This is a genomic window from Mycobacterium sp. RTGN5 (assembly GCF_033804465.1).
Taxonomy (GTDB): Bacteria; Actinomycetota; Actinomycetes; order Mycobacteriales; family Mycobacteriaceae; genus Mycobacterium.
Genome location: NZ_JAPZLA010000009.1, coordinates 1 through 97978, shown reverse-complemented (window position 1 = coordinate 97978; position 97978 = coordinate 1). Strand labels below are relative to the sequence as shown.

Annotated in this window: 45 protein-coding genes and 1 pseudogene; 23 read left to right on the top strand and 23 right to left on the bottom strand. The window is 65.9% G+C overall.

The features are described from left to right. The 5 genes from SLQ31_RS28440 to SLQ31_RS28420 form a co-directional block, all read left to right on the top strand. Positions 1–2778, top strand: a 2778-nt coding sequence (locus SLQ31_RS28440) for an SDR family NAD(P)-dependent oxidoreductase (RefSeq protein WP_319437535.1), incomplete at its 5' end; no start/stop codon positions are given. Then, positions 2775–9248, top strand: coding sequence for a beta-ketoacyl synthase N-terminal-like domain-containing protein (locus tag SLQ31_RS28435; protein WP_319437534.1), 6474 nt, complete (start codon positions 2775–2777; stop codon positions 9246–9248). The genes SLQ31_RS28440 and SLQ31_RS28435, both read left to right, overlap by 4 nt. Further along, a complete protein-coding gene (gene rfbA, locus SLQ31_RS28430) occupies positions 9245–10114 on the top strand; it encodes a glucose-1-phosphate thymidylyltransferase RfbA (protein WP_319437533.1) in 870 nt (289 codons plus the stop codon). Before SLQ31_RS28435 ends, rfbA begins: the two co-directional genes overlap by 4 nt. Beyond that, positions 10114–11112, top strand: a complete 999-nt coding sequence (gene rfbB, locus SLQ31_RS28425; RefSeq protein ID WP_319437532.1) for a dTDP-glucose 4,6-dehydratase — start codon at positions 10114–10116, stop codon at positions 11110–11112. The genes rfbA and rfbB overlap by 1 nt, the downstream gene beginning before the upstream one ends. 16 nt (positions 11113–11128) lie before the next feature. Continuing rightward, positions 11129–12565 (top strand): bifunctional dTDP-4-dehydrorhamnose 3,5-epimerase family protein/NAD(P)-dependent oxidoreductase, encoded by a 1437-nt coding sequence (locus SLQ31_RS28420; protein ID WP_319437531.1) that lies wholly within the window; start codon positions 11129–11131, stop codon positions 12563–12565. A 10-nt stretch (positions 12566–12575) separates the two neighbouring features. Here SLQ31_RS28420 and SLQ31_RS28415 read toward each other — a convergent pair whose 3' ends face one another. From SLQ31_RS28415 to SLQ31_RS28400, 4 genes are all read right to left on the bottom strand, one after another. Beyond that, positions 12576–15524: an RND family transporter gene (locus tag SLQ31_RS28415; protein ID WP_319437530.1), complete on the bottom strand. Its 2949-nt coding sequence runs from the start codon at positions 15522–15524 to the stop codon at positions 12576–12578. Next, positions 15525–18407: an RND family transporter gene (locus SLQ31_RS28410; protein WP_319437528.1), complete on the bottom strand. Its 2883-nt coding sequence runs from the start codon at positions 18405–18407 to the stop codon at positions 15525–15527. Continuing rightward, positions 18404–18865, bottom strand: a complete 462-nt coding sequence (locus SLQ31_RS28405) for an MmpS family transport accessory protein (RefSeq protein WP_319437541.1) — start codon at positions 18863–18865, stop codon at positions 18404–18406. The genes SLQ31_RS28410 and SLQ31_RS28405 overlap by 4 nt, the downstream gene beginning before the upstream one ends. A 504-nt stretch (positions 18866–19369) precedes the next feature. Further along, on the bottom strand, positions 19370–20761 hold the full coding sequence (locus SLQ31_RS28400) for a hypothetical protein (RefSeq protein WP_319437527.1): 1392 nt from the start codon (positions 20759–20761) through the stop codon (positions 19370–19372). Positions 20762–20937: 176 nt separating this feature from the next. Here SLQ31_RS28400 and SLQ31_RS28395 point away from each other — a divergent pair, with 176 nt between their 5' ends. Genes SLQ31_RS28395 through SLQ31_RS28380 form a run of 4 tightly spaced genes read left to right on the top strand, consistent with a single transcriptional unit; the run spans position 20938 to position 25069 of the window. Further along, the gene (locus SLQ31_RS28395; RefSeq protein WP_319437540.1) at positions 20938–21885 is read left to right on the top strand and encodes a sulfotransferase family protein; all 948 of its coding nucleotides are present in this window, start codon (positions 20938–20940) and stop codon (positions 21883–21885) included. Between the two features lie 23 nt (positions 21886–21908). Further along, positions 21909–23213 (top strand): glycosyltransferase, encoded by a 1305-nt coding sequence (locus SLQ31_RS28390; RefSeq protein WP_319437526.1) that lies wholly within the window; start codon positions 21909–21911, stop codon positions 23211–23213. A 38-nt stretch (positions 23214–23251) separates the two neighbouring features. Continuing rightward, entirely contained in the window at positions 23252–24082 is an 831-nt protein-coding gene (locus SLQ31_RS28385; protein WP_413643225.1) for a TylF/MycF/NovP-related O-methyltransferase, read from the top strand. A 3-nt stretch (positions 24083–24085) separates the two neighbouring features. Next, a complete protein-coding gene (locus tag SLQ31_RS28380) occupies positions 24086–25069 on the top strand; it encodes a Gfo/Idh/MocA family oxidoreductase (RefSeq protein WP_319437525.1) in 984 nt (327 codons plus the stop codon). On the opposite strand, the gene SLQ31_RS28375 is transcribed toward SLQ31_RS28380, so the two are convergent. From SLQ31_RS28375 to SLQ31_RS28365, 3 genes are read right to left on the bottom strand one after another with little or no spacing between them, the layout of a single operon-like run. Beyond that, positions 25017–25832 carry an alpha/beta hydrolase gene (locus SLQ31_RS28375; protein ID WP_319437524.1) on the bottom strand — a complete coding sequence of 272 codons (816 nt, stop codon included), beginning with the start codon at positions 25830–25832 and terminating at the stop codon, positions 25017–25019. The two genes, SLQ31_RS28380 and SLQ31_RS28375, sit on opposite strands and share 53 nt — an antisense overlap. Positions 25833–25846: 14 nt before the next feature. After that, entirely contained in the window at positions 25847–27496 is a 1650-nt protein-coding gene (locus SLQ31_RS28370; RefSeq protein ID WP_319437523.1) for a GMC family oxidoreductase, read from the bottom strand. A 60-nt stretch (positions 27497–27556) separates the two neighbouring features. Continuing rightward, positions 27557–28777, bottom strand: a complete 1221-nt coding sequence (locus tag SLQ31_RS28365; RefSeq protein WP_319437522.1) for a glycosyltransferase family 4 protein — start codon at positions 28775–28777, stop codon at positions 27557–27559. Between the two features lie 123 nt (positions 28778–28900). Between SLQ31_RS28365 and SLQ31_RS28360 the strand changes: the two genes are divergently transcribed. The 4 genes from SLQ31_RS28360 (at position 28901) to SLQ31_RS28345 (ending at position 33581) form a co-directional block, all read left to right on the top strand. Then, positions 28901–29899, top strand: a complete 999-nt coding sequence (locus tag SLQ31_RS28360) for a Gfo/Idh/MocA family oxidoreductase (protein WP_319437521.1) — start codon at positions 28901–28903, stop codon at positions 29897–29899. 92 nt (positions 29900–29991) lie between these two features. Next, positions 29992–30990: a Gfo/Idh/MocA family oxidoreductase gene (locus SLQ31_RS28355; protein WP_319437520.1), complete on the top strand. Its 999-nt coding sequence runs from the start codon at positions 29992–29994 to the stop codon at positions 30988–30990. Positions 30991–31124: 134 nt separating this feature from the next. Continuing rightward, complete coding sequence (locus tag SLQ31_RS28350) at positions 31125–32399, top strand: glycosyltransferase (RefSeq protein WP_319437519.1); 1275 nt, start codon at positions 31125–31127, stop codon at positions 32397–32399. Between the two features lie 126 nt (positions 32400–32525). Continuing rightward, positions 32526–33581 (top strand): acyltransferase family protein, encoded by a 1056-nt coding sequence (locus SLQ31_RS28345; RefSeq protein WP_413643232.1) that lies wholly within the window; start codon positions 32526–32528, stop codon positions 33579–33581. Here the strand turns inward: SLQ31_RS28345 and SLQ31_RS28340 are convergent. Beyond that, positions 33572–35773: an SGNH hydrolase domain-containing protein gene (locus SLQ31_RS28340; protein WP_413643221.1), complete on the bottom strand. Its 2202-nt coding sequence runs from the start codon at positions 35771–35773 to the stop codon at positions 33572–33574. The two genes, SLQ31_RS28345 and SLQ31_RS28340, sit on opposite strands and share 10 nt — an antisense overlap. Positions 35774–35858: 85 nt before the next feature. Then, a complete protein-coding gene (locus SLQ31_RS28335; protein WP_319437516.1) occupies positions 35859–37475 on the bottom strand; it encodes a GMC family oxidoreductase in 1617 nt (538 codons plus the stop codon). Between the two features lie 190 nt (positions 37476–37665). Here SLQ31_RS28335 and SLQ31_RS28330 point away from each other — a divergent pair, with 190 nt between their 5' ends. The 4 genes from SLQ31_RS28330 (at position 37666) to SLQ31_RS28315 (ending at position 42784) form a co-directional block, all read left to right on the top strand. Continuing rightward, positions 37666–38934: a glycosyltransferase gene (locus SLQ31_RS28330; protein WP_319437515.1), complete on the top strand. Its 1269-nt coding sequence runs from the start codon at positions 37666–37668 to the stop codon at positions 38932–38934. Between the two features lie 129 nt (positions 38935–39063). Beyond that, positions 39064–40446 (top strand): nucleotide sugar dehydrogenase, encoded by a 1383-nt coding sequence (locus SLQ31_RS28325; RefSeq protein WP_319437514.1) that lies wholly within the window; start codon positions 39064–39066, stop codon positions 40444–40446. Between the two features lie 47 nt (positions 40447–40493). Next, positions 40494–41498: an NAD-dependent epimerase/dehydratase family protein gene (locus tag SLQ31_RS28320; protein ID WP_319437513.1), complete on the top strand. Its 1005-nt coding sequence runs from the start codon at positions 40494–40496 to the stop codon at positions 41496–41498. Positions 41499–41506: 8 nt separating this feature from the next. Then, positions 41507–42784, top strand: a complete 1278-nt coding sequence (locus SLQ31_RS28315) for a glycosyltransferase (RefSeq protein ID WP_319437512.1) — start codon at positions 41507–41509, stop codon at positions 42782–42784. Positions 42785–42786: 2 nt separating this feature from the next. Here SLQ31_RS28315 and SLQ31_RS28310 read toward each other — a convergent pair whose 3' ends face one another. The 9 genes from SLQ31_RS28310 to SLQ31_RS28270 form a co-directional block, all read right to left on the bottom strand. Then, a complete protein-coding gene (locus tag SLQ31_RS28310) occupies positions 42787–43587 on the bottom strand; it encodes an ABC transporter permease (protein WP_319437511.1) in 801 nt (266 codons plus the stop codon). Beyond that, the gene (locus SLQ31_RS28305; protein ID WP_319437510.1) at positions 43584–44339 is read right to left on the bottom strand and encodes an ABC transporter permease; all 756 of its coding nucleotides are present in this window, start codon (positions 44337–44339) and stop codon (positions 43584–43586) included. Before SLQ31_RS28305 ends, SLQ31_RS28310 begins: the two co-directional genes overlap by 4 nt. Continuing rightward, the gene (locus SLQ31_RS28300; RefSeq protein WP_319437509.1) at positions 44336–45265 is read right to left on the bottom strand and encodes an ATP-binding cassette domain-containing protein; all 930 of its coding nucleotides are present in this window, start codon (positions 45263–45265) and stop codon (positions 44336–44338) included. Before SLQ31_RS28300 ends, SLQ31_RS28305 begins: the two co-directional genes overlap by 4 nt. Positions 45266–45391: 126 nt before the next feature. Continuing rightward, a complete protein-coding gene (locus SLQ31_RS28295; RefSeq protein WP_319437538.1) occupies positions 45392–46453 on the bottom strand; it encodes an NAD-dependent epimerase/dehydratase family protein in 1062 nt (353 codons plus the stop codon). A gap of 17 nt (positions 46454–46470) precedes the next feature. Further along, entirely contained in the window at positions 46471–48663 is a 2193-nt protein-coding gene (locus SLQ31_RS28290) for an acyltransferase family protein (protein WP_413643217.1), read from the bottom strand. Continuing rightward, a complete protein-coding gene (locus SLQ31_RS28285) occupies positions 48664–50874 on the bottom strand; it encodes an acyltransferase family protein (protein ID WP_413643230.1) in 2211 nt (736 codons plus the stop codon). It abuts the gene before it with no gap. A 112-nt stretch (positions 50875–50986) separates the two neighbouring features. Beyond that, positions 50987–53131: an acyltransferase family protein gene (locus tag SLQ31_RS28280; protein ID WP_319437507.1), complete on the bottom strand. Its 2145-nt coding sequence runs from the start codon at positions 53129–53131 to the stop codon at positions 50987–50989. A gap of 23 nt (positions 53132–53154) precedes the next feature. After that, complete coding sequence (locus tag SLQ31_RS28275; protein ID WP_413643215.1) at positions 53155–55356, bottom strand: acyltransferase family protein; 2202 nt, start codon at positions 55354–55356, stop codon at positions 53155–53157. 72 nt (positions 55357–55428) lie between these two features. Beyond that, positions 55429–55926, bottom strand: coding sequence for a DUF2505 domain-containing protein (locus tag SLQ31_RS28270; protein WP_319437505.1), 498 nt, complete (start codon positions 55924–55926; stop codon positions 55429–55431). Between the two features lie 78 nt (positions 55927–56004). Between SLQ31_RS28270 and SLQ31_RS28265 the strand changes: the two genes are divergently transcribed. The 5 genes from SLQ31_RS28265 (at position 56005) to SLQ31_RS28245 (ending at position 81906) form a co-directional block, all read left to right on the top strand. Then, positions 56005–56769 (top strand): class I SAM-dependent methyltransferase, encoded by a 765-nt coding sequence (locus SLQ31_RS28265; protein WP_319437504.1) that lies wholly within the window; start codon positions 56005–56007, stop codon positions 56767–56769. 30 nt (positions 56770–56799) lie between these two features. Continuing rightward, complete coding sequence (locus tag SLQ31_RS28260) at positions 56800–58068, top strand: glycosyltransferase (RefSeq protein WP_319437503.1); 1269 nt, start codon at positions 56800–56802, stop codon at positions 58066–58068. A 276-nt stretch (positions 58069–58344) separates the two neighbouring features. Further along, positions 58345–58572 carry an MbtH family protein gene (locus SLQ31_RS28255; protein WP_319437502.1) on the top strand — a complete coding sequence of 76 codons (228 nt, stop codon included), beginning with the start codon at positions 58345–58347 and terminating at the stop codon, positions 58570–58572. A 26-nt stretch (positions 58573–58598) separates the two neighbouring features. Then, the gene (locus tag SLQ31_RS28250) at positions 58599–63164 is read left to right on the top strand and encodes a non-ribosomal peptide synthetase (protein WP_319437501.1); all 4566 of its coding nucleotides are present in this window, start codon (positions 58599–58601) and stop codon (positions 63162–63164) included. Beyond that, a complete protein-coding gene (locus tag SLQ31_RS28245; protein WP_319437500.1) occupies positions 63151–81906 on the top strand; it encodes a non-ribosomal peptide synthase/polyketide synthase in 18756 nt (6251 codons plus the stop codon). The genes SLQ31_RS28250 and SLQ31_RS28245 overlap by 14 nt, the downstream gene beginning before the upstream one ends. Here the strand turns inward: SLQ31_RS28245 and SLQ31_RS28240 are convergent. Genes SLQ31_RS28240 through pks2 form a run of 3 tightly spaced genes read right to left on the bottom strand, consistent with a single transcriptional unit; the run spans position 81903 to position 89973 of the window. Beyond that, positions 81903–82853 carry a metal-dependent hydrolase gene (locus tag SLQ31_RS28240; RefSeq protein WP_319437499.1) on the bottom strand — a complete coding sequence of 317 codons (951 nt, stop codon included), beginning with the start codon at positions 82851–82853 and terminating at the stop codon, positions 81903–81905. The two genes, SLQ31_RS28245 and SLQ31_RS28240, sit on opposite strands and share 4 nt — an antisense overlap. 57 nt (positions 82854–82910) lie before the next feature. Next, on the bottom strand, positions 82911–83585 hold the full coding sequence (locus SLQ31_RS28235; RefSeq protein ID WP_319437498.1) for an isoprenylcysteine carboxylmethyltransferase family protein: 675 nt from the start codon (positions 83583–83585) through the stop codon (positions 82911–82913). Between the two features lie 37 nt (positions 83586–83622). Next, the gene (gene pks2, locus SLQ31_RS28230; RefSeq protein WP_413643211.1) at positions 83623–89973 is read right to left on the bottom strand and encodes a sulfolipid-1 biosynthesis phthioceranic/hydroxyphthioceranic acid synthase; all 6351 of its coding nucleotides are present in this window, start codon (positions 89971–89973) and stop codon (positions 83623–83625) included. A 278-nt stretch (positions 89974–90251) separates the two neighbouring features. Between pks2 and SLQ31_RS28225 the strand changes: the two genes are divergently transcribed. After that, the gene (locus SLQ31_RS28225) at positions 90252–92018 is read left to right on the top strand and encodes an AMP-binding protein (RefSeq protein ID WP_319437497.1); all 1767 of its coding nucleotides are present in this window, start codon (positions 90252–90254) and stop codon (positions 92016–92018) included. Between the two features lie 85 nt (positions 92019–92103). On the opposite strand, the pseudogene SLQ31_RS29535 reads toward SLQ31_RS28225, so the two are convergent. Together SLQ31_RS29535 and SLQ31_RS28215 are read right to left on the bottom strand one after the other, a co-directional pair. Beyond that, positions 92104–92859 (bottom strand): annotated as a pseudogene (locus SLQ31_RS29535) (PGRS repeat-containing protein); the annotation flags it as partial. 873 nt (positions 92860–93732) lie between these two features. Further along, the coding region (locus tag SLQ31_RS28215; RefSeq protein WP_319437495.1) for a hypothetical protein at positions 93733–97978 on the bottom strand (4246 nt) is incomplete at its 5' end.

The following is a 97978-nucleotide window of genomic DNA, read 5'->3' as shown; positions in this document are numbered from 1 at the left end:
GGTGATGTGGTGTTGTCGATTGTTTCGGAGAAGACGGGTTATCCGGTTGACATGCTCGGGTTGGGCATGGAGATGGAGGCCGAGCTGGGGATTGATTCGATCAAGCAGGTCGAGATTTTGGCGGCATTGCAGGCGAAGTTCCCTGGCGCTCCCGAGGTCCCGGCCTCTGAGCTGGCCAACCTGCGCACCCTGCAGGACGTTGTCGAGACTGTCTCCGGATTCGCCGCGCCCGCTGCTCCTGGTGCTGCGGCGGTAGTTGCGCCTGCGGTTCCCTCGGTGTCGGCCGGTGATGTGGTGTTGTCGATTGTTTCGGAGAAGACGGGTTATCCGGTTGACATGCTCGGGTTGGGCATGGAGATGGAGGCCGAGCTGGGGATTGATTCGATCAAGCAGGTCGAGATTTTGGCGGCATTGCAGGCGAAGTTCCCTGGCGCTCCCGAGATTCCGGCCTCTGAGCTGGCCAACCTGCGCACCCTGCAAGACGTCGTCGACACGGTCGCCGACTTCGCCGCAGGCGGTCGTACCGAGCAGGCTGCCGAAGCGCGGCACTCGGCTCCGGAATCCCCGGCGCTGGTCGGCTTGTCCTGCACCGAGGCCGAACTTCGGGCCGCACCGCCCAGCGGGCTGGCGATGGCAGGCCTGCGCGACGGCGTCGTCTTCATCACCCGCGAAGACCCTGCCTTCGCCGACGCCCTCGAGCGTGCGCTGACTGCCCGCGGGCTCCACGCCCAGACCGTCGATGAGGCGCCCGCCGAAGCGGGTGCCGTCATCAGCCTGGCCGCGCTGGCGCCGGCCCGCTCACCCGAAGACTGTGTTGCGGTGCACGTGCGGGCATTCCACGCCGCGCGCAGCGTCGCCAAGAGCAGCGCGCCAACACGGCTTTTCGTCACCGTGCAGTCCACGGGTGGGCGTTTCGTCGCCGCGGATATACCGCTCGGAGTAGCGAGCCTGGTGAAAACCGCCGGCTGGGAGTGGCCCAACGCCTCGGTACGGGCCGTCGACATGGAGACCCTCGACGCCGAGCGGCTGACGGCGGAGCTGCTGGAAGGTGGCAGCGGTATCGAGGTTGCGTTGCGCGCTGACGGCACCCGGCTGGTTGCCGTCGACGACATCGAATCCTCGGTGGGAGAGGGTGAAACGATCAGCGTCGCCCCGGGCGGCGTGGTCGTGGTCACCGGTGGCGCGCGCGGAGTGACCGCAGAGTCGGCGCTGGCGCTGGCCAAGCGCCACGGTCTGCGGCTCGCTCTTCTTGGCCGCACCCCCCTGCGTGAGGTCACTGCCGACGAGCCGTCGGGTACCACCTCCGCTGAGATCGCCACCGCACTGGCGGCATCGGCGCGGGCTCGTGGCGAGCAGTTGAGCCTGCCGCAGGCCCGAGCCCAGGCCGAAAGCCTGTTGGCCACGCGGGAAGTCCGCACCACGCTGGCAACCGCAGAGCGGCAAGGCACTCCGGCGCGATACTTCGCCGCGAGCATCACCGATGACGCCGCATTGCGCGGCGTGCTGGACGAGGTTCGGCAGAACTTCGGGCCGATCGTCGGTGTGGTCCACGGCGCCGGTGTGCTGGCCGACAAGCGTCTGGAAGACCTCGACGACGACGGATTCGTCAAGGTGTTCACCACGAAACTGATTGGCGCAGAGGCGCTCCTGGATGCGACGTCGACCGACGAACTGCGCTTTATCTCGCTGTTCTCCTCGATCGCTGCACGGGCCGGAAATCCCGGGCAGTCCGCCTACGCATCGGCCAACGCGGCCCTGGAATCCATCGCGGCTCGTGAGTCCGCGCGCCGCAACGGCGAATGCGTGGTCCGCGCCTTCGGCTGGGGTCCATGGGACGGCGGGATGGTCGACGCGACGTTGAAGAGCCGGTTCCTCGCCGGCGGTGTGGGTGTCATCCCGATCGCCGAGGGTGCACAGTTCTTCGCCGATCACGCGTTGTGCCGTTCATCGGCTACCGCGGTGGTCGTGGCTGCACCGGCTGAGCCGCGGCTTCGCACGGCGCGCGTGGAGTGGGATGTGTCGGCCGAGAACCTGCCGGTGCTGACCGATCACCAGGTCCGCGGAAAAGTGGTGGTGCCGGTGGTGATCGCGCTGGATGCGATCCTGCGGGCGGCACGTGGGCTGGTTGCCGACGCGTGCCCGGTGGTCCGTGACTTCCAGGTGCTGTCGGGAGTCACGTTCGCCGAGCACGAACGGCAATCGTTCACCATCGATTTCGAGCAGGCGGGCTCGTCGTACACGGTCTCGATCAGGGATCGCGAGGGCCGGGCGCGGTACCGCGCCACCGTGGACACCGCGCCGGTTGCGGCGCCGGAACTCTCGGTTCCGCAGGTAGCGGGGTCGGCGTGGCCGATCGGTGTCGAGGGGGCCTACGCCGGACCACTGTTCCACGGGCCGCGGTTTGCCGTCATCGAGCAACTCGACACCTTCGGAACTGCTGGTGGCACAGCGACTCTCAAGAGCCTGGACGACCTCGACTGGCCGCAGAACGGCTGGGCCATCGACGCCGCCAGCATCGATGGCGGGCTGCAGCTGGGCATCGTGTGGGCCAGCGCGCAGGGACGGCCCCTGGTGCTGCCGGTGCGGATCGGCCGTGTTGTGCTGCACCGCGCGTTCGGTGACGGCAGCATCGGGCGCTGCCGGCTGGCCGCGCATCCGGTCAACGACAAGCGGGTCGACTTCGATATCGCCTACGAGACCTCCGACGGTGCGCCTGTCGCCACGCTCGAGGGTGTGGAGTTCTACGCTGCGGGCGCCGCCGCGGACACGTCGGCGTGAGCGGGTTCGACCCCGTCGCGATCGTCGGACGCAGTTGTGTACTGCCAGGTGTCAGCACGCCCGAGGAACTGTTCGACGCCTCCCTGGGTGGACGCTGCCTGCTGACGCCCACCCCGCGCGAACGCTGGCGCGGGGTGGACCCCGCCAAGCTGTTGGCGAGCGACAAACCAGGGCTGCGGGTCTCGTCGGCGACCGGCGGTTATGTCGAGACCTCATTCGACCTGACCCAGTTCGCGTCGCGGATACCCGATTTTGACCAGCTCGATCCGATCGTTCCCTGGCTTGCCCAATGCGCGCAGCAGGCACTGGGCGGGCCGGTTGCGGCCCCGCGGACCGGTCTGATCGTCGGCAACCTGTCGTATCCGAGCACCATGGGCACCGCGTTTGTCGAGGCCGTCTGGACCGGCGAAGGAAACGACGATCCGCGCAACCGCTTTTCGTCGGGGCTGCCGGTGCACCTGGTTGCCGGCGCGATGGAGATGACCGGACCGGTCTATGCGCTCGACGCGGCCTGCGCGTCATCGCTGTACGCCATCAAACTGGCGTGCGACGCCCTGCACGACGGCGATGCCGACCTGATGCTCGCCGGCGGCGTTAACGGATCGGATGATCTGTTCCTGCATCTCGGCTTCACCTCGCTGCAGGCGCTGAGCCCGTCGGGCCGGTCTCGTCCGTTCCACGCGGAGGCCGACGGCCTCGTTCCCGCGCAAGGTGCTGCCCTGGTCGCATTGAAACGTCTCGACGACGCCGAGCGCGACGGTGACCACATCCTCGGCGTGATCATGGGGGTCGGGCTCTCGAACGACGGGCGCCAGAGCGGCTTCTTGGCACCCGCGGTGGGGGGCCAGACCCGCGCCATGATGTCGGCACTCGAGCAGGCGGGGCTGACGCCGGCCGATATCGACTATGTGGATTGCCACGCGACCGGCACGCCGCTGGGTGACGCCACCGAGCTGCAGAGCATCGCGGCCGCCTACGGCGACGTGCCGCTGAAGCTGGGTGCACTGAAAGGCAATCTGGGCCACACCATCACGGTGTCCGGCGCGGCAAGCCTGGTGAATGTGCTCTCCGCGATGGCGGCGTCGACCTTTCCGCCGACGTTGTGCGAGAAGCCGACCGGCAAACTGGGCGATACACCGTTCACCTTGGTCACCACGGCAACGCCGTGGGAGAGCCCGGTCAAACGTGCCGCGGTCAGCAACTTCGGTTTCGGCGGTAACAACGCCCACCTGATTGTCGAGAATTACCGGGGGCCAAGCGATTCGGTCACCCGGCCGCAGCCGCCCACCGACGAGATCGTCATCTGCGGAATCGGTGTGGTCACCGGCGACGCGCGCGACGCGGACGCGTTCCGTCGCCGAGTGCTGGGCCCCGAGGCGCCATCGACACCGCTCGATGTCGTTTCCCTTGATCTTGCCGGACTTGGCTTTCCGCCCAACGAGCTGGCGGGGAGCCTCAGTCAGCAGACCGTGATGCTGGCCGCCGCGGGACAGGCGCTGCGCGGCGTGACCACCGACCCGGACCGGACCGGCGTCTTCGTCGGCATGGGATGCGATGCCACCATCGCCCGGCAACGGTTGCGAGTGCTGAACACCGACAATGACCGATGGCTGGAAGCCAACAAAGAGGCCGCCCCGAAACTCACCGCCGACGGTGTGATCGGAACCATGCCGAACATTCCCGCCAACCGCATCCACGCGCAGCGCGACTTCCGCGGATTCGGCTTCACCGTCTCCACCGAGGAACTGTCGGCGATCACCGCGCTGCAGATCGGCATCCGGGCGCTGCGGCATCGGGAACTCGACACCGTCGTCGCCGGTGCGGTCGATATGTGTTGTGAGACAGCACATTCACGGGCGGCGGACGCACTCGATGCAGATACCAGCGTGGCGCACGGCGACGCGGCAGTGGCCTTCGTCCTCAAGCGCCGCGCCGACGCCGAAGCTGCGGGCGACGAGATCATCGCGGTCATCGATACCGACGTCGCACCGACCCTTGCGGATCCGAACTTCGCCGCTGGGCGGATCGGGCGCACCCACGCGGCCAGCGCTGCGGTGGAAGTCGCCGCGCGCGCGGAGGCAGTGCGGAGCCGCGTGCGGGTGGACCGGGCCGGTGCGCAGCCCGCACCGGGCGGCACGTCTGCTGCGGTGTGGGTTGAGGCGTTGGGCGGACGCGCCGGAGGTATTACCGTGTCCGCGGCCGGCGGCCCACCCAAGCCACTGGCGCTCGGTGTGGTTCCGGTGTCGGAGCGTTATGCCGGCGACAGCCCGGCCGACCTGCTGAGCCGGCTGCAACGCGGCGAACCGGGTGGCAGTGGGCCGGTGCGGTGTTCGTTGGTGGGGGACAGCCAATCCACGGTGGACACGCTTCGACAGCAGGCCGTCCAACGGCTGGAACGTGGCGAGACGCCGGTGATTCCCGGCATCGCCTTCGCCGAAGTGCCGATCGTCGGGGAGCTGGCCTTCACATTCACCGGTGCCGCCGCCGCGTACCCGGGGGCCGGGCGTGATCTGTTGTTCGCGTGGCCCGAGATCGGCGACGCGCTCACCCAACGCTTCTCCGGCGTTGGCGATTTGGCCCGCGCTCTGCACGGTGCTGGGATCACTACCCTGGACCCGCGCACCCAGCTGACCGGTTGTGCTGTGGTCTGTCAGTCGCAGGCCGAGTTCTCCCGAACCGTTCTTGGCCTCAAACCTGCTGCTGCTATTGGTCTTTCGTCAGGTGAAACGAACTCGCTGATGGCCTTTGGGGTCTGGAGCGACCTGGAACCGATGCTCGATGAGATCGAGGCGTCGGGCATGTACGGCGATGAGCTGACCGGCGAATGTCGGGTGGCGGCGGCCGACTGGGGGCTCGGTGACCAACCGGCCCCGTGGGAGTGCTGGCGTATCACCGCACCCCGGCCCCTGGTCGACGCGGCACTGGCCGTCGAGCCGCGTGCCTACATGACGATCGTTCAAGCACCGGACGATTGTGTGATCGGCGGGGATCCCGCGGCGTGCCGACGGGTGATCGACGCCGTTCCCGGCGCGACCGCGATTCCCCTGGGTCTGGATATGGTCATCCACTGCGAGGCGATGGCACCGTTCGCCGATACCTGGCGCAAGATCCACACCCGCGAGACGCACGAGGTACCGGACATCCGGTTCTACAGCAACGCGGTCAACCGTGCCTATGTGCCGACCCGTGAGGCGGCCGCCGAGGCGATCACCCGGCAAGCCCTCGAGCCGATCGATTTCCCGGCGACGGTGCTCCAGGCATGGGAGGACGGCGTTCGCGTCTTCGTCGAGCATGGGCCCCGTGCGATCCTGACCGCGGCGGTCTCGAAAATCCTTGGCGATCGCCCCCATCTGGCGGTCGCGCTGGATCCCCAGGAACGCCGCGGGCTGCGCGCCTTGGCCGAAACCGTCGGCAAGCTATGGGCGCACGGGCTTCCGGTCGACATCAGTGCATTCGACGCGCGCATTCAGCAGTTGCGTGAACAGGGTCAGGCAGTGTCGTCGGAGAACACCCGCAAGCTGACGCTGGCCGCCCATTGGCCCGATATCGTCTCGACGCCGGTGGCGTCCCCGAATGTACCGACGCCGGTGGCGTCCCCGAATGTACCGACGCCAGCGGCGTCCAAGAATGGAAGTGCTCCCATGCCCGAAGTGGACCACGGAAGTGTTCAGGTCATGCCGCCCGCGCCGGTTCATCCCGCGCCGTTGGTGGTCGCCCAGGAGGTCGTCATCCAGTCCGTGCCGGACACGAGGACTGCGATCGCCAGACCCGTCGCTCCTGCCGCGGTCAGCGATCAGACCACCGCTGCGCTGAATCTGGTTGCCTCGGTGAGTGATGCGCATACCGCATTCCTCGAACGGCAGGCAGAGGCCCACACGTCGTTCCTGAAGTCGCGCGGTGATCTTCTCGCGCTGGTGTCCGGACAACGGGGATCAGCACCGGCGGTCGCGGCCAGTGCGCCAGCGCTCTACGCACCGGCACCCGCACCCGTAGCGTCGGCACCGGTCGCACCTGCGCCGGCACCACCGAGTGCGCCGCCCCCACCCCCGGCACCTCCGGTGACGCCGGTGACGTTGGCACCGGCGCCGGCACCCACCACGCCGGCACCCGTGCCGAGCAAGCGACCCGCGACGGTCGCAGAACCGCTGTGGAACCGCGCACAGCTGGAAATCCTTGCCGGCGGCAAGGTCTCAGAGGTCATGGGTCCGAAGTTCGCCGAGTACGACCAGTACGAACGTCTGGTGCGGATGCCAGAGCCGCCGCTGCTTCTGGCCGATCGGGTGATGAGCATCGAGGGCGAACCCGGCACGATGGGTACCGGCCTCATCGTCACGGAGACCGATGTCGACCTGAACGCCTGGTACATCCACAACGGCCGGATGTCGCCCGGCGTGGTGATCGAGAGCGGACAAGCGGACCTGCTGCTGGCCTCGTGGCTGGGTGCGGATTTCACCAACCGCAGTGAGCGCGTCTACCGCCTGCTCGGTTGCGACCTGACGTTCATGGGCGAACTGCCCAAGGGCGGTGACACGTTGCACTACGAGATCCACATCGACGGTCACGCGAAAACCGGTGGCACACGGCTGTTCTTCTTCCACTACGACTGCTACATCGGCGACCGGTTGATGATCTCGGTCCGCAACGGACAGGCGGGGTTCTTCTCCGATGCGGAACTCGCCGAGTCGGACGGGGTGTTGTGGGACGCCGCCGACGACGCGCCGCGTGACGGCGCCGTTCGCGACGAGCCACCCGTCGTCACCCAGAAACGGTCGTTCAGCAAGGAGGACGTGGAGGCCTTCACCGACGGCCACGCGTTCCAGTGCTTTGGCAGCGGGTTCGAGCGGGCGGCGGCACACACCCGGACGCCGTCCCTGCCGACCGGGAAGCTGCGGCTGATCGACGAGATCGCCGAATTCGATCCGGTTGGCGGGCCCTGGGGGCGCGGTTATCTGCGCGCGACTGCCGCGGTGCCGAAGGACATGTGGTTCTACGACGGGCATTTCAAGAACGACCCCTGCATGCCCGGGACGCTGATGGCGGACGCGGCCACCCAGGCCCTGTCCTTCGCCATGGCCGCCTACGGGTTCACCATCGAGCGCGATGGTTGGCGCTTCGAGCCGGTGCCCGAGGATATGGCGCGCTTCGTCTGCCGCGGGCAGGTGACACCCGACGCCGATCACATGCTCGACTACGAGGTGTTCATCGAGGAGATCATCGACGGGCCGACACCGATGGTCTTCGCCGCATTGCTCTGCCGCAGTGACGGTTTCAAGGTCTTCCACGCCCGGCGCTTCGGTATGCGCCTGGTTCCGGACTGGCCGATGCCGCCGGGGGCGCCCGGCCCGGTGCAGATCCTGGCCGGCACCAACGACGTTCGCGGTGATCAGGGCGCGCTGCTGGCCTGCGGACGTGGCATGCCCTCGGATGCGTTCGGGGCCCTGTACGCGCCGTTCGACGGAGCCCGCCGAGCACCGCGCCTGCCCGACGAGCCCTACCACTTCATGTCGCGGGTGCTCAGCGTGTCCAGCCCACCGGGGGTGCCGACCAAGGGTGGCGTCGTCGTTGCGGAATACGACGTTCCGGCCGGCGAATGGTATTTCGAGGACGGCAAGACCGACGCGGTCCCGATGCCGGTGCTGATCGAGATCCTGCTGCAACCGTGCGGCTGGCTGTCCTCGTACAACGGATTCGCCGCCAATCGTCTCGATGACGTGGTGTTCCGAAATCTCGACGGTGGTGAAGTCGTACAACACACGCCGGCCCGAGTCGGGACGCTGCGGGTGACCTCGACTCTGGAGCGGTTCGCCGACGGGGCTGGCTCAACGATCGTGTTCTTCGAGGTCATCTGCACCCAAGGCGATGCCGTCGTCATGACGATGAAGACGGCGTTCGGGTTCTTCAGCCCCGAGGCGCTGAAGACCCAGGTCGGCCTGCGAATGAAACCCGGTGTGTTGGAGGCGCTTTCCGAGCCGGCGCCGGTTGCTCTGTCGTACAACTCCCCGGAACTAACCGGCGCTCCATGGCTGGACCAGGGCCGTCTTCAGGTTCTCGACCGGGTCAACTTCTGGCCAGGTGGGGGAGAAGCCGGCCTTGGGCGACTGGTTGCCGAGTACGACGTCACCCCCGAGGCATGGTTCTTCAAGGCCCACTTCTTCCAGGACCCGGTCCAGCCCGGATCGCTTGGCCTGGAGGCGATGCAGCAGGCGGCTCGCGCAGCGGTCAAGCTGTCGGGATTGGCCGACGGGGGAATCGCGTTCGAGCCCGTCGCGCTGGACCAGACGTTCAGCTGGAAGTTCCGTGGCCAAGTGACGCCGACGAACAAGTGCACTAAGTCTGAAATCGAGATCCTCTCCACGCAAAGCGATGACCGCGGCGTGCTGGTGGTGTTCGACGGCCGGTTCTGGTGCGACGACCTCTGCATCTACGAGACGCGCGGGATGGGCGTTCGAGTCGTCACCCAGGCGCCATGAAGGGCATCATCCTGGCGGGCGGCTCAGGTACCCGCCTTCACCCGATCACGCTTGGCGTCTCCAAGCAGCTGATCCCTGTCTACGACAAGCCGATGGCGTACTACCCGCTGTCCACACTGATGCTGGCGGGCATTCGGGACATCCTGGTGATCACCACGCCGCACGACGCGGAGAGCTTCGAACGGCTGTTGGGTGACGGATCGCGGTTCGGGGTGTCGATCACCTTCGCCCAGCAGCCCTCGCCGGACGGGCTGGCCCAGGCGTTCACGATCGGCTCCGATTTCATCGGAAACGACAAGGTCGCACTGATTCTCGGCGACAACCTGCTGTATGGACCGGGTCTCGGCACTCAGCTCAAGAGCTTCGCAGGAGTCGACGGCGGCGTGATCTTCGCCTACTGGGTGGCAGAGCCATCCGCCTACGGGGTTGTGGAATTCGACCCAGCCGGGGTGGTCGTGTCCCTCGAGGAGAAACCAAAACAGCCGAAGAGCAATTACGCGGTGCCGGGTCTGTACTTCTACGACAACGACGTCGTGCAAATCGCCCGAGATCTCTCCCCGAGCGATCGGGGTGAGTACGAGATCACCGACGTCAATCGCGCCTATCTCGAGCAGAGCCGCCTGCGGGTGCAGGTGCTGCCGCGAGGCACCGCCTGGCTCGACACTGGGACTTTCGACCAGATGACAGACGCGGCCGACTTCGTCCGCACGATGGAGCGCCGCACGGGGTTGAAGATCGGCGTCCCCGAGGAAATCGCCTGGCGGCAAGGCTTTCTCAGCGAGGACGAGCTGCGCGAGCGCGCCGAGAAACTGGTCAAGTCAGGTTACGGCTCCTACCTGCTGGGCCTGCTGGAGAGAGGTTTTTAGTGACGCAGCTTCTGGTCACCGGAGGTGCCGGGTTCATCGGGTCGAACTTCGTGCATTACGCGGTCGAGCACACCGACCATCACATCACCGTGCTGGACAAGCTGACCTATGCCGGCAACCGTGAGTCGCTGGCCGGCCTGCCCGAAGAGCGGGTGACATTCGTACACGGCGATATCGCCAACGCCGAGCTGGTCGATAAATTGGTGGCCTCCGCCGACGGCGTCGTGCACTATGCCGCGGAAACGCACAACGATAATTCGCTCGACGACCCGGAACCATTCCTGCATACCAACTTGATCGGCACGTTCACGCTGATCGAGGCGGTCCGCAAGTATGGCGTGCGTTACCACCACATCTCGACCGACGAGGTCTACGGTGACCTGGCGCTCGACGACCCGGCCCGGTTCACCGAAGCCAGTCCCTACAACCCGTCGTCACCGTATTCGTCGACCAAGGCGGGCAGCGACCTACTGGTGCGGGCGTGGGTGCGCTCCTACGGTTTGCAAGCGACAATCTCGAACTGCTCCAACAACTATGGCCCGTACCAGCATGTCGAGAAATTCATTCCGCGCCAGATCACGAATGTCCTTCGCGGCACCCGCCCCAAGCTGTACGGCGATGGTCTCAACGTCCGCGACTGGATCCACGCCGACGATCACTCGTCGGCGGTGTTGCAGATCCTGGAAAAAGGCCGGATCGGGGAGACGTACCTGATCGGCGCCGACGGCGAAAAGGACAACAAGACCGTCGTCGAATTGATCCTGACGATCATGGGTCATGACGCCGACGCGTACGAGAAAGTCCCGGACCGCACCGGTCACGACCTGCGGTACGCCATCGACGCCACCAAGCTGCGTGATGAGCTTGGCTGGCGGCCGCGATATCCTGACTTCGAGTACGGGCTGACGGCGACCATCGAGTGGTATCGCGATCACGAAAATTGGTGGGCGCCCGCCAAAGATGCCACTGAGGCGTTCTACGCCCGACTCGGGCAATGACAGGAGAGCACGGGTAATGACGGAGCTCGGCAAGGCACTGCGCGCAACGTCGACGGCTATTCCGGGGCTGACCATCTGGGACCTGGCCGTTCATGGCGACAACCGCGGGTGGTTCAAGGAGAACTGGCAGCGCGAGAAGATGGTGGCTGCCGGCATGCCCGACTTCGGGCCGGTCCAGAACAACGTCTCGTTCAACGAATCCGCGGGCACCACGCGCGGCATCCACGCCGAACCATGGGACAAGTACATCTCCGTCGCGAGTGGACGAATTTTTGGTGCGTGGGTCGATCTGCGGGACGGCCCGACGTTCGGGACGGTGGTGACCGCTGAACTTGATCCGTCGCGTGCCGTGTTCGTACCGCAAGGCGTCGGCAACGGATTTCAGACACTCGAGCCCAACACTGCCTACACCTACCTCGTCAACGATCACTACTCACCGGACGGCCTCTACACCTCGCTGAACCCGGCGGACGAGACCATCGCGATTGACTGGCCGATTCCGCTGGATCAGGCCGAATTGTCGGCCAAGGACCGGGCTCAGGGGCCGCTGTCGGAGGTTGTCCCCGTCCAGCCGCGCAAGACCTTGGTGATCGGCTCCGGCGGCCAACTGGGTCGCGCACTGCAAGCGGCGTTCGAAAGTGCTTCGCACGTCGAGTTTGTCGACCTTCCCGACTTCGATCTCACCTCCGGTGATCTCGGTTCGGCGCTGCCGTGGCGGGAATACGACACGATCATCAATGCCGCGGCGTACACCGCGGTGGACGCCGCCGAGACCGCGGAAGGGCGCGCTACGGCATGGGCCGCCAACGTCACCGGCATCGCGAATCTGGCGCGGGTCGCGTCGGCGCACCGACTGACCGTTGTCCACATCTCGAGTGACTACGTGTTCGACGGCACCGCGACGCGGCCCTACCGCGAGGACGATCCGATGGCCCCGCTCGGTGTCTACGGGCAGACGAAAGCGGCAGGCGATCAGATCATCTCCACGCTGGACCGGCACTACATCCTGCGCACCTCGTGGGTGATCGGCGAGGGCCGAAACTTCGTGCGCACCATGCTTTCTCTGGCCGACAAGGGCGTCGATCCGGCGGTGGTCGACGACCAGCTCGGCCGCTTGACGTTCACTTCGGAACTGGCGCGAGCGATCCGGCACGTGACCGAGAGCCGTGCGCCGTACGGAACGTACAACATGACGGGGTCCGGCCCGGTCACCTCGTGGGCCGACGTGGCGCGACGCACCTTCGAGTTGGCGGGCCACGATCCGGACCGGGTCAGCGGTGTTTCCACCGCGGAGTACTTCAGCAAGGCCACGAATCCTGTTTCGCCGCGGCCGGCGAGCGGTGTCCTCGACCTGTCGAAGATCGAGTCCACCGGATTCGCGCCTGCCGATGCCGGCGAGACGCTTGCGAGCTACGTTCGGCTGGAAACCCGGGCTACGTCCGGGGCCGGCTAACCCACCCGAATCAGACTGTTGTCCTTGGCAATTCAGCGGTGACCGCGTCGTCGTCGCGGTCCTCCCGGGGCAGCATGTAGGCCCGCACCGACGCGCGCGTTCCTGCAGACCGGAGCATGAAGCTGGCCGGGCGCGGACGAACTCGCTGTGGCCACCAGAACCAGCGTCCGAGCAACACGGCGATTGCCGGTGTCATGAACGACCGCACGACCAGGGTGTCGAACAGCAGGCCCAGTCCGACGGTGGTCCCGACCTGGCCGATGATCTGCAGATCGCTGGTGACCATCGCGGCCATAGTGAACGCGAACACCAGGCCGGCGTTGGTCACGACCTTGCCGGTGCCGCCCATGGCCCTGATGATGCCGGTGTTGATACCCGCGGACAGTTCTTCCTTTATTCGGGATACCAGGAGGAGGTTGTAGTCCGAGCCGACCGCCAAGAGCACGATCACCGACATCGGTAGCACCATCCAGTGCAGTTTGATGCCCAGGAAGTATTGCCAGAGTAATACCGAGAGCCCGAACGAAGCGCCCAGCGACAGCGCCACCGTGCCCACGATCACCAGGGCTGCGATCAGGCTGCGGGTGATGATCAGCATGATGATGAAGATCAGGCAGAGCGCGCCGACCGCCGCGATCCAGAGGTCGTATTTGGAGCCGTCGCTGAAGTCCTTGAACGTCGCTGCGGTGCCGGCGATCGAGATCTTGGCGCCCTGCAAAGGTGTGGTCTTGAGGGCTTCCTCGGCGGCCGTTCGAATCTGGGAGATGCTGGCGATGCCTGCCGGGGACGCGGGATCGTCCTTGTGGGAGATGATGAATCGCGCGGATTTGCCGTCGGGGGACAGGTAGGCGCTCATCGCCCGCTGGAAATCCGCATTCTGGAAAACCTCAGGCGGCAGAAAGAAGGAATCGTCGTCCTGCGCGGCGTCGAATGCCTGCCCCATGGCGCCGGTATTCGTGTTGGAGTCGTCCAACACGTCGAACGTTCCGGACATGGTGCTGTGCATTTTCAGCATCATGCCTTTCATGCCCTCCATGATCGTGATCATCTGGGGGATCTGTGCAAGCAGCTGTGGCATCAGCCGATCCAATGTCGCAAACTGCACAAGCATTTCTTTAATCTTGTCATTGAGTTGGCTGATGCCATCGATTGCGTCGAATATCGATCGAGTGGCAAAGCAGAGCGGAATGTTGAAGCAGTGCTGATCCCAATACATATAGGAACGGATTGGCCTGAAGAAGTCGTCGAAATCGGCTGCGCCACCCATGAGTAATTTGACTACTTGGGACATTTCTGTCGTCGTGACGAACGAGGCGTGCGTAATGTCGTTGAGCGCTTTTTGCAGCTCATACATGCGCTTCATCAACGCGATTTGCCTGTCGAGCATTTTGACCTGTCCGAGCAGGTCGGCCATGCGGGCCTTCAGGAAACCAATGCTGCTCTGCATACCCGCGTTCTGCATATCCATCAGGAAAGGCACCGAAGTGTGCTCGATCGGCGTTCCCTCGGGGCGGGTGATGCCCTGCACCCGGGATATGCCGGGTACCTTGAAAATGGCCTTGGCCAATTTATGCAGGATGAGAAAGTCTGCTGGATTCCGCATATCGTGATCGGATTCGATCATCAGAATCTCGGGCATCATCCGCGCCTGGGAGAAATGGCGATCAGCGGCGGCATTTCCCACGTTCGCCGGAAGATCCTGCGGAATGTAGAGCCGATCGTTGTAGCTGGTTTGATAGCCGGGCAGCGCGAGCAGGCCGACCAGAGCAATCGCAATTGTGGTGATCAGAATGGGCACCGGCCAGCGAACCACCGCCGTGCCGATCCGCCGCCACCTCGCAGTCTTGATCCGATGCTTGGGATCGAAGAGCTTGAGGCGGCCACCAGTGGCAAGAAGCGCCGGAACCAGCGTGACGGCGACCGCGACGGCGACGAACAGACCTACCGCGGACGGCACGCCCATGCTCTGGAAGATCGGTATCCGGGTGACGCTCAGGCACAGCATCGCGCCGGCAATGGTCAAACCGCTACCCAGGACGACGGGCGCGACGCTGCGGAAGGTGCTGTAGTACGCGGTTTCGACGTCCTCACCGGCCTGCCGCGCTTCTTGGTAGCGACCGAAGAAGAAGATTCCGTAGTCGGTTCCGGCCGCCATCGCGAGGCCGACGAGCAGGCTGGTGGCAAACGTGGATAGGCCAATGACGTTGTGATCGGCCAGAAACGCGACGACTCCGCGAGCGATCAGGACTTCGAGACCGACCGTGAGTAACAAGCCAAGGACCGTGACTATCGAACGGTAGACGAACAGCAAAACCAGCAAGATGATGACCGCGCCGACAGCGGTCATCTTGATCATGGAGTGGTCGCCCGCATGCTGCATATCGGACACCAGTGCTGCCGGACCGGTCACGTAGACCTTGATGCCGGGCGGCGCCGGAGTGTGTTCGGCGATGCTGCGGACCGCGGCAATTGACTGCTGGCCCAACGTCGTTCCGGTGTTGCCGGCCAGATTCAATTGGATATAGACAGCCTTGCCGTCTTTACTTTGCGCGCCGGACGCGGTGAGGCGATCACTCCAAAGATCCTGTACGTGCTGGACATGTTTCGTATCGCTCCTCAGGGCACGAATCAGTCCGTCGTAGTAGGTATGCGCATCGTCGCCGAGTTCCTGCTGCCCTTCCATCACCAGCATGGCGAAACTGTCGGAGTCAGACTCCTTGAAGTTGCTCCCCATCTGCTGCATCGCGATCACTGATGGCGCGTCCTGCGGTGCCATCGGTACGGAATGGTCGCGGCTGACGGTCTCCAGCCACGGTACGAAGAACGTCACCAGAACGGTGACCGCTAACCACGCCAGAATGATGACCGGTGAGAGTGCGCGGATTGTCCGCGCGATCGCCGGTCGACGGATCGGGGTGGTCGGTTCGGCTGGCTGGGCCGCGAGTTGGGTGTCCGTCACTTACCGCTCTTGGTTCTGCAACAACGCGCGCACCAGTGGACGCGGTCCGGTGGGTCGGAGCATCGTGCTGGCGGGGCGGGGCCGAACCCGTTGCGGCCACCAGAACCAGCGGCCCAGCAGGGCGGCGATGGATGGTGTCATGAACGCGCGCACGACCAAGGTGTCGAACAGCAGACCGACGGCGATCGTCGTACCCACCTGGCCGATGCTGATCACGTCGCTGACGATCATCGACGCCATGGTGAACGCGAACACGAGGCCCGCGGTGGTCACGACTTTGCCTGTGCCCGCCATCGCGCGAATGATGCCGGTATTGATGCCTGCGTGGAGTTCTTCCTTCATTCTGGCGACCAGCAGCAAATTGTAATCAGATCCGACGGCCAGAAGAATGATCACTGTCATCACAAAGACCGACCAGTGCAACTGTATACCGAGCAGATACTGCCAAATGAAAACCGCCAAGCCGAAGGAAGCGCCCAATGACAGCAATACCGTACCGACGATAACCATTGCGGCGATCAGGCTCCTCGTCACGATCAGCATGACGACGAAGATCAGACAGAGTGCTGAAACGATGGCGATGACCAGATCGAATTTTGTGCCATTGACCGTGTCTTTGACAAGCGCTGCTGTACCCGCGAGAGAGATTGGTGAGCCCTCCAGGGGGGTGCCTTTGAGCGCCTCCTCGGCCGCGCTCTTTATCGCATCAACTCTGCCGATACCGTCGGGCGAGGTGGGATCGCCCTTCTGGGAGATGAGCATGCGAACGGCCTTGCCGTCCGGCGAGATGAAGACTTTCATGACCCGTTTGAAATCTTCGTTCTTGAAGACCTCCGGCGGAACGTAGAAAGAATCGTCGTTCTGGGCGGCGTCGAACGCTTTACCCATGGCCGTGGAATTCTCGCTGTTGCCGTCCATTTGGCCGAAGACACCCGACATGGTGCTGTGCATGGTGAGCAGCATTCCCCGCATGCTCGTCATGATCGCGATCATCTCCGGGAACTGCGCGAGCAGCTGCGGCATGATCACGTCCATTTGATCGAGATTCGCCGTCAGCTGGGCTAGCTTCTCGGTCAGCCCGTCAACCCCGTCGAGGACGTCGAAAACACTTCTAATTGACCAGCAGAGCGGAATATCGAAGCAGTGCGGTTCCCAGTACAGGTAATTGCGGATGGGTCGGAAGAAATCTTCGAAGTCGGCAATATGATCACGCAATTGCATGGTGATGTCAGACATTTCATGCGTGCTCTTGACCATGCTGTGCATCGTGGCTGACAACTGCTTCATCAAGTCGTACATATTCGACATGATGGCGATGGTTTGCCCTAATTGGTCAGCCTGTGTGAGCAGGTCCGCCATGCGCTGCTTCTGGAAGAACATGAATTGCTGCTGGCCGGCCTGCTGCGCGCTCATCAAATAGGGAATCGTCGTGTGGGCGATCGGTGTCCCCTCGGGACGCGTGACCGCCTGAACCTTTTCAATACCCGGAACGGCAAGGACGGCCTTCGCCAGCTTGTTCAGTACGAGGAAGTCGGCGGAATTGCGCAGATCATGATCGGTCTCCACCATCAGGATCTCCGGGGCCATCATCGCCGACGGCGGAAAGTGCCGGGCCGCTGCGTTAATGCCCTGAGTGGCGGGAATGTTCTTGGGCAAGAAGTGCTGGTCGTTGAAGTCGGGCTTGAATCCGGGCAGCGTCAAGAGTCCGACCAGCGTGATGGCCAACGATGCGACGAGGATGGGTCCCGGCCACCGGACGATCGCCGTGCCGATTCGTCGCCATCCGCGAGTGCTGGCATTCCGCTTGGGCTCGAACAGGCCGAAACGGCTGCCGACGGCAATGACAGCCGGAACCAGGGTGAGGGCGACCGCGACCGCGGTCAGAATGCCCACGGCACAGGGCACGCCGAGTGCTTGGAAGGCGGGCAGGCGGGTGAAGCTGAGGCAGAACGTGGCTCCGGCGACGGTCAGGCCGGTGGCCAACACGACATGGGCGACACCGCGGTACGTCGTGAAGAACGCCGTCTCCCGGTCTTCGCCGGCCAGGCGCGCCTCGTGATAGCGCCCGATGAAAAATATCCCGTAGTCGGTTCCAGCCGCGATCACCAGGGCCACCAACAGGTTTACCGCGAGGCTGGTCAGCCCGATGATTTCGTGGTGTCCGAGTAATGCGACGATTCCGCGGGCCGCTTGCAACTGGACGAAGACCACCAGCAACAACGCGATCACGGTCAGGGGCGACCGGTAGACGATGAGCAGCGTCACCAAGATCACTGCGATGCTCACCAAGGTGATCGTGGTGACCGTGCTGTTGCCGCTGACGCTCATATCGGCGGCGAGGGCCGCGGGCCCGGTGACGTATGTCTTGATCCCTGGCGGCGCCGGCGTCTGCGCGACGATGTGCTGCACGGCCTGGACCGACTCGTTGGCCACGGCGTCGCCAGGTTTGCCGGTGACGATTATCTGAACGTAGGCGGCCTTGCCGTCATCGCTTTCTGCGGCCGCACTGGTGAGCGGATCACCCCAGAAGTTCTGAATGTGCTGAACGTGCTTGGTATCGCTTCGCAACTGGCGGATCAGCCGGTCGTAATACTCGTGCGCGTCGTCGCCGAGGGGCTGCTGACCTTCCAACACGATCATTGTTGCGGCGCCGCCGGAAGACGATTCCTCGAAAACCTCGGACATGCGCTGTGCCGCCATGAACGACGGCGCATCGGTGGGGTTTTGCGATACCGCGTGCTCTGCCTCGACCTGCTCCAAGGTGGGAACCCCGAGGGTCAAGCCGATGACGATCGCCAGCCAGCCCAATATGACGAGCGCCGGGAATCGGTGGATCTTGTCCGCAACGAATGAGCGGCCGCCCTGCGACTGATGGTTACTCATGCGGCCTTCAGCAGACAGGAGATAAAGGAACTCACTTCATGCGTCGTGGTCTTCTCGTCCTTGACCACGCCGTCCACGGAGATCCGGCAGCCGATGGTGTCGCTGTCGGCCTGTGCGGCGATGCTTCCGATACCCGCGGCAGCGGAGATCGGGAATTCCAGTGACCACGGCAGCGTCGCGTCGGTGTGCACCGGGTTGCCGTTTTCGTCGAAATAGCTGATCTGGGCGGACGTTCCTGGTGGTCCGAAGATTTCGTATTTCATCTTCTTGGGGTTGTAGGGCTTGCCCTTGTCGTTCTTGGTGTCGCCGTAGGAGAGCGACTTTTCGCTTCCGAAGAGGCCGTGCAGGCGGTACACGGTCAGGCCCCCGACGGCGAGCACGGCGACGACGACCAACGGAATCCACAACCGGCCCAACGACTTCAGCACAGATCCCTGATTTCGACGCTCCTTGCGGATGGGGCTCTTCGCCTGATGCGGGGGCGGCGATTGGTCGGCAGGTTGCTCAGCGGTGTCATCGCGCGGCCAGTCGGTGACATCGGGCTGAGTTTGCTCAACGTCGGGCAAACTTCCATCGATCACCGCACGACGACCTTTCCCATCTTCAAAGCACTTCCGTTCCTCGCACCAGCCATTAGATGGAAAATGCTTTACGCATCGTGGCGCGATGCCTCACGTTACAGCCCATGTGGCGGGCGTCACAGCTCGCTCGTGTGACGCTCGCATGACGGTTTCCGCAAACGAGCCACGCCACAGGGTCGCGACCGATCTCGACCGAGAGTCAACCATGGCGATGGCCTCCGTGGGGGGTCTTTTGTAATGCAACAGCGGGAGCATACGCGTACGGGCGTGCAAGAAACTGCGGTAATGGCTAACTGTCATGTCGCTGGCAGCCTGGCCGCATTGACGCGTCCGCAAGCGGTAGGACGTCGCGAGGCCAGCTCCCACTTAGCGGCGAATCGGCTAATCGATCTCACCCATCAGACCGAATTCCGCTACCGTGCGCTCGGCCAGCTCCCGCAACGCGGACCGCGTCGTCACCGACCCCGGTTGGTAGCCGCGCACGCACACGCCGACCTGGTTCATTTCGGTCGAGGTGCCGACAAAGACGTGCAACTGGCTGCCCGCTCGTTCAAGCCAGCCCCGGGTGACGTTCTGGCTTGCTCCCCGAGCGAACATCCCATCGGACAGCGTGCCGTCGGGGCGGCTCGCCGCCGGACCCGTATCGCCGAGGCTCGAGCACACCGCGGGTTGCTCCGGATCGCTGACCGCGTAGTCGATCAGATGCTTCCACGCCCGTTTGGGGGTGAAGGGAGTCAGGGCGACGAGCTCAGCTGATTCGTCGGGAGTGTCTTTTGCGTCCTTGAGGGCCTGTTTGATCGCGGCGCGGGCAGGAGTCAGATCGGCCGTCACGCCCTGCGGGTCTATGCCGACCCGGATGAACGAGACGGCGATCGCCCGCGCATCGTCCATGGTGCGGGTGTTGACGGTGAGCAGCATTCTGACATCGTCGGCATCCCCATGCGTGCGTCCCATGTGCCGGTCGAGTCGCGCGGTGAACGCCGCAGCCAGCGCGCTCACTGTTCCGCCCAACGCCTCTGCGCGCGCATTCCACTCGTCGAGCCGGATCCGGATCCAGATGTTGGGCACGATCACGAGGTCGCCGGCGCCGCTCGTCGACGGCCCCGGCAATGACGCCTGGGCCTGCGAGTGCACGACATCCTGCTGGCGGCGCCGGGCCTCTTTCACCGCCGCGAGAAATGCCCGCCCCGTATCCGGGGCGTCCCGCGCAGTTTCGCGGACGTCTTGAACCAGCGCCTGCAGCCGAGAGCGCGACCGAGGGGGCGGATAGCCGAGATCGACGGGCAGGCCGAGGAGCGCCTGCGTCACTGCGACGGCCGCACCGATGCCGTCGATGACGTAGTGGGACAGCACCAGGCTGATAGCGGTCGAGCCGTCGCCGAGACGGACCACGCTGATCCGCCAGCCGGGTCCAGATTCCGGGTCGATAGGCAATTGCGTGCGCTCGTCGAACCAGTCACCGAGCTCATCCCGAGGGCGAACGGCCTCAGCGATATCGAGGTCGGCCGGCTGCGGATCTGACACCCACCGCCAGCGGCCGAACGGCAGCGGCGACCGCTCGATGAGCCGACCCATCATGCCTTGACTGAGTTTGTCGCGAAAACGCTTCAATCCCTCGATGTCGACCGGGTGGTGATAGAGCCAGCCGACCTGCATCACTTCCCTCTGGCCGGCGGCGTGATGCCCGGCATAGAAGGCTTGATCCATCAGTACGAGCCGGTTGTCCAGCCGCGCATCAGTGGGTGCTTGCGCAGGACGGTCCTGGATTGACACGAGCGTCAGAGTAGCCGACCGGCTGTTTCGATTTAGCGAGGTTGCGCAGGCCACCGCAAAGGCTCAATACCTTGTCGAAGCGCTCGCGAAAACCCTATTCTGCCGCTGTGATCACAAGCCGGCCGAGTGCCGAGAATCCTCGACAGAAGCCGGCATCGGGCACTCGGACCCGCCCGGTGGCTCTCTTTGTCTTGGGCAATGGCCGGTCCGGGACCTCTGCGCTGGCGCGGGTTCTCTCCCTGTGTGGCGGTTCGCTTCCGCCGGGTTTGTTAGGCGCGACGTCGGAGAATCCGCGCGGGTTTTTCGAGGCACGCGCCGTCATTCATCTGAATCAGGCGATCCTGCACGACCACGGCAGCTCCGGGTACGACATGGCACTGGATGCCTACCAGGACGGGGCGTTCGATGCCGAAAACAACGGTGCCTGGGTGGCCAAGCTCAAGGACTATCTCACCGGCTTGCCGACCGCGCCGACCCTGGTCATCAAGGAACCGAAGACGACGGCGGTGTCCAGGATCTGGTTCGAGGCCGCGCGTCAGGCCGGCTTTGACGTCGCGGCGGTGGTCGCGGTGCGCCATCCGGACGAGATCATCGGATCTCTGGAGAAGCGGGCCAATCAGCAGAACTACGTTGACTCCTCACCGGAGCTGACGTGTGCCTGGTGGCTGAAATACAGTCTGCTGGCCGAACGGGACACCCGTGGCATACCGCGTGTGTTCGTTGAATACTCCAATCTCCTCGAGGACTGGCGCCGGGAACTGAAGCGAATCTCTACGACGCTGGCGATCGATCTGGACGCGAAGCATGAGGCAGAAGTCGACGAGTTCCTGACCCCGGATCTTCGGCACCATCAAACCCGCGGTCAGGCGACCGAGCCTTTCGGCACCCACTGGATCGGCACGGTCTACGAATCGCTTGCCGCGGCCGCGCGGGACGGGTCGTTCGATGAGGCCGAGCTGGATCGCGTCTTCGCGGCCTACGGGGCAAGCGAACGCGGGTTCCGGCAGGCGTTCAAGGACGTCGGTCGCTACCGCAATCTCGACCGGATGTTGCCGCCGTTTGTTGTGAAGCTTGGCCTCGAGACCCTGGCGCTGGTCCATCGGCGCAAGGGCACGTGGGCGTAGTGGGGTCGGGTCGGGAGCATCCGATGAAATTTGTGCTGGCTTTCTACGGAACTCGTGGGGATGTCGAACCGGGTATCGCCGCCGGCCGCGAGCTGATGCGCCGCGGTCACGACGTGCTCATGGCCATCCCGCCCGACTCGATCGGTTCGGCCGAATCCGTCGGCCTCGCGGCGGTCGCTTACGGGCCCGATACCCAGGCGTGGCTGGAGGACACCCGCGACTTCTGGGGCTTCTTGTTCCGCAATTTCTGGCGCGTGCGGGATGTGCAGAAGTATCTCCGCGAATCCCGCGAGCCCGGTGTTCGGGCTTGGGCCGAGATGAGCAGGACGCTCACATCGGTTGCGGGTGAAGCCGATGTGCTCGTGACTGGCGTCAGTTACGAGGAACTCGTGTTCGACGTCTCGGAATACTGCGGTGTCCCGCTGGCGACGGTGTTCTGGTTTCCGATGCGGGTCAACGGCAAGCTCTTGCCGAATCTGCCTGGGCCGGTGCTGCGCGCGGCGATGAAGGTCTACGAGTGGGTGGTCTGGCTGTCGGTGAAGAACGTCGTCGGTATAGCGCGGCGGGAACTAGGCCTCGCGCCGGCGTCGGGACCTGTGCCGGAGCGGATCGCTGAACTCGAATTGCTCGAGATCCAGGCCTATGACGACCTGCTGTTTCCGGGATTGGCAGATGAGTGGGCGCAGTGGGATGGTCAGCGGCCGTTCATCGGCACACTGACGCTGGAGTTGGCCACCGAAGCCGACGAGGACGTCATGTCCTGGATCGCTGCGGGGACGCCCCCGATCTGCTTCGGATTCGGCAGCATTCCGGTCGAGTCGCCCGCCGACATGATCCGCATGATTGCGGGGGCGTGCGCGCAGGTCGGCGAGCGGGCATTGCTGTGCGCCGGCTGGACCGATTTCAGTGATGTCCCGCAGTTCGACCACGTCAAGGTGGTGGGCGCGGTGAATTACGCGACGATATTTCCGTCGTGCCGGGCCGTCGTGCACCACGGCGGCGCGGGCACCACCGCGGCCGGCCTGCGCGCCGGCGTTCCGACACTCGTCCTCTGGATGGCCGATGTTCAGGTGATTTGGGGAGCCGCGGTCAAGGGGCTGAAGGTAGGCACCTCGCGACGGTTTGCCGCTGCCACTGAGAAGACGCTGGTCGCCGACCTGCGCACGATTCTGGCCCCGGACTACCTCACCCGCGCCCGCGAGCTGGCGGCCCGGATGAACACGCCGGCCGACAGCGTGACGAGGGCCGCCGATCTTCTCGAAGATTTCGCCCGTCGCAAGCAGGTTGGCCGACTTGACGATCCGATACTGGAAAACCCCGCAAACTAACGCCCCTGCAAGTTTAGACTCAGCGCCGAAATGCTGGCATGCGAGATAGGGCCATTTTGACCATCACCGATTACGACGTTCGTTCGCTGTACCTCGACCTGCTCCGGCGCAACCTGACCAGGTTCGGGATGCATGAGCGGATGCCCTCGGACTGGCCGTTGCGGCGACGTGTCCTGCTCAAGGTGGCCAATACCTTCGGTCCCAAACTTCGGGGCGCGGGCGTGCGTGATCAAAACCTGCGCGAAGCGGGCCTGGACTGGCCGGCCGAGGCCGAGACGATGATCGGCATGAAGCGGCTCACCAGTCTGCAGGAGTGCGTGGAGACGGTGCTGGCTGACGATGTCCCCGGCGACCTCGTCGAGACGGGCGTGTGGCGTGGCGGCGCGTGCATCTTGATGCGGGCGGTATTGGCGGCCTACGGCGACACCACGCGCAACGTGTGGCTGTGCGATTCCTTCCAGGGGGTCCCGCGCTCTGACACCGAGAACTACAAGGCAGACAAAGGGATTCACGCAGAAATAGTTTCGGGCATCCTGGGGGTGTCGGAGGCCGACGTCAAGAAGAATTTCGAACGTTACGGCCTGCTGGACGACCAAGTCCGTTTCCTGCCAGGTTGGTTCAAGGACACGCTGCACGATGCCCCGATCGATGCGATCTCGGTGTTGCGGCTCGATGGTGACCTCTACGAATCCACGATTCAGGCCCTGGACGCGCTGTACCCGCGACTGTCGCCCGGGGGCTTCTGCGTCGTCGACGACTATCTGGCCGTGAAGGCGTGCGAGAAGGCCGTCACCGATTACCGCGAAAAGCATGGGATCACCGCCGAAATCGTCGATATCGACGGCACGGGCGTGCTGTGGCGCAAGTAGCGCATGCCTGACGGTTTGGTACGGATCGGAGTTCTCGGGGCGGCCGGTGTCACGCCAACGGCGGTGATCAAGCCGGCAAAGGACAACGCTGAGGTCGAGGTTGCCGCGGTGGCCGCGCGCGATGTGGTGCGCGGTCGCGCCTACGCCGCCAAATACGGCATCCCCCGGGTGCACGACGGCTATGAAGCGCTGATCGCGGATACCGGCGTTGACGCGGTATACATCCCCTTGCCAAATGCCCTGCATGGCAAATGGATTCGAGCCGCGCTCGAAGCGGGCAAGCATGTGCTGGTGGAGAAGCCGCTCGCCGCCAATGCTGCCGAGGCCCGGGAGATCGCCGACCTCGCGGCTGGCTCGGGTCGCGTGGTGATGGAGGGTCTCCATCACCGCTATCACCCTGCGTCGGTGCGGATCGAACAGATCCTCGCCTCAGGAGAGCTGGGAACGATTCAGCGGGTCGAGGCGGTCAATTGCTATTGGCTGCGCGACTTCTCGGGTTCCCGCTACAGCTATCCGCTCGGCGGCGGGGCGACGATGGATCTCGGGTCCTACATCGTTGACACAGTTCGCACATATGGCGGTTCGACCCCGGAAGTTGTTTCCGCACAGGCAAAACTGCGCGGCCCGCAGATTGACCGGGTGATGACGGCCGAGTTGCGGTTCGCCGGCGGGCACACCGGCCGGCTGCACTGTTCGATGTGGTCCGCCGAGCCACCGCACTACAGCACCAAAGTGGTCGGTGACCGCGGCGAGCTGAGGCTGCATCCGCTGCAGCCGTTCCAGCGGTTCTCGGTTCGATCCGCCGACGGCAAACGCGACGAGAAGTTTCCGTTGCGGGCAACCTACGCGTATCAACTGGATGCGTTCGCCGCGGCGGTGCTGCGTGGCGAGCCGGTGAGGACGTCGGTGGCGGACGCGGTCGAGAACATGACCGTCATCGATGCGATCTATCGCGCCGCCGGCCTTCCCGTCCGCGAACCGGCCTAGCCACCAACTCGGCAGGCAGCGTGCTGCCAGACAGCCAGGCGTCGGCGGTGCGGGCGAAGAGGCCTGGATTGTGCATCGGCCAGTCATGACTCATGCCGACCGCGAGTCGGTCGACGCCATTGGGCATCGACTGTGAGAGCAGTGCCGCCCAATGGCGGATTGCTCGCAACTCGTTGGTACCGGTGACGAACAGTGTTGGTACGTCTGCTTTGTCGAGCGTCCGGGGAAGGCTGAAACCTGCCGAAGCCTCGGCGATGTGGGCGAATTGCGCTCCCGAATTCAGGCGCGCATCCTCGTCGTAATCCGCGTTCTGCACCGCGTGGCCGGCATCCCAGTAGCGGTTCATCAGTAGCCATCGGAATGCGGCGGTGCGGGCGAACACACCCGCCAGGCGGCGCGTGAGCTGGACCGCGGGCAGCGTGTTGATCAAGGTGCTGCTCAACACCGCGCGGTCGACGAGATACGGCTCAGAAGCCAGGAGTTCGACGCCGACCTGGGCCCCGAGTGAGTAGCCGACCAGGTGCGCCCGTCCGCCGTCGACTCGGGTGCGGATGAGGTCTGCGATCGCGCCGGCGGCCCGGCTCATCTCGAAGGGGCCCTGATCAAAGCTTCTGCCGTACTGGGGCAGATCCGGGACCAGGCAGCGGTAGTGCCGCATCCGTGCGACCACCGGCTCCCAGGTCCACCCGCTCATGATGCCGCCGTGCAGGAACACGATGGCGGGCGCGTCGACCGGCCCGGAGTCGCGCACGAACAGATCCACGTGGCGATGCTATGTCAGTTGGCGAAGTGCGCTTCGTTGATGTGTTCGGCGACCCGCAACGCATTGGCTGCGACGGTCAGGCTCGGGTTGATGCCGCTACTGGACGGGAAGAACGACGCGTCCACCACATACAGGTTGTCCACCTCGTGTGCGCGGTTCTGCGGGTCCAGCACGCTGGTCGCGGGATCGGTGCCGAAGCGGACCGTGCCGCAGACGTGGCCCAGGGTTCCGTTGTTCTCACCGGTGCGCAGAGTGAGGGTGCGGAACGGCTTCAACACCTCGTTGAGCGCGCTCAAGAACACCTCCCGCCGCTCGATCTCGTTGGGATGTAAGCGGTATTGAAGCCGCAGCCGCTGGCGTCCGTCGACACTGGGCCGATCGCTCGGCAGTACCCGGTTGTCCGAGTACGGCAGGTCTTCCATGATCGCGGCCAGGACGAGTCCGCCACTGATCACCCTGTCGTAGATCGGCCGCGCGATAGGGCTCGACCACCGCAACGCCTTTGAGACCAGACCCGGCTGGTTCATCATCATGTCGAGCGGTGCCAACGAGGCCATCGAGCTGGCCGACTGCACCGTGCCGTACTTCTGGCCATCGATGAAATAGAAGTCGTTGAGCCCGATTTCCTTGTTCTCGGCGGTGATCTTGCTGCCGCGTTGTGGCCAGATCTCGATCCAGTCCATGACGTGGCGCATGAGATTGCGGCCCACCATATCTGAGCCGTTGGCCAGTCCACGCGACCAATCCCCGGACCGGGAATTGAGCAACAGCACCGGGGTGGCCAGCGCTCCGGCGGCAAGCACCACCACTTTGCCTTTCAGCGTGAGCATGTCGTTGCGGCGCTGACAGATCACCTGTCGCACGCCGGTGCGGTCTGACTCGAGTCGTAAGACTCGGCATTCGGCGAGTAGCTCAGCGCCGTATTCGGTGACGGCGGGCAGCACACCGGCGCGGGCGCCGTCGTTCTTGCACCCCTTGGGGCAGAGGTACGCCTGGCAGGTCGCGCAGTCGTCGGTGTAATCACACGCCATCGGCAAGTGATAGGGATGCAGGCCGCGCCCCGCCAGATAGTTCACCAACGGCTGATTGTCGGCGGAAAACGGTGGTGCGGCTGGCAGCCCGACATCGGCCGACTCCGGCCGCAGAGGATCCGGCTGGCCGCGCACCCCGAGAAGCTTCTCGGCCTCCGCGTACCAGGGCGCCAGCTGTTCGTAGGAGATCGGCCACGACTCGGGGACGGTGGATTCGCCGGGATCGGTGAAGAATTGGCGAGGCGCGAAGTCGTCGACGAAGAACCGTTCGCAGACCATGCCGTAGAGCGCCGACGATCCGCCGGGACCGGCGCCGATGTACGGCACGAACTTTCTCGGGAATCGTCCACTGATATCGGTGATTTCGTCGTTGCTACGTCCTGCCCGGGCCAGGGTGTCGTAGTAGGTCTTCTTCGACCGGGACGCCTGTGGCTCGGCCATTTCGGGCATCGCCGCGCGAATCGTGCCCGGGGTGCCGGGCAGTGTGGAGCGGCCCTTTTCGACGAAGAGCACTCGGCGGCCCGCGCGTGCCAGCCGGTGGCCGAGCATGCCGCCGCCCATACCGGCGCCCACGACGATGACATCCCACTCGACACGTTCGGCCTCGCGCCCAGTCAATTCACCCTCAGGCACTATCTGGCTCCTCGGTGCTATGGCCCAATGCCGGCCCGTTCTGGGCGATTCGGGATGCTATCAACGCAGGCCGAGAAAGGTGGCGAGTTCGTCGTCGTGGCGGTCGCGTTGGAAACGCTGAGAAGACTTCTGTGCGCCATTGGCGAGGCGACGGCGCAGGCCTTCGTCCGCTTCGAGTGTCATCAGGTTGGTGGCGAGGGCTTTGGCGTCTCCGGTCGGGCTCAATAGTCCGGCGACCCCCGGTTCGATGATCTCCGGGGTGCCACCAGAATTGGTCCCGCAGACGGGGAGGCCAGCCCTCATGGCCTCGACGGTGACGCGGCCGAACGCTTCACATTGGCTGCACATCAGCCCGACGTGGGCGGCTGACCAGTAGCGCGGGACGTCGCGGGTCGGTCCGTGAATGGTCACCAGATCATCGACGCCCAATCGTTGGGCAAGGCGGCGAAGTGGCTGGTTGCTTCCGGCACCTACCAGTGTCAGTTCGACATCGATGCCCGCACTTCGGGCGATGGCGATGGCCTCGATCGCCAGACTCTGCCCCTTGGCCTCGGAGAAATAGCCGACCAGGACGGCCCGCAACTGCTCGCCCGGCTGCCGCTCCGGCGGCGTGCCCATTGCGCTGTCGACGACGGGGTAGATCACGTCCGCCGGCATCGTCGGGTCCAGATCGAGCATGGCTTGCTCGACTGCGTGCGAGTTGCAGATCACCGACTCCGACAGCCACCCGACCAGGCGCACGGTTCTGCGGTAGCCGAACAGGAACCAGAGTTGATGGTCGTCCCTCCCGAACTCGCGGATGATCCAGTGGTGCGGGATGCCGAGGATCTTGGCGGCGATGGCGTGCGACGGGATTGTCATCGTATTGGTCAAGACCATCGTCGGACGTTGTCGGGTGAAGTACACCAGTGCCTGCACGATGCCGGGCAGAAGTATCACGGTGTAGGGAAGCCAGCCGATCACCACGTGCGGATCGACGAATCGGAACCGCGACCATTTTCCGAAACCCCACCACGGCGTCCAGGCGATCTTCGTTTCAATACCGTCATCCGCGCACCGCTGCGATACATCTCCTTTTTGTGGGAGGACCGCGACGAGGTGAACGTCCGGTCGCTTTCGGCGGATTGCGGAGAGGATGTCGCGGAAATCGACTACGCCGCCGCCACCGAAACTGCTTACGTTGGAGACCACCACGATTCGCGTCGGGGGTTTCTCGTCGGGTGTGGTTCTGCTCGCGCGACGCCGGGCCGTTAGGCGGCGCAACGCTCCAGCGGGAAACACGGCCAGAGTGTAAGCGACAATGTGCTGGCCTCGATCCGTAATGGTCGCGACGAACTGTTGCGCTGGGGAGCGTGCAGACTCTTCGGCGTCCTGGGCTGCGGGCCGGGTGTTAGCATCGCGCGCATGACTGACGGCCGGGGGCCGGTACGGATCGGCGTCCTGGGGGCAGCCCAAATAGCGCCGGCGGCGCTGATCAATCCGGCGAAGGAGAACGCTGAGGTTGTGGTGGCCGCGGTGGCGGCGCGGGATGCGTCGCGCGCCCGGGCTTTCGCGGCCAAGCATGACATCGCACGGGTACACGACAGCTACGAGGCGCTGATAGCCGACCCGGATGTGGATGCGGTGTACAACCCGCTACCAAATGGCTTGCATGGCAAGTGGACTCGCGCTGCGATCGAGGCAGGCAAGCACGTGCTGTGCGAGAAGCCGTTCACCGCCAATGCCGCCGAGGCCCGTGAGATCGCCGAGCTGGCCGCCGCGTCAGACCGGGTGGTGATGGAGGCATTTCACTACCGCTACCACCCCTTTGCCTTACGGGCGGAGGAGATCATCGCCTCAGGAGAGCTGGGCACCCTGCAGCGGGTGGACGTCGCCTTCTGTTTCCCGTTGCCCAAGTTCTCCGACATCCGCTACAACTATTCCCTCGCCGGCGGAGCCACTATGGACGCCGGATGCTATGCGGTGCACATGCTGCGCACGTTCGGTGGCTCGACGCCGGAAGTTGTTTCTGCACAAGCGAAGTTGCGTGACAGCACGGTGGACCGGGCGATGACGGCCGAGCTGCGTTTTCCGGCCGGACACACCGGCCGGCTTCGTTGTTCGATGTGGTCGGCGGATCTGCTGAGGATAAGCCTGCGGGTGACCGGTGACCGCGGTGAGTTGTATGTGATCAATCCGTTGTTGCCGCACATTTTTCATCGGTTCTCCGTGCGATCCGGCGGCAAGAAGCGGGTCGAGCGCTTCCCGCGACGTGCCACCTATGCCTATCAGCTGGATGCGTTCGCCGCGGCGGTGCTGCGGGGCGAGCCGGTCAAGACGACACCCGAGGACGCGATCGAGACCATGACCGTCATCGACTCGGTCTACCGCGCCGCCGGCCTTCCCCTGCGGGAGCCGAGTTGAGTGAGCTTGCTGACGGTTATGTCAATTGTTGAAATTTTCAGTTGGCCGTCTTCTAGTATCGCCGCGGTGGTTTGACGGAGGAGAGAAGAGCAATGCCAGACAGCGCTGGGCGGGTACGTATCGGCATCTTGGGAGCTTCGAGCTTCGCGCCGACGACGATGATCAACCCGGCTAAGGACAACGACGATGTCGTGGTCGCGGCGGTGGCATCACGTGATCAGCCCAGTGCCGACGAATTCGCGGCCAAGTACGGCATACCCAAGGCTTACGGTACGTATGAGGCGCTGATCGACGATCCGGACCTCGATGCCATCTACGTCTTGGTGCCGACCAGCATGCACGGTAAATGGACAAAGTTGGCATTGGCGGCGGGCAAGCATGTGCTGGTCGAGAAGCCGTTCACAGCCAATGCCGCCGAGGCTCAGGAAATCGCCGACCTGGATGCCACGTCGGACCGTGTGGTGATGGAGGCGATTCAGTTCCGCCACCATCCGCTGACGCGGCGCGTCGAGCAGATCATCGCCTCCGGCGAGCTCGGCACCCTTCGGCGCGTGGACGTCACCCTGTGCGTATTGCTGCCGACCTTCAAGGCCAATTGCTACAACTACGCCATGGCCGGCGGGGCGATGATGGATGCGGGCAGCTACGTGACGAACATGGCCCGCACGTTCGGTGGCTCCACCCCGGAAGTTGTTTCGGCACAGGCGAAGCTGCAGAAGCCCCAAGTGGACCGGGCAATGACGGCCGAGTTGCAGTATGCCAATGGCCACACCGGCCGGCTGCGCTGCGCGCTGTGGTCGGGGAATCTGTTTCGGGCGAGCGCCAAAATCGTCGGTGATGACGGCGAGCTGCGGTGGCTCAGTCCTGCGGCACCCAACGTGTTCCCGGTGCTCTCGGTCCGGTCGGCCAACGGGAGAAGGACCGAGCGTTTCTCCCGTCGCACCACCTATTCCTTCCAGCTGGAAGCGTTCGCCGGTGCAGTGCTGCGCGGCGAGCCGGTGCGGACGTCGCCGCAGGACGCGGTCGAGAACATGAGCGTCATCGACGCGGTCTACCGGGCCGCCGGCCTTCCGATCCGGGAGCCGAGCTGACCGATCTGGTCGGCCACCAGCAAGGGAGCTACCAGTTAGCCAAACGCTTACCTGGCCGTCAAAAAACCAGCGATACTGGCCGGTGTTCGAAAGAACGTGCACACTCCGCACGCGGTTGAGAGGCTAGATCAGCGATGAAAGTGGTCCTGGCATGCCACGGCGTGCGTGGCGATGTTGAGCCCAGCGTTGTCATCGGCCGTGAATTGCTGCGCCGGGGCCACGACGTGCTCATCGTCGTCCCGCCAAATGTGGTCGGCTTTGCCGAGGCGGCGGGTCTTTCTGCGGTCGCCTGGGGGACGGACTCGCAGGTCATGATGGACGCTCAGCGCGACTACTGGACGTGCTTCTTTCAGATGCCCTGGAAATCGAAGGATCTGGCCAGGCTGGGAGAAGGCATCGGGGAGATCGTCACCCAGTGCTGGACCGAGGAAGCGTTCTCGACCCTGGTGTCGGTCGCTGAAGGCGCCGACGTCATCATCGCCGGCAACGGTTTCGAGCAGTTCGCGGCCAATGTCGCGGAGTATCACGGCATCCCGCTCGTCACTGTGGATTTCTTCCCGATGCGAGCCAACGGGAAGGTTCTGCCACTGCTGCCGGCACCGTTGGGCCGTGCAGTGATGACGGGCTACCAGCGGATGTCCTGGAGCGGTGTGGTGAAGGACGTTGAGGACACGCAGCGTCGTTTGCTTGGGCTGCCGCAGGCAACAACGCCCTGGCCAGGTCGCATCGCAGACCGTGGATCCTTGGAAATCCAGGCCTACGACGATGCGTTCATTCCCGGGCTGGCCGCCGAGTGGGCGAAATGGGGTCGCCAGCGCCCCTTCGTCGGCACCCTGACGCTGGAGTCGCCGACGGATTCCGACGACGAGGTCGCGTCGTGGATCGCCAAGGGGACGCCGCCGATCTTCTTCGGATTCGGCAGCGTGCCGGTCGGCTCACCGGCTGACACGATCGCCATGATCAGCGCCGTCTGTTCGCAGTTGGGCGAGCGGGCCGTGGTGGGCGCCGGCTCCTCTGATTTCAGCGCGATCGCCTACCCCGAACACGTCAAATTGGTCGGCCTTGTCAATTTCGCCGAGATCTTCCCGCTCTGTCGCGCAGTCGTGCACCACAGCGGGGCCGGCACGATCGCCGCGTGCTTGCGGTCGGGAGTTCCGCAGGTGGGTCTCTGGACGCTGCCTGACCAGTGGTTGCGGACCAGCCAGCTCAAGCGGTTGAAGGTGGGCACCGGGCGTCGCTTTGCCAAGACGACCGAGAAGTCACTGATCGCGGACCTGCGCAAGATTCTGGCCCCGCAATACCTCAGGCGGGCTGACGAGTTCGCGAACCATGTGACGACGCCTGCCGAAAGTGCTGCTGCGGCCACCGATCTCGTGGAAGACTTTGTCCGCGTCGGTCGTGTTTGCTGAACGATGAGCGCGCATCCGGAAGTCGTCGGCGATAGCGAAGACGAGAGCGTCAGTCGCCGGTGGAAACGCTCCCTCGGCGAGGTATTCGACCCGCAGAACAATGCGCTGAACGCATGGCGACTCGCGATGGCGACGGGCGTCATCTTGTGGCATTCCTGGCTGATCACCGGGCGCGCCATCTCTTTCGAGCCGGCCCACCAACTGCTTCGAGACGTCTGGGTGGACGGGTTCTTCGCGATTTCCGGATTCCTCATCACGTGGAGCTGGGTGCGACGACCGCGGCTGCGTGACTATTTCGTCGCTCGAGGGTTGCGCATCCTCCCGGCGTTCTGGGTCTGCCTGATCGTCATCGCGTTCGTTATCGCGCCCATCGGCGTGGCGATTGGCGGCGGCTCGCCCGGCAAGCTGCTGCTGTCGCCCGGCCCCATCCACTACGTCCTGAACAATTTCGCACTGATGATGAAGCAGAGCGATGTCTCCGGAACGCCGCTCGGGGTCCCGCTGCCGGGGGAGTGGGATGGTTCGCTCTGGACGCTGTATTGGGAAGTGCTGTGCTACATCGCTATTGCACTTCTTGGCATCACCGGACTACTTCGTCGTCGTTGGGTGATCCCGGGGTTGCTCGCCCTGGCGGTGCTCTGGTCAACCCAACTGCCGTCGATGAGTGCCGTCGTCGAAGCACCCCCCGCCAAGCGGCCACCGATGGACGCGGCGACCCAGCTGCTGATCGCTGAAGGAGCGGCCGCCCGTTTCGCGGTGATGTTCCTGGCCGGTGCGCTGTTGTTCCAGGTACGCAACGTCATTCCCGCTCGTTGGTCACTCGTGACGCTGAGCGTGGCGATCGTCCTGGCGGCCAGCCTGCTGCCCAACTACCGGTGGATCGCTGCCTTCCCGCTGGCGTATGCGCTCGTCGTTTCGGGTGCTCTCATCCGCCACCCGCGCTTGCGATTGCGGACTGACTTGTCATACGGCGTCTACATTTACGCGTTTCCGATTCAGCAGCTCCTGGTCATCGGCGGGCTGGCCTTCCTGGCTCCGCCGGTGTTCGCGGTCATCGCCGCCGTCATCACGCTGCCGTTGGCGGCACTGAGCTGGTACCTCGTCGAGAAGCCCGCGATGTCCCTCAAAGGGCGGCTCGCCCGACGCAGTCCCCCGGCCGCTTCGCCGCCCGCTCAGCTCTGAGCCAGCGCCCGATCGGCCAAGGCTCCAACGACCGGGCCCAGGGCTCGGGAGTATTCGAGCGTCAGATGGTTCCAGTCGAAGTACACCAGGGTGTTGTCGACGATGACAGGGCAGCGATCTGCTGTGCAGAACAAGTCGGTGAGGTCGGCATACTGCCCGCCGCCGGCCTTGACGGCGGCGGCCTCCGCGGCGATACCGGCTGGATTGACCGCGTTGGATCGCTTTGGCTCACAGGCCGTTGCGTTGTCCAAATGGGCCGAGAGGCACACCGGCACCACCGACTGGGGATCGGGGATCGGCCCTAGCACCAGGACCTGCGTACCGCTGGCGCGGAGCTGGTGCACCATGCGGGTCAGGCTGTCGAGCCACACCTGGTCGTACGATGTGAATCCCGATGGCCAGTCGGCCGAACCGTATCCCCGCCACATGCTGAGCACGACCAGTCGCGGGTGCTCGGAGCGCAACCGGTTGATGATCTCGGTACGCCATTGTTCGCACTCGGTGTACTCCCGGTGAAGCAGTGGACTGCTGATCGGCAGGTCCAGCAATGGGCAGCCAGTCTTCGCCAGCGTCTCGAGCCGCCAGTGACGCTCATCGGCGAGCTGCTGGAACGCCGGATTCCACATTGCTGCATGCGAATCACCGATCAAGGCAACCGTGGTGGCCGAGGCGGTATCTCCCGAAGCGCATTCCGGTTGTCCGGTTTCGAGAAAGTCGCGCATACAGCCACCGAGGTACACGTTCTTGTCTTCGCCCGCTGCATTCGCAAGCGGAGGAACAAGATTCGACGGGACCGCCTTGAGATCGGCAGAGGCCGCGAGGCCTGCCTGAACCTGGGCGACTGCCTGCCGGACCGCGGTGTCGTAGGCGTGGATGCCGGCACCCGCGGGGACCGGGGCTGCGATCAGGGTCAGGGGCGCCGCGGGTGCGCCGCGTCCGACGGTGGTTGGTACGACCTGCAGTAGCGCCAGGCCGGCACAGACCGCGATCGCGGTGGCCACCGCACCCAGACCGAGGCTGCGCCCCGCCGAGTCGCGGATCTTCGGCCGGAAGCGCAGCGGGTTTTCAACGAACTTCAATGTGAGCCATGCCAGCCCGGCGGACAACAGCGCAGCGGTCAGCCGGGCGACCAGCCCAAGCGACTGGCCCATCAGAAGCGGGGCCAGCACCAGTACCGGCCAGTGCCACAGATACCACGAGTAGGAGATGCGGCCGATGGCACGCACCGGCCGCAGGCCCAGCAGGCGTCCGCAACCCCGCGCGGGTATAGCGCAACCCGCGCCGATGACAAGCGCGGTACCGACGGTGGGCAGGATTGCGGCGGTGCCGGGGAAGGGGGTGGTCGGGCTGAACCAGGTGCAGGCCACCAGGATCATTGCCAGCCCAGTCCATCCTGCGATCCCGGCCGGTAATGCCGGCACGCGGCGCCACTGGCCGGCTGTGAGCGCAACCAAACCGCCAACGGCGAGTTGCCAGGCCCGGGTGGGCAACGAATAGAACGCCGCGGCGGGCATGACAGTGGTCAGGACGAACGACATTCCGAAGGACACGACGGCCACCACCGCGAGCGTCACCAAATACGGGCGTTGTGTCGGGGCGGCGGGGGATTGCCGACTCTTCCGCGCCCGGCGTACCAATCGGATCAGCCAGGCCACGCCGAGGATTAGGGGCGCCCACACCAGGTAGAACTGTTCTTCGACGCCCAGCGACCAGTAATGCAGAAACGGCGATGGCGTCAGGTAATTGGCGGCGCTGAAATAGTTGACGCCTTCGAGCATGAATCGGTAGTTGCTCACGTAGAGCGCGCTCAATATGCCGTCGTACAGAACGGTCGGCACTTGCAGGGGCGGTAAGAGGAACGTCGCGGCGATCATCGTGACGACACCGACCGCGGCGGAGGCGGGCAGCAGCCGGCGCGCCCGCGCACCGTAGAAGCTCCGCAGCTTGACGGTGCCGGTGCCGCTCACCTCGCGCCAGAGCAGCCCGGTGATCAAGAAGCCAGAGATGACGAAGAAGACGTCGACGCCGACGTAGCCGCCACCCAGGCCGGGCACCGCCGCATGGAACAGGACTACGGCGACTACGGCGACAGCGCGCAAACCCTCGATGTCCGGGCGGAATTTGTTCCGTTCCGGCCCTCGGTCCTGTCGCTCTTCGGGACGGCTAACGCTGTCGGCCTGGTGCACGATCACCTACCTGGTAGGGGGGCAGACCCATTGAGTCGAGGCACTTTTGCCCGCGCTGGGGAGCAGGGACACGTCTGGAGCGGTTCACGTCTCACAACGCTTGGTTTAGATGTTCGGCCACCCGCAACGCGTTGGCCGCAACCGTCAGACTCGGATTCAGGCCGGCGCTGGATGGGAAGAACGAGGTGTCCACGACGTAGAGGTTGTCCACTTCGTGCGCGCGGTTCTGAGCATCCAGCACACTGGTGGTGGGATCGGTCCCAAATCGGCAGGTACCACAGACGTGGCCCACGTTCGAGTTTTCCTTCCCGCTGCCAAGGCCGCGGGTGCGAAACGGCTTCAGCACATTTTTGAACAGCCGCAGGAACTCCGCGTGGCGTTCGAGTTCTCCTGTGTGCAAACGGTATTGAATCCGCATCCGCTGACGGCCGTCGGCGCCGGGATGGTCGGATAGCAGCACTCGGTTATCCGCGTAGGGGAGGTCTTCCATCATCGCGGCGAGGATCAGCCCGCCGGTGAAGAACTTCTCGTACACCCTTCGCACCGCGGGACTCATGGCACGTAGTGCTTTCGCTTGCGGGCCAGGGCGATTGGTCAGCCACTCCATCGGCGGTATCGAGCCGAACGACTGCACGGTGCCGTACTTCTGGCCTTCATGGAAGTAGAAATCGTTGAGCCCGATCTCCTTGTTGGCTCCGGTGATCTTGGAGCCCGGTTCCGGCCAGATCATGACGGGGTCGAGGAGATGGCGCATCAGGTTGCGGCCCACCATGTCCGAGCCGTTGGCCAGCCCGCGTGGCCAGTCGCCTGACCGGGAATTGAGCAGCAGCACGGGGGTGGCCAGGGCGCCTGCGGCCAGCACCACCACCTTCGCCTTCAAGGTCAGTTGTCCGGACGGGTGCTCGCAGATCACCTGTCGCACCCCGGTGCGGTCTGCTTCCAGGTGCACCACCCGAGCTTCGGTCAACAGCTGGGCGCCGTGGTCAGTGACGGCGGGCAGCACGCAGTTTCGCGAGGCGTCGTTCTTGCACGGCCGGGAGCAGAGGAAGGTCTGACACGTGGCGCAGTCGGCGGTGTAGTCACAGGCCATCGGCAGGTGATAGGGATGCAGCCCGCGTCCGGTCAGGTAGTCGACCAACGGTTGGTTGTCGGCCGAAAATGCTGGTGCAGCAGGCAGATTGACGGCGGCCGCCTCGGGCCGCAGCGGATCGGGCTGGCCGCGGACCCCCAGCAGCTTCTCGGCATCGGCGTACCACGGTCGCATCTCGTCGTAGGTGACCGGCCAGGCCTCCGGCACGGTCGAATCGCCCGGGTCGGCGAAATTCTGCCGGGGAGTGAAGTCCCGAGCGAAAAATCGCTCGCACACCATGCCGTAGAGCGCAGAGGATCCGCCGGTTCCGCTGCCGATGAATGGCACAAAGCGTTTGGCGCGGCGGCCGCTGATGTCTTCGACTTCGTCGGTCGAGCGTCCGCCACGGGCCAAGGCGTCGAAGTAGCTCGCCGCGGATCTGGCGGCGATCGGCTCGGCCAGTTCTGGCATCGCAGAACGAATCGTTCCCGGTGCGCCAGGCAGCGTCGAGCGTCCCTTTTCGACGAACAGGACTCGGCGCCCGGCGCAGGCCAAGGCGTAACCCAGCGTCCCGCCGCCCATACCGGTGCCCACCACGATCACGTCCCAGTCGATGCGTTCCGCGTCGCGCGCAGTCACTGCGCCGTCAGCCAAAATCGAGCTCCTCAGCGTGATGGCCCAAAAATGGCCTGGTCTGGGCGATTCGGGATCGTATCAACGATGAGCCGACGTCATGGCCGAACGCTGACTCGGTCGTCAAAAAAGCGGTAATAATGGCCGTTGCTCCTGACGTAGTGCACGCAGGACGACGGAAAGGCCAGAACCGGCAATGAAACTTGTGCTGTCCAGCTACGGCGGTCGCGGCGACATCGAGCCCGCCGTGGTTGTCGGCTGCGAGTTGCAGCGCAGAGGGCACGACGTGCGCATGGTTGTCCCACCCAATCTGGTGGGTTTCGCCGAGGCCGCCGGGCTCCCGGCGGTGGCCTATGGGCTGGATTCCAAGGACATCCTGGAGCTGCAGTGGCGGTATTTCACCGTGTACGGACGCACCCCCTGGAAGCTCAAAGAGCTCAACCGGATGGCCAGTGAAACCGCGCAATTCGCCGACGAGTGCTGGGCGGAGATGACCAGGACACTGGCCTCGGTGGCCCAAGGGGCCGACCTGCTGCTCACCGGGCTGATTTTTGAGCAGCCCGCGGCGAACGTCGCGGAGGCCTTCGACATTCCGTTGGTCACCCTGCATTACTTCCCCTACCGGGTGCACGGGCAGCTCCTGCCGTTGCTGCCGGCGCCGCTGAGCCGCCTGGCGATGGCGGTCAACGAATGGACTGCGTGGCGTGGGACTCGCGCGGGGGAGGACGCGCAGCGCCGCGAATTGGGACTGCCCAAGGCCACCAGCTCCGCGCCGCGTCGTATCGCGAGCCGGAATTCGCTGGAAATCCAGGCCTACGACGCGTTGGTCTTTCCGGGTTTGGCGGGTGACTGGGCGAGTTGGGAGCAGCAGCGGCCGTTCGTCGGGGCGTTGGCGATGGCGTCGCCGACGGATTCCGATGCCGAGGTGGCGGCGTGGATCGCCGACGGAACGCCGCCCATTTTCTTCGGGTTCGGCAGCGTCCCGATCGGATCGCCTGCCGACACGATCGGCATGATCGCCGCAGCGTGCGCACGGTTAGGGGAGCGCGCGATCGTGGGCGCCGGCGGTACCGATTACAGCGACGTGCCGCGGCACGACCATGTGAACGTGGTCGGCCAGGTGAACTACGCGACGATCTTCCCGTCGTGCCGGGCGGTCGTGCATCACGGCGGCTCGGGCACCGTGGCCGCGTGCCTGCGGGCGGGGGTCCCCCAGTTGGTGCTCTGGACACTGCCTGACCAGCCGTTCTTCGCCGCGCAACTGAAACGGCTCAAGGTTGGCGCCGGCCGGCGCTTCTCGACCACCACCGAGAAATCGCTGGTCAAGGATCTGCGCCGGATTCTGGCCCCGTCGTACGCGACGCGGGCTCGCGAGATTGCCCCGCGGGTGACGCAACGCGCCGACAGTGTCGTTGCTGCAGCTGACCGGGTGGAAGCATATGCACGGCTGACGAGCCGCGCCTGATCACTTCTGTGAGCCAGCCGAATTTCGGGTCGATGCCGTCAATATTCGATTAGGCTGCCGAGCGACCCGCTGGTCGTGAGGCCCGGTTGTAACTCCCGCACGGGGAAGTTGAAGGAGCTAGGAACGGCAATGGCTAGAGGCGCGTTCGGACAAAGCGATGCCGAGATCGATCTGCTGGTCCGTGGCATGCGGTCAGGGATCGCCGTTGTGGGCTTCGGCTATATCGGCACCGTGATCGGTGCGGTTCTGGCTGACCGGGGCTGGCCCGTGACGGGTATCGACGTGCGGCCGAACATCGTCGACGAGATCAATCAGGGCAGGACGAGCGTGCCCGAGCCAGGTCTCGGCGAGCTGGTCGCCAACAGCGTCCAGGTCGGCCGGCTCCGCGCTACGTCGGACTTCAGTGTCATCGCCGACAACGACTTCATCATCGTCACGGTCGGCACCCCGCTCGGTCCGGACTACGAGCCGATCGTCGACGACATCAAGGCAGCGGCGCAGGCCGTCGGGGAGTACCTGCGCCCCGGCCACCTCGTCATCTTGAAGAGCACCGTGCCGCCGGATACCACCGAAACTCTCGTTCGGCCGATCCTGGAAGAGGCGTCCGGCCTGAAGGCCGGGGTCGATTTCGGGTTGGCGTTCTGCCCCGAGCGTCTTGCCGAAGGGCAAGCGATCCGGGAGCTCACGTCCATTCCTGTCGTTGTCGGTGCGGTCGACGAGCGCAGCGCGCGCAGCTGCGCGACGCTGTGGCGCCACGGGCTCGGGCTGGAGTCCATCATCGTCGAGGACCCACGGACCGCCGAGATGGTCAAGCTCGCCGACAACCTCTGGATCGACCTCAATATCGCGATGGCCAACGAACTGGCCAAGGTGTGCGACCGGCTCGATATGGACGTGCTTCAGGTCATCGCCGCGGCGAACTCGATGCCGAAGGGCAGCCACAACGTGAATATCCTGTCGCCGAGCATGGGCGTCGGGGGCTACTGCCTGACGAAGGATCCGTGGTTCGTCAACCACCTTGGCGAGACGTTGGGGCTGGATCTGCACGTGCCGAAGACGTCGAGGACCGTCAACGACACGATGCCGAGTTATACCTACGGTTTGCTCACCCAGCTGCTGGCGGATCAGGGCAAGGCGATCGAGAACAGCAAGATCGCGGTGCTGGGGATCGCGTTCAAGAACAACACCGGTGACTGCCGGCTCACGCCCACCAAGTACGTCGTCGCTCTGCTGGAAGAGTCCGGTTGCCAGCTGTCCGTTCATGACCCGTGGGTGCCGGACGAGGAAGCCCACACGGTGACGAAGATCCCGCTGAGCCCGGATATCGAGTCCGCGGTGAAGGATGCCGATGCACTGGTCGTCCTTGCGGGGCACCGGGAATTCCATCAGATTCCCTTGGTCCGGCTTGCGGACCTGGCGGCCGATGGCTGCGTGTTTCTTGATGGGCGCAACAGCTTCGACCCGGCAGCCGCCCGCGCGGCCGGATTCATCTACAAGGGGATCGGTCGCTAGTCGGCTGCTAGTTTTTTGCAAACCGCACGCAGAACGAAAGAGCAACTATGTCCAATGTCGTCGTAACAGGCGGCTACGGCTTCATCGGATCGCACTTGGTGACGGCACTGCTGGAACGCGGCGACAGCGTCACCATTTTCGACTTCGCGAAGAACACCCGTGATAGCAGCATCGATTTCGACAGCCATCCCAACTTCCGGTTCGTCCAAGGCGATGTCACCGATTTGGCGGCACTCGAGCAAGCTTTGACGCCCGGTGTCGACACGGTGTTTCACCTGGCGGCGGTCGTGGGGGTCACGAACTACATGGACGACCCGCTGAGGGTTCTCGACGTCAATGTGATCGGGACCCGCAACGTTCTGGAACTGAGCCAGCGCAACGGAATACGCGTGGTGTTCGCCAGCACATCCGAGGTGTTCGGCAAGAACCCCAACCCGCCGTGGGCCGAGGACGACGATCGGGTGCTGGGTTCGACGACGACCGCGCGGTGGAGCTACAGCACCAGCAAGGGCATGGCCGAACATCTGGTCTTTGCGATGCATGCCGCCCACGGACTGCCGGTGACGGTGGTCCGGTACTTCAATGTGTATGGCCCGCGCCAGAATCCGATCTTTGTGGTGTCGCAGACTGTTCACCGGATCCTCAACGGCCACCAGCCGCTGCTCTATGACTCCGGTGACCAGACCCGCTGCTTCACCTACGTCGACGACGCGGTCGCCGGCACGTTGCTCGCCGCCGATAGTGATGCGGCGATCGGTGAGGCCTTCAACGTCGGGAGCATGGTCGAGACGAGCATGCGTGACGCGGTGGATCTGGCGATCAAGCTCGCCAGTGTCGACTCGGTGTCGTCCGCCGAGCCCGTCGACACGACAGAGCGTTTCGGCGGTCGGTATGAAGACATTCCCCGTCGTATCCCGGACTCGACCAAGGCGCAGCGGGAGCTGGGCTGGCATCTGAAGGTCGACGTCGAGGAAGGGATCCGCCGCACCATCGACTGGGCGCGCGCCAATCCGTGGTACCTCGAACAACCCACCGGGGTTGGCAAGGGCTAGGACCCGCGATGAAATTCGTACTGGCGAACTGGGGTACGCGCGGCGAAGTGGAGCCGTTCGCCGCGATCGGGCGGGAACTGGTTGGCCGCGGACATGATGTGCATCTCGTTGTCGCACCGGAGATGGTGGGATTCGCCGAGTCCGCTGGCCCGCAGGCCGTCGCCTTCGGGCCGAGCCTGAGCGTCGCCGACGACCCGCACCACGAATACTGGAAACTGTTCTTCAGCAAGCCCTGGAAACTCCAGGAATTGAACAAGCTGCTGAGAGAGTTTTCGGCACCCCTTGAGGAGTACCGAGGACAGGTAGAAAAGACTCTCCTGTCGTTGGCTGACGGGACCGACGTGTTGCTCACCGGGATGAATTACGAGGACGTCGCTTCCAACGTTGCCGAGTACTGCGGCACTCCGCTTGCCACGCTGCAGATTTTCCCGTTGCGAAGCAACGGTTTTGAGATGCCGTTCCTGCCGCCGGCGTTGTGCCGCGCGGCGATGAACGTGCTGGACTGGCTAGCGTGGCGCGGGCACAAGACCGAAGACGACGCCCAGCGCGCCGCCCTCGGCCTACCGAAGGCAACGGGCCACTGGACGCAGCGGATCGCCGAAGGTCACGCGATGGAAATCCAGGCCTACGACGAAGTGTGCTATCCCGGGCTGGCGGACGAGTGGTCACAGTGGAATGACCAGGAGATCCCCGAACGTCCGTTCGTCGGGGCGCTGACGATGCAGCTGCCGGCCGCCGGAGACGCCGAGATCGCATCATGGATAGACGCCGGGACGCCACCGATCTTCTTCAGCTTCGGCAGCATGCCGGTGGACTCGGCTGCCGACACCATCGCGATGATCGCCGGGGCCTGCGCGCAACTCGGTGAACGAGCCTTGGTCGGCGCAGGGTGGACCGACTTCAGCAGTGTCCCGACCTACGACCACGTGAAGATCGTCGGCGCGATGAACTACGCAGAGATCCTCCCGGCCTGCCGCGCGGTCGTCCACCACGGCGGTGCCGGCACCACCAACGCGGGCCTGCGCGCGGGACGCCCCACGTTGATCACCTGGATGTTGCCCGATCAGGCGTGCTGGGGCTCTCGGCTCAAGAAGCTCAAGGTGGGCACCGGTCGACGCTTTGTCGCCACCACCGAGAAGACGTTGGTGGCCGACCTGCGCACGATCCTCACTCCCGAATATGCCGAGCGCGCACAACAACTCGCCGCACGGATGATCAAACCAGCTGACAGTGTTGCCCTGGCTGCCGACCTGATGGAGAAGTTCGCCCTGTCCCGCCGCGGCTGACGTCAGCCGCGGACGCCCCCGGATTCGGCCGCAGCCCGGTACCCGCGAACAGCGAGCGGGCCGACGACTGCGGCCCCGGCAATCGTCCACAGAACACCCCAGAGCAGTGGCCACCATGGAAGGCCACCTTGAGCGAGTGTCCGCATGGACTCCACGATCGGTTCCATTGGCTGAAAACGCAGCAGCGGCCACATCCAGGATGGCAGTGATTCAACCGGTGGAGAACCGGAGCTGGCGAATACGGCGGTGATCGCGGGCAGCCCAAGCCAAATCAGTACAGTGCCGTCCTTGGCCCGCACCGCGATCGCTATCACAGCCATCGCGAACACCATCACCACCATCACCGGGACTAGCAGGTATAGCAGCAGCTCGAGCGGACCGCCTTTGAACCGAAGTCCCAGCCCGATGCCGACCCCGGTGATGACGGCGGTGCTCACCAAGGTCCGTACCGCTTCGGCAATGAGCCGGCCCGTCAGGGCACTGGCACGGCTGACCGGCAGCGCCCACATGCGGCTGAGAAGGCCGGTGTCGCGTTCGAAGGAGATGCCAAGCCCTACTGCGAGCGACCCGGAGAACGCTCCGGCGATCGCGCACGTCGGCACCAGGCCGTAAAGGCTGTCCGTGCCGGTGATGCGCATGACCGATCTGCCGACGAGCAGATAGTACGTAACCAGCAAGACGGTCGGGAACACCACAGATTGGACCGGCACCAGCGGACTGCCGCGCCAGTGAGTGAAGTGCTGGCGCGCGAACACCCAACTTTCGTAGAGCAGCGAGCTGCGCAGCGGCGCGGAGGTGGTCACTGGGTCCGCCTCTGCATCCGCACCGCTACCGCGCCGAACGCCACCAGCAGGCCCAGGCACCAGGCGAAGCTGCTCGCCACGCTGCTGGCCGCGACATTGCCTGCGGCGAGCCCGCGCAGGGTGTCGGTCACCTGCGAAACCGGTTGGTAGCGAACGAAACCGTGCAACCACTCGGGAAACGAGTCGACAGGAGCCATGCCCGTAGACAGCATGGTGAGCATCATTTGAGGAACGAGGAGGATCTGACTGGACCCGCCGGTCTTTCCGATCTGAGCATTTGATACCCCGACCCCGATCGCATCCGCGCCCAGCGATAGCGCCAAGGTCAACGCCAGGACGAACAACACGAAGAGGATGAGGTGACCAGGGCCACCGAGCAATCGGAAGCCGAATATATACCCGGAGACGATCGTGGCGACGAGGGCGACCACGCCGCGGAGGAGGCAGTACAGCATGCGAGCCGTCAGCGGTGTCAATGACGAGATGGGCAATGTGCGAAGTCGAAGACCGAGCTCGGACTGATGATCCCGGGTGGCCCGGTCGACGGTCGTCAGCGCGCCGAGCAGGGTTACCTGGACGATGATGACCGGCAGCAGGTATTGGGGATAGCCGATCCCGCCGGTGTCGATCACGTTGCGCAGCGCCAGGTTGAAGATGATGAAGTTACCGGCCGGCGCCAATACTGCGAACGGCAAATCGCTGCGCAGCGTATTGCGGACCATCCGTTCGGTGAGAGCAGCAACTGCGGTCACGCGGTGACGTTCCCCGTGAGATGGAGGAAAACCTCGTCCAAGGACGGCTTGCGCAATGAAATGTCGGCCAGCTCAACGTCGAGCTGGTCGACCCGGCGAAACACCTCACTGAGTGTCGCAACGCCGTTGGGCGCCAACACAGAAACGGTGTTGGCATCTTCATCGGCCTGAGCGTCCTGAAGATCGGCGACCACGGCGAGGATCTTGTGCAGGTCGGCGGGGTCGGCGGGGCTCACTGTGCAGTAGCTGTATCCGACGCGGCCCTTGAGTTCCTCCGCGGTCCCGGTGGCGACCACGCGGCCCTGATTCATCACCACGATCGAATCGCTGAGTACGTCGGCTTCTTCGAGATACTGGGTGGTGAGTAGCACCGTCGTACCGCCGGCTTTCAACGAGGACACCAGGTCCCAGACGCTGCGGCGGCTGCGCGGGTCCAAGCCGGTTGTCGGCTCGTCGAGGAAGAGCACTTTCGGCGGAACTACAAGTGCTGCAGCGATATCCACGCGTCGCCGCATACCGCCGGAGTAGGTGACCACGTTCCGGTCGGCGGCGTCGGTCAGATCGAACTGCTCGATCAACTCGTCGGCGCGCAGTCTGGCTTCTTTGCGGCGCATGCCGTGCAGCCGGCTGAACATCACGAGATTTTCCCGCCCGGTGAGCTGCCAGTCGATTGCAGCGATCTGCCCGGTCATCGAGATGGACGCACGCACTTTCGTCGGCTCCTTGACGACGTCGTAGCCGGCCACGATCGCTTTGCCGTAGGAGGGCTTCATCAACGTGGAGAGGATGTTGATCGTGGTGGTCTTTCCGGCACCGTTATGGCCGAGGAGCGCGCAGACCGATCCAGTGGCAACGGAAAAGCTGACATCCTGCAGGGCCAGGATGTCTCCGTCGAACGTCTTTGCTACGCCTTCAAGCTCGATCACAAATATTGACCATAGCGTGAGCGGAGTTGCCGCGGACCAAGTAGCGACGTCTTCGTCGCAACCGAGAAACTCAAAACAATTACCTATCTCTTGACAGCTGTGGTCGTTGATTCGGCAGGGGATCGGCTAGTTGCCGATCCAGTCGAGTAGGGCCCGCATACCTTCCTCGAGCGACCACTTGGGACGCCAACCGAGCTCGTTCGTAGCGGGCCCGATGTCGCAGCGCGCGGCCCGTACGTCGCCGTCACGGAATTTCCCGACGATGGCCGGCTCGGGTGCACCGCAGATGGTCGCTAGTTGTTGTGCGAGCTCATGGATCGTGGTCGGGACGCCCGACCCGATATCGACGTAGCGTGACGGCGCGGCCGGACTCTCGATCGCCATGAAGAGCGCCTCGACGACATCGTCGATATAGACGAAATCGCGGACGATCCGTCCGTCTTCGTAGACCTCCAAGGCCTGCTTCGCCAGCGACAGTCGAGCGAAGAGGGCCACGATGCCGGTGTAGGAGTTCGTCAGCGACTGGCCCGGTCCGTAAACGTTCTGCAGGCGAAGCACGCTGAGCTTTGTGTCGTGCGCGCTCGTCCAGGCGGCCAGGATGTGCTCTTGGGCGAGTTTGGTCGCTGCGTAGATGTTTGTGGGTCGAGGCTCGGTCCGCTCCGCGTTGCTTGCGAGCGGCACGGCCGGATCACCCGTAGGACCTTGTGGATCCCAGGCGCCGGCCACGAGCTGAGCGTGGCTGCGCGGCGGCGGGTAGAAGACGTGGTCGCCGGACTGCCAGGCGCCCTCGCCGTACACGGCCCGTGACGATGCCAAGACCACCTGCGCGGGCACATGCCCGCAGCGGCTCAGGGCGTCGAGCAGTTGCGTGGTCCCGACAACATTGACCGAACCGTGGCGGGTGGCCTCCGAAAGCGATTGCGCCGTACCGGTTTCGGCCGCAAGGTGCACGATCTGGGAAGGCTTGACCAGCCGCAGCACGGCGTCGCAGTCAGGGGCGTGAGTGACATCGCCGGTGAACAAGCGCACCGATGGCGGCAGGTCGATCGTGGCGCCTTCGGCGTGCACCTGCGGGTGCAGGATGTCCATCACGGCGACCTCGTAGCCGGCTTCGATGAGACGGCGCGCGAGCGTGGACCCGATGAAGCCGGCACCGCCGGTGATGAGTACAGATCTTGACGTTGACAACACGAGCCTCCTGATAGCTAACGGTGGGCGAGTGCGCGGCCGCTCAGCGCACTCATGACTGGAGCCAGCACCCGGGCGTATTGCAGCGTCAGGTGATTTTGGTCGGCGTACACAAGGGTGTTGCCGACGATGGCCGGGCAGACGGCGGTGGTACAGAACAGGTCCGTGAGGTTGGCGTATTGACCGCCGCCGGCCTTGGCGGCCACCTCTTCCGCGGCGATACCGTCAGCGTTGACCGCAGTCGACCTGGGTGTCGAGCACGCCGTCGCATCATCGAGATGCACGGACAAGCAGTCCGGAGCGCCTGATTGTGGACCGGGGATCGGACCGAGGACCAGCACTTGTGCGCCGCTAGCGCGCAACTGTTGGACGAGTCGCGTGACACCGGCCAGCCACTCGGGTTCATACGTCGTGAAACCGACCCGCCACCCGTAGTTGGCGCCATATCGCCGCAGCACGCTCAACACGATCAGCTGCGGGTGTTCAGTCTTGAGCCGATCGATGACCTGGTTACGCCACTGCGCACACTCGGTGTAGGGCCGTTCGAGGACAGGGTTGAGGGTCGGCAGGTCGAGCATGGGGCAGCCGAGCTTTGCCATGGTCTCCAGCCGCCAGTGTCGCTCTTCGGCCACCTGCTTGAACGCCGGATTCCACATCGCGGCGTTCGAGTCGCCGATCAGAGCCACCGTCGTCGAGGAGGTGGTATCGCCCGTTGCGCATTCCGGCTGTGCCACGTCGAAATAGCTGAGAATGCAGCCTGCGGGAGGTGCGCCTGGATCGCCCTTTTGCGCCGCGTCGGCGAGTGGGGGCGTGAGGTTGGACGGCACGGCCTTGATGGAGACCGACGCCGCGACGGCTGCCTGCACCTGGGCGAAGGCGTGCTGTACCGCCGCGTCGTAGCTGGCGATGTCCGCGCCGGGAGGCAGGGGAGTCGCGGAAACTGTCAGCGCCGTGGCGGGCGCGCCATGGCCCACCGGGTTCGGTACCTGGAGTGCGAGACCGACGCATACGGCTACCGCAGTGGCGATGCCGCCCACCGCAAGACTGCGGAATGGCGAATTGCGGATTTTTGGCGCGAAGCGCAGCGGGTTCTCTACGAACCGCAAGGTGAGCGCGGCCAGCGCGATGGAGAGCAAAATCGCCGCTGCGCCGAGGGCCATGGCGTGGCCGGTGACGGGCGCTATCGCCCACAACGCCATCAGCAAGAGGGGCCAATGCCAGAGGTATAGGGAGTAGGAGATGCGGCCCAGCCATTGCATGGGCCGCACCTTGAGTAGGCGTCCACAACCCTGAGTCGGTGCCGCACATCCGGCACCGATCACCAGCACCGAGCCCAGCGTGGGCAAGACGGCGGCCCAACCTGGATACAGCGTTGTCTGGCTAAAGCAGACGCATGCCGCCACGATCAGCGCCAGCCCGACCCACCCGGTGATCTCGGCCGCCCGCTTCGACAGGTGGCGCCAGTGAATGGTGGTCAGCGCCACCAACCCGCCGACGGCCAACTGCCAGGCCCGGGTGGGCAAGGAGAAGAACGCTAGGGACGGCGCCCAAAAAGTGACCACCAGGGACAGCACGAACGATCCGACTGCGACCAGCGTCAGGGCCACCAGGTAGGGGCGGCGCGAAATCGTGCTCCCCGCAACCGATCTCCGGCGTGCGCGCCGGATCAGCCAGGTCGTGCCAAGGATAAGGGGAGCCCACACCAAGTAGAACTGTTCCTCGACGCCGAGTGACCAGTAGTGCTGGAACGGTGATGGCGGCGCCATGGACGCCAGATAGTCGACGCCCTGCAGGGCGAATCGATAGTTGCTGACGTACAACGCGCTCGCGATCCCGTCGCCGATGACGGTCCGAGCTGACAGCGGGGGTAGCACGAGGACCGAGGAGACCATGATGAAGACACCCACCAAAGCCGAGGCAGGCAGCAATCGCCGCGCTCGGGCCCCGTAAAAACGCCCGAGTCGCACCGCGCCCGAGGTGCTGACTTCGCGCCACAACAATCCAGTGATCAAGAAACCCGAGATGACGAAGAACACGTCTACTCCGACGAATCCGCCACTGACCCCGGGAATCTCGGCGTGGAACAGAACAACGGCTGCCACCGCTACGGCGCGGAGGCCCTCGATGTCGGGCCGGAATTCCTTATGTTCTGGGTGCCGGCTCTGCTGTTCTTCAGCAGAGCTGAGGCTGTCGGCGTGGGCCAAGGTCAACTACTTTCTAGATCCGTCTTGCTCACCGACGGCGAGTGCGCGGTCGGTCAGCGCAGCGATGGCCGGGGTCAGCACCTGCGAGTATTGAAGGGTCAGATGGCTCACGTCGAGGTAGACCAGCGTGTTGCCGACGATGACTGGGCAGCGTTCCGTGGTGCAGAACAGATCGGACAGGTCGGCGTACTGCCCGCCGCCGGCCGTCGTGGCGCGGGCCTCGGCGCTGATACCGGATAGGTCCACCGCCGCCGACCGGGACAGCGAGCACGCCGCGGCATCGTCCAGATGGCCGGACACGCAGATCGGCACATTTGCATGCGGGCTCGGTATCGGCCCGAGCACCAGCACCGGTGTGCCCATGTCGCGCAGTTGCCGCACCAGCTGGGTCATGCCGTCCAGCCAGGCCTTGTCGTATGCGCGGAAGCCCGACATCGTTTCGTCGATGCCGTATCCCCGCCATACGCTCACCACGACGAGACGAGGGTGTTCGGCCGCGAGCCGGGCCAGGATCTCGTCGCGCCACTGCTGGCAGTGCTGAAGGTCTTCGACCAGGTTGCTGAAGACGCCGCCGGTCCGCGCATCCACGACCGCGCAGGCTTCCTTGGCCATCATTTGCAGCCGCCAATGCCGTTGGGTGGCGATCTGCTGGAACGCCGGCGTCCACATCGCGGCGTGCGAGTCGCCGATGAGGGCCACCGTGGTGGTCGAGGCGGTGTCGCCCATGACGCACTCGGGTTGCCCGCTTTCGTAGGGCGTGCGCAGGCAGCCCTGGTATGTGTAGTCGGCCTGCTCGTCCGCCAAATTGGTGAGCGGCGGGGTGAGGTTGGACGGGACGGCGCGGTTCCCGAACGAGGCTGCGAGCGCGGCCTGCACCTGAGCGAAGGTCTGCGCGACGGCGCCGTCATAGGCAGCCATGGCCGAACCCGCGGGCACCGACGCACCCTTGAGGGCGACCGCGGTTGCCGGCGCGCCGTGCCCGACAGGCGAGGGCACGACCCGCAGCAAACCGAGGCCGACACAGACCGCGATGAGGGTGGCGGCAGCGCCGACGCCGAGGCTGCGCCACGGGAAGTCGCGGATCTTCGGCGCGAAGCGCAGCGGATTCTCCAGGTAGCGCATGGTCAGCCACGCCAGCCCGGCGGAAAGCAGGGCCGCGATGATCCGCTCGGCCAATCCCAACGAATGGCCAAGCAGGAACGGGGCGAGAACCAGCACCGGCCAGTGCCACAGGTACCACGAATAGGAGATGCGGCCGATCGCGCGCATCGGCGACGTGCTCAGGAACTGCCCGCATCCCTGTGACGGGGTGGCGCACCCGGCGCCGATCACCAGCACCGCACCGAGAGAGGGCAGCAGCGCGGCGGTACCCGGAAAGGGCGTCGTTGAGGTGAACCACACGCAGGCGAGCACGATCATGCCCACGCCGGCCCAGCCGGCGATCGCTGCCGCCTGGGGCGACAGCCGTTGCCATCCGATGGCGGTCAGCGCGACCAGTCCGCCGATGGCCAACTGCCACGCCCGGGTGGCCAGCGAAAAGAACGCCATCGCGGGCACGACGTAGGTGATCACCAGCGACAGTGCGAACGATAGGACGGTCACCAAGCCGAGGACGATCAGGTACGGACGTCGCGAGGCGTTGATGGCGCGAGTCTTGTTCCGCCGAAACCGCCTGATGAGCCAGGCGGTGCCGAGCATCAGCGGTGCCCAGACCAGGTAGAACTGTTCCTCCACACCCAACGACCAATAGTGCAGGAATGGCGAGGGCGTCAGGAGGTCGGAGAAGTAGTTGATGTTGTCGATGATGAACCAGTAGTTGCCGACATAGAGCGCGCTGGCGATGCCGTCGTACAAGACAGTCGGAACCCGCAACGGCGGCAGCAGCAGTATCGACGCGACCATCGTGACGACGCCGACCGCGGCCGATGCCGGCAGCAGCCGACGGGCGCGGGCCCCGTAGAACGACCGCAGCCGAACGCTGCCGGTGCTGCTCACCTCTCGCCACAACAGCCCGGTGATCAGGAACCCAGAGATCACGAAGAACACGTCGACGCCGACGTAGCCGCCCCCGATGCCAGGTACGGCAGCGTGGAACAACACGACGGCTGTCACGGCAATGGCACGTAAGCCCTCGATGTCCGGGCGGAAGTGCGACTTTTCGGGGCGCCGACTTTGCTGTTCTTCGCTAGCCCTGAGGCTGTCGGCGTGAGCCAAGATCACCTACCTGCCTAATCAGCGAACACGTCAATTGAGTCGAGGCATTCTTACACTCAGGCGCAAGGCGCGAGTGGTGGTTTTGCGAACGGGTTGGTTTTGACTACTTACGTGACTAGCCAAGCGCGAGCGCACGATCCGCCAACGCTCCGATGACCGGTGCCAACGACCGTACGTATTCGATCGTCAGATGATTCTTGTCGAGATAGACCAGGGTGTTGCCGACGATGACAGGGCAGCGCTCGGTGGTGCAGAACAGGTCAGTGATGTCTGCGTATTGACCCCCGCCCGCCGTGGTGGCGGCGGACTCGGCTTTGATACCGGCGTCGTTGACCGCGGTCGGCCTCGCAAGCGAGCACGCCGTCGCATCGTCAAGGTGGCCGGACAGGCAGATCGGCGGAACCGATCGTGGGTCCGGGATCGGTCCGAGCACCAGCACCTGGGCACCGGTGTCACGCAGCTGGCGAACGAGGCGCGTCAGGCTGTCGAGCCACGCCGGGCTGTATGACGTGAGGTCTGCGGTGTAACCAGAGTCAGGCCCGTACTGCCGCCACATGGTCACCACAACCAGTCTCGGGTGCTCGTCGCGGAACCGGTCGACGACCTGGCTGCGCCACTGCTCGCACTCGGTGTACTCCCGGTGCAGTTGTGGGCTGGTGATGGGCAAGTCCAGCAGTGGGCAGCCCGCTTTGACCACCATCTCCAGGCGCCAGCCGCGCTGCTCGGCGATCGCGCGGAAGCCCTGATTCCACATTGCGGCATTCGAGTCGCCGACCACGGCGACCGTCGTCGTCGATGCGGTGTCGCCCGACGCGCAAGCAGGCGGCGCGACTTGCCACCCACTGAGCATGCACCCGCTGCGGTACATGTCGTTGAGCTCGGCTGCCGCGTCGGCCAGCGGCGGTTGCAGATTCGACGGAATGGCTTTGAGGTCGGCCGATGCTGCGACGGCGGCCTGTACCTGCGCGAACGATTGCTTCACCGCGTCGTCGTAGGCCGCGATGTCCGAGCGTGCGAATGGCGGTGGCAGTGCGGTGAAATTCAGCGGCACGGCCGGAGCGCCGCGCCCGACCGGTGTGGGCACCACAACGAGCAGCGCTACCCCCACCACGGCCGCGACGGCGGTCGCCACCGCGCCCAGCCCAAGGCTGCGCCACGGCGAATCGCGGACCTTGGGGGCGAAGCGCAGCGGGTTTTCGACGAACCGCAAGGTCAGTGCCGCCAGCCCGGCCGACAGCAGGGCCGCGGTCAGCCGGCCGGCCAACCCCAGCGAGTGGCCGACCACCAGCGGCGCGAATATCAGGACCGGCCAGTGCCACAGGTACCACGAGTAGGAGATGCGGCCGATGGCGCGCATGGGTGCCAGTCCGAGTAAGCGTCCGCACCCCTGAGCCGGCGCGGCACAGCCGGCACCGATGACCAGGGCCGCACCGAGGGTCGGTAACAGTGCAGCGGTACCGGGATACAGCGTGGTGGCGCTCAACTGGTTGCAGGCCACCAGGATCACGCCCAGCCCGGCGCACCCGATGATCGCGGCGGCTCGCGACGATAAGCGGCGCCACTGGCCGGCAGTGAGTGCGATCAACCCGCCGATAGCCAACTGCCAGGCGCGGGTGGGCAACGAGAAGAACGCCACAAACGGTGCCCAGTACGACGCGACCAGCGACAGTGCCAAGGAGATAGCGGCGACCAGCGCAAGGACCACCAGATAGGGACGTTGGGAGGCGGTCGCTTGAGTTCTTGGGAGCTGGTGCGCCCTGCGCACCCGCCGGATCAGCCACGCTGTGCCGAGGATCAGCGCCGGCCACACCAGGTAGAACTGCTCTTCGACGCCGAGGGACCAGTAGTGCAGGAAGGGCGACGGCGGGAGGTAAGGCGCGGAGTAGTCGACGCCCTGCAGAAGGAACCGGTAATTGCTGACGTACAGCGCGCTGGCGATACCGTCACCGAAGGCGGTGCGGGCCTGTAGCGGTGGCAGCAGCACCGCCGCGCCGATCGCGGTGACAATGCCGACGAGTGCCGAGGCCGGCAGCAGCCGGCGGGCCCGGGCACCATAGAAGCCACGCAGCCGAACCGTGCCGGTGGAGTTGGCCTCGCGCCATAGCAGTCCGGTGATCAAGAACCCTGAGATGACGAAGAACACGTCGACGCCGACGAATCCGCCGCCGACACCTGGCACCTCAGCGTGAAACAGAACGACGGCCACCACCGCGATGGCGCGCAGCCCCTCGATGTCCGGACGAAACCGTGGATTCTCCATCTGGCTAGACCGGGCCCTTCTCACTACTTCTGCGCCAGGGCGCGGTCTGCGAGGGCCGCGGCCACCGGGGCCAGGGTCCGCGCGTACGTCTGGGACATGTGGTTCTCGTCGAGATAGACCAGCGTGTTGCCGACGATGACCGGGCAGCGATCGGCAGTACAGAACAAGTCGGAGGTGTCGACGTACTGTCCGCCGCCCCCTGTGACCGCGGCGGCTTCGGCGGCGATACCCGACTCGTTGACCGCGGCCGATCGAGTCGGTGTGCAGGCTGATACGTCGTCGAGATACCCGGATAGGCAAGCCGGCACGTGGAAGTGGGGGTCCGGGATCGGACCGAGCACCAGCAGCCGCGCACCCGTGGCGCGCAGTCGCTGCACCAGGCGAGCGAGGCTGTTGGTCCACGCGGCGTCGTAGGACTGGTAGCCCGAGAGGGATTCGGTGGTTCCGTAGCCGTGCCAAAGGCTCAGCACGATCAGCCGTGGTCGCTCAGTTTCCAGCCGCCTGATGATCTGATCGCGCCATTCCGCGCAGTGCGCGAACAGCTCAGCCATGCGGCTCAGCGGATTGGTGATCGGGATATCCAGCAACGGGCAAGCGCCCTTGGCCATCAGCTCGAGGCGCCAATGTCGCTCGGTGGCGGCCCGCTGGAAGGCCGGGGTCCACATGGCGGCGTGCGAGTCACCGACAAGCGCGATCGTCGTCGGCGACGAGGTATCGCCCATGGCGCATTCGGGCTGTCCGCTTTCGAAAGGTTCGCGCAGGCAGCCGTTGAACGAGAGGCCCTGCTTCTCGGCGATAGCTTCCGAGATCGGGGGCGCCAGGTTGGCGGGCACGGCTTTGAGGTCGGCCGATGCGACGACTGCGGCCTGCACCTGGGCGAACGTTTGGTGTACCGCTTGGTCGTACGCCCCGACAGGGGAGCCGTTGGGGACGGTAACGCCGGTGATGTTCATGGGTGCCGCGGCCGCGCCGTGCCCGACCGGCGTGGGCACTGCCTTCAGAAGTCCGAGGCCGACACAGACCGCGATGACGGTGGCGACCGCGCCGAGGCCTAGGCTCCGCCACCCAGAATTGCGGATCTTCGGCGAGAACCGCAGCGGGTTCTCCAGGTAGCGCAGGGTCAGCCACGCCAGCCCGGCGGATAGCACCGCCGCGATGATTCGCTCGGCCAGGTTCAGTGAGTGGCCCAACACGAACGGTGCGAGGACCAGCACCGGCCAATGCCACAGGTACCACGAATAGGAGATGCGACCGATCGCGCGCATGGGCGGCACGCCCAGGAGTCGGCCGGTGCCCTGGTTCGGTGTCGAACAACCGGCGCCGATGATCAGTGCCGCGCCGACTGTCGGTAGGAGAGCGGCGACACCCGGATACAGCGTGGTTGGCCTCAGCCAGACACAGGCCAGCAGGATCAACGCCAGCCCGGCCCACCCGACGACGGCGGCGGATCGCGGCGAAAGGCGTTGCCATCCAACGGCAGTCAGCGCCACCAGCCCGCCGGCAGCCAGCTGCCAGGCCCGGGTCGGCAGCGAGTAGAACGCCGCCGCCGGCAGGATGTAGCTGCCCAGAAACGACAGGAGAAACGACACCGTCGCGACCACGGTGAGCAACACGATGAACGGGCGTTTCGAGGTGGTGACGTCCGCGGTTGGTCGACGCCGCGCACGGCGCATCAACCGGATCAGCCACACCGTGCCCAGCAACATCGGTGCCCACACCAGGTAGAACTGTTCCTCGACGCCGAGTGACCAGTAGTGCAGGAACGGCGATTGCGCGATGTGGTTGCTGAAGTAGTCGACGCCCCGCAGGACGAATTGGTAGTTGCTGACGTAGAGCGCGCTGGCGATACCGTCACTGATCGCAGGTTGAGCCTGCAACGGCGGCAACAGGATCGCCGACGCGACCATCGTGACGACGCCGACGGCGGCCGAGGCCGGCAACAGTCGGCGGGCGCGTGCGCCGTAGAAGTTGTGCAGCCGTACCGAACCCGTGCTGCTCACCTCGCGCCAGAGCAGTCCGGTGATGAGAAAGCCGGAGATGACGAAGAAGACGTCGACACCCACGAAGCCGCCACTGATACCGGGCACCGCAGCGTGAAACAGGACGACGGCCAGCACGGCGACAGCACGCAAGCCCTCGATATCCGCGCGGAATGCCTTCGGTTCTGAGCGCTGAGTCTGCTGGTTCTCGGTAGGGCTAACGCTGTGCGCCTGGCGCAAGATCACTACCTACTAACTGAGCGGACGCGTCTGTTGGTCGAGGCATTCTTACATTCGCGCACGTCAATAAGAGGGGGTTTATGCGTGTTCGGCGATCCACTTGGTGGTGTAGCGCAGGGTCGACGGGATGCTTTTGGCCAAGCCGGCGCCGATCGACTTCTCGAGTTGGCCGCCCACCAAGGGGATTTTGACCTCGACTCTGACCGCCGAGCGCAGCTGCGAAGCGGCGCCCGCCGGGGCCAGCCAGTTCTCCGCGCGGCTGGACCCGAAGCCACCGGCCGACACATTGACCTCACCTCGCACGCGGCCGTCACCGGCTGCGCGCCATGTCTCGCGGTAGTGGAGTTTCAGGTCACCGGCGACAACTTTGGCCAGCGGGCCGGGCAGCATCTGGCGGCCGAGGTATTGGGTGATGTGCACTTCCACCGCACCGTCATCGTCGACGATCAGCGAGTCCAGGGTGGACGCGGCATCGCCGGCCAGCCGGTCCGCCCAGTAGTCCTCGCGTCCGAACGCCGCGTGAATCGCCTCGACGCTGGCGGCCGATTCGCTGACGATCTCGAATGAACGTGACATAGCCGACCATTCTTACGCCCAACAACCAGTGAGCCGAAACCCCCATGTTGCGCAACCCCTTTGTGGTAGGAACCACGCGTGAATATCAACGGCGTCAGTTTCAACAGCGGCCTGGTCATGTTGGCGGACGCGATGCCAGGCGTGAACCGGATCAGGGCCGTCCAGCAGGCGCTGGCCATGCGGTCCAACCCCGTCTACCTCGAGATCGGGGTGTCCCGCGGGCAGGCCTTCCAGCGGATCAGCGCCGATGTGAAATTCGCCGTCGATCCGGCGTTCCGGCTGACCGAGCGCACCCGCGAACTGGCCAACGCCAAGGGCCGGGTCGTTGAGTATTTCGAGACCACCAGCGATGCCTTCTTCGAGAACGAGGCGGCTCTGCTTGAGCAGCACCCCGTCGACGTCGCGCTGATCGACGGGCTGCACACCTACGAACAGGTGGTGCGCGACGTCGAGAACACCGTGCGTTATCTGAAGGACGACGGCGTGATCTTCCTGCACGACTGCAACCCGCCGTTCGAGCTGGCCGGCCGCCGCGCAGACTCGTGGGACGAATTCATGGCGCAGCAGTCCGGCCCGTTGAAGATCGGCATCTGGAACGGCGACGTGTGGAAATCCATCGTCGAACTCCGCAGCACACGCCCCGATCTGGTGGTCGGCGTGCTCAAGTGCGATCAGGGCGTCGGATTCGTTCGCAAGGGCACTCCGGAGTCGACGTTGCCCTACACGCCGGAGCAGGTCGCGGCGCTCACCTACGCCGATCTCAAGGCAGACCGCACGCGTCTGCTCAACCTGAAGTCACCGCGGTATCTCGGCGAATTTCTCGCCTTGAGCGCCGCGCAGTAGCGGCAGCTCGGCGACGGTCGTACATCCGCGATGAAGTTTGTGCTGGCAACCTGGGGTAGTCGCGGCGATATCGAGCCCACTGCGGCCGTCGGCCGCGAGTTGGTGCGTCGTGGGCATGACGTGTCCATGGCGGTTCCGCCGGACCTCGTCGAATTCACCAAGGCGGCGGTGCCCGACACCGTCGGGTTCGGGCCGAATTCGCGGTCGATTCTGGACGCGCACCGTGACTACTGGACGTGCTTCTTCAGTAGCCCGTGGAAACTCCGGCGGATGGCCAGGGCGCGTGGCGAAATATCCGGTCCGCTGTTCCAGGGCTGGCAGGATATGAGCGCGACGTTGATGTCGCTGGCCGACGGGGCCGACCTGCTCTTCAGCGGCATCAATTTCGAAGACGCGGCCTCCAACGTCGCCGAGCATTACGGCATCCCGATGGCCACGTTGCACTACTTCCCGCTGCGGCCGAACGCGCGGGTCCTGCCCTTCCTGCCGGCACCGCTGGGCCGTGCGGTGGTCCGGGCGTTCTGGTGGATGTCGTGGCGCGGGACGAAGAAGGCCGAAGACGCTCAGCGCCGCGAACTGGGCCTACCGCAGGCGACGAGGTCGGCGCCGTGGCGGATCACCGAAAACGGGTCGCTGGAAGTCCAGGCGTATGACGAGGCGTGCTTTCCCGGGCTCGCGACCGAATGGGCGCAATGGGCTGACCAGCGGCCGTTCGTCGGGACGCTGACGCTGGAGTTGGCCACCGAGACCGATGACGAGGTCGCGTCGTGGATCGCCGCGGGCACGCCGCCGATTTTCTTCGGCTTCGGCAGCATTCCGGTCGAGTCTCCGGCCGACACGATCGCGATGATCGACGCGGCCTGCGCGCGGCTAGGGGAGCGGGCTCTGGTCGGCGCCGCCGGCACCGACTTCAGCGATGCGCCACATTCCGAGCGCGTCAAAGTGGTCGGCCTGATGAACTATGCGACCGTCTTCCCCGCCTGCCGCGCGGTCGTTCACCACGGTGGCTCGAGCACCACGCCCATCGGCATGCGCGCTGGAGTGCCCCAGCTGATCCTGTTCTGGGATCTCGTTCACGCGATCTACGGAGCTGCGGTCAAACGGCTGAAGGTGGGCACCGCCCGGCGATTTTCCACTGTCACCGAGGAGTCCTTGGTCGCCGACCTGCGCGCCATCCTTGCCCCCGACTACGTGGCTCGGGCGCGTGAGCTTGCCACCCGGATTACCGAACCTGCCAAAAGTGCAGCGGATGCTGCCGACCGGCTGGAGGATTTCGCTCGGCGAGGCCAGCACCGCTGACGTCCCGTGCTTGCTGGCACGCGGCACTAACGACCGTAGGCAGATTCCGCCTCCACATCGGCTTCGCGACGGCGCGGAAGCGAAATGCCTCCAAGGCGAACCTAACCCTGTCATCTGAGAGAAACGGGTGGCCACCCCTGTCACAAGCGTGCGTGACTGCACAAAAGGTTGCTGCTCGTGATGTGAGTCACACCGAACTTCGTGACATGGGTCATACCCACAAAGTATGGTTTGGAACTTGTTCTACCCATATTGACGAGAGTGTCGGGAGACCCGGTGAGCACCAATCCGTTCGATGACGACGGCGGCAGCTTCGTCGTCTTGGTCAACGACGAGGAGCAGCACAGCCTGTGGCCGACGTTCGCTGATGTCCCAGCCGGCTGGCGGGTCGTACACGGCGAAGCTGACCGCGCGGCATGTCTGGACTACATCGAACAAAACTGGCCCGACATTCGACCGAAGAGTCTGCGCGACCGGCTGGCAGGAAGCCGAGCGTCGGACTAGTTGAGCGGTTTGGGTCTGGAGTTTTGATGGAGTTCAACGAGGATGCGCTTCCTCTGACGCGCGCGCAGCTGGATATCTGGCTGGCACAGGAGACGGGTCAGGCCGGTACCGACTGGCAGCTCGGCATGCTGTTGAAAGTCGAGGGCGCGCTGGAACGCGACGCCTTCGAGTGGGCACTGCACCGTGCGACGCGTGAAGCCGAACCGGTGCGGGCCGCGTTCTTCGAAGAGGACGGCCAGGTTTTCCAGCGGGTGATCGACTACCCGGAGATCGAGCTGGACTTCCATGACTTCACCGGGTCGAGCGACCCGGCGCGCGACGTGCAGGAGGCGGCGCTGTCGATCCAGCGCACGCCCATGGCGTTCACGGGTCCGCTGTTCAAATACGCCCTATTTGAGACCGGGCCCGCAGAATTCTACATATTCGGGTGTTTCCACCACATCGTCATTGACGGTGCCGGAATTTGGCTGCTCGTTAATCGCGTCGCGTCCATCTACTCGGCCACCATTTCCGGGGATCTCATTCCGCCGGCGTTCTTCGGTTCATTGCGCGACTTGCTTGAATGCGAATCGGAATACGAACAGTCCAGCGATTATCGCGAAGATGAGGCCTATTGGACGGCGAACCTTCCTGCCGAAAGCGGACCGGCCAACACCCGTTCGCCGGAAGCCTCCGACGAACCTGATGCGGGTTGGCGTTCGGTGCCGGTTCCGCTGGACCCGGCAGTGCTGCGGCGAGTCGACGAGCTGGCCCACGACTGGGACATCCCCCGCACGTCGGTGATCGCCGCGGCGAGCGCACTGCTGGTTCGCGGGCGCTGCGCTGAGGGCGCCGAAGTGGTATTCGACTTCCCGGTCAGCAGGCGAATCCGTCCGGAGCTGAAAACACTGCCAGGGATGGCTGCCGGTTTGGTGCCGCTGGTTGTGCGCACTCCGGCGGAGTCTTCGGTACGCGAATTCTGCACGCAGGTCGACACGCGAATCTCCGAAGCCGTGCAACATCAGCGGTTCCCGGTGCACGCGCTCGAACGCGGCGCGCACACCGCGGACCGGATCGTCATCAACTTCTTCCCGGCGGCATTCACGTTGGACTTCGGCGGTGCCCCGGCATCGGCGAACATGACCGACTCCGGTCTCGCGGGCAGCACTGGGTTTACCTTTTCCGGGCTTGGCGACGAGCTTTTCCTGAGCACGCTGGGGACAGGTCATCTGTTCGCGGATTGGGATGCCGCCGAGGTAACCAGGCGCCTGCTTCAGGTGTTGGTGGCGATGACTGCTGATCCGGCGCGGCGGTTGTCGTCGATTGAGGTGCTTGATGCTGCGGAGCGGGATTGTCTTGGGGTGTGGGGCAATCGGGCGGTGCTCGCGGAGCCGTTGAGTGCGGCGGTGTCGATTCCGGCGTTGTTTGCTGAGCAGGTGGCTCGGGTTCCGGATGCGGTGGCGCTGCGTTGCGGTGAGCAGTCGTGGTCGTATCGGGAGTTGGACGAGGCGTCGAGTCGGTTGGCTCATGTGTTGGCGGCGCAGGGTGCGGGGCCTGGGCGGCGGGTGGCGTTGTTGTTGCCGCGTTCGGGTGAGGCGATTGTGGCGATCCTGGCGGTGTTGAAAACTGGGGCGGCCTATGTTGCGGTCGATCCGGCGGTGCCGGAGGCGCGGATGCAGTTTGTGCTCGATGATGCTGCGCCGGTGGCTGCGATCACGACGGCTGAGTTGCGGTCGCGCCTTGATGGGCGGGATCTTCTGGTTGTTGATTTCGACGATCCGGCTGTTGCGGGTCAGCCCAGTACGGTATTGCCGGGGCCGGGGCCAGACGATATCGCGTACATCATTTACACCTCGGGTACTACGGGAACGCCTAAGGGTGTGGCGATTCCGCACCAGAATGTGACTCGCCTGTTGGAGGCGCTGGCCACTGATATGGAACTGGCGGAGCAGGTTTGGACGCAGTGCCATTCGCTGGCTTTTGATTTCTCGGTGTGGGAGATCTGGGGCGGCTTGCTCTTTGGCGGCCGGGTGGTGGTGGTTCCCGACGCGGTGGTCCGATCGCCGGAAGATTTCTACGCGTTGTTGGTCTCTGAACGGGTTGATGTGCTGTCTCAGACGCCGTCGGCTTTTTATGCGTTGCAGAGCGTCGATGTGTCCTCGGCTGATCCGGCGGGGCAGCTTGCGCTCAAAGCTGTGGTGTTCGGTGGCGAAGCCCTTGAGCCGCACCGTATTCGGGCTTGGTTGCAGAATCATCCGGGGTCGCCGCGGATGATCAATATGTATGGCATCACCGAGACGACTGTGCATGCGTCGTTCCGGGAGATTGTTGAAGTGGATGCCGATAAGGCCGTTAGCCCGATTGGGCGTCCGCTGGCCAATCTGGGTTTCTTTGTGCTCGACGGTTGGTTGCAGCCGGTTCCTGCGGGTGTGGTGGGCGAGTTGTATGTGGCCGGGTCGGGGTTGGCTTACGGCTATGTGGGCCGGGCGGGGTTGTCTGGAACACGGTTCGTGGCATGCCCGTTCGGGGCGCCGGGGGCGCGGATGTATCGCACGGGTGACTTGGTGCGCTGGAGTGCCGATGGGCAGCTCGAGTACGTGGGGCGTGCTGATGAGCAGGTCAAGATCCGTGGTTATCGCATCGAGCTCGGCGAAATCCAGGCTGCGTTGCGTGAATTGGATGGTGTCGAGCAGGCGGTGGTGATCGCCCGTGAGGATCGTGCCGGTGATAAGCGTTTGGTGGCCTATATCTGCGGGTCTGCTGATCCGGTGAGTGCGCGTGCGGCCGTGGCTGAGCGGTTGCCGGTGTATATGGTTCCTTCTGCGGTGGTCTCGATCGAGGCGTTGCCGCTGACGGTGAACGGCAAGCTCGATACCAAGGCCCTGCCGGCGCCGGAGTATCAGGATGTCGATTCCTATCGCGCTCCCAGTGACGCGGTCGAGGAGATCCTGGCCGGGATCTACGCTCAGGTCCTTGGGCTGGAACGGGTCGGCACAGACGAGTCATTCTTCGAACTGGGTGGCGACAGCATCCTGTCGATGCAGGTCGTGGCTCGGGCGCGGGCCGCGGGCGTATTATGCCGTCCGCGTGATGTTTTCGTCGAGCAGACGGTGGCCCGACTGGCCCAAGTGGCCAAGGTGACCGACGCAGACAGCGACCTTTCTGGCGACGGCGTCGGCCCGGTGATCGCCACCCCGATCATCCGCTGGCTCGAGAGCCTGGAAGCTGCGGGCAGCCCGGTTGCCCACTTCAATCAGACCGTGGTGGTACAGGCACCCGTGGGCACCACCGAAGCCGATGTGCTGGTGATGCTGCAGCTGTTGCTGGACCAGCACGCCATGTTGCGGGTGCGGGTCGACCGCGACGATGCCGGTCGCTGGTCGCTTGAGGTGCCCGAAGCCGGGTCAATAGATGCCCGTTCGCGCCTGCACACCGTCGACGTGCTCACCGACGACGCGGTATTGCACGCCGGAACGCAGTTGAACCCAGCCGCCGGCGTCATGCTGAGCGCGGTGTGGGTGACCTCTACGCGTCGGTTGGTGGCGATCATCCACCATCTGGCGATCGATGGGGTGTCGTGGCGAATCCTCTTGGAGGACCTCAATTTCGCCTGGGTCCAGCACCGTGCCGGTCAACAGGCGATGCTGCCCGAGCCAGGAACGTCGTTCGCCAGGTGGGCGTCGCTGCTTGACGAACACGCGCGCCGCCCCGATGTCGTGGCGGAGACCGACGTATGGCGGCAGATCGCGGCAACGCCTGCCGCATTGCCAGAGGTGGATCCCTTCGTCGACACATTGGTGACTGCCGGGAACCTCGCGGCAGTTCTCGATATCGAGACCACTCAGATACTGCTCGGCGAGGTGCCTGCGGCATTCCATGCCGGTGTGCACGACATCCTCCTGATCGCATTTGCCTTGGCCACAACGGAATTCCTGGGCACCGGTGAGGCGCCGATCTCCATCGATGTCGAGGGACATGGGCGCGACGAGGAGCTGGTGGCCGCCCAAGGCGACTCAGTCGACCTGTCACGCACAGTGGGCTGGTTCACCGCCAAATATCCGGTGGCGCTAGACGTCGGCGGACTGAGCTGGGCGCAGGTGGTGGCGGGCGATGCGAAGCTGGGCGCGGTCATCAAGGCCGCGAAGGAACAGCTGCGGAACCTCCCCGAAGGCCTGAACTACGGGGCCTTGCGCTACGTGAACACAGAGATCGATTTGGACGGATCCGATCCGGTGATCGGGTTCAACTACCTGGGGCGTCAGGGTGCGACGTCGGCCGAAACATCCGGTGACGCATGGCAGATCGCCTGGGACGGCTTGGCCAATATCAGCCCGAGCGTGAAACCGCCGATACCGCTGATGCACACCTTGGAACTCAATGCCGGCACGATGGACACCGATGCCGGGCCCTGCTTGTCCGCAGCGTGGACGTGGGCGCCGTCGGCGCTGAATCAAGCGCAGGTTAACCGCCTGAGCCAGTTGTGGTTTGACGCACTGACCGGTATTTGTGCGCATGTGCAAAGCGGTGGGGGCGGGCTGACACCGTCGGATATCGCGGCCCCTCTGACCCAGGAGCAGATCGACGAGCTTCAGCGGCAGTATGCGGATAGCTGATGTTCTGCCGCTGACTCCGCTGCAGCAGGGGTTGTTGTTCCACGCCAGTGCGGCTCTGGGTGGCGACGACGTATACGCGGTGCAGCTGTATGTCAGTTTGACTGGTCCGCTGGATCAGGAGAGGTTGCACGCGGCGGTGCAGGCGGTGGTCGCCCGGCATCCCAATCTCGCGGCCCGGTTCTCCCAGCAGTACGCCGAGCCGGTGCAGATCATCCTCGCCGAGCCTGTGGTGCCCTGGCAGTATGTCGAACTCGATGGCGAAGAGCAGATCGCGCAGGTGTGCGCGGCTGAGCGTATTGCGGTGTGTGAGTTGGCCAGTGAGCCGGCGTTCCGGGCGGCGTTGATCAAAACCGGGACCGATGAGTACCGGTTTGTGTTGACCAACCATCACATCGTGTTGGACGGGTGGTCGCTGCCGATCCTGCTTGGCGAGGTGTTCGCGAGCTATTACGGACAGCGATTGCCTCCCGCCGCGCCGTATCGGCGGTTCGTCAGTTGGTTGGCCGGCCGTGATCTCGATGCCGCCAGGGCGGCGTGGGGGCAGGTGCTGGCCGGTTTCGATACCCCGACGTTGGTCGGGCCCGCGGGCCGGGTGCCGGCCGGCCGCGACGTCGCGTCGTTCCAGATATCCGAGGACACCACGCGGGCGTTGGGTGAGTTGGCGCGGTCGTGTCACACGACGATGAGCACGGTGCTGCAGGGCGCCTACGCGCAGGTGCTGATGTCGCTGACCGGTCAGCGTGACGTCGTCTTCGGGACCACGGTGTCGGGTCGGCCCGACGAGGTGTTGGGTTCGGACTCGATGGTGGGTCTGCTGATCAACACGGTGCCGGTCCGGGCCAGTGCCACGGCTTCGACCACGACTGCCGATCTGCTCGACCAGCTGCAGAGCGATCACGCCCAGACACTGGATCATCAGCACCTGGCGCTCAACGAGATTCACCGGGTAACCGGTCAGGACAACCTATTCGACACGTTCTTCGTCTACGAGAACTACCCGATCGATGCAGCCACATTGTCGGGCACCGACGGGTTGGCCGTCACCAACTTCGCGCACCACGAATACAACCACTACCCCGTTGCGATACAGGCCATCCCCGGTGACGAACTGACACTGCGCGTCGAATACGGCACCGATGTGTTCGACGCCGCCGGCATCGAAACACTGATCGAGCGATTCACCCGGGTGTTGGTGGCGATGACTGCTGATCCGGCGCGGCGGTTGTCGTCGATTGAGGTGCTTGATGCTGCGGAGCGGGATTGTCTTGGGGTGTGGGGCAATCGGGCGGTGCTCGCGGAGCCGTTGAGTGCGGCGGTGTCGATTCCGGCGTTGTTTGCTGAGCAGGTGGCTCGGGTTCCGGATGCGGTGGCGCTGCGTTGCGGTGAGCAGTCGTGGTCGTATCGGGAGTTGGACGAGGCGTCGAGTCGGTTGGCTCATGTGTTGGCGGCGCAGGGTGCGGGGCCTGGGCGGCGGGTGGCGTTGTTGTTGCCGCGTTCGGGTGAGGCGATTGTGGCGATCCTGGCGGTGTTGAAAACTGGGGCGGCCTATGTTGCGGTCGATCCGGCGGTGCCGGAGGCGCGGATGCAGTTTGTGCTCGATGATGCTGCGCCGGTGGCTGCGATCACGACGGCTGAGTTGCGGTCGCGCCTTGATGGGCGGGATCTTCTGGTTGTTGATTTCGACGATCCGGCTGTTGCGGGTCAGCCCAGTACGGTATTGCCGGGGCCGGGGCCAGACGATATCGCGTACATCATTTACACCTCGGGTACTACGGGAACGCCTAAGGGTGTGGCGATTCCGCACCAGAATGTGACTCGCCTGTTGGAGGCGCTGGCCACTGATATGGAACTGGCGGAGCAGGTTTGGACGCAGTGCCATTCGCTGGCTTTTGATTTCTCGGTGTGGGAGATCTGGGGCGGCTTGCTCTTTGGCGGCCGGGTGGTGGTGGTTCCCGACGCGGTGGTCCGATCGCCGGAAGATTTCTACGCGTTGTTGGTCTCTGAACGGGTTGATGTGCTGTCTCAGACGCCGTCGGCTTTTTATGCGTTGCAGAGCGTCGATGTGTCCTCGGCTGATCCGGCGGGGCAGCTTGCGCTCAAAGCTGTGGTGTTCGGTGGCGAAGCCCTTGAGCCGCACCGTATTCGGGCTTGGTTGCAGAATCATCCGGGGTCGCCGCGGATGATCAATATGTATGGCATCACCGAGACGACTGTGCATGCGTCGTTCCGGGAGATTGTTGAAGTGGATGCCGATAAGGCCGTTAGCCCGATTGGGCGTCCGCTGGCCAATCTGGGTTTCTTTGTGCTCGACGGTTGGTTGCAGCCGGTTCCTGCGGGTGTGGTGGGCGAGTTGTATGTGGCCGGGTCGGGGTTGGCTTACGGCTATGTGGGCCGGGCGGGGTTGTCTGGAACACGGTTCGTGGCATGCCCGTTCGGGGCGCCGGGGGCGCGGATGTATCGCACGGGTGACTTGGTGCGCTGGAGTGCCGATGGGCAGCTCGAGTACGTGGGGCGTGCTGATGAGCAGGTCAAGATCCGTGGTTATCGCATCGAGCTCGGCGAAATCCAGGCTGCGTTGCGTGAATTGGATGGTGTCGAGCAGGCGGTGGTGATCGCCCGTGAGGATCGTGCCGGTGATAAGCGTTTGGTGGCCTATATCTGCGGGTCTGCTGATCCGGTGAGTGCGCGTGCGGCCGTGGCTGAGCGGTTGCCGGTGTATATGGTTCCTTCTGCGGTGGTCTCGATCGAGGCGTTGCCGCTGACGGTGAACGGCAAGCTCGATACCAAGGCCCTGCCGGCGCCGGAGTATCAGGATGTCGATTCCTATCGCGCTCCCAGTGACGCGGTCGAGGAGATCCTGGCCGGGATCTACGCTCAGGTCCTTGGGCTGGAACGGGTCGGCACAGACGACTCGTTCTTCAAGCTGGGTGGGGATTCGCTATCGGCGATGCGCCTGATTGGTGCGGTCAATACGCAGCTGAATACTCGCCTTTCGGTGCGAGCGGTGTTCGAAGCGCCCACGGTCGCCCAACTGGCGGCGATGGTCGGTGGCGGCGGCGGTGCGCCGGAGCGGGCGGCCGAAGAGGCTCCCGAGGCTCCCGCGGCGCCAGCTGTCGTCGCCAAGAGTAGTTCGACGGTCCCCAGCGGCCCCATGCAGATTGCAGATGTGCTGCCGCTGACGCCGTTGCAGCAGGGGTTGTTGTTCCACGCCCGTGTGGCGGCGAGCCAAGACGATGCATATGCGGTGCAGCTGTATGTGAGTTTGAGCGGTCCGCTGGATCAGGAGAGGTTGCACGCGGCGTTGCAGGCGGTGGTGGTCCGGCATCCCAATTTGGCTGCGCGGTTCCCCCAACGATTTGCCGAGCCGGTACAGGTTATTCCGGCTGATCCGGTGGTGCGTTGGCAGTATTTTGAGCTCGACGGCGGCGCTGTCGAGGCACAGATCGCGCAGGTGTGCGCGGCTGAGCGTATTGCGGTGTGCGAGTTGGCCAGTGAGCCGGCGTTCCGGGCGGCGTTGATCAAGACCGGGACCGATGAGTACCGGTTTGTGTTGACCAACCATCACATCGTGTTGGACGGGTGGTCGCTGCCGATCCTGCTTGGCGAGGTGTTCGCGAGCTATTACGGTCAGCGATTGCCTCCGGCCGCGCCGTATCGGCGGTTCGTCAGTTGGTTGGCCGGCCGTGATCTCGATGCCGCCCGTGCGGCGTGGGGGCAGGTGCTGGCCGGTTTCGAGACGCCGACGTTGGTGGGTGCCGCGGGCCGGGTGCCGGCCGGCCGCGATGTCGCCTCGTTCCAGATATCCGAGGACACCACGCGGGCGTTGGGTGAGTTGGCGCGGTCGTGTCACACGACGATGAGCACGGTGCTGCAGGGCGCCTACGCGCAGGTGTTGATGTCGCTGACGGGTCAGCGTGATGTGGCGTTCGGGACCACGGTGTCGGGGCGGCCCGACGAGGTGTTGGGTTCGGACTCGATGGTGGGTCTGTTGATCAACACGGTGCCGGTCCGGGCCAGTGCCACGGCTTCGACCACGACTGCCGATCTGTTGGGTCAGTTGCAGAGCGATCACGCCCAGACACTGGATCATCAGCACCTGGCGCTCAACGAGATTCACCGGGTAACCGGTCAGGATCACCTGTTCGACACGTTCTTCGTCTACGAGAACTATCCGATCGACGCCGCGAAGTTGCCGAGCACGGACGGGTTGGCCGTCACCAACTTCGCGCACCACGAATACAACCACTATCCGCTTTCGCTTCAAGCAATTCCCGGCGACGAACTGACACTGCGCGTCGAATACGGCACCGATGTGTTCGACGCCGCCGGCATCGAAACACTGATCGAGCGGCTCAAGCGCGTCCTAGCAGCCATGATCGCCGACGCCACCGCGCCGTTGGCCTCGATGGACCTGCTCGATGTGAGCGAGCACGCCCAGCTGGATCAATGGAGCAACCGGGCTGTGCTGTTCCAGCCGGCGCCGGTGGCCCCCTCGATTCCGGCGTTGTTCGCCGCCCAGGTCGCGCGTGACCCCGACGCGACGGCCTTGAGTTTCGGGGCCCGCTCGCTGTCGTATCGCGAGTTGGACGAGGCCACCAACCGGTTCGCACACCTGCTGGCGGGCAAGGGGATTGGGCCGGGTCAGCGGGTGGTGCTGTTGTTGCCGCGGTCGGCTGAGGCGATCGTATCGATTCTGGCGGTGCTCAAGACCGGGGCGGCGTACGTGCCGATCGACCCGGCCGCGCCGTCGGCGCGGATGCAGTTGGTGCTCGACGATGCCGCGCCGGTGGCCGCGATCACCGACTCCACGTTGGCCGAGCGGCTGTCCGGCGCGAATCTACGCGTCATCGACGTGAACGACTCTGCTGTCGCCGGTCAACCCAGCACCGCACTGGCCGGGCCTGCGCCCGATGACATCGCCTACGTGATCTACACCTCGGGCACCACCGGCGTCCCCAAAGGTGTTGCCATCACCCACCGCAACGTTGCTCAGCTGATCGACTCGCTACTGGCGACATCGCTTCCGCCACGCCGGGTGTGGTCTCAGTGCCGGTCCTACGGCTTCGACGTGTCGGTCCAGGAGATCTTCGGCGCACTGCTGGGTGGCGGGCGGCTGGTGGTGGTGCCCGAATCGGTATCCCGCGCACCGGAAGAGCTCCAGGCCGTACTGGCCGCCGAACACGTCAGCGTGTTCAGTACCACCCCATCCGAAGTGGGAATGCTGTCACCCGAGGTGCTGGAATCGGTGGCACTGATCATCGGCGCTGAGCCCTGCCCGACCGAGCTGATGGATCAGTGGGCGCCCGGGCGCGTCATGATCAACGCCTACGGTCCCACCGAGACGACCGTCGATGTGGCCCTGAGTGCGCCGCTGGCAGCGGGATCCGGGGCGGTGCCGATCGGACCGCCGATTTCCGGGGCGGCGTTGTTTGTGCTCGATAGTTGGTTGCGGCCGGTCGCGCCCGGCGTCGTCGGCGAGTTGTATGTCGCCGGACACGGCGTTGGCGTTGGATATCTGGATCGCGCCGGCTTGACCGGATCACGTTTCGTAGCATGCCCGTTCGGCGGTTCCGGGGCGCGGATGTATCGCACCGGTGACCTGGCGCGGTGGGGTACCGACGGCCAGCTGCGGTATGTGGGTCGCGCCGACGAGCAGGTGAAGATCCGCGGGTACCGCATCGAACTCGGCGAAGTCCAAGCCGTATTGGCCGGGGTGCGCGGCGTCGAACAGGCGGTCGTGATCGCCCGCGAGGACCGCCCTGGGGACAAGCGACTCGTCGGATACGTCACCGGGGCTTCGGCTGATCTCCAACCCGCCGCGTTGCGCACGGCAGTGGCAGAACGCTTGCCGGAGTATATGGTTCCGGCCGCGGTCGTGGTGATCGATGCGGTGCCGTTGACGGTCAACGGAAAACTCGACCGCCGAGCCCTTCCGGCACCGGAGTTCTCGGACATGCGCTACCGCGCTCCGACCACCGTGGTCGAGGAGGTTCTGTCCGACATCTACGTCAAGGTGCTCGGGGTGAAACGGGTTGGCCTGGACGACTCGTTTTTCAACCTTGGCGGTGATTCGCTGTCGGCGATGCGCCTGATCGCCGCGGTCAATACCGGTCTGAACACCCGGCTTTCGGTGCGGGCGCTGTTCGAGGCACCTACCGTCGCCCAGTTGGCGGCGCTGGTCGGCGGAGACCAGGCTCGGACGGAGTCGATCGCCACCGAGCCAGCCGCGTCAAAGCCTGTCGTCGCCAAAGTCAGCTCGCCGGGCGCAGGCGGCCCGATGCGGATGGCTGATGTGCTGCCGCTGACGCCGTTGCAGCAGGGGCTGTTGTTCCACGCCAGCGCAGCTCTGGGTGGCGACGATGTGTATGCGGTGCAGCTGTATGTGAGTCTGAGCGGTCCGCTGGACCAGGCGAGACTGGATGCCGCGGTGCAGGCGGTGGTCGCCCGGCATCCCAACCTCGCGGCCCGGTTCTCCCAACGATTTGCCGAGCCGGTGCAGGTCATTCCGGCTGATCCGGTGGTGCCCTGGCAGTATTTCGAGCTCGACGGCGGCGCTGTCGAGGCACAGATCGCGCAGGTGTGCGCGGCTGAGCGTATTGCGGTGTGCGAGTTGGCCAGTGAGCCGGCGTTCAGGGCGGCGTTGATCAAAACCGGGACCGATCAGTACCGGTTTGTGTTGACCAACCATCACATCGTGTTGGACGGGTGGTCGCTGCCGATCCTGCTGGGCGAAGTGTTCGCCACGTATTACGGACAGCGGCTGCCGCCGCCCCCGCCCTACCGCCGGTTCGTCACCTGGCTGACCGGCCGCGACCCCGATGCCGCTCGTGCGGCGTGGGGTCGGGTGCTGGCTGGTTTCGACACGCCGACGTTGGTGGGTGCCGCGGGCCGGGCGAGCCTGGGACAGCGCGACGTCGTCTCGTTCGCCGTGTCCGAACAGATGACTCGGGCGCTGGGTGAGTTGGCCCGCTCATGTCACACGACGGTCAGCACGGTGTTGCAGGGTGCCTATGCGCGGGTGTTGATGTCGCTGACCGGCCAGCGTGATGTGGCGTTCGGCACGACGGTGTCGGGGCGGCCCGACGAGGTGTTGGGTTCGGACTCGATGGTGGGTCTGCTGATCAACACGGTGCCGGTGCGGGCCAGGATCTCCACGGCGACAACGACTGCCGATTTGCTCGATCAGTTGCAGAACGATCACGCCCAGACACTGGATCATCAGCATCTGGCCCTCAGCGAGATTCACCGGGTGACCGGTCAGGATCATCTTTTCGACACGTTCTTCGTCTACGAGAACTATCCAATCGATGCCGCGAAGCTGTCGGGCACCGACGGGTTGGTGGTCACCAACTTCGCGCACCGCGAGTACAACCATTATCCCATCGCGATGCAGGCCATGCCGGGCGACGAACTGACCCTGCGCGTCGAATATGACACCGACATGTTCGCCGCCGCCGATGTCGTAGCGCTGGTGGAGCGCCTCAAGCGAGTCTTGGCGGCCATGATCGCCGACCCGGCTCGTCCGCTGTCATCGTTCGACGTCCTTGATGACGCCGAGCACACCGAGCTGGAGCAGTGGAGCAACCGGGCTGTGTTGGCCCAGCCGGCGCCGATGGCCCCCTCGATTCCGGCGTTGTTCGCCGCCCAGGTCGCGCGTGTTCCTGAGGCGTTGGCGCTCACCTGGGAAGGGCGATCCTGGACTTACCGCGAGCTGGATGAGGCCACCAACCGGTTTGCGCATTTGTTGGCGGGCAAGGGGATTGGGCCGGGTCAGCGGGTGGCGTTGTTGTTGCCGCGGTCGGCTGAGGCGATCGTATCGATTCTGGCGGTGCTCAAGACCGGGGCGGCGTACGTGCCGATCGACCCGGCGGCGCCGTCGGCCCGGATGCAGTTGGTGCTCGACGATGCCGCGCCGGTGGCCGCGATCACCAACCCGGAGTTGGCCGAGCGGCTTACGGGTGCGAACCTGCGCGTCATCGACCCGAACGACTCTGCTGTCGCCGGTCAACCCAGCACCGCACTGGCCGGGCCCGCACCCGATGGCATCGCGTACCTGATCTACACCTCGGGCACCACGGGTATCCCCAAAGGTGTTGCCATCACGCACCAGAACGTGACGCAGCTGCTGGCTGCCATGGATGTCACCATCGATATGGCGGAGCAGGTGTGGTCGCTGTGGCATTCCCTGGCCTTCGACGTCTCGGTCTGCGAGATGTGGGGCGCGCTGCTGTACGGCGGGCGGTTGGTGGTGGTCCCCGAGTCGGTGGCGCGGGCGCCTGAGGAGTTCCATGCCCTGCTGGCTGCCGAACAGGTCACCGTCCTGTCCCAGACCCCGTCAGCCTTCTACGCACTGCAAACCGCGGACGCGCTGCAGCCCGAACTCGCACGCCAGCTGAAGCTGAACGCGGTGATATTCGCCGGTGAAGCGCTTGAGCCACAACGTCTTCGGGCTTGGCTGGACAGCCACCCCGGCTCGCCGCGCCTGCTCAACCTGTACGGCACCACCGAGACCACGGTGCACGCGTCGTTCCGGGAGATCGTCTATACAGACACGGACACCGATGTCAGCCCGGTCGGTGGGCCACTGGCAGACCTGGCGTTCTTCGTACTGGACCAGTGGTTGCGTCCGGCACCTGCCGGCGTGGTCGGTGACTTGTATGTGGCCGGGCCGCAGGCCGGTCTTGGCTATTGGCGGCGACCGGGGTTGTCGTCGTCGCGCTTCGTCGCCTGCCCGTTCGGGGCGCCGGGGATGCGCATGTATCGCACCGGCGATTTGGTGTGGTGGGGCGCCGATGGCGAGCTGCGGTATGTGGGTCGCGCCGACGAGCAGGTCAAGATCCGTGGGTACCGGATCGAACTCGGTGAGGTTCGCGCCGTGCTCGCTGAGGTGGAGGGAGTTGCGCAGGCGGTCGTGATCGCCCGCGAGGACCGCCCCGGCGAGAAGCGACTGGTGGGCTACGTCACCGCAGCGTCGGATGCCCTTGAACCCGCTGTGCTGCGCGCCGCGTTGGCCGAACGGCTGCCGGAGTACATGGTTCCGGCGGCGATCCTGGTGATCGACGAACTGCCCTTGACGGTCAACGGCAAACTCGACCGCAGGGCCCTGCCTGCACCGGAATTCGCCGACACCGACTCCTATCGGGCGCCGGCCACCGCAGTCGAGGAAATCCTGGTTGGCATCTACGCCAGGATCCTCGGGTTGAGTCGTGTCGGCGTGGACGACTCGTTCTTCGAGCTTGGTGGGGATTCGCTGTCGGCGATGCGCCTGATCGCCGCGGTCAATACCGGCTTGAATACTCACCTTTCGGTGCGCACCCTGTTCGAGGTGCCTTCGGTCGCACAACTGGCGCCGCGCATCGGTGGCGATGACGATCGGGCGAAGCCGTTGAGGCCCATGGAGCGCCCCTCGGTCATCCCGCTGTCGTTCTCGCAGAACCGGTTATGGTTCCTCGACCAGTTGCAGGGCCCATCACCGACCTACAACATGGCGGTGGGCCTGCGGCTGACCGGGCCGCTCAATACCCAGGCGCTGGGTACGGCGCTGGCCGACGTGGTGGGCCGTCATGAGAGCCTGCGCACGATGTTCGCCGCGCCCGACGGAATACCTCGACAGGTGGTGGTGCCCGCCGAGGATGCCGACTTTGGGTGGGACGTCATCGACGCGGGCGGCTGGTCACAAGTCCAGCTGGATGAGGCTGTCGGCGCCGTCGCACTGCACTCGTTCGACCTGGCCGCCGAGATTCCCATGCGGGCCAAGCTGTTCCGCGTCAGCGCCGACGACCACGTCGTGGTGGCCGTGGCACACCACATCGCTGCCGACGGCTTGTCGATGGGCCCGATGGTGAACGACCTGGGCGTGGCGTATGTCTGCCGAAGCGCGGGGCTGGACCCGGCTTGGGCCGAATTGCCGGTCCAATACGTCGATTACACGCTGTGGCAGCGTGCGCAGTTCGGTGATCTGAACGACGGCAACAGTCTGATCGCTGCACAGCTGGAGTACTGGCAAGATGCCTTGGCGGGCATGCCTGAACGGTTGCAGTTGCCGACTGACCGGCCGTATCCGGCGGTGGCAGACCAGTGCGGCGCCACCGTCGGGTGGCAATGGCCCGTCGAGCTGCAGCAGCGGATCGCTGCGGTGGCCCTCGAGCACAATGCGACCAGTTTCATGTTGGTTCAGGCCGCGCTCTCCCTGCTGCTAGGCAAGATGAGCGCGAGTTCCGATGTGGCGGTCGGTTTCCCGATCGGTGGGCGCAACGACCCCGCGCTGGACGGCTTGGTGGGCTTCTTCGTCAATACCTTGGTGTTGCGCGTCGACATCGGCGATGACCCCACTGTTGCCGACCTCCTGGCTCAGGTGCGCACACGCAGTCTGGCCGCCTACGAGCACCAAGACGTGCCCTTCGAAGTCGTCGTCGAGCGGATCAACCCCACTCGATCGCTCAACCACCATCCGTTGGTCCAGGTGATGCTGGCCTGGCAGAACCTGCCCGGCGAGACCAGCGAAGACATTGCGCTGGCGTTGGGGGACCTGCAGGTCGCCCAGCTCCCGCTCGACACGCACACCGCCCGGGTGGATCTCGCATTCTCGTTGACCGAACGCTGGACCCGCGCCGGCGAGCCGACCGGGATCGGCGGCATGGTCGAATTCCGCACCGACGTCTTCGACGCGGCCACTATCGAGACGTTGGTCGGGCGGCTGGAGCGGGTGTTGGTGGCGATGACCGCCGACCCGGCCCAGCGGGTGTCGTCGATCGACGTGCTCGACCCCTCCGAGCGCGCGCGACTCGACACGATCGGCAACCGTGCAGTGCTGACGGAGTCTGTACCAGCGGCCTCGTCGGTGCCGGAGTTGTTCGCCGCGCAGGTGATTCGTGCCCCGCAGGCCGTCGCATTGACCTCAGGCAACGTGTCGATGAGCTACCAGGAGCTCGACGACGCGGCGGACCGCTACGCGGGCGTGCTGTCCAGCCGCGGTGTCCGTGCCGGCGATTGTCTGGCGCTGCTGCTGGACCGGTCGGCCGAGGCGGTCGTCGTCATGCTGGCTGCGCTCAAAGTCGGGGCGGCGTACCTCGCGATCGATCCCGCGCTGCCCGAGTCCCGCATCGAGTTCATGCTCGCTGATGCCGCGCCGGTCGCCGTCGTCACGACCACCGCTCTGCGGTCGCGGCTGCATGGCCACGATGTCGCGGTCATCGATGTGGGTGATCTAGCCGATGCGCCGGCTCAAGGCCAACCCAGCGTGGCAGTTTCCACGTCCGACCCGGACAATATCGCGTACCTCATCTACACGTCGGGCACGACCGGCACCCCCAAAGGCGTTGCGCTGTCCCAGCGTAACCTCGCGCACCTGGCGGCGTCGGCTCATCCGGCTCTGCCGGCCGACCAGGTGTGGACGCAATGCCACTCGTATGCGTTCGACTTCTCGGTGTGGGAGATCTGGGCCGCGCTGCTCGGTGGTGGCCGGCTGCTGGTGGTGCCCGACGCGGTAGTCCGCTCACCGGACGACTTCCACGCGCTGTTGGTCAGCGAACACGTCAACGTGCTCACCCAAACGCCGTCGGCGGTGGCCGCACTGAGCCCGCAGGGGCTGGAGTCGGTGGCGCTGCTGCTCGGCGGTGAGGCGTGTCCGCCCGAGGTGGTCGAGCAGTGGGCGCCCGGCCGGGTGGTCGTCAACGCCTACGGCCCCACCGAGGTGACGGTGTACGCGTCGATGAGCGCGCCCCTGACAGTGGGGGCAGAGGTTCCGATCGGCGCGCCGCCGCCGACCGTCGCGTTGTTCGTTCTCGACGAGCGGCTACAACCGGTGCCGGAGGGCGTGGTCGGCGAGTTGTACGTGGCCGGCCGCGGCGTTGGCGTCGGATACATCGGCCGGACCGGCTTGACGGCGTCACGATTCGTGCCCTGCCCGTTCGGCGCGCCCGGCGCTCGGATGTATCGCACAGGAGACCTGGTGCGCTGGCGAGCCGATGGACAGCTGCAATACCTGGGGCGTGCCGACGAGCAGGTCAAGATCCGCGGGTACCGCATCGAACCCGGCGAGATCCAGGCCGTGCTCGCCGGGCTCGACGGGGTCGACCAGGCGGTGGTGATCGCCCGCGAAGATCGTCCCGGTGACCCGCGCCTTGTCGGCTATTTCACCGGCACAGCGGATCCGGTCAAGATCCGCGTCGCGCTGGCCGAAAAGCTACCGGCCTACATGGTGCCGGCCGCGGTGCTGGAGTTGTCAGCGCTACCACTGACGGTCAGCGGCAAGCTGGACCGACGGGCACTGCCGGCGCCGGACTACCAGGACACGGAAAATTACCGTGCCCCAAGCACTCCCACCGAGGAGATCCTGGCCGGAATCTTCGCCCAGTTGCTGGGCACCGATCGGGTCGGGGTGGACGACTCGTTCTTCGACCTCGGCGGGGATTCACTGTCGGCGATGCGCCTGGTATCGGCGATCAACAACAGCCTGGGTTCCGGTCTCGCGGTGCGTGCGCTGTTCGAGACGCCCACGGTTGCTCAACTGGCGCCCCGCGTCACCGGGGACGAAACCCGTTCCGAGCCACTGGTGGCCGTCCCGCGCCCCGACGTCGTGCCGCTGTCGTTCGCCCAGAACCGGCTGTGGATCGTCGACCAGCTCCAGGGGCCGTCCCCGATCTACAACCTGCCGGTCGCGTTGCGGCTGCACGGGCAGGTGGACGCCGACGCATTGGGTGCTGCGCTGGCCGATGTGGTGGACCACCAGGAGAGCCTGCGCACACGGTTCCCCGCGGTCGAAGGCGTGCCTGCGCAACTCATTGTTTCCACCGATGTTGCCGACTTCGGCTGGGAGGTCATCGATGCCACCAGCTGGTCAGCCGCCGAATTGATGGACGCCGTCGAAGCGGCGACGCGCTACACGTTTGACCTGGCGACCGAAATTCCGATGCAGGCAAGGCTTTTCCGCGTTACCGGTGACGAACATGTACTGGTGGCCGTGGTGCACCATATCGCCGCCGACGGCTGGTCCATTGCACCGCTGGTGCGGGATCTGGGCGCCGCCTATGCCAGCCGGTCGGCCGGCGAGGCTCCCGGGTGGCCGGACCTGGCGGTGCAGTACGTCGACTACACGCTGTGGCAGCGGTCGCGGCTGGGTGATCTGACCGACGCCGACAGCCGCATTTCCGCGGAACTGGCTTATTGGGAAGATGCTCTGGCCGGGATGCCCGAGCAGGTGCAGCTGCCTACCGACCGACCCTATCCGATGGTCGCCGACTACCGCGGCGCCCGGCTGGAGGTCGACTGGCCTGCCGAATTGCAGCAGCAGGTTTCCCGGGTGGCCCGCGAACACAACGCGACCAACTTCATGGTGATTCAGACCGCACTCGCGGTGCTGCTGTCGAACCTGAGCGCCAACAACGATGTGGCGGTGGGCTTCCCGATCGCAGGCCGTGGTGACATCGCGCTCGATGAGCTCGTCGGTTTCTTCGTCAACACCCTGGTGTTGCGTGTCGACCTGACCGGAAATCCCACCTTCGCCGATCTGCTGGCGCAGGTGCGCCGGCGGAGCCTGGCCGCCTACGAGCATCAGGACGTGCCGTTCGAGGTGCTGGTGGAGCGGCTCAAGCCGACGCGCAGCATGGCTCATCATCCGCTGGTCCAGGTGGTGTTGGCGTGGCAGAACTTTGGCTGGCAGGCCGGCGATGCCGCCGGGTTGTCTCTTGGCGACCTGCAGGTCGAGCCGATGGCGGTGGATACCGAGACTGCTCGCATGGACCTCACGTTCAACCTGGCTGAACGGTGGAACGAGGCTGGCGATCCCGCCGGGATCGGTGGCGGTGTCGAATTCCGCACCGACGTATTCGATGCCGCGACCATCCAGAACCTGGTCGACCGGTTACAACGGGTGCTGACGGAAATGACCGCCGACCCCACTTCGCCGATGTCGGCGCTGGATGTTCTGGATGCCGCCGAGCACGCTCGCCTCGACCAGGTCGGCAACCGCGCGGTACTGACCCAGTCGGTGGGTACCCCGGAAACGATCGCGTCGATGTTCGCCACGCAGGCGGCGCGCACCCCCGACGCGTCTGCGGTCACCTTCGAGGGCGTGTCGATGACGTACCGCGCGCTGGATGAGGCGGCCAGTCGCGCGGCGCACGTATTGGCCAGTCGCGGAGCGGGTCCCGGACAACGGGTGGCGCTGCTGTTGCCGCGCTCAGCCGAGGCGATCGTGGCGATGGTGGCGGTGGTCAAGACCGGAGCCACCTACGTGCCGATCGATCCATCGGTGCCTGAGGCGCGGCGGCAATTCGTGCTCGGCGACGCCAAGCCCGTCGCCGCCGTCACCACCGCGGAACTGGCTGAATTGCTTGAGGGACAAGGCCTCTCGGTCATCGATGCGAGCGACCTGATCGATCCGGCCGTCGATACCGGGGCCGAGCTGCCGGAGCCGCGCGCGGATGATGTCGCGTACATCATCTACACCTCCGGAACGACGGGAACGCCCAAGGGCGTGGCGATTCCGCACCGCAACGTGATTCGCCTGCTGCAGACGTTGGACGCCGACATGGACATGGCGGGGCTGGCTTGGTCGCAATGCCATTCGCTGGCCTTTGATTTCTCGGTGTGGGAGATCTGGGGGGCGCTGCTCTATGGCGGCCGGGTGGTCGTGGTACCCGACGCGGTGGTGCGTTCGCCCGAGGATCTGCACGCCTTGCTGGTCTCCGAGCAGGTCGGTGTTCTGAGCCAAACCCCTTCGGCGTTCTACGCGTTGCAGACTGCTGACGCCGCGCATCCCGAGCTGGGCGCACAGTTGAAACTCGAGGCCGTGGTGTTCGGTGGGGAAGCGCTTGAACCACAACGGATGCGGTCGTGGCTGGAGAACCATCCTCCTGGCACGCCGCGGCTGATCAACATGTACGGCATCACGGAGACGACGGTGCACGCCTCGTTCCGGGAGATCGTCGCTGACGACGTGGACAGCGCCGTCAGCCCGATCGGCGTGCCGCTCGGTCATCTCGGCTTCTTCGTCCTCGACACCCTGCTGAGGCCGGTACCGACGGGCGTCGTTGGCGAGCTGTACGTGGCCGGCGCCGGGGTCGCCGACGGCTACATCGGCAGGGCGGAGCTGTCGTCGACCCGATTCGTGGCGTGTCCGTTCGGGGAGCCGGGAGCGCGCATGTACCGCACCGGCGATCTGATGGCGTGGGGCGCCGACGGCGAGCTGCGCTACATGGGGCGCTCCGACGAGCAGGTGAAGATCCGCGGCTACCGGATCGAACTCGGCGAAATCCAAGCAGCACTCAGCGAATTGGCGGGTGTCGATCAGGCGGTGGTGATCGCCCGCGAAGATCGCGCCGGTGACAAGCGCCTGGTCGGGTATGTGACCGGCGAGGTGGACCCGGCTGCCGCGCGTACCGCACTGGGTGATCGGCTGCCGTCGTACATGGTCCCCTCCGCCGTGGTGGTCATCGCTGCGCTGCCGCTCACGGTCAACGGCAAACTGGACACCAAGGCGCTGCCGGCACCGGACTATCAGGACGTCGATTCCTACCGTGCGCCATCGGATGCGGTGGAGGAGATCCTGGCGGGCATCTACGCCCAGGTCCTCGGGCTCGAGCGGGTCGGCGTCGATGAATCGTTCTTCGAACTCGGCGGCGACAGCATTCTGTCGATGCAGGTGGTCGCCCGGGCGCGCGCCGCGGGAGTGCTCTGCCGGCCGCGTGACATCTTCGTCGAACAGACGGTGGCCGGACTGGCCAGGGTCGCAACGCTTTCCGACGGCGAAAACGATGTCGTCGACGAAGGCGTCGGCCCGCTGCTGGCCACCCCCATCATCCGGTGGCTGCACGACGTCGCGGGCCCGGTTGATCAGTTCAACCAGACTGTGCTGATCCAGGCGCCGGTCGGGGTGACCGAGGACGACGTGCTGGTGGTGCTTCAAGCCATTCTGGACCGGCATGCGATGTTGCGGTTGAGGGTTGCCGCCCAAGAAGAGGAAACCGGCGCCGGGGGCTGGTCGCTGTCCGTGCCCGAGCCCGGATCGGTGGACGCCCGCACCTGCCTGCACACCGTCGACGTGTTGTCTGAGGAGACGGTCACCAAGGCCCGGTCCAGATTGAATCCGGCGTCCGGTGCGATGGTGAGCGCCCTGTGGGCGGCTCCCACCGGGCAGCTGCTGATGATCGCGCATCACCTGGCCGTCGACGGTGTCTCGTGGCGAATCTTGTTGGAGGACTTCAATCTCGCCTGGGCGCAGCTGCACGGTCGCCAGCCGGTCGAACTGCCGCCATCGCGGACATCCTTCGCCCGGTGGGCATCGGCGTTGGCCGAGCATGCGTACCAGCCGGAGGTCGTCGAGCAGGCGGCACACTGGCGACGGATCACAGCGATTCCCGCGCCGCTGCCCGCGGTGCAACCGATGATCGACACGTATGCCAACGCCGGCAGTCTGTCGGTGGAGCTCGACTCCGAGACCACCAGGATGCTGCTCGGCGAAGTGCCTGCGGCGTTCCATGCCGGGATCAACGACATCCTGCTGATCGCGTTCGGGTTGGCACTGACCGAATACCTGGGCACGGCGGGTTCGCCCGTCGTGATCGACGCGGAGGGGCATGGGCGCCAAGAAGAGGTCGCCGATGTCGACTTGTCGCGCACGGTCGGCTGGTTCACCACCAAGTACCCGGTATCGCTGGCGGTGGGTGGGCTGGACTGGGATCAGGTGCTGGTCGGCGACCCGGAGTTGGGGCCCGTCATCAAGGATGCCAAGGAGCAACTCCGCGCGCTGCCGGATGGTTTGACCTACGGGTTGCTGCGCTACCTGAACAACGATGTCGACCTGGCCGGCGCCGACCCGGCTATCGGATTCAACTATCTGGGCCGCATGAGTGGCGGCGGCGGCCAGATGTCCGGCGACTTCTGGGAGATCCGCGAGGACGGCTATAAGGTGACCGGCCCCGCGGCGGCGGTTCCGATGCCGCTGATGCACACCGTCGAACTCAATGCGGGCACCGTGGAAACCCTTGACGGACCACGCCTTCGCGCCGGCTGGACCTGGGCGCTGTCGGCGCTTGACCATGCGCAGGTCACCCGGCTGTCCGGACTGTGGTTCGACGCTCTGGCCGGTATCTGCGCCCATGTGCACGGCGGCGGTGGGGGATTGACGCCGTCGGATATCGCGCCCGCCCGATTGACTCAGCAGCAGATCGACGAATTGTGCCAGACCCACGAGGTCGCCGACATCCTTCCGTTGACTCCCCTGCAGCAGGGATTGCTGTTCCACGCCAACGTCGCTCACAGTTCTGGCGACGATGTGTACGCCGTGCAGATGGGCGTCACGTTGAGCGGGCGGCTCGACCGGTACCGGCTGCAGGAGGCCGTACAGGCGGCCGTTCAGCGGCATCCGAACCTGGCGGCGCGGTTCTGCGAGGTGGCAGGCGGGCAGGAGCCGATCCAGGTCATTCCGGCTGATCCCGTGGTGCCGTGGCAATATGTCGACCTCACCCGAGCGGCCGCGGACCGCGATGAGCGAATCACGCGGTTGTGCGTCGATGAGCGCGTTGCGGTCTGTGATCTGGCCGAACAGACGGCCTTCCGGGCGGCGTTGATCCGTATCGCCCCGGACCAGCACCGGCTCGTGCTGACCAATCACCACATTCTGCTCGATGGCTGGTCGCTGACCGTGCTGTTGCAGGAAGTGTTCGCCGGCTACTACGGGCAGCGGCTGCCCGCGGCCGTGCCCTATCGCAGGTTCATCAGCTGGCTGGCCGAACGCGATGCGGCCGCGGCTCGGTCGGCCTGGCGAGAGGCGCTGTCCGGCTTCGACACCCCGACTTTGGTGGGCCCGCCAGACCTGGAGGTGGGACCGCGAAACGTTACCTCGCTTCGGGTTTCGGCGGAGACCACGCTGGCACTGAACGAGCTGGCCCGTACGCACCACACCACCGTTAGTACAGTCCTGCAGGCTGCGTGGACGCAGCTACTGATGGCGATGACCGGTCAGCGTGATATCGCCTTCGGTGTCGTGGTCGCGGGTCGACCGGCCGACATGGCCGGTGCGGATTCGATGGTGGGCCTGCTGATCAACACCGTGCCGATGCGGGCGACTATTTCGGCTGACACCTCCGTCGCCGCCCTGCTCGATCAGCTGCAGAACAGCCGAAGCCGCACATTCGAATACGAGTACCTGGGGCTCAACGAGATTCACCACGTCGCCGGTCAGGCACGGCTGTTCGACACCGTATTCGTCTACGAGAACTACCCCACTGACACGTCATTGCTGTCTGGCGCGGACGGGCTGAGGGTCGACGACGTCGCCAGTCGCGATTACTACCACTACCCGCTCACGGTCCAGGCGATTCCGGGTCCTGAATTAGACCTTCGTATCCAATATCGAACGGATGTGTTCGACGACAACAGCATTCACCAGCTGATCGAGCAACTCGAGCGGACACTGGTGACCATGGCGGCCGATCCTGGCCGGCCGCTGGTGGTAGACCGTTGGGATAACCGGCCGTCGCATGTTCTGTCAACGCCCGAACGCCGCGATTACCAGGCCCCGGCCTCGGACATCGAACAGATTCTCTGCGGCATCTACGCCCAGGTGCTGGATGTGGAATGCGTCGGAGTGGACGACTCGTTCTTCGATCTCGGTGGGGATTCACTGTCGGCCATGCGCGCCGTCGCTGCGATCAACTCCGCGCTTGACGTCCAGGTGACGTTGCCCGCCTTGTTCACCACGCCGACGGTGCGCGAGTTGAGCCAGCGGGTGGCGCGCTAGCCCTGCGACGTTTGATTGCCTGCGGTGTACCAGCGGGTGACGTCGTAGCCGGCCTCATAGCGGGCAAGCCAATCCACGGCGAAGCGGGGGAGTTTCTGTTTCGCGGGATTGTGGCCGGGCAATTGGCTGCGCACCACCCCGAGTGCGGCGGCCGCCTGCTCTCGGAGCGGAATGTGCGAATAGAGTCGTTGGAGCGGGCCGTCGTCGGGCAGGGCGAAGAATCGACGCCCCTGCAAGGACGGAAACCTCTTGATGAGTGCGACTTTCCACAACTCGCTGCCGAATATCGATGTGGCGTCGACTCTTCGCTCCTCGAGCGGGATGCGTGTGTTGAAGCTGCTGGCGGTCTTCACCATCAGCGCCTCGCCGTGTCGGAAGACTGCCGGCGCTATCCGCATGCGGTACCACGGGTCGGCGACGACGGCGTCGTAGATGATCGACGCTGAGCTGCGGTGCTCGATTTCTTCGACGAAATGCCACAGGAACAATGAGGCCACTCGATCGTCGCCGGGCGCGAACAAGGTGTCGGCGTTGTTCAGCATCATGGTGAACGTCGGTGTGAAGGTTGCCTCGAGGTCGGCGATATACGCCAACCGATACTTCACCGGCATGGTGGCGGTCAGCTCGTCGTACACCGCCATCACCTCATCGAGGGTTTCTTGTAGCGCTGGATAGGCTTTGATCAGGCCCTTCGCGTGCTGGCGGTGCGCCATGCTGTGCTGGCCCTCCTGGCGGACGAATGCCAGGGCTTCCTCGGCGACCTGCGGGTCGGTGATCGTGGGCAACACCTCGTGGACCGTCGCGCTGATCATCTTCTCGATGGCGAGAAACAGGAAGGACAGCATGTTGGTCGCGCAGGAGAACGCCGGATCGGATGGATTCCAGTTGAAGGGAACGGGATAGTCGGCGAAGCCAAAGCGCATCTTTCGCACTTGCAGATCCGTCACCTGAATTGCACCTCGCCTTCTCGAGCCTGCCGACAACAGGGGTGATTCACCCGGCGGTCACCATACTTGCGGAATCAGGCGCGAGCGGACCTTTTTGGTGTACTCGTGGTAACCGTCCAGCTCGTCGCTGAGTAGCTTCTCCTCGTCATGGATCCGCGCGGCAAGTACGGCCACGCCGGGCAGGACAAAGATGAGCGCCCAATAGGACCCGAGGGCAAGCGGCAGGCCTACCAGGATCAGTACATTGCCGGTGTACATGGGGTGCCGTACCAGCCCGTAAAGACCGGTGCTGACGACCTTCTGGCCCGTCTCGACTTGTACGGTTGTGGACGCATACGTGTTCTGAACAGCCACCAGCACCGTCACGACCAATCCGGCGCCGGCCATGATATTGCCGATCAGACAGAGCGCGACTGGTGCCGATGACCAGCCGAAGCGGTGGTCGAGGGCGCTCACCACGCATACCGCAACCAGCGAGCCGTACAGGCCGAGCATCACGATCTTCTGCACCGTCCGGCCTTCAGCGATCGGCCCGCTCCGCATCCGCCGCTCTAGGACAACGGGATTCGTGATCTGCAGGTAGATGCTCGGGAACCAAGCAGCCAGCGCAAACACCGCGAGGAAAGCCCAGGCTTGCCAGTAATCGAAGGTGCCCGCCGGTAAGAACATCAGCAATCCGATCGCGACCAGCTGAGCAAGGCCCAATGCGGCCACTTTGAGAACTGCGTTCACGATCCTCCCAAACTTTCTGTCCTATACCGCATGCCGGCTAGGCTGGCGCGTCGCTGCTCGTGGGTGCCAATTTTTCGCACAGCAGCTCCGCGAGACCTCGAATGGTGCCGGCGGCAAGGTCATTGGACGTCAAGCGCACTCCGGTTTCGGCTTCGAGGCGAGTCCGTAGTTCCAGGGCGCCCAGCGAGTCGACGCCGTACTCGGCGAGCGGCCGGTCGGGCTCGATGTTGCGACGCAGGATCAGGCTCACCTGGTCGGAAATCAGACGCCGCAATCGGGCGGGCCATTCTGCGCGTGGCAGACCACTGAGCTCCGTGAGCAGTTTGCTTGTGCTCGTTTGGCTTTCCCCGACGGCGCTGAATGCTTCGGCGAAGGGCGTCCGTTCGGCAAAGTCTGTCAACCACGGGCTGCCGCCGGTCGGCGCGTAGCCGGTGTAGGCGCGGTCGTGGCGCAGCAGCATGTCGAGTGCGTACGCACCCTCGTCGGGAGCGATCGCCGCGCCGGTGCTCTCGGCGAGCTCCGTCGCTCGGCCGATCTGGACCCAGGGTCCCCAGGCGATTGTGGTACCCGGGAGACCCTCTGTCCGCCGCCATTGGGTGAAGGCGTCGAGCCAGCTGTTGGCCGCGGCGTAGGCCCCCTGCCCTGGCGAGCCCACCAGCGCGGCCGCCGACGAAAATGAGCAGAACCAGTCCAGGGGTTGATCGGCGGTGGCGCCGTGCAGATTCCAGGCACCGTAAACCTTCGGTGCCCAGTCACGCTCGATCAGCTCGTCGGTGATGTTGGCCAGGGTTGCGTCCTCGATGACTGCTGCTGCGTGCAGCACGCCTCGCACCGGAAGTCCGGTGGCGATAGCGGCCTCGACCATCCGCTGCGCAGTGCTGGGGACGGCGATGTCGCCGCAGTACACCACGACCTCAGCACCCAACGCCCGGATCAGTTCGATCGTTTCCAGCGCCTTGAGTGTCGGCTGCGAGCGGGACGTCAACACGATGCGTCCGCAGCCGGCGACGGCCATCTTCTCGGCGAGGAACAAACCCAGGCCGCCCAAGCCGCCGGTGATCAGGTACGCACCGTCGCGGCGGAAGGCCTTGGCCTGTTCCGGATGCACCACCACGTCGCTGCTCCCGGTACGGGGGATATCGAGTAACAGCTTTCCGGTGTGCTGGGCGGCGCCCATCACCCGGATCGCGGTGGCGGCATGGGCCAACGGGTATTCGGTGTACGCGGCGGGCGGTAACTCACCGTCTGTCACGAGCTCGTACACCGTGCGCAGCAACTCGCCGACCCGCTGGGGGTGGCTGAGTGACATGAGCGCCAGATCCACGTAGTAGAACGTGAGGTTCCGCCGGAACGGGAACAGTCCCAGCCGGGTGTTGCCGTAGACGTCGCGCTTGCCGATCTCGACGAACCGCCCGCCGGTGGCCAGCAGTTCGAACCCGGCCCGCTGGGCCGCACCGGTCAGGGAGTTCAGCACGATATCGACGCCGTAACCGTCGGTGTCACTGCGGATCTGGTCGGCGAATTCGGTGCTACGTGAGTCGTAGACATGCTCGATCCCCATGTCGCGCAGCATCTGTCGGCGCTCATCGCTACCCGCGGTGGCGAAGATCTCGGCGCCCGCGGCGCGCGCGACTCCGATCGCGGCCTGGCCAACACCACCGGTTGCCGAGTGAATCAGCACCCGGTCGCCTGCCGCGATCCGTGCTTGGTCGTGCAGGCCGTACCAGGCGGTCGCGGTCGCCGTTGCCACTGCGACTGCCTGGTGATCGGTCAGGGCAGCCGGAAGCGTGACGGCCAACCGGGCGTCGCAGGTGACGAAGGTGCCCCAGCAGCCGTTTCCGGAGAAGCCGCCGACCCGGTCGCCGACGCGATGATCAGTGACATCAGGCCCGACCGCGGTGACCACGCCAGCGAAATCCATCCCCAGTTCGGGTAAGCCGCCGTCGATGGCCGGGAACAGGCCCATCGCGACGAGCACGTCGGCGAAGTTGATGCTGGATACGCCGACGGCGACTTCGATTTGGCCAGGCCCTGGCGTAACCCGTTCGCACGCAGCCAGTTCCAATGTTTCCAGATCGCCGGGGGTGCGGATTTGCAGCCGCATCCCATCAGAGTCGTTGTCGGCGACGACAATGAGCCGTTCGTCGGGTCGCAGCGGGCTGGGCAGCATGCGGGCCGTGTACCACGCGCCGTCGCGCCAGGCGGTCTCGTCTTCCTTGGATCCACTGAGCAGATGGCGAGCCAGCTGCTCGGCATCGGTGTTGTCGTCGAGGTCGATCTGGGTGGCATGCATATGCGGATATTCGGAGCTGATCACCCGCACCAAGCCACGCAGTCCACCCTGCTCCAGATTGGCCACGTCGCCGGCCAGGACAGTTTGGGCAGCGCGGGTCACGACAAAGAGTTGAGGGATGTGGCCTGAGGTCTGGGCCAGCTCGCGGGCGATGCGCGTCACATGCTGGACATACTCCCGGCCCACCAGTGGGCATCGGTCGTCGCTGTTGTTCTTTGATCCGGTGAGGATCACGGCGCCGGTGATTTTCCCGGACCGCAGCTGCTCGGCCAGCTGCCCGGCGGCGGACGCGTGGTCCGCGTTCGGCGGCCAACACATCGTGTTGCATTGAGCGCCTTGGTTTTTCAAGGTGTCAGTCAGTGTCGTGCCGATCAGATCCGCGGTGGCGGTGGTGCTGATCAGCAGCCAGGTTCCGGCCTCGACGTGCGATGGTTCCGGCAACTGTCGCTGCTGCCATTCGATGGTCAGCAGCCGCTCGCCGAGCACCCGATCCTGTTGGGCCGCCTCGGATTCTCCGGTGCCGCAGTGCAATCCCTGCACACTGAGAAGAACCGCGCCGTGCTGGTCGAGTACATCGAGGTCGGCCTCGATCCCGGTGGCGTCGACTTGGGTGATCCGGGCATAGCAGTAGTGGGCGGTTCGGGCAGATCCATAGGAGCGCACGCGCCGGGCACCCAGCGGCAGGCCTAGCCCGCCACCAGTGCTGCTCTGGATCTGCGGACTGGCGGCAACCGACTGAAAGCAGACGTCCAGCAGTGCCGGATGTACGCCGTAAGCGCCTTGCTGCGTGCGGATTTGGCTGGGCAGAGCGACCTCGGCCAAGACCGTGCCGGTGGCGTCATCGCCGGTATGAACGGCACCCAGGCCGGAGAACGCCGGCCCGTACTGGACGCCATGTTGGTCCAGTTCCCTGCGCACCTCCGCACCATCGGTGCGGTTCGGATGGGCGGCAAGAAGTGCGGCCACGTCGTAGGCGGTGGGCTGCTCATCGTCAGCGGTGTGCAGCACCGCGCTGGAATGCCGTGTTTGTCGGCCGCCATCATCGGACTCCACGAGGAAGTCGGCGACACCGGGAGACGACAACGCCGCCGAGCTGCCGACGGTGGTCCGCTCATCGAGCAACAACGCAGCCTCGAAGCGGATGTCGCGGACTTCGACAGCCTCACCCAGCACGGTGTGTGCGGCGGCCAAGGCCATCTCGCAATAGGCCGCCCCGGGGAGTACGGCCACGTTGCGGATCGTGTGATCGGCGAGCCACGGCTGGGCAGTGGTGCCGACCTCGGCCTGCCACACGTGGCGCTCGGGCTCTTCCGGCAAGCGCACGTGGGAGCCCAGGAGCGGATGCACCGACACCGTGTGACCACCATGCGTCGCGGACTCGCGATCGTCGCGTTCGAGCCACAGCCGATGGCGGGTCCACGTCGGCAGCGGCGCGTCCACCAGGCACCCATCGGGATACAGAACGGCGAAATCGATGGCGGCACCCGCACTGTGCAGGTCTGCCACCAAGCCTCGCAGCCCGTGCGGCAGCTCCTGCTCCCTGCGCATGCTCGCGAAGGTGGCCACCGGCGCATCCAAATTCGCGGCGCTGCGTTCGATAACGTGGGTCAGCATCGGATGTGGTGCCAGCTCGGCGTACACCCGATGCCCGTCCTCCAGAGCCGCTCGTACCGCCGCGGCGAACCGCACCGTGTTGCGCAGGTTGCGGACCCAATACTTGCCGTTGCAGACCGGCTCCTCGCGCGGGTCGAATCCCGTTGCCGAGTAGAACGGAACCTGCGGCGTCAGCGGTTTGATCTCGGCGAGAGCCTCGGCGAGTTCCTCAAGGATCGGATCGACAAGGGGAGAGTGTGCCGCGACGTCGATCAGAGACTGGCGGACCATCACGCCGCGTTCTTCCCAGGCCGCCATCAACTCGCGAACGGTCTGCTCCGCACCACTGATCACCGTGGACTCCGGCGAGGCAACCACCCCGACGACGACGTCCTTGATGCCGCCGAGCGTCAACTCCGAAAGCACCTGCTTGGCAGGCAGTTCCACCGACGCCATGATCCCGGAACCGGCGATGCCGGACATCAGCTGTGAGCGCCGGCAGACCACCCGCACGCCGTCCTCGAGTGACAGCGCGCCGCAGACCACCGCCGCAGCGACCTCACCCATCGAATATCCGATGACCGCGCCGGGGCGCGCGCCGTAGGCCTTCATCGCGGCCGCCAGGGCAACCTGCACAGTGAACAGGGTCGGCTGCAGCCGGGCGTCGCCGGTCACCACCTCCGGTGCGGTCATCGCTTCGGTGACCGAGAACCCGGACTCGCTCGCGACCAGTGGCTCGATCTGCGCCACAGTCGCGGCGAAAACCGGCTCGCTCGCCAGAAGCTCTGCACCCATCTTGGCCCATTGCGAGCCCTGTCCGGAGAACACCCACACCGGTCCGCGGTCGTCCTTTGCCAGGACGGCCGGATACGGCGTCTCGCCCTCGGCGACTTCGAGCAACGCCGCGGTCAACTCCCGCGGGGTGCTGGCGTGCACGGCGGTCCGTACCGGGCGATGAGCGCGCCGGCGCGCCAGGGTGTAGCCGAGATCGGCCAGAGCCATGTCGTCATGTGCTTGCACCCAGGGGGCGAGCCGGCCGGCGGTACGCCGCAGCTCGTCCGCCGAGGTCGCCGAGAGCGGAAACAGCAGTGGCGCAGGGGGGGAGTCGTTGACGTCGGCCGCAGTGTTCGGCGCTCCCTGGGGTTCGGGACCTTGTTCCAGCACGGCGTGGACGTTGGTGCCTGATACCCCGTACGACGACACCGCCGCGCGCCGCGGATGCGGCCCGGTGGTCGGCCACTCGGTGTTCTCAACTGGCACAAAAAGTTTCGTGTCAATGCGCGCCAGGTCGTCAGGCAGGCGGGTGAAGTGCAGATTCGGGGGGACCGCCCCGTGTTGCAGCGCAAGGATCGTCTTGATCAGGCCGATGGCGCCGGACGCCGACTGCGAGTGGCCAAAGTTGGTCTTCGCCGATCCGAGCGCGCACGGCCCGTCGACGCCGTAGACCTGGCTCAGGCTGGTGTATTCGATGGGATCGCCGACCGGGGTGCCCGGGCCGTGCGCCTCGACCAAGCCGACGCTGTCCGCGTCGACATCGGCGGCCGCCAGCGCCGCTCGATACACCGCGGTCTGTGCGGTGACTGACGGTGTGGAGATGTTCACGGTGGCGCCGTCTTGGTTTACGGCCGTTCCGCGGATGACGGCGAGGATCCGGTCCCCGTCGCGTAGCGCGTCCGGCAGGCGCTTGAGCAACACCATTGCGCACGCCTCACCGCCCACGTAGCCGTCCGCGGCGGCGTCGAAGGCGCGGCACCGCCCAGTCGGCGACAGATGGCCTGCTGCGGTCCCGGCGATGTACTTGCGCGGGTCCAGCATCACGTAGGCGCCGCCGGCGAGCGCGAGATCGCTCTCACCCTCGCTCAGGCTGCGACACCCCAGGTGCACGGCGAGCAGCCCGGAGGAACACGCGGTGTCGACGGCCATCGCCGGACCGTGGAGTCCCAGCGTGTAAGCGATGCGCCCCGCCGCCATGCTGAAGGTGTTGCCTGAGTAGCCGTAGGGCCCCTCCATGGCGTCGGATTCCATCGCCAGTAGCTGATAGTCGTAGTGCGTCAATCCGGTGAATACACCGGTCAGCGAGTCCTTCATGACTGCGGGAGTGAGCCCGGCGTGCTCCATCGCCTCCCAGGAGGTTTCGAGCAGCAACCGGTGTTGCGGATCGAGCGCGACGGCCTCGCGCTGGTTGATGCCGAAGAATTCGGAATCGAAGCAGGCCACGTCGTCGAGGAAGGCACCCCACTTCGACGCCGTCCTACCCGGCACCCCCGGCTCGGGGTCGTAGTACTCGTCTTTGTCCCAGCGGTCTGGTGGCACTTCGGTGACCAGGTCATCGCCCCTGCGCAACGCCTCCCAGAGCTGCTCGGGGGATTCGATACCACCAGGAAGTCGGCACGCCATACCGATGACGGCGACCGGAGTGGTCGATTTGATGCTCATCGCGGCCGGGGGATTCGCTGAACCCGAGCCGCTTGGCCGATCATCGATCGCACCGAATGAAACCATCCTGTCTCCTCAACAGCAACAAAACCGCAGTCCAGTCCGTTGCCTGACTCACCCGTGGTTCCCCCAACCCAGGCAAGACGATTATTGACGCAGACGTGGCGTCCCGGGTCAAGTTTGCTTGATTCGCACGTAAGTGCACAGGTACGCCGATGGCTGGCGCGTTTGCCGCAGCGTCCTCTGCCGGCAGGTTGCCCGCGGGACGTGATGGTTGACGACGACGTCACTTAACTTGGCTGTTCGAAGTTGAGGCTGCCGCGGCTTTTGATAGCTTGCTTGCCGTGACACAGGCGATTGAAGCTTCGATTCCGGCTCTGTTGCGCGAACGCGCCAGCCTGCAACCGGATGACGTTGCGTACACCTTTATGGATTACGACCAGGACTGGGCCGGCGTGCCCATGACCCTCACCTGGCCGCAGTTGTATCGGCGGGTGGTCAACTTCGCCAGGGAGCTCAGATTGTGCGCGTCGCCGGGCGATCGCGCCATGATCATCGCCCCGCAAAGCCTGGAATACATCGTTGCGTTCCTGGGTGCGCTGCACGCCGGGGTGATCCCGGTTCCGCTGTCGGTCCCCATGGGTGGCGTCACCGACGAGCGGGTCGATTCGGTGATGCGCGACGCGTCGCCCGCTGCCGTCCTCACGACGTCTTCTGTCGTGGCCGAGGTGGCTCGGAGCATCGTCCCGCAGCCCGGGCAAGCGCCGCCGGCCATCATCGAGGTGGATTTGCTGGACCTAGACGCTCCGCCCCGGCCCGGCGCGCCGGCGATGCACGAGGACGACAATCCCCACGCCACCGCCTATCTGCAATACACCTCTGGTTCGACCCGTTCGCCGGCTGGCGTAATGATCTCGTACACCAACCTTTTCACCAATCTGCAGCAGATCACCACCGACTACTCGAGGCATGCCGGGGTCACCCCGCCCGACCTGACATTTGTGTCGTGGCTGCCGTTTTTCCATGACTTGGGATTGATCCTGGGTGTTTGCTCACCGATTGTGTTGGGTACGAGTGCGGTGTTGACCAGCCCCGCGTCCTTCCTGGTGCGGCCGGCCCGCTGGATGCAGTTGCTTGCGACCAATCCGTGCCCGTTCACCGCCGCACCGAACTTCGCGTTCGATCTGGCGACACGGAAAACTTCCGACGAAGACATGGCTGGGCTCGATCTGTCCGGTGTGCACACCATCCAAAGCGGCGCCGAGCGGGTTCAGCCCGCGACGATCAAGCGCTTCACCGACCGATTTGCCCGCTTCAACCTGAACGAGGCGGTCATTCAGCCGTCCTACGGCATGGCCGAGGCGACCCTGTACATGTCGACGCCCAAGCCGGAAGACCCGATCAAGGTTGTGTACTTCGACACCGAAGCCCTGACCGCCGGCCAGGCCAAGCGATGCGACGGTGCGGATGGCACACCGTTGGTCAGCTACGACGGCCCGATCAGCCCGCGTTCGCCGATCTTGCGGATCGTCGACCCGGACACCCGCACCGAGGTTGCGGACGGGACCACCGGTGAGATTTGGTGCCACGGCGATAACGTCAGCATCGGCTACTGGGAAAAGCCGGAGGATTCCGCGCGCACATTCGGTGGCACGATCGTCGGCCCATCGGCCGGTACGCCAGAAGGCCCGTGGCTGAAGACTGGTGACGTCGGTTTCATCTCCGACGGCGAGCTGTTCGTGGTGGGCCGCATCAAGGATCTCCTGATCATCTACGGCCGCAATCACGCCCCTGACGACATCGAGGCAACGGTCACGGAGATCACCAAGGGCCGGTGCGTGGCGATCGCCGTTCCCGACGACGCGGTGGAGAAGCTGGTGGTCGTGATGGAAGTCAGGAAGCGCGGCGACTCCGACGACGAGGCCAAGCAGCACTTCGATGCAATCAAGCGGGATGTCACTTCGGCCATCTCGAACACGCACGGCATCGCGGTCTCAGATCTCGTCCTGGTAGCCGGAGGTTCGATCCCGGTCACCACCAGCGGCAAGGTCAGACGGCAGTCTTCGGTGGATCTTTATCAGCGCAAGCAGTTCGCCCGCTTGGACGGTTGAGCTACGGGGTCCCGTTGCTGGCGTCGGTGCCGTTGGTCGCCGAACCGCTTGCCGCCCAGGCGATTCCACCAGTGGCGCCGAGACCGCCAGCCGTAGTTCCGTCACCGCCGCTGCCACCATTGCCGCCGACGGAATTGCCGGTGCCGTAGTTGTAGGCGATACCGCCGAGCCCGCCGTCGCCACCGATCGTCGTGCCCCCACCGCCGGCTCCGCCCTTGCCGCCGATCGCCGAACCGGGACCGTTGGAGCCGGTGAGCGCGCTCGTCACACTGATCAGCAAGTTCCACAGCGGGTCGCTCGCGAGGTCGGCCGCGCCGCCGGCGCCGCCGTTGCCGCCGGCCCCGTTGGTTCCGGTGCCGCCCGCTCCGCCATCCCCGCCGGTGACGCTTCCCGCGTGGTACGCGCCGGCGAAGTAGCCGAATCCGAAGCCGATCACAGAGCCGCCCGCGCCACCGTCGCCGCCGGTGGCGCCGTCACCGCCCTCGCCGCCATCGCCGGCGTTCCCGCCGATCAGCCCGCCGTTGCCGCCCGCTCCACCCTTGCCGCCGACCCCGGCGGCGGCCGAGTTTGCGCCGCCGGCGCCGCCGTTTCCGCCGGTGCCGAGCAAGAGGGCCGACCCGCCGTTTCCGCCTGCCCCGCCGTTCGCGCCATCTCCGGCGTTGCCGCCAGTGCCGATCAGCCCGCCGGCTCCGCCGTCACCGCCGGCGCAGCCGGCACTGTCGGTGCACGTGACGTCCGTCCACGTATAGCCTTTGCCGCCACTGCCCAGTAACCAGCCGCCGCCCTGTCCGTCGGGGTTTGCCGCTGTCCCGTCCACCCCGTTGCCGATGAGCGGCCGGCCCTGCCACTCGTTGGTGACGAGCGCGGTGATGATCTGCGGAAGGCTGATGAGGGTGATCGGGCCGCCGCCGGCCGAGCGCGCGTAGGCAACGATCGCGCCAATCACGTCGGTTAACGACAGGTTCGGAGGAGTGGTTGGTGAATCCGCCGCGGACAGGGTCGACGAGGACGCCGCCGCAACGGGCTTCGCCGATCGGGCGCTATCTGGTTGCGCGACAGTCGAAATCGAGTCGGCCGCAGCGGGTGCCGTCGGCGTGACGCTGGTGCGGCCGGCGCCGGTCGCACGGCTCGAACTGGCCGACTTTGTTTCGGTAGTCGGCTTCGCCGCGTTGCTTCGGCCGCTGGTTCCCACCGGGGAGCCGTTATTGCTGTGTTTCGGCGATGGGGAGCGGCCGGCGTTTCCAGCCTTGGGGCCGGTGCTGTTGTGGTTCGACGCAGAGGAGTCGGCGCCTGAGGAGTCAGCCTGGGCGATCCCCGTCGCGCCGGCCAGCGAAGCGCAGACGCCGACGGCGAGAGCACCTGTTCCCAGCCATAGCGAGACTTTGCTGTGCGGCTGCTGGGCGCGGTGGCCAACAGCGGTGCGATGCGCTCGGGATTTCGCCCGGTCGGTCGCACGGTGCCGTGCAGCCATGGTTTGCTCCCATGTTCGCCAATGCTCTAAGCGTCACATGGTAGCAATGCAGGCTAGGGAGCCATGGCAAACTCCCGATCGCCAGTTTTCTGGCTGGGTCGAGCGTCGCCGGTTATGCCTGTTGACGTCCCGTTGTTCGTGAAATTCAGTCGGGGAATTGGTCGTCGAGATTTTTCGCAGAGTGTTCGGGTGCGTCCGATATGTGAACGTGTCCGACGGTCAGAGCTATCCGAGCTACCGCCCTTACGTGCCCCCCGCCCCTCCGGTGCCCGCGGTGCCGCCGGTCCCGCCGCCGCCCCCGTTGACGCCGCTCGGACCGCTGCCGGTGTTTCCGGCGCCGCCGCCACCGCCGACCTTTCCGGCGTTGCCACCGCCGTTTTTGCCGATGCCGCCGGTGCCGCCACCGCCGCCGGTTCCGCCGGTGCCGCCGGTTCCGCCGGTGCCGCTGCCGCTACCCGTGCCGCCGGTGCCGCCCGTGCCGCCGACGACACCGTTGCCGCCGACGCCACCCACACCCGTGGTGCCGCCGTTGCCGCCTGTCCCGCCGGTGCCCGCGGTGCCGCCGATGCCGCCGTTGGCGCCGCTGCCGTTACCGCCACCGGCGCTGCCGCCGTTGCCGCCAACACCTGCGGTGCCTCCGGTGCCGCCCGCGCCGCCGGTGCCGGCGCCGTTGCCGGTGCCGCCAACGCCGCCGTTGCCCGCGGTGTTTGCGTTCCCGCCGGTGCCGCCCGAGCCGCCGTCGGTTCCGGTACCGCCGGCGCCACCGGCGCCGCCCGTGCCGCCCGTGCCACCCTTGCCCGCGGCGTTGGTGCCGACAGTGGTGTTTCCGCCCTTGCCGCCCGCCGCGCCGGTTCCGCCGACACCGCCGCCGCCGCCGGCGCCGCCGCCGACTCCGCCGATGCCGGTACCGCCCGTGCCGCCCTGGCCGGCCGTACCGCCGCTACCGCCGGTGCCGCCGCCGCCGGGGGTGAACCCATTGGCGCCGGTCGTGCCTGCTGCGCCGTTGCCGCCATTACCGCCGGTGCCGCCGACTCCGCCGGTGCCGATGCTCCCGGCGGCGCCGCCGTTGGTACCCGCGCCCGCCGCGCCCGCAGTGCCGCCGGTGCCACCCTTGCCGCCGCCCGCGCCGTTGCCGCCTGCGGTGGTGTTGGTGCCGCCGGTGCCGCCGCCCGCGCCGTTGCCGCCGACTCCGCCGTTGCCGCCGGCACCGCCGCCGACTCCGCCGATGCCGGTGCCGCCGGTGCCGCCTTGGCCGGCCGTGCCGCCCGTGCCGCCCTGGCCGCCCGCGGTGGGCGTGGTGCCGGTGGTGCCGGTCGTGCCCGTGCCGCCGGCTCCGCCGTTGCCGCCGATCCCGCCCTTGCCGCCGGTGCCGATGGCGCCGGTGGCGCCGCCGTTGGTGCCGACGCCGGCTGCGCCCGCGGTGCCGCCGGTGCCGCCGGTCCCGCCACCCGCGCCGTTGCCGCCTGCAGTCGTATTGGTGCCGCCGATGCCGCCTGCGCCGCCGATGCCGCCGGTACCGCCAGCGCCGCCTGCGCCGCCGCCGACTCCGCCGATGCCGGCGCCGCCGGTGCCGCCCTGGCCTGCGGTGCCGCCGTTGCCGCCGTTGCCGCCCCCGGTGGGTGTGGCCCCGGTGGTCCCAGTGGTGCCCGCGCCGCCGTTGCCGCCAACGCCGCCAACGCCGCCGACTCCGCCGGTGCCGATGCTGCCGGTCGCGCCGCCGTTGGTGCCCACGCCGGCTGCGCCCGCGGTGCCGCCGGTGCCGCCCTTGCCGCCGCCCGCGCCTGCGCCGCCTGCGGTCGTGTTGGTGCCGCCGCCGCCGCCTGCGCCGCCGGCTCCGCCGGTGCCGCCGATGCCGCCTGCGCCGCCGCCGACTCCGCCGATGCCGGTGCCGCCGGTGCCGCCTTGGCCGGCCGTGCCGCCGGTGCCGCCTGCGCCGCCCGCAGTGGGAGTCGTGCCGGTGGTGCCGGTTGTGCCGGCGCCGCCCACTCCGCCCGTGCCGCCGGCGCCACCGACCCCGCCCGCGCCGATGCTGCCTGCCGCGCCGCCGCCGGTGCCGCCCACGCCGGCCGCGCCCGCGGTGCCGCCGGTGCCGCCCTTGCCGCCGGCCGCGGCCGCGCCGCCAGCGGTGGTGTTGGTGCCGCCCTGGCCGCCCTTGCCGCCCTGGCCGCCAATGCCGCCCTGGCCGCCGTTGGCGCCGCCAACTCCGCCGATACCGGCGCCGCCGGTGCCGCCTTGCCCGGCCGTGCCGCCGGTTCCGCCGGTGCCGCCCGCGGTCGGAGTCGTGCCGGTGGTGCCGGTTGTGCCGGTGCCACCCGCCCCGCCGTCGCCGCCGAGGCCGCCGAGGCCCGCGCTGCCGATCGTGCCGGCCGCGCCGCCGCCGGTGCCGCCGGTGCCTGCCGCGCCGGCGTTGCCGCCGGTGCCGCCCTTGCCGCCGGCGGCGCCTGCGCCGCCAGCGGTGCCGGTGTTGGTGCCGCCAACGCCGCCGGTTCCGCCGCTGCCGCCGATGCCGCCTTGTCCACCGCCACCGCCACCGACGCCGCCGATGCCCGCGCCGCCCGTGCCGCCGGTACCGCCGGTGCCGGCAGCGCCGCCTTGGCCGCCCGCGGTGGGCGTTGTACTGGAGGTGCCGGTTGTGCCGGTGCCGCCGTCACCGCCGGTGCCGCCGCTGCCGCCGCCGCCACCGGTGCCGATGGTGCCGGCCGCGCCGCCGTTGGTGCCGGTGCCTGCCGCGCCCGCAGTGCCGCCGATGCCGCCCTGGCCGCCCGCGCCACCGCTGCCACCGGCATTGCCGGTGTTGGTGCCGCCGGTGCCGCCGCCGCCGCCTTGGCCGCCAATGCCGCCTTGGCCGCCGGCGCCGCCACCGATGCCGCCGATGCCCGCGCCGCCGTTGCCGCCTTGCCCGGCTGTGCCGCCCTGGCCGCCCTGGCTGCCCGCTGTTGCCGACGTGCCTGTTGTGCCGTCAGCGCCAACGCCGCCGACTCCACCGTTGCCGCCTAGTCCACCAACGCCGCCGGTGCCGATGGTGCCGGCTGCGCCGCCGTTGGTTCCTGTGCCGGCTGCGCCGGCGTTGCCGCCGGTGCCGCCTTGGCCGCCGCCGCCACCTTGGCCGCCAAGCGTGGTGTTGGTGCCGCCGGTGCCGCCGCCGCCACCTTGGCCGCCGATGCCGCCCTGGCCGCCGGCGCCGCCGCCGACGCCGCCGATGCCCGTGCCGCCGTTGCCGCCTTGCCCGGCGGTACCGCCCGTGCCGCCCTGGCCGCCCGCGGTCGGAGTTGCGCCGGTCGTACCGGTTGTGCCGGTCCCGCCCACCCCGCCGGTGCCGCCGGTGCCGCCGATGCCGCCCGTGCCGATGGAGCCGGCTGCGCCGCCGTTGGTTCCTGTGCCGGCTGCGCCGGCGTTGCCGCCGGTGCCGCCCTGACCGCCGCCGCCACCTTGGCCGCCAAGCGTGGTGTTGGTGCCGCCGGTGCCGCCGCCACCACCTTGGCCGCCGATGCCGCCCTGGCCACCGGCGCCGCCGCCGACGCCGCCGATGCCCGCGCCGCCGGTTCCGCCGGAGCCTGCGCTACCGCCCTGGCCGCCTTGGCCGCCCGCGGTCGGAGTTGCGCCGGTCGTACCGGTTGTGCCGGTGCCGCCCACGCCGCCGATGCCGCCGGTGCCGCCGCTGCCGCCCGTGCCGATGGTGCCGGCTGCGCCGCCGTTGGTTCCTGTGCCCGCTGCGCCGGCGTTGCCGCCGGTGCCGCCTTGACCGCCGCCGCCACCTTGCCCGCCGAGGGTGGTGTTGGCACCGCCGGTGCCGCCCTTGCCGCCCTTACCAGCGATGCCGCCCTGTCCGCCTGCGCCGCCGCCGACTCCGCCGATGCCCGCGCCGCCGGTTCCGCCGGAGCCTGCGCTACCGCCCTGGCCGCCTTGGCCACCCGCAGTGGGCGTGGCGCCGGTGGTGCCGGCTGTGCCCGTGCCGCCGTCGCCGCCGAGTCCGCCGGTGCCGCCAATGCCGCCGGTGCCGATGGTGCCGGCCGCGCCGCCGTTCGTGCCCACACCGGCTGTGCCCGCTGTGCCGCCGGTGCCGCCTTGTCCGCCGGCCGCGCCGCTGCCGCCGGTGTTGCCGGTGTTGGTGCCGCCGGTGCCGCCGGTGCCGCCGTTGCCGGCGACGCCGCCTTGCCCGCCTGCCCCGCCGCCGACGCCGCCGATGCCTGCGCCGCCGGTGCCGCCCTGGCCGCCTGCGCCGCCCTGGCCGCCTTGGTTGCCTGCGGTCGGGGTCGTACTGGTCGTTCCCGCGCCGCCGGTGCCGCCGCCACCGCCGCTGCCACCCAGTCCGCCGGCCCCGCCGGAGCCGATGGTGCCTGCCGCGCCACCGTTGGTGCCCACCCCGGCTGCGCCGGCGGTGCCGCCGGTGCCGCCTTGTCCGCCGGCCGCGCCGCTGCCGCCGGTGTTGCCGGTGTTGGTGCCGCCGGTGCCGCCGGTGCCGCCGTTGCCGGCGACGCCGCCTTGCCCG

What these genes read in the sequence shown, in the direction of transcription:
- SLQ31_RS28390 (WP_319437526.1), top strand. Translation starts at nt 21,909, where the DNA reads ATGAAATTTGTGCTGGCTTTCTACGGAACTCGTGGGGATGTCGAACCG.
- SLQ31_RS28385 (WP_413643225.1), top strand. Translation starts at nt 23,252, where the DNA reads ATGCGAGATAGGGCCATTTTGACCATCACCGATTACGACGTTCGTTCG.
- SLQ31_RS28410 (WP_319437528.1), bottom strand. Translation starts at nt 18,407, where the DNA reads ATGAGTAACCATCAGTCGCAGGGCGGCCGCTCATTCGTTGCGGACAAG.
- SLQ31_RS28345 (WP_413643232.1), top strand. Translation starts at nt 32,526, where the DNA reads ATGGCGACGGGCGTCATCTTGTGGCATTCCTGGCTGATCACCGGGCGC.
- SLQ31_RS28355 (WP_319437520.1), top strand. Translation starts at nt 29,992, where the DNA reads ATGCCAGACAGCGCTGGGCGGGTACGTATCGGCATCTTGGGAGCTTCG.
- SLQ31_RS28320 (WP_319437513.1), top strand. Translation starts at nt 40,494, where the DNA reads ATGTCCAATGTCGTCGTAACAGGCGGCTACGGCTTCATCGGATCGCAC.
- rfbA (WP_319437533.1), top strand. Translation starts at nt 9,245, where the DNA reads ATGAAGGGCATCATCCTGGCGGGCGGCTCAGGTACCCGCCTTCACCCG.
- SLQ31_RS28330 (WP_319437515.1), top strand. Translation starts at nt 37,666, where the DNA reads ATGAAACTTGTGCTGTCCAGCTACGGCGGTCGCGGCGACATCGAGCCC.
- SLQ31_RS28360 (WP_319437521.1), top strand. Translation starts at nt 28,901, where the DNA reads ATGACTGACGGCCGGGGGCCGGTACGGATCGGCGTCCTGGGGGCAGCC.
- SLQ31_RS28260 (WP_319437503.1), top strand. Translation starts at nt 56,800, where the DNA reads ATGAAGTTTGTGCTGGCAACCTGGGGTAGTCGCGGCGATATCGAGCCC.
- SLQ31_RS28420 (WP_319437531.1), top strand. Translation starts at nt 11,129, where the DNA reads ATGACGGAGCTCGGCAAGGCACTGCGCGCAACGTCGACGGCTATTCCG.
- SLQ31_RS28380 (WP_319437525.1), top strand. Translation starts at nt 24,086, where the DNA reads ATGCCTGACGGTTTGGTACGGATCGGAGTTCTCGGGGCGGCCGGTGTC.
- SLQ31_RS28245 (WP_319437500.1), top strand. Translation starts at nt 63,151, where the DNA reads ATGCGGATAGCTGATGTTCTGCCGCTGACTCCGCTGCAGCAGGGGTTG.
- pks2 (WP_413643211.1), bottom strand. Translation starts at nt 89,973, where the DNA reads ATGGTTTCATTCGGTGCGATCGATGATCGGCCAAGCGGCTCGGGTTCA.
- SLQ31_RS28270 (WP_319437505.1), bottom strand. Translation starts at nt 55,926, where the DNA reads ATGTCACGTTCATTCGAGATCGTCAGCGAATCGGCCGCCAGCGTCGAG.
- SLQ31_RS28325 (WP_319437514.1), top strand. Translation starts at nt 39,064, where the DNA reads ATGGCTAGAGGCGCGTTCGGACAAAGCGATGCCGAGATCGATCTGCTG.
- SLQ31_RS28315 (WP_319437512.1), top strand. Translation starts at nt 41,507, where the DNA reads ATGAAATTCGTACTGGCGAACTGGGGTACGCGCGGCGAAGTGGAGCCG.
- SLQ31_RS28350 (WP_319437519.1), top strand. Translation starts at nt 31,125, where the DNA reads ATGAAAGTGGTCCTGGCATGCCACGGCGTGCGTGGCGATGTTGAGCCC.
- SLQ31_RS28250 (WP_319437501.1), top strand. Translation starts at nt 58,599, where the DNA reads ATGGAGTTCAACGAGGATGCGCTTCCTCTGACGCGCGCGCAGCTGGAT.
- SLQ31_RS28280 (WP_319437507.1), bottom strand. Translation starts at nt 53,131, where the DNA reads ATGGAGAATCCACGGTTTCGTCCGGACATCGAGGGGCTGCGCGCCATC.